Source organism: Flavobacterium praedii (assembly GCF_026810365.1).
Taxonomy (GTDB): Bacteria; Bacteroidota; Bacteroidia; order Flavobacteriales; family Flavobacteriaceae; genus Flavobacterium; species Flavobacterium praedii.
Genome location: NZ_CP113948.1, coordinates 2,166,103 through 2,281,445 on the forward strand (window position 1 = coordinate 2,166,103; position 115,343 = coordinate 2,281,445).

Here is a 115,343-nt window from a genome sequence, read left to right on the forward strand (position 1 = left end):
GGTTCCTCCTTTTACGGTAAGAATATCGGCTACTTTAAGAATTACATCTTTTGGAGCAGTCCAACCGGATAATTTTCCAGTCAATTTTACTCCAATTAATTTAGGAAATTTCAATTCCCAAGACATTCCAGACATTACATCTACAGCATCGGCACCACCAACCCCAATGGCCAGCATTCCCAATCCGCCTGCATTTACAGTATGCGAATCGGTACCAATCATCATACCGCCTGGGAAAGCATAGTTTTCTAGAACAATTTGGTGAATAATTCCTGATCCTGGTTTCCAAAAACCAATTCCATATTTATTTGAAACTGATGAAAGAAAATCAAATACTTCTTTAGACTGCGTATTTGCTACCTCTAAATCAGATTTAGCGCCGTTTTTAGCCAAAATCAAGTGATCACAGTGAACAGTAGTTGGCACTGCAACTGTTTTCTTTCCAGCATGCATAAATTGCAACAATGCCATTTGGGCCGTTGCATCTTGGCACGCTACTCTATCTGGAGCAAAATCAACATAATCGGCTCCTCTTCCGTATGCTTGGGTAGCAATACCGTCCCAAAGGTGACTGTACAAAATCTTTTCGGTTAAAGTAAGTGGACGACCAACTATTTCGCGTGCTGCATCAACACGACTTGTCATGTTAGCATACACTTTTCTAATCATTTCAATATCAAAAGCCATAATATTTCAGGTGTTTTTGTTATTATATTTTGAACATTACAAGGTACAAAAAAACAGACTACAAAAAAAAGCCTGAGTCTATTGACTCAGGCTTTTAAACTTTAATTAACTAATTATGTGAATTATTTAACTAATAACTTATGAGAAGGTGCAAACTTAGTAAGATTAATACCTTCTACTGCAGTTTTATATTCTTCTATAGTTGGAGTTCTACCAAGAATTGTAGACAAAACCACAACTGGTGTAGAAGAAAGTAATGACTCTCCTTTTTTACCTTCAGTATCTTCTACAACTCTTCCTTGGAAAAGACGCGTAGATGTTGCCATTACTGTATCTCCTTTAGTAGCTTTCTCTTGGTTACCCATACAAAGGTTACAACCTGGGCGCTCTAAGTATAACATATTTTCGTATGAAGTACGAGCTGCAGCTTTAGGAACATTATCGTCAAATTCGAAACCCGAATATTTTTGTAAAATCTCCCAGTCCCCTTCTGCTTTTAATTCATCAACAATATTATAAGTAGGAGGCGCTACTACTAATGGCGCTTTGAACTCTACTTTTCCTTCTTGCTCATCAATGTTCTTAAGCATGTGAGCAAGGATTTTCATATCTCCTTTGTGAACCATACAAGAACCGATAAATCCAAGATCTACTTTTTTCACTCCACCGTAGAAAGATAAAGGTCTAATGGTATCGTGAGTATATCTTTTAGAAACATCAGCATTATTTACGTCTGGATCAGCAATCATTGGCTCAGCAATCTGATCCAGATCTACAACAACTTCAGCATAATACTTAGCATTTGCATCTGGTCTTAGCGCTGGTTTTTCGCCTGAAATAATGGCAGCGATTCTCTTATCAGCTATAGCAATCAATCCTTTCAGCACTTGATTTTGGTTATCCATTCCCTTATCGATCATGATCTGAATTCTACCCTTCGCCATCTCTAGCGATTCGATCAAAGTATAATCTTCAGAAATACAAATAGATGCTTTAGCCTTCATTTCTGCAGTCCAGTCCGTAAATGTAAATGCTTGATCTGCATTAAGAGTTCCTAAGTGAACCTCAATAATTCTTCCTTGAAATACATTCTCTCCACCAAATGTTTTAAGCATTTGGGCTTGTGTAGCATGAACCACATCACGGAAATCCATATACCCTTTCATGTCTCCTTTGAAGGTTACTTTCACAGATTCTGGAATTGGCATTGAAGCTTCACCAGTAGCCAATGCAAGAGCAACAGTTCCTGAGTCAGCACCAAAAGCAACCCCTTTAGACATTCTTGTATGAGAGTCACCACCAATGATGATAGCCCACTCGTTTACAGTAATATCATTAAGCACTTTGTGAATTACATCCGTCATTGAATGATAAACTCCTTTCGGGTCGCGAGCTGTAATCAATCCGAAGTCGTTCATAAATTTCATTAATCTAGGAATATTTGCTTTAGATTTATTATCCCATACTGAAGCAGTGTGACAACCCGATTGGTACGCACCGTCAACAATTGGAGAAATCACAGTAGCAGCCATAGACTCTAATTCCTGAGAAGTCATCAAACCAGTTGTATCTTGTGAACCAACAATATTTACGGTAACACGAACATCCGAACCAGCGTGCAATACTTTACCTGGAGTAGTTCCAACAGCATTTGCATTAAATATTTTTTCTACAGCTGTAAGACCTTGTCCTTCAACAGAAACCTCTTTTGACGGAGCATATACCGGTACAATATCAATACCAAGTGTCTTTGATGCAAATGTTTGCAATTTTTTTCCAAACACAATTGCGTAAGATCCACCAGCTTTTATAAATTCAATTTTCTGAGGTGTAAATGCCTTAGAAATATCGATCAATTCTTTGTCTCCGCTATAAAGTTTTTTAGTTTTTGTGTTGATTGTAAGAACCGTACCAGTAGCTACAGAGTAAACTTCTTCAAGAATAGGATCACCACTTTCATTACGAACTACTTCACCATTAGCGTCAGTCTTTTTTACCCAGTTTTTAAGATCCAAACCAATACCACCAGTTACATCTACAGTTGTTAGGAAAATTGGAGAAATACCGTTTGTACCTGCAACGATTGGAGCAATATTAATAAATGGAACATAAGGACTAGCTTGTTTACCACTCCAAAGTGCCACGTTGTTTACACCTGACATTCTTGAAGAGCCCACACCCATAGTACCTTTTTCGGCAATTAACATCACACTCTTATCAGGATTCGCTTCTGCTAATGCTTTGATTTCTGCTTGTGCATCAGGAGAAATTAAACATTTCCCATGAAGTTCACGATCTGAACGAGAGTGCGCTTGGTTTCCTGGAGAAAGTAAATCAGTTGAAATATCTCCTTCGCCCGCAATAAAAGTAATCACCTTAATTTCTTCTGCTATTTCAGGCAATTTAGTAAAGAACTCAGCCTTAGCATAGCTCTCTAAAATAGCTGCAGCAATTTCATTACCGCTTTTGAAAGCCTCAGCTAAACGATCTGTATCTGCTTCATAAAGAAAAACTTGTGTCTTTAAAACTTCTGCAGCATCTTTTGCAATAGCTATATCATTACCTAAAGCTAAGTCAAGTAATACTTTTATTGAAGTTCCACCTTTCATGTGTGACAATAACTCTAAAGCAAAAGCAGGAGTAATTTCAGCAACTACTGATTGACCGAGAACGATTTCTTTTAAAAAATTAGCTTTTACATTCGCAGCAGGAGTAGTTCCAGGAACAACATTATAAATAAAGAAATTAAGAGACTCTGCTCTATACTCGTTATTCAAATCTTTAATTTGTTCAATGATTTCGCTTAATAGTTCAGCGCCATCAATCGGTTTTGGGTGAAGACCCTGCCCTTTTCGTTCTTCGATTTCTTTAATGTAATCGCTATAAGTCATAATGATATCTTTTCAATGTTATATGGCAAATTTCTTTATTATTTCAAAATTTAAAAGCCATAATAATGAGTATTTATTTTTTTTGCCTTGCAAACTTAATAATTAAAGACGAGAATTTAAAAAAATTTAATAGAAGTCAACTTTTCAAAAATTATTATTGCAAAATAATTATTTTTCGTGAATTATAATGAAATAAAATCGAATATATCAATATTTATTGAGAATTCAATAATTATGATTTAATTTTATAACAAAACTACAACGATTGAAATGAAAAAAACACTGTATTCTAATAAGATCAGAGTGTTTTTTTAAAAAAAGACATAAAATACTTATATCAATTTTGAAATTATCATTTCTTCTGAAATACCTTCGGCATCCGCTTTATAATTTTTGATGATTCGATGTCTCAAAATTCCGGTTGCAACTGCTTTTACATCTTCTATATCAGGCGAAAACTTTCCATAAAAAGCGGCATGAGCTTTGGCAGCCAAAATTAAATTTTGCGAAGCTCTTGGCCCTGCACCCCAATCCAAATAATTTTTTACAAATTCATTTGAAAGTGAATTATCAGGACGTGTTTTACTAACTAAAGTCACAGCATATTCCACCACATTATCCGCTACAGGAATACGACGAATCAAATGCTGAAAATCGATGATTTCTTGCGCCGTAAACAAGGCATTTATTGTTGTACTCTGATCAGCAGTTGTACGCTTGACTACTTGCACCTCTTCCTCAAAAGAAGGATACTCTAATTTTATGGCAAACATAAATCGGTCTAATTGTGCTTCAGGCAAAGGATAAGTTCCTTCTTGTTCAATGGGATTTTGTGTAGCCAAAACAAAATAAGGCAAACTTAATTTATGATTTACTCCCGCTATAGTTACAGAACGCTCTTGCATTGCTTCTAACAAAGCTGCTTGAGTTTTTGGCGGCGTCCTATTTATCTCATCTGCCAAAATAATATTTGAAAATATTGGACCTTTTAAAAATTTAAACTGTCGATTTTCGTCTAAAATTTCGCTACCTAAAATATCTGAAGGCATCAAATCTGGAGTGAACTGAATTCTTTTAAAATCCAATCCTAATGCTTGAGCCAAAGTATTCACCAATAATGTTTTGGCTAAACCAGGAACACCAACCAACAAAGCGTGACCTCCAGAAAAAATACAAAGCAAAATCTGATCTACAACATCATCTTGACCAACAATGATTTTAGCAATTTCTTTTTTTAATTCATTACGTTTTTGGACTAAATTCTGTATCGCTGTTACATCCGACATTTTATATTATTTTTTTAATTAAAAAGAGTTAGCTCTATGAAAACATAAAACTAACTCTTTTTATTTATTTAATGAAAATTATTTTTTAAGCCAATTGTTGGTAAAAGAACACTCTTTATACTCATCAACAATTTTTATATAAGTATCTTTTATTTTTGTATCAAACCATTTACCAATAGCTTTGATTTGTTTTTCTTTCAAAGCTAAATCTTTAATTTTAATATAATCTTTAGCATAATCAGCAGTATGTTCATCTATTCTATTGGTCACAATCATAATTTTATAATCTTTCTTTCCTTGATTATCTTCAAGCAAAGGAATTGATATCTCATTGTCTTTCAAATTTGAAACTTGACTGTATAAAGAAGGATCCATTTTTGTCATTTCAAAACGAGTATCTTGTGTTTTAGGATTAACTAAAGCACCTCCATTAGCTCTTGTTTCCTTTTCATCCGACATCGTCCTAGCAGCTTCCGCAAAAGTAATATCTTTGTCTAATACCTTCTTTCTAATTAAAGTAATTTTCTCTTTTGCTTCTTTCAAAGATTCTTGTGAAACAACTGGTGAAATAAGAATGTGTCTTAGTTCAATTTCTTGACCTTTAATTTTTTCTACATAAATAATATGATATCCAAATGTAGTTTCAAAAGGCTCCGAAATTTCTCCTTCAGCAAGACTAAAGGCAACATCTTTAAATTCTTTTACAAAAGGGGTTTTTCTTGTCATTTTATAATAACCCCCATTTTTACTAGATCCTGGATCTTCTGAATACAATACAGCTTTAGTAGCAAAACTAGCTCCCTCTAAACACTCTTTCCTAAAACTATTTAGTTTATCGATAACTTTTTGTTTATCCGCATCTGTAACCTTTGGCTTTATAACAATTTGAGCAACTTCTAACTCAGCTCCAAAAAGAGGCAAATCCGCTTTTGGAATTTTTTTATAAAACTCACGTACTTCTTCTGGCGTTATTTCAACTTTATCAATTATTTTCTTGGTCATTTCACCAGTTAGTTTCTGTTCTTTCAAAACATCAAAGAAATAAGTTCTAAAATCTTCCTCAGATTCTTTTTGATAAAACTTAACTATCTTCTCCATAGATCCTACTTGTTCCAACATATACCCCAAGCGTTCATCCATCATTCCTTTAACTTCAGCATCGCTAACAATAATACTATCCTGAACCGCTTGATGCGCATATAATTTTTGCTCTAACAAACTACCTAATACTTGACACCTTGAAACATCTTTAGTAGATCCTCCCTGACTTGTAATTTCTAAAAATCCTTTATCAATATCAGAATCTAATATTATATAATCCCCAACTGTTGCTACCACGCCATCAATCTTTAGTTTTTTTCCTGAAGGCACATTTACCTTAGTTGTAGCAGCTACACTATCTTTAATAATTTCTTGAGCATTCACGAAGGTTAAAGTAGAAAACAATAGAAAAAAAGACAACACAACTTTATTAGTTATGGATTTCATCTGAACAATTTTTAAAGGCATTTTTTATATTTTATAATTAATTATTATTTAAAAAAGAGATTGCGGAAAAATTTCATTTCACTCAATTAGAGGATCTTAAAACAAAACAAATAATTTAAATTAAATTTTCAAGAATTAAAACAATTTAACCCAACAAAAAACTTACAATTTTAATAACTTAAACCGAACAAAAATAACAATTCGAATGCATTAAACAAGTTTCCACACTACTATTAACAAAAAATTATTAAGTTCTTATATTGTGATAAATAAATCAAAAGAAGGCGACACTTTTTTATAACTATATATTTTTTTTAAATAGCATTTATAAATAGTACTTTTGCAAACTATTGAAATAAAAATATGAGTTTTTTAAAAGAAATACAACGAAGACGAACTTTTGGGATAATCTCGCATCCCGATGCTGGAAAAACGACCTTAACTGAAAAATTACTTCTTTTCGGAGGAGCAATTCAAGAAGCTGGCGCAGTAAAAAACAATAAAATAAAAAAAGGTGCAACGAGCGATTTTATGGAAATTGAGCGTCAAAGAGGAATCTCTGTTTCTACTTCTGTTTTAGCGTTTAATTATAAAGAGAAAAAAATAAATATTCTAGACACACCTGGTCACAAGGATTTTGCCGAAGACACTTTTAGAACTTTAACTGCTGTTGATAGCGTAATTGTTGTTATTGATGTCGCCAAAGGAGTCGAGGAACAAACAGAAAAATTGGTAGCCGTATGTAGAATGCGTAAAATACCAATTATTGTTTTTATCAATAAATTAGACCGAGAAGGTAAAGATGCTTTTGATCTAATGGATGAAGTGGAACAAAAGCTGGGATTAACTGTAACTCCTCTTAGTTTTCCTATCGGAATGGGGTATGACTTTCAAGGAATTTACAATCTTTGGGAACAAAACATCAATCTTTTTAGCGGAGATAGCCGTAAAAATATTGAAGAAACTATAGCATTCTCAGATGTAAAAAGCCCAGAGTTAGAGAAAATAATTGGACCAAAACCAGCAGAACGTTTACGTGAAGAATTAGAACTAATTGATGAAGTTTATCCAAAATTCGACCGTCAAGATTATTTGGATGGTAAACTACAACCAGTATTTTTTGGTTCAGCTTTAAATAATTTTGGTGTTAGAGAACTTCTTGATTGTTTTGTTGCTATTGCACCATCACCTAGACCAAAAGACTCTGAGACAAGATTAGTTGATCCAAAAGAAGATAAAATGTCTGGTTTTGTATTCAAAATCCATGCTAATATGGATCCAAAACATAGAGACCGCTTGGCTTTTATAAAGATTGTATCTGGAACTTTCGAAAGAAATAAACCCTATTATCATGTTCGTCAAAAGAAAAATTTAAAATTCTCTAGTCCTAATGCTTTTTTTGCAGAAAAAAAGGAAATAGTTGACATTTCCTACCCTGGAGATATTGTAGGTCTACATGATACTGGAAATTTTAAAATTGGCGATACTTTAACCGAAGGCGAAATTATGAGCTTTAAAGGTATACCAAGTTTCTCCCCAGAACACTTTAGATACATCAATAATGCCGATCCAATGAAGGCTAAACAATTAGACAAAGGTGTTGACCAATTAATGGATGAAGGTGTTGCTCAATTATTCACCTTAGAAATGAATAATCGAAAAATAATTGGAACTGTTGGAGCCCTTCAATACGAAGTTATTCAATACCGATTAGAGCATGAATATGGTGCAAAATGCACCTATGAAAATTTCCCTGTACACAAAGCGTGCTGGGTAAAACCAGATGATGCAAAAAATGAAGAATTCAAAGAATTCAAGCGTATCAAACAAAAGTTTTTAGCTAAAGACAAATACAATCAACTTGTTTTTTTAGCAGATTCGGATTTTACAATTCAAATGACACAAAATAAATATCCTAGTGTAAAACTATTTTTCACTTCAGAGTTTGAATAAACAAAAAAACGCCAGCATTATGTTGGCGTTTTTTATATATACAAATTAAATTCAACCTTAAAATTCTAGCAAGTTTTAGTATTTATCGCTTTTTTAAGAAGCGTTTTCAATAATAAATGATTAGGCTCTCTACCGGATGTCAAAAAACTCTTTTTAGTAGAAGAATCATTAGATATTTTACTATTTACATCTTCTTTAGTCCCCATGAACCATAGAATAAAATTAACATTTGAATTAATATTAGAAGTAGAAACCTTAATGGGAGATTCATCAATAGCAATGCTTTCTTGATAAATTGGTATCAAATCTGAGGATTTTGAAGAAGTCTCATTTTGAGCAAATGCATTAAAAAAAGTAAGAAACAAAAAAGCAATAAAAAAATACTTTTTTTCACTATAGATTGTCAATAAAACACTAACTCTATTCATTTATTCCTTTTGTATTGATTTAGAACACATTTACAGGGAACAAAACTAACTTAACGTAACACTAAGCTAAAATATAGTCGACAAAAAACACCAAAAACCGTTTAAATACATTTTTAAGATACTTTTGCTTAATAATTTAAAATAAAAATAACAATTTAGAAATAAGTTAAAAAAAAAGACTCCCTTTTATGGGAGTCTTTAAATAGAATTATGCTTGACCAGTTGGTCCAAAGTTTAATGGAATTGGAGGTTGTTCTGTATCTTTAATTTCACCGTGTGACATTTCAAAACGATGAATATTTTCTCCTATTGCTTTAAGCAACCTTTTTGCGTGTTGCGGAGTCAATACAATTCTAGACTTTACTTTTGCTTTTGGAACACCTGGCATAATGCATACAAAATCTAAAACAAATTCAGATGAAGAATGATTTATAATGGCCAAATTAGAATAAATTCCTTCCGCTATTTTTTCATCTAATTCAATATTAATCTGCTCTTGTTGTTGTTTAGAATTGCTCATAAAATTTATTTTTTTCAACAATTCTCTCTCTACAACTAGCAGAGAGAGCATTGTTGAGTAAAAGAATTAATAAATATACTCTTCTTTATTTGCCATCATATCATTATAATCTTCTCTCGAACCTACAATTGCATTGTCATATTCTCTCATACCAGTACCAGCAGGGATTCTATGTCCAACAATTACATTTTCTTTTAATCCTTCCAAGTAATCAACTTTACCTGCAACAGCAGCTTCATTTAATACTTTTGTTGTTTCTTGGAAAGAAGCAGCAGAAATAAATGATTTAGTTTGAAGAGAAGCTCTTGTAATACCTTGCAATACAGGAGTTGCAGTTGCTGTAATAACATCACGAGCAACAACAAGATTTTTATCAGTACGTTTTAGTAATGAATTCTCATCACGCAATTGACGTGGAGTAATAATTTGCCCTGCTTTTAAAGCACTCGAATCTCCAGCATCTTCAACAACTTTCATACCATAAAGATTATCATTCTGAACAATAAAGTCTTTTGTATGAATCAATTGATCTTCTAAGAACAATGTATCTCCTGGATCTTGAACTCTAACTTTACGCATCATTTGACGAATAACTACCTCAAAATGCTTATCATTAATTTTCACCCCTTGTAAACGATATACTTCTTGAATTTCATTTACCAAGTACTGTTGAACAGCAGCAGGCCCTTGAATTCTTAAAATATCATCAGGAGTAATAGCTCCATCAGACAAAGGTACACCAGCTCTTACAAAGTCATTTTCTTGAACTAGAATTTGACTTGATAATTTTACCAAGTATTTTCTAATATCACCAAATTTAGATTCAATAACAATCTCGCGATTACCTCTTTTGATTTTTCCAAAAGAAACAACACCATCAATTTCAGAAACTACAGCTGGATTCGAAGGATTACGAGCCTCTAACAACTCCGTAATTCTTGGTAAACCTCCTGTAATATCCCCAGATTTAGAAGAACGACGAGGAATTTTAACTAAAACTTTACCTGCTTTAATTTTTTCACCGTTTTCAACCATCAAGTGGGCTCCAACTGGTAAGTTATAAGAACGAATCAATTCACCTTCTTTACCATAAACTAATAAAGTAGGAATTAATTTTTTGTTTCTTGACTCAGAGATTACTTTTTCTTGGAAACCAGTTTGCTCATCAATTTCGACCATGAACGATTGTCCTTGCTCTAAATCTTCATAAGCAATTTTACCAGTAAACTCAGAAACAATAACTCCATTATATGGATCCCATTTACAAATTACAGTTTCTTTAGCAACGGATTGACCATCTGTTACAAAAATACTAGATCCATAAGGAATGTTATTTGTACTTAATAAAATACCAGTTTTTTCATCAATCAATTTCAATTCAGTAGAACGAGAAACTACAATATCAACTGAATTTCCTTCGCTATCCTCACCTTTAACCGTTTTTAAATCTTCGATTTCTAGTTTACCTGCAAAACGAGTAATAATACTAGATTCTTCAGAAATACCACCCGCAACCCCTCCAACGTGGAAAGTACGTAATGTTAACTGTGTACCTGGTTCCCCAATAGATTGTGCTGCAATTACACCAACTGCCTCTCCTCTTTGCGTCATTTTACCAGTAGCTAAGTTTCTACCGTAACATTTAGCACAAATACCTTTAGTAGCTTCACAAACCAATGGTGAACGTACTTCAACTTTCTCCACTGGAGAAGCTTCGATACCTTTCACTAATGCTTCTGTGATTTGCTCACCAGCATGAACTAAAATCTCACTTGTCAAAGGATTTATTACGTCTTGTAATGCAACACGTCCTAAGATTCTTTCACCTAATGATTCAACGATTTCCTCGTTTTTCTTCAAAGCAGAAACTTCAATACCTCTAAGAGTACCACAATCTTCGATATTAACAATAACATCTTGAGATACGTCATGTAATCTTCTTGTTAAGTATCCAGCATCGGCCGTTTTCAAAGCCGTATCCGCAAGACCTTTACGAGCACCGTGAGTAGAGATAAAGTACTCAAGGATCGAAAGACCTTCCTTAAAGTTAGAAAGAATCGGGTTTTCAATAATTTCACCACCACCAGCAGTAGATTTTTTTGGCTTAGCCATCAAACCACGCATACCAGTTAACTGACGAATTTGTTCTTTGGAACCCCTCGCTCCAGAATCAAGCATCATATACACAGAGTTGAAACCTTGTTGGTCTTCTCTAATGTTTTTCATTGCTAATTCTGTCAATTGCGCATTTGCGGAAGTCCAAACATCAATAACTTGGTTGTAACGCTCGTTATTGGTAATAAGACCCATATTATAATTTGCAGAAATACCTTCAACTTGCTCTCTGGCATCTGCAATTAATTTTGGTTTTTGTTCTGGGATTCTAATATCACCAAGAGAGAATGACAATCCTCCTTTGAATGCAAATTTATACCCCATATCTTTCATATTGTCCAAGAAAGCTGCTGTTGTAGGCACATCAGTCGAACTCAATACGTGTCCGATAATATCTCTTAAGTTTTTCTTAGTCAATACATCATTGATATACCCAGCTGCTTCAGGTACTACTTCATTAAACAATACACGTCCAGCAGTTGTTTGTATAATTTGATACACTAATTCTCCAGCATCATTAAAATCTTTTGCTCTAATTTTTACTTGAGCGTTTAATTCTAAACGACCTTCATTCAAAGCAATATTAACTTCTTCTGCAGAATAAAATGTAATTCCTTGTCCTAAAATAGTTTTCTCAGGAGTTGACAAACGTTCTTTGGTCATATAGTAAAGACCAAGTACCATGTCTTGAGAAGGTACCGTGATTGGAGCACCATTTGCAGGGTTCAAAATATTGTGAGAAGCCAACATTAACAATTGAGCTTCCAAAATAGCCTCTGGCCCTAATGGTAAGTGAACCGCCATTTGATCCCCATCAAAATCCGCATTAAACGCCGTACAAACTAAAGGGTGCAATTGGATTGCTTTTCCTTCAATTAATTTTGGTTGAAAAGCCTGAATACCTAAACGGTGCAAAGTAGGAGCACGGTTCAATAATACTGGATGTCCTTTAATTACATTTTCAAGGATATCCCATACAACCGGTTCTTTTTTGTCAATTATTTTCTTAGCAGATTTTACTGTTTTTACAATTCCTCTTTCTATCAATTTACGGATAACAAAAGGTTTGTATAATTCAGCTGCCATATCTTTTGGCAAACCACATTCAAACAATTTCAATTCAGGTCCAACAACAATTACCGAACGAGCAGAATAATCCACACGTTTTCCAAGTAAGTTTTGACGGAAACGTCCTTGTTTACCTTTAAGGGAATCAGATAATGATTTTAAAGGTCTGTTTGATTCTGTTTTTACTGCAGATGCTTTACGAGTATTATCGAAAAGTGAATCTACAGATTCTTGCAACATACGTTTTTCGTTACGAAGGATTACTTCTGGAGCTTTAATCTCGATTAATCTTTTCAAACGGTTATTACGGATGATAACACGACGGTATAAATCATTCAAATCTGAAGTTGCAAAACGACCTCCATCAAGAGGCACAAGAGGACGCAATTCCGGTGGAATAACTGGAATCACTTTCATAATCATCCATTCAGGACGATTCTCTCTGTTCAAAGTAGACTCACGGAAAGATTCTACAACTTGTAGTCTTTTTAAAGCCTCTGTTTTACGTTGTTTTGATGTTTCGTTATTTGCTTTGTGTCTTAAATCATATGACAATTCGTCAAGATTAATACGAGCCAATAAATCCATAATACACTCTGCTCCCATTTTGGCAACAAATTTATTAGGATCAAAATCATCTAAATATTGATTGTCTGCAGGAAGAGTATCTAGAATATTCAAATATTCTTCTTCTGTCAAGAAATCTAATCTTTGGATAGATTCTCCATCTGCATTTTTAGCAATACCCGCTTGGATTACTACGTATCTTTCGTAATAAATAATCATATCTAATTTCTTAGATGGAAGACCAAGGATATAACCAATTTTATTAGGAAGAGAACGGAAATACCAGATATGAGCAATTGGCACAACAAGGTTGATGTGTCCTACTCTATCTCTACGTACTTTTTTCTCAGTAACTTCAACACCACAACGGTCACAAATGATCCCTTTGTAACGTATTCTTTTATATTTACCACAAGCACATTCAAAATCTTTAACTGGACCAAAAATTCTTTCACAGAAAAGACCATCGCGCTCTGGTTTGTGAGTTCTGTAATTGATAGTTTCAGGTTTTAAAACCTCTCCTCTAGATTCTTTCAAGATTGATTCTGGAGAAGCTAATCCTATTGAAATTTTATCAAATCTTTTTACAGGATTCTTATCTTTATTATTATTTCTATTATTCATCATAGTTTTTACTATTGATTTATTTGCAATTAAAAATTGATTTTATTTTAGTCTATTATCAAATGCCTTAAAGTTTTTATAGTCATGAATGACATTAGACTTTGGGCTTTTAAACTTTCGACTTAAACACTACCTCGGATTACTTCTCTAAACTTCAAACAAATTTTGAAGTGCTAGTTATAAAATTTTTTGAAATTTTATAAAAAATCGGAACGGGTTACGGGCCTAAATCCTAAAAACTCTTATAAATGAGTAAACAGTTTTCAGATATTGCTACCTGAAAACTGAGTACTACAAAAATTTATTTATTCTTCTAAACGAATATCTAATCCTAAACCTTTCAATTCATGCATTAATACATTGAATGATTCTGGCAATCCTGGTTCTGGCATAGACTCCCCTTTTACGATAGCTTCGTAAGTTTTGGCTCTACCAATAACATCATCAGATTTAACCGTCAAGATTTCTCTAAGTGTACTAGATGCTCCATAAGCTTCAAGTGCCCAAACCTCCATCTCTCCAAAACGTTGACCTCCAAATTGAGCTTTACCTCCAAGTGGTTGTTGTGTAATCAACGAGTATGGTCCGATAGAACGTGCGTGCATCTTATCATCAACCATGTGACCTAATTTTAACATATAGATTACACCTACAGTTGCTGCTTGATGGAAACGCTCTCCAGTACCACCATCATAAAGGTGTGTATGTCCAAAACGTGGTACTCCAGCTTCATCAGTCAATTCGTTGATTTGATCAAGAGAAGCTCCATCAAAAATTGGAGTAGCAAATTTTCTACCCAAATTCATACCAGCCCAACCTAAAACCGTTTCATAAATTTGTCCAATGTTCATACGTGAAGGTACCCCAAGTGGATTCAACACAATATCAACTGGCGTTCCGTCTTCCAAGAAAGGCATATCTTCATGACGAACAATACGAGCAACAATACCTTTGTTACCGTGACGTCCTGCCATTTTATCCCCCACTTTCAACTTACGTTTCTTAGCGATATATACTTTAGCCAATTTCAAGATTCCAGATGGCAATTCATCACCAACCGTGATAGTGAATTTCTCTCTACGTAAAGCCCCTTGTAAATCGTTCAATTTAATTTTATAGTTATGAATTAAATCATTAACCATTGTATTAGTTGCATCATCAGCAACCCATTGACCCTTACTTAAGTGTGCAAAATCTTCAACAGCATAAAGCATTTTTTGAGTATATTTTTTACCTTTTGGTAAAACCTCTTCACCCAAATCATTCATTACACCCTGAGAAGTTTTTCCATTTACAATATTGAAAAGTTTCTCAATCAATTTATCTTTAAGCTCAACAAACTTCACTTCAAACTCCATTTCAAGCGCTCCTAAAGCATCTTTGTCCTGAGTACGTTTACGTTTGTCTTTAACCGCTCTTGCAAATAATTTTTTATCTAAAACTACACCGTGTAAAGAAGGAGAAGCTTTTAATGAAGCGTCTTTTACATCACCTGCTTTATCCCCAAAGATTGCACGAAGCAATTTCTCTTCTGGAGTAGGATCTGATTCTCCTTTTGGAGTAATTTTCCCGATAAGAATATCACCAGGTTTAACCTCGGCACCAATTCTAATCATACCATTTTCATCCAAATCTTTAGTAGCTTCTTCAGAAACGTTTGGTATATCATTCGTAAGTTCTTCGTTACCTAATTTAGTATCTCTTACCTCTAATGAGTAATCGTCTACGTGGATTGAAGTAAAGATATCATCACGAACTACTTTTTCAGAAATCACAATCGCATCCTCAAAGTTATACCCTTTCCATGGCATAAACGCCACTTTAAGGTTTCTACCCAAAGCTAATTCACCATTTTGAGTAGCATATCCTTCAGACAATACTTGACCTGGAATCACTCTATCCCCTTTTCTTACGATAGGTTTAAGATTGATACTTGTTCCTTGATTGGTTTTTCTAAATTTAATTAAGTTGTATGTTTTATCATCAGATTCAAAACTAACCATTCTTTCTTCCTCAGAACGATCGTATTTGATAGTGATAATATTAGCATCAACATATTCTACAACTCCATTTCCTTCAGCATTTATCAATACTCTAGAATCTGAAGCCACTTGACGCTCTAAACCAGTTCCAACAATCGGTGCTTCAGGACGAATTAATGGTACGGCCTGACGCATCATGTTAGATCCCATCAACGCTCTATTCGCATCATCATGTTCCAAGAAAGGAATCAAAGAAGCCGAAATCGAAGCAATTTGATTTGGAGCAACGTCTGTATAATGTACTTGAGAAGGATCAATTACTGGGAAATCACCTTCTTGACGTGCAATTACGTTTTCGGCAGTGATTTTACCTGTAGCATCCATTTTAATGTTTGCTTGGGCAATTAACATTCCTTCTTCTTCCTCTGCACTTAAATAAATCGGAGTAGCATCTAAATCTACCACACCATTATTTACTTTACGGTAAGGTGTTTCAATGAAACCCATTCCGTTTACTTTAGCATAAACACCAAGAGAAGAAATCAAACCAATGTTTGGTCCCTCAGGAGTTTCAATTGGACATAAACGTCCGTAGTGCGTATAGTGAACGTCACGAACCTCAAATCCAGCTCTTTCTCTTGAAAGTCCACCTGGTCCAAGTGCTGATAATCTTCTTTTGTGCGTAATCTCAGCTAATGGATTCGTTTGATCCATAAATTGAGACAACTGATTTGTTCCAAAGAAAGAGTTGATTACAGATGATAATGTTTTAGCATTAATCAAATCTATTGGTGTAAACACCTCGTTATCTCTAACGTTCATACGCTCTCTAATGGTTCTAGCCATACGCGCTAAACCAACACCGAATTGTTGAGACAATTGTTCACCAACTGTTCTAACACGACGGTTTGATAAGTGATCAATATCATCAATCTCAGCTTTAGAGTTGATCAATTCAATCAAATACTTAACAATAGTAATGATATCTTCTTTGGTAAGCACTTGCTTTTCCATTGGAGTATCAAGACCAAGTTTTTTATTAATTCTATAACGACCTACTTCACCTAAGTTGTAACGTTGGTCAGAGAAGAACAATTTATCTATAATACCACGAGCAGTTTCTTCATCAGGCGGTTCTGCGTTACGCAATTGTCTGTAGATATGCTCAACAGCTTCTTTTTCAGAGTTTGTTGGATCTTTTTGTAACGTATTGTGAATGATAGAATAATCAACTAGATTATTATCTTCTTTATGCAACAAAATAGATTTAACGTTAGAGTCAATGATTTCTTCAACATTATCTTTGTCGATAATAGTATCTCTATCAAGGATTATCTCGTTACGTTCAATAGAAACAACTTCGCCAGTATCTTCATCAACGAAATCTTCATGCCAAGTGTTCAAAACACGAGCAGCTAATTTTCTACCAATATATTTTTTAAGTCCTGTTTTAGAAACTTTAATTTCTTCAGCAAGGTCAAAGATTTCAAGGATATCCTTGTCTCTTTCGAATCCAATTGCACGGAATAAAGTAGTAACAGGTAATTTTTTCTTTCTGTCGATATAAGCATACATTACGCTATTAATATCGGTAGAAAATTCTATCCAAGATCCTTTAAAAGGAATTACTCTTGCAGAATATAATTTTGTTCCATTTGCATGGAATGACTGTCCAAAGAAAACACCAGGAGAACGGTGTAATTGTGAAACCACAACTCGCTCAGCTCCATTGATAACAAAAGTACCACTTGGTGTCATATAAGGTATTGTTCCAAGATAAACATCTTGTACAATAGTTTCAAAATCTTCGTGTTCAGGATCGGTACAATATAGTTTCAACCTTGCTTTTAAAGGCACACTATAAGTAAGACCTCTTTCTATACATTCTTGAATAGTGTAACGTGGTGGATCTACAAAGTAATCTAGGAATTCCAATACAAAGTTATTTCTTGTATCTGTAATTGGAAAGTTTTCCATGAAGGTGTTGTATAACCCTTCGTCGCCTCTTTCGTCTGATTTAGTTTCTAGTTGAAAAAAATCTTTAAACGATTTTACCTGAACATCTAGAAAATCTGGATAGTCAGGAATATTTTTTGTAGAGGCAAAATTCAATCTTTCAGTCTGATTTGTTATCATCAATGGACAAAATTTTGATTAAAAAAAAGTAGTTTTTTGTGTAAAAACACAATGTTTAATTGATACCTTTCTTTTTATAATCAATACATCTTTAAAAATGAATAGGTAAAATTCAGTTCAATTTTTTTTCTTCGTATTGATCAAAAACTTTTTCGTATTTTAAACTATTATTATAATAAAACTTGTTATAATTTTATTATACGAAAAATGGTTTAGGTCATTGAGTGACTAAACTCAAGACCTAAACCGAATTCTAAACTATGTAAGAGTTATTTTAACTCAACAACAGCTCCAGCTTCTTCTAAAGATTTTTTAAGACCTTCAGCCTCTTCTTTAGTTACACCTTCTTTAACGTTACTTGGAGCGCTATCAACTACATCTTTAGCTTCTTTCAAACCTAAACCTGTAAGTTCTTTAACTAATTTCACTACAGCTAATTTAGAAGCACCAGCTTCTTTCAATACAACTGTAAATTCTGTTTGAGCTTCTTCAGCAGCAGCTTCTCCACCACCTGAAACTACTACAGCTGCAGCAGCTGGTTCGATTCCGTACTCATCTTTTAATATTGTTGCTAATTCGTTAACTTCTTTTACAGTTAAATTAACTAATTGTTCTGCGAATTGTTTCAAATCTGCCATTTTTTCTATCGTTTTAAAATGATTTGTAAAAATATAATTTATTTATTGTGCGCTATTTTAAGCAATAAGGAAATAAAATTCCCTATTCTGAGTATTATGCTTCAACCTCTTCGCTACCTGCGAATTGATTTTGTAAAGCAGAAATAACTCTTTGAGCTGGTGATTGCAATAATCCAATGATTTCGCCGATAAGCTCTTCTTTAGATTTAATAGTAGCTAATGCTTCTAATTGGTTATCACCAATGTAAATTTCAGAATTGATATAAGCTCCTTTTAATACAGGCTTATCCGATTTTTTTCTAAAATCTTTAATGATTTTTCCAGGTGCATTTGCAACATCCGCAATAAAGATTGCAGAATTTCCAGCCAATACAGTTGGCAATTCACCAAAATCTTTATCAGAAGCTTCCATTGCTTTTGCAAGCAAAGTATTTTTAACTACTTCTAATTTTATACCTGCCTTAAAGCAAGCTCTTCTCAAGTTTGAAGTAGTTTCTGCGTTCAGTCCAGAAATATCAGATACATAAACAATATTTGTACCAGCTAACTGTGCAGTTAAATCTTCAATCGCGATTGATTTTTCTTCTCTAGTCATACTAAAAATTATTAACTACCAATTATACTGCTTTAGGGTCCAATGCAATTGCAGGACTCATAGTGCTTGTAAGGTGAATACCTTTAATATAGGTACCTTTAGCAGCAGTTGGTTTAAGTTTGATTAATGTTTGAATAATTTCGTGTGCATTGTCATAAATTTGCTCAGCTCCAAAAGAAACTTTACCAATTCCTGCATGAACGATACCAGTTTTATCAACTTTAAAGTCAATTTTACCAGCTTTCACTTCTTGAACAGCTTTTGCAACATCCATAGTTACAGTACCTGTTTTAGGGTTTGGCATTAAACCTCTAGGTCCTAAAATACGACCTAATGGACCTAATTTACCCATTACAGCAGGCATAGTGATGATCACATCAACATCTGTCCAACCGTCTTTTATTTTTTGTAAATAATCATCAAGACCTACATAGTCTGCACCAGCTGCTAAAGCTTCCGCTTCTTTGTCTGGAGTAACCAATGCCAATACTTTAACGTCTTTACCAGTACCATGAGGTAATGTTACAACACCTCTTACCATTTGATTCGCTTTTCTTGGATCTACACCCAATCTAACTGCGATATCAACAGACTCATCAAATTTTGCAGAAGCTATAACTTTAATTAATGCAGCTGCATCTTTCAAAGAGTATAGTTTATTCTTTTCAATTTTTGAAGCAGCCTCTTTTTGCTTTTTTGTCAATTTTGCCATGTCTTTCTCTTAATTAAAAAGGAGAATCTCCTGATACAGTTATACCCATAGATCTAGCTGTTCCAGCAATCATGCTCATAGCAGATTCGATTGTGAATGCATTTAAATCTACCATTTTATCTTCAGCAATTGCTTTGATAACATCCCAAGTAACGCTTGCTACTTTTTTACGATTTGGTTCACCAGATCCTGACTTTAGCTTTGCAGCTTCCAATAACTGGACAGCCGCTGGAGGAGTTTTTACAACAAAATCAAATGATTTGTCTTTATACACAGTAATTTGTACTGGGCATATTTTGCCGGGTTTATCTTGTGTTCTAGCATTAAATTGCTTACAGAACTCCATGATGTTTACCCCAGCAGCTCCTAAAGCAGGTCCAACCGGTGGCGACGGGTTCGCAGCACCTCCCTTAACTTGTAGTTTAACTACCTTACTAATTTCTTTAGCCATTTTTTAAAAAATTTAACACGACAATCATTGGAAGCGATTGAAGTGGATATTATAGATGTAACAAAAATTATACTTTTTCAACTTGCATAAAGCTTAATTCTAAAGGTGTTTTTCTTCCGAAAATTTTCACCATTACTTCAAGTTTACGCTTTTCTTCATTAATTTTTTCAACCGTACCGTTAAATCCATTAAAAGGACCATCGATCACTTTAATAGTTTCTCCTAAATTGAAAGGAATAGAACGAGTATCTGTATTTACAGCCAACTCATCCACTTTACCTAGCATTCTATTAACCTCAGAAATCCTCAAAGGAACAGGCTCTCCACCTTTAGTCTCCCCTAAGAACCCAATAACACTTGTAATAGACTTAATAATATGAGGAATCTCACCAACTAGATTGGCTTCCAACATAACATATCCCGGAAAGTAAACCTTATCCTTAGATAATTTTTTACCTTCTTTTACAGTAACTACTTTTTCAGTAGGCACAAGAACTTGCGAAACATAATCACTCATTCCTAAACGAGCTATTTCTGTTTCGATATAAGCTTTCACTTTATTCTCTTGTCCGCTTACTGCACGAACGACATACCACTTTTTTATATTATTATCTGCCATTACAAAAAATTATGCTTTTATCCAGTTAAAAAACACAGCTAATGTTTTTGCAAATACCTCATCTACTCCCCATGTTGCTAAAGCGAATACCACTGAAAAAACAGCAACAACGATCGTAAGGCGCTGAACTTCAGCCCAATCAGGCCAAGTTACATTTGATTTTAATTCTTCAAATGATTCTGATATGTAATTAACAACTTTTGTCATAGTGATTAGTTTATTTTGCACGGGCGGAGGGATTCGAACCCCCATCAACGGTTTTGGAGACCGCTATTCTACCCTTGAACTACGCCCGTAATTAATAAAAACCAGTGTCGACTAAACGACACTGGTTTAGCATTATATATAATTAAGCTACAATTTCAGTTACCTGACCTGCACCTACAGTTCTACCACCTTCACGGATAGCAAAACGTAAACCTACGCTCATTGCGATTGGGCTTAACAAAGTAACATTGATAGTTAAGTTGTCACCTGGCATTACCATCTCTACTCCTTCTGGTAAAGTAATAACTCCTGTTACGTCAGTTGTACGTACGTAGAACTGTGGACGGTAGTTATTATGGAATGGAGTATGACGTCCACCTTCTTCTTTTTTCAAGATATACACCTCAGCTTTGAAAGTAGCGTGTGGTTTAACAGATCCTGGCTTAATGATAACCATTCCTCTTTTGATAGATTCTTTATCAATACCTCTTAATAATAAACCTACGTTATCTCCTGCTTCACCTCTATCAAGGATTTTACGGAACATTTCAACTCCAGTAATAGTAGAAGTTAATTTTTCAGCTCCCATACCGATGATTTCAACTGGATCTCCAGTATTAGCAATACCAGTTTCGATACGACCTGTAGCAACAGTTCCACGACCTGTAATTGTAAATACGTCTTCAACTGGCATCAAGAAAGGTTTCTCAGTATCACGTACTGGCTCCTCGATCCAAGCATCAACAGCTTCCATCAATTCAATAATTTTAGGAACCCAAACAGGATCATTATTCAATCCTCCAAGAGCAGACCCTTGAACAACTGGACAATTATCTCCATCATATTCATAGAAAGACAATAAGTCTCTAATTTCCATTTCAACAAGTTCTAACAACTCAGCATCATCAACCATATCCACTTTGTTCATGAAAACTACCATTCTAGGAATACCTACTTGGCGACCTAAAAGGATGTGCTCACGTGTTTGTGGCATTGGTCCATCAGTTGCAGCTACAACAAGGATAGCACCGTCCATTTGAGCAGCACCAGTAACCATGTTTTTTACGTAATCCGCGTGACCTGGACAGTCAACGTGTGCGTAGTGACGGTTAGCAGTTTCATACTCAACGTGTGATGTATTAATTGTAATACCTCTTTCTTTTTCTTCAGGAGCATTATCAATTTGATCAAATGATTTTGCTTGACAGTAACCAGCATCAGATAACACTTTTGTGATTGCTGCTGTTAAAGTAGTTTTACCGTGATCTACGTGTCCGATCGTACCAATATTTAAGTGTGGTTTCGAACGGTTAAAGGTTTCTTTTGCCATTTTACTTAATTTTAATCTAGTTTATATATTTATTTCAATTTCCTACTTACTTGAGCCAACTACGGGAATTGAACCCGTGACCTCTTCCTTACCAAGGAAGCACTCTACCTCTGAGCTAAGTCGGCAGAGAGTTCTGATTTTAGATTTGCGATAATAGATTTTAGATTTAAAACCCGAAATCTACATTCTGAAATCTCAACTTCTTTCTTGTGGGGAGAGCAGGATTCGAACCTGCGAAGTTCACACAGCAGATTTACAGTCTGCCCTCGTTGGCCGCTTGAGTATCTCCCCATTATTCCAATATTACAAAAGAACTAATTCCAAACGCTTTGGAAGTCATAATTTAGAGCCGGCGGAGGGACTCGAACCCACGACCTGCTGATTACAAATCAGCTGCTCTAGCCAACTGAGCTACGCTGGCAATATCAAAAAAAAGTCCGCTATTTCTAACGGACTGCAAATGTATAGATTTTATCTTTTAATCAAAACATTTTTTCGAAAAAATTTTAATTAAATATGCGTTCTTAACTTTTCTTTACGTTTTACTAGCAATCGTTCTAATGATTCTGCAGATTGCTCAACAGCTTCTTCAAAGGTTTTGCATTGTTTTTTTACTAAAAAATCATCTCCAGGAACATTAATCTTTATTTCGACAATCTTATTTTCCTTTTCACTTGTCTTTTCCACCTTCATAAAAACATCCGAAGAGACCACTTTGTCATAATACTTTTCTAATTTGTCCATTCTCTCTTGAACGAAATCCACCAGCTTTTTGTCAACTGTAAAGTTAACCGCATGAACATTTACCTTCATAATCAATCTTTTTAATGGTTAAACATTTCAGAATCATTTTTCACCCCTAGGATGCGCATCTTTATATACCTTTTTGAGCTCTGCTAAACTACTATGCGTATATATTTGAGTAGATGCCAAACTAGAATGTCCTAACAACTCCTTAACTGAATTTAAATCAGCCCCGTTATTTAATAAGTGAGTCGCAAACGTATGTCGTAATATATGAGGACTTTTTTTTACTTTCTCGGAGACAGTACTAAAGTATGAATTTATTAATCGATACACAAAAGAATCATTTAATTTTAACCCTTTTTTTGTGAGAAACAAATAATCTCCATCAACCATTTCTTCTAACATTGAGCGCTCCTTTATATACAACAACAACTGCTCTAGCACTATAGGTAAAATGGGCAAAATCCGTTCCTTATTCCTTTTTCCTAAAACTTTTAATGTATTAGTAGCCAAATTTACATTAGAAAGCTTCAATTGAATCAGCTCTGCTCTTCGCATCCCTGAAGAATAGAACAGTTCTACTATGAGTTTATCCCTTATTTCTTTATACCCTTCGGAGTTTGAATTTTGAGACAACGCCTCTACGAGTTCTTTTTCAGAAAAAGGAATCTGAAGTTTCTTTTCTACTTTTAAAGCCCGGTGTTTCAATAACGGGTTACCATTGATTTGTTTTGTTTTTAAAAGGAATTTATAAAAAGCTCTTAAAGAAGCAATCTTTCTATTTACGGTACTATTTGAAACACCATCTTCTACAAGCGAAACAATCCAACTTCTGATTTGACTGTAATTGACATTTTCAATAGAATCTTGTTCAAAATATTGCTTATTAAATGACTCGAAGTATGTTATATCATTTAAATATGCCTTGATGGTATGTGGAGAGTATTTTTTTTCGAATTGCAGATAATCACTAAATGCATCTTTATTATTTGTAGCCATAAAAAAACCGTTAGCATCAAAGTTAAGAAACTTTAATTACTAACGGTACATTTATTTTAATAGAATTCGACTAGATATTTTCTAAACCATCTTTCATGTTTTGAATATAAGCAGCTTTTTGAAATTTCATTCTATTGATAACTGATGGCTTTATAAAAGCAGTACGTGCTCTTAGTTGTCTTACAGTTCCAGTTTTATCGAATTTTCTTTTGTAGCGCTTAAGTGCTCTATCGATATTTTCTCCGTCTTTAATTGGTATAATTAACATAATTTTATCACCCCCTTTCGTTAAGTGCGCAAAAGTAAACATTATTTTGAATCTAGAATGCTTTTTTTAAAAATATTTTCTGAATTTATTTTCTACTAGCAAACCAGACTATATATGATTTCCAAATGGTCTTGGTCTCGCGTGAAGGATGGACGCTAGCTACCGAAGTAGCGCAAACAGCCTGACAGCAGATTAAGTAAGGGGCGAATGAGCACAAACTACATCAGCCCCTTACTTACTATGGTGACACGCCCAAAATGTTTATTTTAATAAATTTCTGGATATTACTACTTTTTGAATTTCGGTGGTTCCTTCGCCTATAGTACATAATTTTGAATCTCTATAGAATTTTTCAACAGGATAATCTTTGGTATATCCATAACCACCATGAATTTGAACGGCATCGTTTGCCACTTTTACGCAAACTTCAGAGGAATACATTTTGGCCATTGCACCTAATTGAGTTACAGGCCTGTGTTGCTCTTTAAGAAAAGCGGCTTTGTGCAGCAATAACTCTGATGCTTCAATTTCTGTAGCCATATCGGCCAATTTAAAAGAGATTCCTTGAAATTCGGAAATTGGCTGTCCAAACTGATGTCTTTCTTTTGAATATTTCAAAGCTGCTTCGTAAGCTCCTTTTGCAATTCCCAAAGACAATGCTCCGATAGAGATTCTTCCTCCATCTAGAATTTTCATGGCTTGAATAAATCCCTGCCCCACTTCTCCAAGCCTATTTGCATCTGGAATTCGGCAGTTATCAAAAATTAATTCTGCTGTTTCGCTAGCACGCATTCCTAATTTATTTTCTTTTTTACCAGAAGTAAATCCTGGCATACCTTTTTCAAAAACAAATGCTGTCATTCCTTTTGAATCTCCTTTTTCACCGGTACGTACAATCACTACGGCAATATCGCCAGAAATAGCATGAGTGATAAAGTTTTTAGCTCCATTGACCACCCAAAAATCACCATCACGAACAGCAGTTGTGTTCATTCCGCCGGCATCCGATCCCGTATTGTGCTCGGTTAATCCCCAGGCACCTATATGCTCGCCAGTTGCCAATTTGGGAATCCATTTTTTCTTTTGCTCTTCATTTCCAAAGGTAAGAATATGATTGGTACATAAAGAATTATGAGCTGCAACCGATAATCCAATAGATGGATCGACTTTGGAGATTTCTTCTACAATTGTAATGTATTCATGGTAACCCAATCCAGATCCACCCAATTCGGTTGGAACGAGAATCCCCATAAATCCCATTTCACCAAGTTTTTTGAAAAGTGGAATTGGAAAAATTTGAGCTTCATCCCATTCCATTATAAAAGGTCTTATGTTTTTTTCAGCAAAATCCCTTATAGATTGCGCTATTAAAGATTGTGTTTCGTTGTAATCAAAATTCATCATAAATGTCTTTCGTGTTAAAAGTCCAAATATAAGGCAATATAATTTGCTTTTTCAACAGGAAAGCCGTTAATTTTTATCAAATCCTCAATATTTTTAAAATCACCATACATACTTCTATATTTTACAATTTGTTTTGCTAAATCATATTTGAAATAAAAAAACTGAGAAAGTTCCTTTAATGATGCATTATTAATATTTATTTTATGCAAAGTTGTGGGTTTTGAGATGACAAAGTGAGTATTTAAATTCAGAATTACTTCTGGAGGCAATCCCCAAACCTCTTTGAGCTGTTCCATCGACACAAAACCACCTAATTTTTCTTTTTGTGTTAAAATTCGAATAGAGATTGCCTCGCCTATCCCATTAATTTTGATTAAATCTTCTTTAGAAGCTTGATTGATATCTATTAGAACTATTTTTTCTTTTTTGGAAAAAGCCAAATGCTGACCATACTTATATACTTTAGTCTCTTTGTTCCGATTCACCCAATCTGGAAATTTGAAATAGGGAGCAATGGCATTCAACAATGAATCTGAAACTTTTGTCACGTTTTGAAACTCTTTGGCAGAATTTACAAACTTATTTTCTTTCCTAAAGGCAAGAAGTCTATCGATTTCCAGAACAGACATTCCTAATTTATACCCTTTATAATCGGTTATAAAATTAGGATTAAAAGGAAAAATTCGGGGAGAGCTGTTTTGATTCTGCCATTTACCTGCATCTATTTCAGATTGAAGCGAAAGCCATTTATGTTCTTCTGGATAAACTTTTCTGATTGTATTAAAATCTACAAAAAAATAAATCAATTGTAAAATGATGATGATTCCGAACAAAAAGAGGACGCCAGACCGTTGATGTCTTGAAATTTTTAAATATTGTTTAAAAAAATTGATATTCATAATCCTAAATTAACTTTTAGAACAAACTGTTTGAAATTTAAAAATATAAAAAAATACGCAAATAAATCAATTTGTAAGAAAATAGTTTTTTAAAGAGAAGACTAAAATAGTATAACGAATATGATTACCGTTTTATTGAAATAAAAATTGCAACAATTTTGTTAGTTAAATGAAATTATAATTTTTATTTTTTATAAAAAACAATACATTTGACACTTAATAACTTTTAAACCATAAAACCATGTCTATTTGGAAAAGAAAACCATTAGCTCAACTACTAGCAGAAGCTGCTGATTCTGAAAAAGGATTAAAGAAAACCTTAACAGCCCCAGGTTTGGTTGCATTAGGGATTGGCGCCATTATTGGAGCAGGATTATTTTCAATTACTGGACTAGCTGCATCAATGAATGCTGGGCCAGCTATAACAATATCTTTTCTTGTAGCTGCATTTGGTTGTATTTTCGCTGGTTTATGCTATGCTGAATTTTCTTCAATGATACCAGTTGCGGGTAGTGCTTATACCTACTCCTTTGCCACAATGGGAGAATTTGTAGCATGGATAATTGGCTGGGATTTAGTATTAGAATATGCAGTAGGAGCCGCAACAGTTTCTATTAGTTGGTCGCGGTATTTTGGCAAATTCTTAGGCGGTTATGGCATACATCTTAATGAAGCTTATATGCTATCCCCATTTGAAGGAGGTATCATTAATATCCCAGCAGTTGCAATCGTCATGATAATGTCTTTAATATTAATTAGAGGCACCAAAGAATCTGCATTTGTAAATGGAATTATCGTATTATTAAAAGTAACAGTAGTTTTAGTTTTTATTGCTGTAGGATGGCAATATATTAGACCTGAAAACTACACACCATACATCCCTGAAAACACAGGAAAGTTTGGAGAATTTGGTTTTTCAGGTATTATTAGAGCAGCTGCGATCGTGTTTTTTGCTTATATTGGTTTTGACGCTGTATCTACAGCTGCACAAGAAGCAAAAAATCCAAAAAGAGATATGCCAATTGGAATTCTTTTATCGTTAGCAATATGTACAATACTTTATATCCTTTTTGCTCACGTAATGACAGGAGTTGTAAACTATCAAGCCTTTGCTGGTAAAGATGGTATCGCACCTGTAGCAATAGCAGTTGATGCAATGGGACCAATGGGAGCCAATGGATTAATAACTCCTGCCTATCCATGGTTAAACAACGCAATAATATTAGCAATTTTAGGAGGATATTCTTCTGTAATCTTAGTGATGTTAATGGGACAAAGTAGAGTGTTTTTCTCTATGAGTAAAGATGGTTTAATGCCAAAAGTTTTCTCCGAAGTTCATTCAAAATTCAGAACTCCAGCCAAAAACAATTTGCTTTTTATGGTAATTGTCAGTCTTTTTGCTGCATTCGTTCCAGCGAGAGTTGTTGGTGAAATGACAAGTATAGGTACTTTATTCGCTTTTATACTAGTATGTATTGGAGTATTAATTATGCGTAAAAAAATGCCTGAAGCTCCAAGAGCCTTTAGAACACCATTTGTACCATACGTTCCTATAGCTGGTGTTTTAGTATGTTTGTTTATGATGGTATTTTTACCATTAGACACTTGGATTCGATTAATAGCATGGATGATGGTTGGATTTGATTTATATTTGTTTTACGGAATGAAAAATAGTGTTTTAAACAAAGGTAATTTTAGTTTAAAAAGCTACAAAACAGTTGCTGGCTCAGGATTAGGAATGGTACTTGCCTTAGTTATTGTTGCATTCATAAATCACTTAGATCCTAATATACACGAAGATTTCTTATTTTACTTCTCATTAGTATTTGCAGCAATACATGTATTTATATACTCGTACAGCTTCAAAAAATCTAAAGACTCATAAATAATTTAAATAAAAAAAAGGGATTTTAAAGCTTAACCACTTTAAAATCCCTTTTTTTATGCTTTCTCATTTCTATAAATCAAAAACAGAAGTACGTTTTGCTCTAACTAAATCTTTAAGACGAATCCAGAAAGCCAATGTAAGATAAACTCCAAAACCCAATCCTGCCGTGACAAAAGAAATATAGATAAAAAACAAACGCACACTTGTCACCCTCATTCCTAATTTATCAGCCAAACGAGAAGAGACATGAAAACCATATTTTTCAAGAAAAAACTTTAATCGTATTACTGCACGCATTTTTTTTAGTTATGAGTTATGAGTTATTAGCTCTGAGCAAAATTAAAGAATCTTTCAATACCAACAATCAATATCCAAAAAAGTTCATAAAACTGATTTAAAAAACTTCAAAAGTCAATGACTAATTATTTTTCAGCAGTTCCATTCCGATAGCACAATCCAGACATTTATTTTTATTGCAATATTCATTTTTGAGTTGCAATAATGATTGTGTTTCAAATGCATTTTTAGCTTTTATCCCAAAGGAACCAAATTTATCTATTATTGAATTTTTCTCAGGATCAATTTCATTTAAAATAGTAATTAAATCCTCCGAAGCCTCCTTTCCTTGACTTTTGACATAAGCAAATTGAAGCGGAATAATCGTATTCAAAACAATTAAATCCAGAAAAGATTTGGACAAGATTTTCTTTTTCTTGGGACTTTCTTTATCGAATTGATAATGAGTTTGCCAATAAGGAGAGACCGAAATGCAAAAAAAATCATAAATTGCATTGATAGCATTCAAGCCACTTATTTTTGAAAATAAATTTTGATGTTTGTGGTACAAATTAGCTAACTGGGACAACCGAATTGTTGGAAAATTATCAGGGCGATGTTTAAAAAACTGTACAGGTTCGACACAACTTTTGTCTAATTGGTATTTATGGAGCAAATAAAAATACCTGAATTTCAAATCTTTGAAATAGTTATCTTCTTTTTCAGCATCCAATAATCCTGCAGAACCGAAAAGTAAAGCTTCGAGATTCTCTACTTCAAAACATTCTTTTCGAATGACTGAAAATGGAATAGATTGAGCAATTTTCAGAAAAATATCGCCATTGGTATTTAAACCAAAGCTTTTAGCCAAAAGACAAAACAGAACAGCTTCCCAATCATTATTGGTCGATACTAACAATTCAAAAACAGGTATTGATTTCCTTTCCAATCGCTCAAAAAACAATCGTTCTTGCCAATTGATTAATGTAAATTGAGGAATTTCCTTTAGCTGTTTTTCGCAAAAAATCCAAGATTTTGGACGCAACAATTTTTGATAATTATTTACAATTTCTGTACAAACATAATTTTTTAGTTCTAGTACAGGAATTTCAGAATTATTGCTTCGGTAAATTTCGGAATCGTGCTCCCAAACCACATGCAAAATTACGTTTTTATAACTCACATCTACTTCATGATGATGGAGATACCAATCAGAAGATTTGACATGAATTTCAACATTTCCAGCCCACTTCTGATTTCCAATAGTAATTTGAGCATTGAAAAAATCAGGGCCTGCCTGTTCTAGATACTGCCCGACATTACTAATTATGATTTCCTCTTGATTACTCGTTTTTAGATTTAAAGCATCAAATTTTTTGAACTTCCAGAGGTAGTGGAGAAAATCTTCTTTCATATTTTTTTTAGATAATAGATGAAAAGATAAGAGATAATAGACTCATCCTAAAAGACTAAAGTACTAAAAAAAACCAACAACTTAACTTACAAAGTTAAAAAGACAGATAATTCTACAAAAATTTAAAATCATTAATCAATTAATGATTAAAATGCTCGATATAAAATTGAAAAAATTATTTCAATAAATACAATTTAGCACAAGCTCTAGCATCAGATAAAGCTTCGTGATGATTCAGTTGAATTTGCATTGCTTTACAGCAATCACTTAATTTAGTTGGTTTTAAACCTTTAGATTTATATATTTTGACAGTACATTCCCAACGGGATCCAATATTTAAATCTTCGTAGTTCAAACCATAAAGCGCCATAGATTTAGATAAAACATTACGATCAAAACTTTCATTATGCGCCACAATGATTCTGTTTTGAAGTCTTTTTTGAATTTCGGGAAAAACCTCTACAAACGATTTAGCATTCGCCGTATCTCTCGGATAAATTCCATGTACTCGAATCGTAAAAGGATTGTATTCGTTGTTGGGTGGTTTGATTAAAGTCACAAACTCATCTACAATAACCCCATTTTCGACGGTAACAATCCCAACCGAACACGGATGATAAGCGGTGGCCGTTTCAAAATCTATAGCAGTAAAGGTCATAGGTATTTTAGAATTTAGATTGCAGATTTTAGATTGCAGATTTTGAAGTAGTCCTTAAAATCTGCAATCCAAATAAAATTATTTCATCGACCGAATAATATCCGATTTAGTAATAATTTGATGATTCCCATTTTCAAGTTCAACCAAAACGGCATCATTTTCTTTAGTAAATAACTTAGATACATCTTCGATTGAAGTTCCTAATTTTACAACAGGAAACGGTTTACCCATAACTTCTTTGATAGGTTTATCAGCTACATTTTTATCAGCTACATAACTTCTAAACAAATCTGTTTCGTCAACAGAACCAACAAAACCAGTAATATCAACCACAGGGATTTGCGAAATATTATACTTACGCATGCGATCAATAGCGTGCGAAACTAATTCTTCAGTTCGAACAATAACTAATGGTTGATTGATATGATCTTTGATAACGTCTTCCGCTTTGGTTACATCATCTTCCAAGAATCCTCTTTCTCTCATCCAGTCATCATTAAACATTTTACCCACGTAACGGCTTCCAGAATCATGAAACAATACCACAACCACATCTTCTGGTTTGAAATGCTCTTTGAGCTGCAACAATCCTTTTATAGCAGCACCTGCAGAATTCCCAACAAATATTCCTTCTTCAAGAGCAATTTTTCGGGTATAAACTGCTGCGTCTTTATCGGTTACTTTGGTAAATCCATCAATAAGAGAGAAGTCCACATTCTTTGGTAAAATATCTTCACCTATTCCTTCTGTGATGTACGAATAAATTTCATTTTCATCAAATATCCCAGTTTCGTGGTATTTTTTAAAAACAGAGCCATACGTGTCAATTCCCCAAATTTTGATGTTTGGATTTTTCTCTTTCAAGAATTTCCCAACGCCCGAAATTGTTCCACCAGTTCCAACTCCAACCACAAAATGAGTTATTTTCCCTTCGGTTTGTTTCCAAATCTCGGGTCCTGTTTGCTCGTAATGCGCTAAGGAATTGGACATATTATCGTATTGATTTACATACCAAGAGTTTGGTGTCTCTGATGCCAATCTTTTGGAAACCGAGTAATACGAACGAGGATCTGTAGGCTCCACATCGGTAGGACAAACTACTACTTTGGCACCCACGGCACGAAGGATATCCATTTTCTCTTTAGATTGCTTATCGGATATCACACAGATCAATTTATAACCTTTTATAATGGCTACCAACGCCAAACCCATTCCAGTATTTCCAGAAGTTCCTTCTATTATTGTTCCTCCTGGTTGCAAACGTCCATCTGCTTCAGCATCTTCAATCATTTTTACAGCCATACGGTCTTTTACTGAATTACCAGGATTGAATGTTTCTACTTTAGCCAAAACTAAAGCATCTACTTCTGACGTTATTTTATTGAGTTTTACTAATGGAGTATTCCCAATGGTGCCTAATATATTTTCTGAGTATTCCATTTATAATTTTAGAATTTAGATTTAAAAGTGTAAAATTAAAAACAATTTTCTTCGAGTTTTTTAATTTCGAAATAGAATTTCAATTTTTAATATTATACAAAATAAAGAAGTTAATTAAAAAAGTTCCATACCAATCCGAAACGAATTAAGAAATCACGATACGGATAATCGGGTGCCGAAAAATAATTATTTTCTGAAAACATCGAATTAAAATGTTCTGCCTTTAAATAAATTCGGGTTCGTTGAATTTTTGCATTTATAAAAAAGTCCAAATTAGGATAATTACCAATCTTTACTTTATTTTGAGTAAAAAATTCGCCAATCAAAGGATTATAACCGTTACTGTAATAACTGGTAAAATAATTTAACTCCAACCCTATTTGTAAAAATAATTTTTTATCAATTATATAATCCGAAAAGTAAAAAGTGTTTCTGGTTACAAATTCCGGAACATTCAAAATTGGATCCGATTGATCAACTTTTTGAAACAACAAAGTATTATCTAATGCCCATTTACCAAAAACAAACTCCTTAGACGCCTTCAACGAAACATAACGAATGACCTTTCCATATTGTGAAGGCGATATAAATTGTTGCAAACTATCATTTCGTTGAATATCTGTTGTTACATCGGCAAAATACAAATGATCTTTAATAGAATTCAATTGCAAAGACAATTTACCCCATTGCGTGTCAGCGTTTACACTGATAGCATTTATTTTTTCATTCACAAAATCATTCGACCAATTATACGATTTATAACTACTCTGAAGTAAGTTGAAATTGTTATTAGGCAACTTATTCATGTTTTGGTAACGAAATGACACTTGATTGTCCTCGTTAAAATCATATACTGCCGAGGCGTCTAAATTGGATAAATTTTGATCTGTAATCGATTTAGAATATGAAAATTTCCCATTCCATTTGTCTTTGCGATAATTGTATTGTCCCCCAATACTATTAATAGTTTGACTTAACAAATTTGGAACAGTTTCGGTATCAAAATACAAAATATTGTTGTAAAAATAATTGGATCTAAAATCATCTGCAAAAAAAGTAAAAGCACCCAAAGTGGTATTTTCATAAACCAAACCCACCTTATTATACATTTTGTTATAGGTAGTTTTATCATTTATACCACTTGTAGCAAATGATTTACCAAAACGATTCACCTGTAGCCCTCCTACATAGGATGGGACGGTTTGTTGGGTATAATCAAAGTAAATATCTTCGTAATTAAATTGTTCTGTTACATATAGATTGTTTCCTCCTTTTTTTGGGTTGATCCTAAAGGTTTGATCCACAAAAAAACGTTTCCCTTTCAACAACGACATAGCATCTTCGAAATAAACCCCCAATCGGGCTCTATTATCAAAATCAGGGTCGCCACTCTCAAAATCACTAGACTTACTAATCCCTCCATTTTCTTCGTTTTGAACCTTTTGCGCTACATAATGCGCATTGGCAACATAACGGCCATCTTTGGTATTATAGCTACTTGTAAATCGAAAATTCCCTGTTCTAGCTTCATGATTAATGTATCTACCTTCAGAACGCAATGCCCTGTAAGCTATAGAAAAATTCAGTCTTGGAGACGTATTTATTGCAAAATAAACATCTGTAGACTGTCCTCTAACAATGGTAGTTTTAAAATAAAGCTCGGTTACGGGAGTCGCAACATTAGCATATCTTATGTGTTCGGCTTTGCTAAAATTAAATTGTTTGGCTGTAAAACCAAACCCGGGATAAGGCGAAAATCCATTCAAACCATATTGAAGTGTATTATATGTTTGTCCCTCATTACTAAAACTCAAAAGCCCAAAATTATCTTTTCGCAAATAATTAAAAGAATGTTCTTTGCGTATAGATTGGGTTGTATCTATGTAAGTAGTATCCCGATCCAGTGAAATAATCTGATACATATCATAAGTTGCTTCAGGCGCTTTTTTCTTCTTTATCGAGTCCGAAGAATTGTATTTGCTATTATAATCAATTTCTTTAGCACTATTTACTTGAGAAAACAGCAGAAATGGGAAGGCTAAAAAAAATAAAGAAAAGAAAATTCTCATTTGAAAAGGGTATAATTAGGCAATTATTGTATTGATATATCGAGCAAAGGTAAAGGATAAAAACATATAAATAAAAAAACCACTCAATTTATAAAACAAACCACAAAACATAATTTAGTTAAAATCGACAACATTCATATTCCGAATAATTTGGGCGAGTCCCCATTATTGCAAGTGGGCCACTTCACTTACTGCCTATTAGCCCACTTACAATAACGCGGTCGGGCTATACGCGCTACTTCGGTAGCTAGCTTCTATCCCTCTCGCGCAATGTCATTAAGTTAAGCTTTGTTTTTTCTCGCCAAGACGCAAAGGCACAAAGTTAAGAGCCGATTTCTTGGCGTCTTCGCGTCTTTGCGAGAGTTATATTTTGAAAAAGCGTAGTGAGAAACCCTTAACTTAATGACATTGCCCTCTCGCACTCGCAAGATGTGGAGTGCAATCCTAACCTCTTTATTTTTCCCGAAACCAATTTGCTCTTAAAAAAAAAGAAAATCAAGAAAAATTTACAATATTTGTCCCACCAAAAGATTTCAATATGCTTCTAAATAATTTTTCTACCTTTCTGCTTGAAACAGGTACTGACGAAGCCGGTCGTGGATGCCTTGCTGGTCCGGTAACCGCTGCAGCCGTAATTCTACCAATAGATTTTGAAAATACAATCTTAAATGATAGCAAGCAACTAAGCGAAAAAGTTCGAGAAAAACTTCGACCAATTATCGAAGAACATGCTATTACATTTGCCGTTACCCATTTGCATCCCAAAGAAATTGATGAAATAAATATTCTCAATGCTTCGATGAAAGGAATGCAGGAATGCATCTTAAAATTAAACCAAACTCCAGAATTTATTATTGTGGATGGCAATCGAGCACTAAACGCCAAATTAGGCTTGAAGAATACTTTTGGAAAACAATTCTCAAAAGCTGAAATCGAAAGATTAAAATCAATCCCAAATCAAAGTATCATAAAAGGAGATTCGAAATATTTAAGCATTGCCGCCGCTTCCGTCTTGGCAAAAACCTATCGTGACGAATACATGGACAAAATCCATGAAGAATTCCCCATGTACAATTGGAAAAAAAACAAAGGCTATCCCACCAAAGAACATCGCGAAGCCATCCGAAAATATGGCACCACAAAATACCACCGAATGAGTTTTAGGTTGCTGCCAGAGCAGTTGAAATTGGAAATTTAAATTTTAACCGCAAAGACACAAAGTCGCAAAGAAAATCTGTGGCAATCTATAAAATCCGTGTTATCTGTGGCCAATAATTATAAAGTCACAAACTCCGCTTCAAACAAATCAGAGAAATGTTTTAGGATTTTTTCTTTCACTTCTTGCTCATCTACTTTTTCTACACCAAGTTCAACATTCAAAGAAGTTACCGCTTTACCACGAATTCCACATGGAATGATGTTGTCAAAATATCCCAAGTCGGCGTTGACATTTAAGGCGAATCCGTGCATCGTTACCCAGCGGGAAGCGCGAACTCCCATAGCACAAATCTTTCTGGCGAAAGGTGTTCCTACCCCCAGCCAAACTCCAGTTTCGCCTTCGCTACGGCCACATCCTATTCCGTACTCTTGTAATGTAAGAATGATGGCTTCCTCCAAGAAACGCAAGTATTTATGAATATCCGAAAAGAAATTCTCCAAATCTAGAATAGGATAACCCACAATTTGTCCCGGTCCGTGATAGGTAATATCACCACCTCGATTAATTTTATAGAAAGTGGCTCCTTTGGCTTCCAACTGTTTTTCGGATAGGAGCAAGTTGGTTAAATCTCCACTTTTTCCCAAAGTATAGACATGCGGATGTTCGACAAAAAGAAAATAATTTGGCGTTTCAACAACTGTACCTTCTCTCCTGTTCTGAATTTTTAAATCCACAATTCCTTTGAACAACTCTTCTTGGTATTCCCAAGTTGCTTTATAATCTTTATTACCTAAATCTTGAAGTTGGATGGTTTTGTTCATTTTTCTTTTTGAGAAGCTAAGATTCTTTTTTTTTTGCAAAGGTACAAAGTTTTGAAAGATGTCTGTAGAACGTAAAAAAGGAAGTTTCTTCAGCTATCCTAACAGTTTTTTTTTGACCTGTTAGGTATAACATCTTCAATACGCTAAACAACAAACACCTAACAGGTTCTGAAAACCTGTTAGAATTTGCGTCTTAATCTACCGCTTCTGGTTCCAAAACCACTTCGAGATTAGTAATTTCGGGATTTTGTTTACAATCGGTTAATAGAAATTGCAATAAAAGCGATTGACGATCGTCACTAATTTTTGCCAATGGATTGGAAACCGATTGAATTTTTCGAGGAAAATGGTAGTTCAATACATAACTCTGAACAAGTTTATAGCCTTTGTAATGGGTTTTAATTTTTTCTATTTGATCGAATTCTTTTTTTAATTGGATCGAATCGGTAATAGTAACGGTTCTGTTGAATCGGCTTCCAACATAATCGTAACTTACTTTATAATAATGCTCTTCGGCAGTCAAAGCGTAATTCTTTTTGATATTATCGGCATAGTCTTCGGCTTTATAAAGATCAATAATATCGGCAGCTTTCTTGAAGTTTTGAGAAACTGTGGCTCTAAACTCTTTTTCATAGGAGCTTTTCTTGATATGAACTTTCACATCAGCGTATCTCAAATATACATTTTGATCTTCCTTTGGTGTTCTGGCAAATGTTTCTGCATATTTTTTAAAATAATCCTTGAACACATAAGTCGTGTCTTTGAAAATATCTTCTTTTGAATATTCCTCTTTTGCCAATTGCATATAACTGTGTTCATCTCTTAGCTCAACAACTTCAATGGTTCCGCTACCGTCTGAGTTTAGATGGAGGGTTTCGGTAACTTGACAGCTTGCAGCAAAAACGAGTATAACAAGTAATAAATATTTATTCATCCTTTAAAATATGATTGTCAGTTATTTTTTTCAAATATAACTACTTTTAAATGTATTTGATCAACCTGTATTTAAATTCACACACTTTTAGTACTTCCACTGCATTCTATTTAGATACATATTACTTCATTTTTTGATTACATACAAAGAAAAAAAATCAAAATAATAAAAAGAAGCTCGTTTGGCTGCAGAATATATTAAGTTATTGATTCCCAAAATAAAGCTCTTATTATACAAAACAAACACTATTCATCTTCATAATACTGATTTATAAATAAATAAAAAACAACTTTTTATTACAAAAAGAAGTCGTGACATTTGTAGTATTAAAAAAAATTACCCCCAAAAACCATATCAATTTTAAAACAACCTACATGATTCCAAACATCAAAAAATGGCTCTTTGTCTATTTGCCATTTACTACTTTTGTAATGCTTTCCAGCTGTGATAATGAAATACAATACGCCAATTACAATCCCCATTATTTGCCTAGCATTGATGCAACAAATTTACCCATAGGAAACAAAGCCATTACGATGTTTGAAGATGATGAAAGTCCATCAAAAATGTATGACAAAAAAGATCGTTGGTTTCGAGTAAACGAACCCTTACAAATAATCCAAAAAGGGAAAGATTCAATACAACTATCTCTTTATTCACCAGTTGGACTTACTGATGTAAAAATTTATGCTAAACTACCCAACTATGACAAGCGATTTTTATTATATCATTTTACAAAAATCCCTGCATTTCATCGCTCATTTCACCAAATTCCATTAGTAGCAGGAAAAAATGATTATTTACTTGAAACAGGCAATGCCGTTACAATTGATAAAATTGACGGTTTTTCTACTGGTGCAATCGAATTTTCAGTAGAATCAAGTGATCCGTTATTTGCTAAGTTCAAAAAAATAAAATCTTCCCATTTGGTTCAATTTAACGACACTTATCATATAAATGAACTAGGGAAATTTTTGCCAATGAATCCCGTTTTGGCAAAAGAAGCAATAACAATGATCATAAACTATTCCTACGCATTAAGTCATCCAATATATTATGAAACCTTTACTAATTTTGACAGATACAAACAAGAGCAAGCTACTCTAGCTGGAACTGGGATAAATGGAGCAATCAATTGGCACGGAAATACTGATGACGCTAATGGAGTTTATGATTATTTGACCAAAGCACAAATTGAACAAATATATTTAAACTATATAGATAACCGAACACTCTACATGGCTATGGTTGGAGGAGCAGCAGCACTAGGAGGAGGTCCTCTCGCTTCGCAATGGGAATCAAGTTATGTCACTGGACACTGGACAGGCGAAATGTCGGTTTGGTCACATGAATACTCCCATCATATCGGCTTCAGCCATAGTAGTAATTTAGCCAATAGCGGCGAGGGTGGCGGACAGCAAGAGATGCTAACACAATTTTATAAATATTTAATTTACTTAAACGACCTGCCTTTTACCGATCCAGAAGTACTCAAAGGCTGGACCAAAACGAATTACCTAACAGGAACTTACAAAAAACCGGTCTTTACAATATCCCCGAAAAATACTTTCTTGTTAAAATATAAAGGAGCTGGAAAATGGAATTAACAAATCAAATAAAAATGAACAAAATAGCTTTTTTTATAGCATTGCTTTTACTTTGCACCAATTGCGGTAGCGATTCATACGAAGCATTCACGCCGATAAATTACTATTACTATTACCCAACTGATGAAGCTGCAATTACTGCAAGCCAAATTGGAGATGGAACAGGCCAACTCGATCCAACAGGAATCGCTATAGCAAACGACAAATTATACATCTGTAATGGCGATGTGCTGGAAATTTTCAATGCTAAGACTTTGACTTTTATAAAAACAATTAAAAATTACACCAAAGGCAACACTACAATTCCGTTGACTAAACTATCTTCTGTGGCAATTGACAATGGCAGAATCTATCTTGGCAGTGTTGATTCAAGACTTTTTGTTATCGATGAAAATACAAATCTTGGCATCAATACCGTTGGAAATGGACAATGGTGGCAAACTTTTGTACATGTCTTTGGGGTTGCCGTTAAAGATGGATTGCTTTTTGTTAAAGAAAAAAACACAACCATCAAAGTTTTTGAAACATCCCAAATTACAGACACAAGCAATTGGAATTTGACACCAATCGCCAAATTAAACACTTTGCAAGGAAGTACCGAAATCTATTCTATGGATGTATCAACTGGAAATTTAATTGTGGCTGGACAAAATGCAAAAGGCTATTTACAGTATAACATTGCAAACATTCGAACCAATGCAACAAGTTCACTTACAACACCAATAAACCCAACAATAACACCTTTTACAAATGCAAAACCTCTTGCGATTTCTTTTAGCAGTGAATGGGCTGTAACCGCTGAAAAAGATGGGAATTTAAACTACCTACGCCTTTATCCAAAAGAAGAATTAATCAACAAAACATATAAACCAAGGATTAACGCTTCAGATGTTATGGGAGTAAATCCTTTTGGAACTATTGTCAGTAGTGCGCAACTTAACGATCGTATTTTTTTGGCAGATAACACAAACCAAAAAATAAGGATTATAAAACTGAATCAAACCACAATCGCTGAGCAAAACTAATTATCATCCATTTTATTTCTATAATTATAGGATCAAAATGCATCTATTTTTTAAAATGTAATACCTTTTACAAACTCACTTTTACTTAGAAAAAAGAAATAAAACTAGTTGTTAATTTTTAAAAAAAATGTTCCAAAAAAACCTTCATTATTAAAATAAAAACTTAAAACAAAAACTTTATCTTTGCAGACTTAAAAAACAGCATAAAATGGCCTTATCAGAACAAGAAATTATCCGTAGAGAAAAACTTCAAAACTTACGCAATTTGGGGATTAACCCTTATCCTGCACAACTTTTTCCTGTAAATCATACTTCAAAACAAATAAAGGAGTCTTTTGAAGAAGGCAAAAAGGTGATTGTTGCCGGGCGTTTGATGAGTGTGAGAGATCAAGGAAAAGCTTGTTTTGCTGAACTTCAGGATAGCGAAGGGCGTATTCAATTGTACGTGAACCGAGATGTTTTATGTGAAGGCGATGATAAAACTTTGTACAACCAAGTATTCAAAAAATTGACCGATTTGGGAGATTTTATTGGTATTGAAGGTGAATTGTTTACCACTAAAGTAGGTGCTCAATGTATTCGTGTGGATAAATTTACTTTTTTGAGTAAAACACTGCGTCCGTTGCCATTGCCAAAAGTGGACGAAGACGGAAAAGTGCACGACGCTTTTAACGATGCCGAATTGCGTTACAGAATGCGTTATGTAGATTTGACGGTGAACCAAAACGTGAAAGAAACTTTTATTAAGCGTACCAAATTGTTTAATGCAATGCGCAGTTTCTTTAATGAAGCGGGATATCTTGAAGTTGAAACTCCAGTTTTGCAATCGATTCCCGGTGGTGCTGCGGCGCGTCCGTTTATTACACATCACAACTCATTGGACATTCCGTTGTACATGCGTATTGCGAACGAATTGTATTTGAAAAGATTGATCGTTGGTGGTTTTGATGGGGTGTATGAGTTTTCTAAAAACTTCCGTAACGAAGGAATGGATAGAACCCACAACCCAGAATTTACTGCAATGGAAATATATGTAGCCTACAAAGACTACAACTGGATGATGGATTTTACTGAAAACTTACTGGAACATTGCGCTATTGGTGTTAATGGAACTAGCGAAGCAACTTTTGGTGAACACAAAATCAATTTCAAAGCGCCTTATGCACGAGTTACAATGACCGATTCTATCAAACATTTCACTGGTTTTGATATTTCGGGTAAAACGGAAGCTGAATTGTTTGAAGCAGCCAAAGGAATGGGAATTGATGTAGATAACACGATGGGGAAAGGAAAATTGATTGATGAAATTTTTGGAGCTAAATGCGAAGGAAATTATATTCAGCCAACATTTATCACTGATTATCCAAAAGAAATGTCCCCGCTTTGTAAAGAACACCGTGACAATCCAGATTTGACAGAACGTTTTGAATTGATGGTTTGCGGAAAAGAGGTTGCCAATGCCTACTCTGAATTGAATGATCCAATTGACCAAAGAGCCCGTTTTGAAGATCAAATGCGTTTGGCTGAAAAAGGTGATGATGAAGCGAACGGAACGATTGATGAGGATTTCTTGAGAGCATTAGAATACGGAATGCCGCCTACTTCTGGCTTAGGAATTGGAATGGATCGTTTGATGATGTTCTTGACAAATAATGCTTCTATTCAGGAAGTGTTGTTTTTTCCACAAATGCGTCCTGAGAAAAAACAAGTTCATTTGGAAGAAGATGAAAAATTAATTGTTTCAATCTTGCAAGCAAACGCTAATGTGATGGAATTTGGTTTATTGAAAATCAAATCGGAATTGAGTGGTAAAAAATGGGACAAAGCCATGAAGAATCTTTCGGTTCTTGGAATGACAGAAGTAGTTGTGGATGGCGATGTGAAAGCTTGTCGATTGAAAGAGTAAATTATATTCTAACTATATTATTACAAAAGGAGCTTTAAAATTTGAAGATCCTTTTTGTAATTAAAAACATTGATTGAAAACAAATAATCTTTTCCTGTTTTCGTAACTTTACTATTCAAAACAGCACGTTATGAATACTTTAGAACTAAAACAGAAAATAATGGATATGCTAAAATCTGTCGATGATGTTGTCTTATTAAAGCAAATTATCCACTTACTACAGCCTGATGATCCAAATGAAATTCTTCATCTAAATGAAAACGAATTGGAAATGGCAAAAGATCACGAAGAAGATACACTATTTAAAAATGACCATTCTGAGGAACAACTTGAGAAAGAGGATTCTGAATGGATTACTGAACTTTAAAGCGTAACAAAAACAAAAAAAGGAGCTTCAATTATTAGAAGCTCCTTTTGATTTATATACACAAATCAATCTTATTTAAAAGAAAAGATCTGAGGGTTTATATTAACCATAACCCACGCCCAATTGTTAGTGTGATCAACATCACCACCTTTCAATCTTTGCATGGTATCTGTTCCGAACATTTGGGAATAACCACCGCTTAGATTTACAAATTTATGAACCGCATAACCCATTGTAAAATCTATCTCGGTACCTAAATAGTCATCCATTTTTTTCCCATTGACGTCTATTACCGTATTAGCAGCACTAAACATATGCGGCATTAAAGCAAATTGCCATTTTTTATTAGTATACCCTAACTTTAAAAACACATCCTGTAACCCCACAGAGTTTTTATGATTCCCTACATAAAAATAATCCATTAAACCATTAAACCCATGATTGGTCCCAAATAATGGATAAAACGATTTAACAGACTTACTCGAACTCGCTTGACTTTTACCTGACAGCAACTCATATCCTAATCCTGCTTTGAATTTTTCGGTCATATAATAATTAAAATTGAATGCTGCATCATAAGCACTTACAGAACTGCTATTATTTTTCCCTGTTTGTCCATAGAACCACATATTCGCATCCCAGTTTTTATTTTTGGTATTCAAATAAGTTCCAAATGTTTGCATATAATCGACTACTAACTCTGGAGTTGGTGTTGGAATTGGAGCTGTCAATTTATTTTCGTATCCAGTATTTAAAAATAGCAAACTCATATTTATTTTACCAATTTCAGTATGATACCATGCGTACTGCATAGTTTTATAAAGAGGCACGACATAATTGGTAGCAAGATCGGTTTCAGAATTAGCATTGTATGCAAATCCAAGGTCCAATTGATTATTTTTATTTTTGTATGTAACTAATGCGGCATCATGACTTTGCCCTTGTTGAGCCCAATCCAATTCACCGAAGATACGCTGGTTATCATATGAAATCACTTGGCGACCAAGACGCATACTCCACTTTTCATCAAAATTATATTGTGCCCAGGCTTCGAATAATTGGATACCATTAACATCCGATTTTGTAGTTGTACCGACATCACCCCAAATTCTAACATTTTGCATTGTTAATTTGGTTACAAACTTATCCTGCTTGAAATTTAAATTCAATCGAGTTCTATTGGATATAAATTGACCAGGGTTTTCACCATATGGAATTGGAGCTTTAAAACCATTTCTAAATTCATATCGTGGTCTGATTTGAAAATTTACATCAATTTCTTGAGCGGTAACGCCAAAGCTTCCCATTACTAATAATGATAAACTGATTTTTTTAAGTAAGTTCATAGGTCTCTAATTTAATTTAGCTTTTCGGCTTGTTCGGTTATTTTTAGTATAGTTTCATCTGAGTTAACTCCCAATCCTTCTTGTTGATATGCTAATTCTCCTTCAGCATTAAAAACACTAATTATATTTGAATGTGAAAAATCCATGGGGGAAACTTTTTTATAATTCACAGACAATACCGCTGCAAATTCTCTTGTATTTTCTTCTGTTGAACGAAGAAAAACCCATTGATTTCCATCCATTTTATTTTCAACAGAAAATGATTTTAGTCGTTCAGGGGTATCGACCTCGGGATCAATACTTACCAAAACAAGTTTTACATTATCTTTGATATTCGCGGGCAAACGGGATTCAATATTTCGCATATCAGCAACCAATCTGGGACAAGCTGATTTACATGAAGTATAAATCATAACCATCACTAACACTTTGCCTTTCAAATCTTTCATTTCAATTTGCATTCCATCTTGGTTGGTCCACTTTGAGGGCAAATTATAAATTGATAAATCCGTTATTTTATTTGAAATAATGGCATTGTTATCCGTAATATTTTTTTGATTTTTATTAGAATTACAACTTTGCAATCCTAATAGAATTATTCCTAATCCTAAAATTATTTTTTTCATTTTTTGATTTAAAAAATAGAATTTATTTTTGAATATTTTTTGCGCAACGAAAGCCTAAGTTTCTTGACGCATAATTTGCTTTTAAACTAGCTCGGAAACCATAACGCATAAAAGCAGCATAATTCATTAGATCTGATGCATTGATTGAACCACTTCCACAAAAAAGATTTCTATCTGTAGCTTTATCCTTTCTTGATTCTCCAGATAAAAAAATACTATTAAAATCTGAAGTCCATTCCCAAACTAATCCATGCATATCATAAACACCCCAATAGTTTTTAAATGTTTCTCCCACTGGATTTGCATACGTTTTAGGTTTCTCATACCATGACAGTATGTATTTATTAAATTCTTCTTTGCTTCTGGCATCAATACGTTTTTCATCTGCCATTGCTACATATTCCCATTCGTCCATAGTGGGTAATCTTTTTCCTTGACATTCACAATACTTCTTTGCCACAAACCAAGAAACATTTGTCACTGGAGCATTGGGCAGATTAGCAGTACCAAAATCATAATCACTTTTCCATTGTGATAAGTAGCTTTTTTCGGCAAAGAGTCCTTTTATATTTGAACGATTGTATTGTGAGTTTTTTTTTAAAAATCCCAAAAATTGACTATTAGTAACGGGATAAACATCAATAATAAAAGAGCTTACTTCTACTGGTTTTTTATCAATGGTACCATAAAGGGGAACATAAATCCCCTTTTTTATGGTAACCATAAGAGTATTTTGTGCCGATAGAATTGTTGACAATAGTAGTAAAAAAACAAGAACTACTTTTCTACATTGTAACATAGCTAAACTCATTTAAATTAAAATTTATTTTCTTTGTGCTTTAACCATTGCAAGAGTAATTATTGTTTTTTTATTTCCCCAACTAGCATATACATAAGTCAATACGTCTGCTATTTCTTGATCATTAAGAACTTGAGGAGGCATAGGAGTAGTATACTTTTTGCCGTTAACTGTGATCGGTGCATTAGACCCTTTAATAACTTGCTTAATAGCACGATTCACATCAGCATTTAAATAATCTGATTTTGCTAATGGTGGGAATGCTCCAGGAATTCCACTACCTGTAGCTTGATGACATGCTATACAAGTTTTGGCATAGACTGCTTTACCTTTATCTACATTTTGGCTGAATCCATGTATTGCAAATCCAAATATTGCAATTGTAGTAATAAACTTTTTCATAATTTCAATTTTAATTATTTTATTAATTCTGGTTAATATTCTTAGCATCAAGGCGAAAATCCAAATAAACAGGAAAGATATTCAATAAAAAAACGTTATCCAAACCACTTTCTTTTTATTTATTAATGTTCGGATTGACTTTTTTGTGCTTTTACCATCGCAGGCGTAACAACTGTTTTATTATTGCCCCAACTATTGTAAACATAGGTTAACACATTGGCAATTTCATCATCAGTTAAGTTTTGACTAGGCATCACACTGTTTATTTTTTTACCATTTACTGTAATTTCTCCACTTAAACCTTTTGTCACAACATCTATTGCTCGTTTTGGGTTCGCATTTAAATAATCTGATTTTGCCAAAGGAGGAAAAGCACCAGGAATTCCTTGCCCTTCAGATTGATGACAAGCAAAACAAGTAGTACTAAAAATGGCCTTACCTGCCGCAATTTGTTCGGGCACGGTTAATGCAACTTTTGCTTTTGCAACATCTTTTGCTTTTGGCATGGTTTGAATGGTTCCTCCTTCTGGCAAATAAATTCCTTCTTCTGTAGTTCCAGAATAAATGGTTTTGTCTGCAGGGCCTTCTACTTTTAACATACCCAAAGCTCCTTTATTAAAAGCTCTAAAAATAGAATGATCTACTAAAATAAAAGTGCCTGGTACGTCAACTTTAAATTCTACTATGGCAGCTCCTCCTGCAGGAATCATTGTTGTTTGAACATTTCTATTTATCATATCCCCTCCTTCGATAAAAACTTTATCAAAAATCTCTCCAATGACGTGAAAAGATGAAACTAAGTTAGGTCCACCGTTACCCATATAGATACGAACGGTCTCCCCTACTTTAGCAGTAATCGCTTTGTCTCCTGTTAAAGAACCTACTTTACCATTAAATACAACATAATCTGGCTCTTCTTTCACCGCTTTGTTCATATCGAAAGCTTGTAACCCTTGATCTCCATACTTACCTTGAGTATAGAAATCACCTTGCATAACGTAGTATTCTTTATCCACTGGAGGCAATCCTCCTTCTGGTTCAACCAAAATCAAACCATACATTCCGTTAGCAATGTGCATTCCAACCGGTGCAGTAGCGCAATGATACACGTACAAACCAGGATTTAAAGTTTTAAAATTAAACACTTTTTCATGACCTGGTGCTACTAATGACGATGCCGCTCCCCCACCTTGTCCAGTTACTGCATGCAAATCAATATTGTGAGACAACTTATTGTCCGGGTGATTTTCTAAGTGAAACTCTACCTCATCCCCAACTCGAGTTCTGATAAAGCTTCCTGGAACAGAGCCTCCAAATGTCCAGTATGTATATTTGGTTCCATCGACCATTTCTCCTTCTAATTCTTTAATCTCTAAATGGACAACCAATTTAGTAGCCTCTCTACTTCCTATTGGTTTAGGAACTAATGGAGGCGATGTTAATTCGGCCTCTTGTTGTCCTTCGACTTTGATATACTTGTTACTATCAGCATCACTACCCGAAGTATAATGATTGAATGCTAATAATCCTAACGAAAATGTTAAGCATACTGCTAAAACAATTTTGAATCGTTTGCCTTTTTGTTGTGTTGGTTTCATGATAGTATAGGTTTGATTAATTTAAATAAAAGATGAATTTGTCTTTTATTACGGTGTAAAATTAAATGAAGAATGATAAATAGATTATGATAAAAATCATGTTTTTAACTTTTTTTTAAGGCTTGTTATAAAAAAATAATAAGTAATACAATTAGTCCTATAGTAACGCTCAAACTTACTTTCCAAAACGAATTTGCTTTTTTTAATTCCATGAATTGAAAAGCCACAAGCAGAAATTTAGAAATGGACAATCCCATTATTAACGACACTACAAAAGTTGAAATCATCATGGAATTGACTATAAAAGCCGTAGTTAAAGTGAGTACTATCAAAATTCCGTATACAAATAATAGTGATTTTCTCATTTTTAAAATATTAAATAAAGTACTGGAAATACCAACAGCCAAATCAAATCGCACATGTGCCAAAAGGCAGCACAAGCTTCAACATCTTCAACAACGGTATCTGAATTATTTTTAGTCATTCCATAATTTGTCCAAGCCAAAATAACCAATCCCATAATGACATGTATAACATGAAATCCTGTTAACAACCAATAAAAAGTATAAAACATATTGGTATCTAATGAGATTCCACTTTCAATTTTATGGTAATATTCAATGCCTTTGAGTGCCAAGAATAAAAAACCGCCTAACATAGCCAAATTAAAGAACACTGACGATTTTTGAATATTACTTTCCTTAAATTGATGTACTGCATTGGCCATAAAAAAACCGCTAGTTAATAGGAAAACAGTATTTACAACACCAAAATTGGCATTTAATTGCATTCTAGACTGATGAAAAACCGTTGCGTTTTCTCTTCCATAATAGACAAAAGCAACTAATGCCATTCCGAAAGTCAACAACTCGAGAAAAATAATAATCCACATCAATATTCCTCCTGGCGGATAATAAATGCTTTTGTAATTTATTTTTAAGGTTTCCATTTGATTTTAGATTGTAGATTTTAGATTTTGTTAAAAGATAGAGAAATGATTAAAGATTTTAGATATTGAAAATCAGAGTCGACTATTGTTGCTTCTATTTTTAGATCATAGCAAAAAAGCAAAATCTTTTCCTTTAGCCTTGATTACTTGACTATTATTGTTATTTTCAAAGGAATTCAGCGAATTTCGTTTGCAGTAGAAATTCTTTTGTGCCGGTCCCGATAGCTATCGGGAGGCACAAAAGATTGCAACGAAAATCAGGAACCATATTATCTAAAAAGCCTATTCTTCTCGCTCTAAATTCTGAAATCTGCAATCTTAATTCTTAATTCTTTTTTACTCCCAATCCAATAAACGTTTTTCGCCTTCAATTTTTTTGATGTCTGTAATATCCTGAGACATTTCGATCACACCCTTGTAATTTTTGTTAGCATCCCTTACAGCAAAATAACGAATGTAAATCAGGCGCTCCTTATAGTTTATCCAAAAAGAAGACTCATTTTGGGTTCCTTTTCTAAATTCATCCAAGATTTTAAGAACAGTTCCTACGCTTTTTGGTGGGTGGCAAAATTTAACCTCACGACCAATGATTCCTGCACTTCTAGGAAATACCCGTTCTTCTCCTCTATTGTAGAAAATAACTTTGTCATTTTCGTCCACATAAGTCAAATCAAGCGGCATGGTTCTAAAAAGTAGATTTACCTGTTCGACAGTCATATATCCCTCGTCATATTGAGAAGTGTTTTCTAATGAAAAAGGCAATTCCCTAACGGTAAAATCTTCGGATGGATGAATGTATTCCTCTTTTAGGAAAGGCGGTGGCGTTTGTGATAGCATCCAGCCAATTTCTTCTTCTCCTTTGCGCATTTCTATCCAATCGTTTTCAGCTAAAAGTTCTAATGCATTTGGGAACAGCACGTTTTCTTCTACATTCATCAATCGGTAAATTCCATCTATCAAAAAAGGAGTGTTTGTTTCAATTCTTTCGGGATTATTCATTTTGAGATAATACTGAATCAAACGAAATTGTTCTCTCAAATTATCATGAAATGACCACATTCCCTGCGAAGGTCCAACCCAGCCTTTTTTTTCCAAAAAAGGAAAAAGCTGATTTTCTTTTCGAGCAAAACGTTTTTCTATCGTAAGCAACTGATTGAATATATTGGTGTATTTTGGCAAATCTATCAACGGATTTACCGCTTTAATTTCTTCCAAAAGATTTTCTATAATTTGTTTTTCTTGAAAGTAAATCCAAATAGGATGTCCATCGGGTAGTGCTGTGGTATTGGCTGTTTTTGTCATTGTAGTTATTTTCATTTTTGAACCATTCAACTTTATTGAAGCAAAATTTAAAACCATTAAGGCATTAAGAAAATTAAGCTTTTAGATATATTTTAAATCTTTTATCATTTATCTTAATGAAACTTAATACCTTAATGGTTCAATAAAAAAATGGTTTATTTAATTTTCATTTTTGGTGTTTTATCTTTTCGTATAATTTCACTAAAGATTGCAGCAACTCAACGGGAGTTGTTAAAATTTGATAGTGATTTTGCCCGAACATTTGTGGCAGATAATATTTAGCTTCGGCCTCGATGGCTAATGCATAGGAGTTGATATTTTTTGAGTTGAGTTCGCGAAGGGCTTGTTTCACATCATTGATTCCATATTTACCTTCGTATTTATCGTAATCATTGGGTTTCCCGTCAGAGATCAGGATGACCCATTTGTTTTTTGTACTTCGTTTGTCAAGTCGTGCTCCTGCGTGACGTAAAGCAGCTCCAATTCGGGTATAACCGCTGGGCTCTACTGCCCCTACTTTGTGTTTGGCGCTATTCCAGCTTTCGTCAAAATCTTTGAGGGTCAAGTAAGTTGAGTAATTTCTGGTTTTGGAATAAAAACTGTCTATCGAAAAGTCAATATTGAATTCGTTTAGGATTTCTCCAAACAAAATGGAAACCTCTTTTTCAACATCAATCACTCGATTTCCGGCGGCGTATCCATCGCTTGAAAGGCTGATATCCAGAAGCATTAGAATAGACAAATCCTTTTCGGTTTTTCTATTTGAAATATAAATTTTATCCGAAGGCGTCCTTTGAGAATGCACATCGACATACAAATCGGTGATCGCATCAATATCAAATTCATCGCCTTGCGATTGGCGTTTTCGCTGTTGCATCTTGTTATTGACGTTTGTAAGCATTTTGCGCAAGCCAATTAATGTGGATGCATTGTTTGTTAATGTTTTTTTGTAATAATCGTTATCCGTTTTATGTTGTGATTTTGGATATACTTTACAAAAATTTTCTTTGTAGCTGTTTTTGCTAAAATCCCATTCGTCATAACAGTGATGAAAACCTTTGTCATCGACAGACGCACTTTCGGAAATCGTGGTGTTTTCGATGAAATCCGCTTGGTATACGGAATGGGACGTATCATCCACCCGAACGGTGTATTTCATATTCAGTTCTTCCAAGGCATCTTGATGGTCTTCGAGTTCATCTGATCCGTCAAAATCGCGCCAGTTTCCGTTGAATTCTTCGGCGGTTTCCACTTTTTCAAAATTATGCAGCATTACATAATCTTCTTGTTGTTTTTTATCAAGTTCCACTGTGATCACTTCCTCAACGGCTTTAGCTTTAAGTGTAGTTAAAGGTTGAATTTCATTTGGTTTTTTGGTCTTATCCGAAAAATTTTGAAGTACGTCTTCTTTGTCTGTTTCCACTTCATTCTTCATCCATTTGCCAAACAACCAAGAGAAATCAGGTTCGTTTTTAGCAGTTCCTTTTGGGCTAAGGTAATCTTTGGCTTTCGCCAAAAACTGTCTGTCGATGGAAAATTCTTCAAACAAAACCGAAAGGATTTCTTCGGAGGTTTCCAATGCTTTTTGTTGAGAATGAACTAAAGTTGGTTCAGTTTCTTCAGTAGTCCAATTGTAATTCAAACGTTGCTGTACACTTAAATATAAAATTCTGAAATGATAAAAAGTAAGATTCTCTTCCAGCGTAGGGCATTCACAAAAGGAGATTGGCAGAAAAAAATTATTGTTTTTGTAACCTCCTTCCCTTTCGGCAGGAAATATTTCGATTGGATTTCCTGTCAAAGCGCGCGCCATAATAGTCAAACGCGATTTTATCCCAGCAAGCATAACCGTTCTGGCTTCCACTTCGGGATTGGTTTTTTTTCTACTTTTTAAATGCTTGAAAAATTTTCCAACCAAATATTCATCTATCTCGAAACCCATAATAAGCCCCCTAGCCCCCGAAGGGGGAACTCCTATTAGGGGTCAATAGGATTTAAATTATTAAAAAATAATATCAATACAATTTATTCATGTAAGGTTTTATTCCCCCTTCGGGGGGTAGGGGCTTATATCATCAAATTGCATAAATCTTTCAGTGCTTCCAATGTTTGCAAATCATCGGTTAATGGCTCTACGACAGCTACGTGAACCGACAGTCGTTTTGGCAATCCGCTGTGAATGATTTTTGCGGCATCTACGAGAAGTCGTGTCGAAACAGTTTCGGTCAATCCTAACTCGGTTAAGTTTCTAATTTTGTTGCCGATCGCCACAAGCTTTTTGGCTGTATCGCTGTCGATTTTAGTTTCATTTATCAATATTTCAGTTTCAATTTTTGGCTCTGGGTAATCAAACGAAACGGCAATAAACCGTTGGCGAGTCGAAGGTTTTAGTTCTTTGAATCCTCTTTGATATCCGGGATTGAAAGAGGCTACCAGCATAAAATCATCGTGTGCTTTAATCGTTTCTCCCAATTTGTCTATAAACAGTACGCGTCGGTGATCGGTAAGGGAATGGATGGCAACTATTACATCGGGACGGGCTTCCGCAACCTCGTCGAGGTAGATAATCGCGCCTTCTTTTACGGCAGTGGTCAAAGGCCCATCAAGCCAAACGGTTTCGGCTCCTTTGATGATGAACCGACCAATTAAATCGGTTGAAGACGTTTCTTCATGACAACTGATCGTAATGAGCTTTTTATTCAATTGATGCGCCATATATTCCACAAAACGGGACTTTCCTGTTCCAGTAGGTCCTTTCAACAAGAACGGAATTTTGTTTTTATAGGAGTGTTCAAAGACATCAACTTCTTTGCCTACTGAGTGGTAATAGGGTACAGGTATTAAAGTATCTACTAACATATTTTTATTTTTTATGAAAAAACCGAAACGCAAAACAATCGTTTTTAGGGAAATGGAGGTCAAAAACTGTTGCTAAAACGTTCCGGTTAAAAAAGGGCTCGATTAGTTTTTTTTGTGTGTTCCTGCAAGGTCTTTTTTGGACCTTGTAGGTATCTTATGTTTGGTGTTTATACCTACAAGGTTTGAAAAAAAACCTTGCAGAATAACTTCGTAATTAGCAAGAACAAAAAGATCTTGAAATCCGTGAAGCTGCGTGAGGGATTACTTCACTATATATTTATTTTCATTGGAGTTCAGTGAATTTCATTTGAACAAGGCGCCATAGCGCTCGTGATAGCCCGACCGCATGGAGGAAAGGGGGCGAATATGCGGTCCGAAAGTTGCCCCCTTTTCTCCATGTGGTCACGCCCAAATATCATTTATTTTATTTCCAAAGCCTCATCGGTTGGTCGGCCGTATTTTACAAAATCATAGATAAACAAAGCAATTCCTGTGGTGAACATGGTGGCACAAATGAGCAATACCACAAAGTGAATACTGATTTCGTTTTGTACAACCATAAATTCCATTTTCATTTTTCGTTCCAAATACACTTGCACGACACCTGCAACTCCAAAAGCAACTGTCATTCCCAACATACCAATATTGGACAACCAAAAAGCGGCCATTCCTGTGGTGCTTTGGTATCTTTTTCGGCCCGTTAGATTGGGTAATGCATAACTAATTATAGCCAAAACAATCATGGCATACGCACCCCAGAACGCATAATGTCCGTGCATGGCGGTAACCAAAGTTCCGTGTGTATAAAGATTGGTTTGTGGCAAAGTGTGTGCAAAACCAAGCAATCCTGCTCCTACAAAAGAAACGATAGACGAACCGATTGTCCAGAATAAAGCAATCTTGTTGGGATGGCTTTTTTCGCCTTTGCGGTACATATTCACGGCGAACAAAGCCATTGCCAAGAAAGCCAAAGGTTCTAGTGCGGAGAAAATACCACCAACGATCAACCAAATTTTGTTTACTCCTATATAATAATAGTGGTGTCCGGTTCCTAAAACTCCCGAAAGAAAAGTCAATCCAACGATTACATATAGCCATTTTTCGATCACTTCTCTATCGACACCCGTCAATTTGATCAATAAATACGAAAGAATACCTCCCATAATTAGCTCCCAAACACCTTCAACCCACAAGTGAACTACCCACCAACGGAAGAAGGAATCCATTACCTGACTGTCAAACCAAATCATTCCTGGTAGATACAATAAAGCGGCAAACAACAATCCCATTGACAATACTAAAGCTGTGGTGGTTTTTCGTTTTGCCTTGAAAAGTGTTCCTAAAATCAGCCCTAAGAACAGCAATACATTGATTACAACCAAGAAATCCAATTCTCTTGGAATTTCCAGAAATTTTCTGCCTTCCCAGTGGTTGAAGTGAAAACCAACGATAGCCACAACTCCAACTACGGCGAGTGAAATTAATTGTACATACGCCCATTTTACGCTTATTAGTTCGCGTTGCGCTTCTTCGGGGATAATGTAATAGGCTGCTCCCATAAAACCCGTCAACAGCCAAACGACCAACAAATTGGTATGCACGGCGCGGGCTACATTAAACGGAACAATATCGTGTAATCCTTGAAGGCCAATTCGGTCAAAGCCCATGATAAAACCGTAGATAATTTGCAGGGAGAACAACAACATGCACAGTGCAAAAAACCAATAGGCTACTTTTTGTGATTTATATTTCATTTTTGTTAATTTTATTTGTTATTTGTCAAAAATGGTATCGCTTTTTTTTATTTGTTTTAGCTTACGCAAAGTTTTAATTGCTAGCGATTTCATATTTTTAAAATTAGTGAGTAGTGAATAGTGAGTAGTGCATGCTTGCGAAAATCACCATTCGATTCATTTTCATATTAATTTGCTTTAGCTAAAGGAGAGACAATGCGGTCAAACCCATTCAAATCGATTTTTCCGATCCACTTGAAGTAAGCAACGACTGCATTTGCGTCTTTTTCATTCATATTGTAGGCTACCATTTTTCGCCCATTTGGCGCCCAAGGTATTGGTGACATCAATACGGCTTTGACATAGCCTTCACCTCTTCGGTCGATAACTTTAGTCAGTTCGGGAGCATAATAGCCTCCTTCGCCCAAAATGGTGTGACAACCCATGCAATTGTTGTGTTCCCAAATTTCTTTTCCTCTCACTACTTGTTTGTCAATAGCCTTGTAGTTGGTTTGATCATTTCTGGGCATAAACGAATAAACGGTCAATCCTATAAAGATTAAAAAGGTGACCAGTGTTCCTCCCAGAAAAAATGCTCGTGCTTGTGATTTTGAAAGCATAATAATCTGTTTTTTGTTGGTTAATAAATTTCGATTTATATAAAAGACAATCAGGTCTTTTATTGTTCGACAAATATAAAAGATAATTTTATCTTTTATTGATTTATTTTTAAATATTTTAAATAAAAAATATTTTTAACTTTACTTTAAAAATTACAAAACTTTTTATCATAAAAAGATAATTCTTTTAAGTTTTCAACAACAAAATGTTCTTAACTCGTGTCAAGAATATGATAAAAATCATGTTCTAGGTTTTTAAATTGTCGTAAAATTATACAATCAAAAAAAGAAGATCCCCAAATCTCATTCTTTTCGTAATCAAACAATTACATAAATAATAAAATAATATATTTAATTAAGGATAAATTTGTCTTTTATTAAATTATCACCTATTTTTGTGCTCTAATTTTAATTATATAAAATACAACATTATGGAAACTTTAGAGAAAATCACAATTGGTGAATATGTAGCAAAAGACTTTAGAACAGCCGCTTTATTTTCAAAATATGGCATTGATTTTTGCTGTAATGGAAACAGAAGCATTGAAGAAGCTTGTCAGAAAAAAGAAGTGAATTCTGATGTTTTATTACGAGAAATAGAAACAGTTTTATCAGCGAAAAGTGATTCGGGAATTGATTTTAATGCATGGCCCATCGATTTATTAGCGGACTATATTGAGAAAACGCATCACCGTTATGTTTTGGAAAAAACACCTATTCTACTTCAATTTTTAGATAAATTAAGCAGAGTACATGGAGCCAATCATCCGGAGTTATTAGAGATAAACGAATTATTCAAAGCATGTGCAGGAGAATTGGCACAACATATGAAAAAAGAAGAATTGATTTTGTTTCCTTTTGTCAAAAAAATGGTTCACGCCCTAATAGCTGATGAATTGATGGAACAACCTCATTTTGGAACAGTAGAAAACCCTATCGCGATGATGATGCACGAACACGATGCCGAAGGAGAACGTTTTAGAAAAATAGCGGAATTAAGCAATAATTATACGCCACCAGCTGATGGATGCAATACCTATAAAGTAACATTTGCCATGTTACAGGAATTTGAAGCGGATTTGCACAAACACATACACTTGGAAAACAATATTTTATTTCCAAAAGCAACAAAGCTCGAAAAGGATTTTTCGACACAATTATAAAAAAATAACCACTTAAAATCAACAACTATGGAAAATTATGTAATTAAAAGGAATGGAAAATACAAGCCATTTGAAAGTTTCAAAATTAAAGATGCTATCGAAAAAAGTTTCAATAGTGTATCCGTAGTTGTTGACGAAAGTATCTTTGAAAGCGTGACGATCCAATTGGAAAATAAATTAGTTTGGTCAGTTGAAGAGATTCAGGATTTAATTGAAAAAAAATTATTTGAAAAAAAATATTTTGATGTAATGCGTTCTTTTATGTTGTTCAGACATACCAGAAAATTACAACGCGAGCATATAGCTGGATTAAATGATGATACCACTTATGTAGACAGCACCCAAACTATTGAAGAATATATAGAACAAACCGATTGGCGCATCAATGCCAATGCAAACACTTCCTATTCAAATGCTGGATTGGTGAATAATGTAGCTGGAAAAATAATAGCCAACTACTGGTTGGATAAAGTATATACCAAAGAAGAAGGTTATGCCCATCGTAATGGCGATATTCACATCCACGATTTGGATTGTCTCACAGGATATTGTGCAGGTTGGAGTTTGAGAGTACTCCTTAATGAGGGGTTTAATGGCGTAAGAGGCCGTGTAGAGAGCAAGCCGCCTTCTCATTTTAGAGAAGCATTGGGACAAATGGCAAACTTTCTTGGGATTTTGCAAAGTGAATGGGCAGGAGCGCAAGCCTTTAGCTCTTTTGACACTTATCTTGCTCCGTATGTATTTAAAGACAATTTAGGATTTGATGATGTACTAAAAGCCGTAAGAGGATTTGTTTACAACCTAAATGTTCCGGCACGTTGGGGACAATCCCCTTTTACGAATATCACTTTGGATTGGATTGTCCCAGACGATTTAAAAACCCAGATTCCAACTAAAAATGACCAACATATTTTTAAAGAAAGTATAACTTCAGACCTACTGATAAGAGCAAAAAAAAGAGGGGTTTCTAAGGTAACCGATTTAAGATATGAGCATTTTCAAAAAGAAATGAACCTGATCAACAAAGCGTATTATACCGTAATGACTGAAGGTGATGCTAATGGACAGCCCTTTACTTTTCCAATTCCAACGGTAAATATTACCGAAGCTTTTGATTGGGATGGAGAAAATACCGATTTACTTTTTGAAAATACGGCAAAAATAGGATCTTCTTATTTCCAGAATTTCATCGGTAGTCAATATGTTTTAGACGAAAATGGAAACCAAATTGAGAATGAGAATGCTTATAAGCCCAATGCAGTTCGAAGTATGTGTTGCCGTTTGCAACTTGATTTACGTGAATTGCTAAAACGTGGAAATGGCCTTTTCGGAAGTGCCGAAATGACGGGAAGTATTGGAGTTGTAACAATCAATATGGCGCGATTGGGCTATTTGAACAAAGGAAACAAAGACACTTTATATGAACAATTGGATCAGCTTTTATACATAGCCAAATCAACTTTGGAGAAAAAAAGAGTCTTTATTCAAGAAATGTATGACCGGGGATTGTATCCATATACAAAACGTTATTTGCAGCATTTCAGAAACCACTTTTCAACCATTGGTGTGAATGGAATGAATGAAATGATTGAAAATTTCACTAAAAACAAAGACAATGTCACCTCAGAAACAGGTATAGAATTTGCTTCGGGAATCCTAGATCACATTCGAAACAGAATGAAAGAATTTCAAGAAGAAACTGGAAACCTATACAATCTTGAAGCAACTCCTGCCGAAGGAACAACCTATCGCTTTGCCAAAGAAGATAAAAAACGCTATGATGACATTATTCAAGCAGGTCAAGAGGAAAATATATATTATACCAACAGTTCTCAAATCCCAGTTGATTTTACTCAAGATCCCTATGAAGCTTTAATGCTACAAGACCAATTGCAATGTAAATATACTGGAGGCACTGTTTTGCACTTGTACATGAGTGAAAAAATAAGTTCGCCAGAAGCCTGCAAACAATTTGTAAAAAAAGTAATTTCCAATTTTAGATTGCCATACATCACCGTAACTCCTGTATTTAGTGTTTGCCCGGTTCATGGTTACTTGAATGGAGAACATGAATATTGCCCAAAATGTGATGAAATTATAATTGAAGAAAAAGCAAAATTTATTGAAATTTAAAAAAATGGTTTAAGATTGTTTAAACTCTTAAACAACTTTAAACTTTTAAACAATTTAAACCCTTAAACAACCATATAACATGAAGTTGACAACCAATCAGATTTTAGAACAAAATCAAGAATTACGCACCAAGTGTTTGGTGTACACTAGAGTTATGGGTTACCACAGACCCGTAGAGAGTTTTAATATAGGAAAAAAAGGTGAACACAAACAACGAACTCATTTTACAGAAGGAAAGTGTTGCTAGACCAATTAATAGCTTAACCCCTTTTACTTTACTAGATTACCCACATAAATCAGCTTGCATTCTTTGGTTTGCAGGCTGCAATATGCGGTGTTTGTATTGTTATAATCCCGAAATTGTTTTTGGAAAAGGAATTATTTCATTTGAAGAAATCAATCGGTTTTTAAAAAAAAGAATCAATCTTTTGGATGCTGTCGTTTTTAGCGGAGGGGAATGTTTGTTGCATAAAAAGTGTATTTCCTTTATTAGCCAAGTCAAAAAAATGGGCTTTTTAATTAAAATTGACACAAATGGTTCACAACCCGAAGTATTAAAGGAACTTATTGAAAAAGAGAGTATCGATTATGTGGCACTCGACTTTAAAGCAACTCCTTCAAAATTCGAAAAAATAACACAGTCAAAACTTTTCAGCCCATTCGAAAAATCTTTGAATATACTACTTCAAAGTAAAATTTCTTTTGAAGTACGAACAACAGTACATTCCGAATTGTTGAACAAAAAAGACATAGAGCAAATGATTTTGTATTTGGAAAAAGCTGGGTACACTGGTAATTATTACATTCAGCACTTTACAAATGGAGTACCAACCATAGAAAAGTTAGGCCATTCATTTAAAACATTGGAAAATGAAAATCTTTCAACAGAAAAAATAAAAGTACAATTTAGAGGAGGATGAGTATGAAAAAGAGCTGGATTTTGATTTGTTTTGTCAATTTTTTCATTGCGGCACTAATGGGATTATTTCTCCGATGGATGTATATTGCTCCAATTTCAGGAGTCAATTTTCAGTATTTAATGCATGGACATTCTCACGTAGCCATGTTGGGTTGGGTATATTTGATGCTGTACTGCTTGATTATTCACTTTTTTGTTCCCAAAGAAAAACAACAAAAACCCATTTACAATCGATTATTTTGGGTGACCGAAATGGCAGTAGTAGGAATGATGATTGATTTTCCTGCACAAGGATATGCTTTTGCTTCCATTGTCTTTTCAACTTTACATATATTCTGCAGTTACTATTTTTGTTATTTGATTTGGAAAGATGCCAAAACAAATACATATCCAGAAAAAAGAATGTTACACACTTCTTTGTTTTTTCTGATTTTCTCCACATTGGGAGTTTGGTGTCTTGGACCTGCTGTTGGGCTAATGGGGAAATCAAGTCCCTTTTACCAAATTGCGATTCAGTTTTTTCTTCATTTTCAGTTTAATGGTTGGTTTCTGTTTGCAGTTTTGGCTTTGTTTTTCAAACAGTCAAAAATAAAAATAGAGGAAAAAAAATTCCATTTGTTTTATAATTTATTTGTTACCGCAACGGTGTTAACGTTTGCTTTACCTGTGAGTTGGTCAATTACTAATCCTATTTTTTATTGGATAAATAATGCTGGAATCATAATTCAACTACTTTGTTTTGTGCTTTTTGCTAAACTTATTAGACCTCATTATAAGGTTTTCTTTGCTCCACTTCCCCCTTTAGCAAAAACCGTTTACCGATTTGCCTTGTGTTCTTTCGCTTTAAAAGTCATCATTCAATTAATAGTTTTGGTTCCCGAGTTGGCACAGGTATCCCATGAAATTCGGAATTTTGTCATAGGATACATCCACTTGATGATGTTGGGAATTATAACAGGCTTTCTATTTGGATTTGCATTACAAAATGATTATTTAAACTCACAGAATAACATTCAAAAATGGGGAGTCAAAATTTTCTTATCAGGATTTGTTGCAACCGAAATTCTTTTATTTCTTCAAGGCACATGGTTATTCTTAAGAATAGGATCAATTCCTAATTATTACCAAGTTTTATTCTTAGCAAGTATCTTTTTGCCACTAGGCTTATTATTTGTTATTAGCAATCTATTTTATAAGGAAAAAATTAAGCCATTAATCGTTCAAAACTATAGTAATTAATACCAAAAATAAAACTAATTTATTAAATTTGTAAAAAACCAATTATGTTTTCAAAAACCTGCGAATATGGCATTCGAGCCACAATATTCATCGCATCACAATCGTATCAAAACAAAAGAGTAGGACTCAAAGATATTGCAATAAAAATTGATTCTCCAGAAGCCTTTACGGCAAAAATTCTTCAAATATTATCCAAGGACAACATCATTAACTCTATAAAAGGTGTTGGTGGAGGTTTTGAAATCCCTCGAGAAACAATGAAAGACATTAAATTGGCACAAATCGTTAATGCTTTAGAAGGAGACCGAGTATTTACTGGATGCGGTTTAGGACTAACACATTGTTCAGAAGATCATCCTTGTCCTATGCATGAAAAATTCAAATCCATTCGTAATGAACTAGAATTTATGCTTGAAAACACAAATCTAGAAGAGTTAGCTTTAGGAATAAAAACAGGAGATACTTTTTTAAGATATTAACATATAATTAGATATATCAAAGAAGTCCAATAAAAATAGGTCAATTAAAATATATTATGACATTATACCTATTATATTGGACTAAAATATAAATTACATTGACATAACAAAAAGTAATCTTACATTTACATGGCATTTTAAGAAATTGAATAATATACTTAAAGTACCATGACAAAATCTAAGCCATCCAATTTAAACACTTATTTAAAATTAGAATACACTGACAAAAATAGCATTTGGCTAACCAATAGTTTGACTCTTCGAAAAATTGTTGGTGTTTTGGGGATGTCGATGCCTATTCTTTTGTATGTATTCTTATACTTCGATAGTGGTTTACACCATCCTTTAGCATCTATAAGTCATTATTACTTTACCCGAGTAAGTAGTATTTTTATAATTATTTTGAGTCTTTTGGCATTCTTTTTAATTATATACAAAGGAAAAAATCCAGTTGACTTCTACATTTCCTTGTTTGCAGGAGTTTTTGCATTATTAGTCATTTTATTCCCAACAAGTAATATAACCGAATTATGTGGTGATGCTTCTAAAAAATATGCAGTAACTATTTTACCAAAAAGTGATTTCAGAATGTACCTTCACTATACCGCCGCGGGCTTATTCTTCATTTGTCTTTCCTATATGTCTTTCTTTTTATTTACAAAATCAAACAAAGATCCTGAACAAAGAGGTACAAAAAAAAACATCCGAAACAGAATTTATAGGACTTGCGGAATATTAATGGTCTTGGCTGTCCTCATTTTGTTTGCAGGTTCGCTTAATATAATACCACAAACTTTTTTCAGTACATTTCAATTAACTTTTTGGATGGAAACCTTAGCCATCGAAAGCTTTGGTTTTGCCTGGTTAGTCAAAGGTGAAACTTTATTTAAAGATTAATTCTTCAACTATTTATAGAAATTTATTAAACAAAAAAAAAGGCTCAATATCTATTAAGCCTTTTTCATCATTCAAACCACTTCTAATTTACTAATTCAGGAATATTAAGTTCAAACAGTTCTTTTTTATATTGTTTCAATTGATTTACAATTTTTTCTTTACTTTTTTCAAACCAAGAATTTGAAGCCAAAAGTGATTGATAATAATCTATCCCTTCATTCAAATTACTCTTAAAAGCTTTTAGTTTTTTTACTTGCGGAGCAGTAATACTTTCTGAAAATTCATTGATTTCATTTTTTAAATAATCCATGTACATTTTCAATTCGTTGATAATAACATTTGGACGCTCTTTGTTTCCAAGAACAGAAGCATTTCCATAAATGTGTTTTACCATTTCTAGAAGCGAAACTTCTTTATCAAAAAAAGCCAAATTAGGTCCTGGACAAATAACAACTCCTTGAGATTGACCTTTTATTTTAATATGATTTTCTAAATAAGAAGCATTAGCCAAACCAACACAAAGACATGATTTCTCTGTGATGCTATTTTTCTTTTTATCAAAAGTTTCTTTAGTCAATGAATCTTTTGTGGCATCCAATTCGTCTAATTTTAAATCTTGATATTTTCTAGAAGCTGGACACATTCCTTTTGGACCATATTCTTTACTTAAAGCTAAGAATTTCTTAGGACAAGAACTACCTGCATGTTCCTCTTCAATACGTTTTTGTTTATAATACTCATTTGTTGTCCCTTTCACCGCATTAAATGGAATGCCAAGTGGCGAAATGTGACTCAAATAAAAATCATCTTCTTTTGCTTTTTCTAATAAACTGCGAGTAGCTATATCTACAGAAGTTGCTTCGGGAACCAATAAAAATGGAGAACCCCAACCCACAGAATCTACTTGGTATTTTTCTAATAAAAAATCATGTTCTTCGGCAGTTCCTACTCCACCTTGAACCGTAATTTTTAATTCTAAAGGCGCATCTGGAACGTGCATCCCTTTTATCTCTAAAGCTTTTACCATCAACTCATGAGCAGATTGTATTAATTGCTCCTTTTTTTGTTTGAATTCTTCCAGAATTGGCCCTAACAAATATCCGTCTGTTGCAAAGGCATGACCTCCGCAATTTAAACCAGATTCAATTCGATATTCGGAAACCCAAAGCCCTTTTTTAGCCAAGAAATTTCCTTGAATCATTGCTGATCTAAAATCACTAACTTTCAAAATAATTTTCTTTTGTAAATTATTATTTAAGTCTGGATAAAATACCGGAAAGTTTTCAAAATAAGCATACAATCTTGGATTCATTCCAGCTGAAAGCACAACTGATGATGACAAATTACTATTGGCAAAACCGCGAAGAGAAGCGTGAGCATCATTAAACTCAACAGGTAATTGTACATCTTTTACAAAATTATCCTTATCGACTTTTGTCATAATATTTACATCAATTTCACCAGGAGATAGATTTTCCTCAAGGTAATTTTTGATAGTATCTTTAAAAGCGATTCCATCATCAACTAGTTTTTGCAAACCATTTTTAATCTCCGATTTATTAGGCAACATCGCGATATAATTCTCTAAAGCTTGCTTGCTTTCAGTTAATTCTACTTTGAATTTCTCAAATTTTTCTTTTACGATGGTATCCATCAAATTCAGATATGAAGTCACTCTTTCTGCACGATAATCGTGCACTTTTTGAGAGATTTCATGGTATGGAATTTTAAATTTTTCACTGTAAAATGCATTCATTCTTTCAATCAAATCGTCATCTATAATTGAAACTACGGAAGAAATTCCATATTGAGCCACTCGTATCGGACTATCAATTGTATATGCCAATCCCATTACAGGAATATGGAAAGTATGAAGTGGTTTTTTTGTTGTCATGCGTCTTATTGGTTTAATAAATGAATGTGACAAAGGTCATAATACTAATTTGCTTAAAAGCTGATAAATGTCATACTACTAAGAAACATATTAGAATAGATTTGCAGGCTATAAAAATCCCAATATCAAAGATTTAACAAAAACATTTATTTTGAGCTTTTTAGAAAGCAATTAGAAAGATGTAGCTTCAAAGTTTTACCTTATATTTGCATACAATTAATCTTCAATTAAAAAAACCATTAAAGTTTTTAAAAAAATGAAAAGTCTTAAAGAACGTATATTGGAATTAAAAAAAGAGAAAAATGCCGTAATCTTAGCGCATTACTATCAAGAATCCGATATTCAAGATGTGGCAGATTATGTGGGAGATAGCTTGGGATTGTCCCAAGAAGCTATGAAAGTAGATGCTGACATTATCCTATTTGCGGGAGTTCATTTCATGGCCGAAACTGCCAAAATATTAAATCCTTCTAAAAAAGTAATACTTCCAGACCTAAAAGCAGGCTGTTCTCTAGCAGAATCATGTCCTGCAGAATCTTTTCAAAAATTCACAGAAGCACACCCAGACCATATTGTAATCACTTATGTAAACTGTTCAGCCGAAGTAAAAGCACTGACCGATATAGTTGTTACTTCTTCTAATGCTATAAAAATTGTACAATCTATTCCTCTTGACAAGCCAATTATATTTGCTCCTGACAAAAATCTAGGAAAATATGTTATGGAACAAACTGGAAGAGAAATGCTACTTTGGGATGGAGCTTGCGTGGTTCATGAAGCATTTTCTTTGGACAAATTAATTGCATTATACAAGCAAAATCCAGATGCTCAAATTATTGCTCATCCAGAATCAGAAACACATATCTTAAAAACGGCAAACTACATTGGGTCTACTGCTGGAATGATTGAATATGTAAAAAACAATCCAAGTAACAAATTTATTGTTGCAACCGAAGCAGGTATTTTGCATAAAATGAAACAAGAAGTACCTAATAAAATATTAATTCCAGCCCCATCAAACGAAGACAACACTTGTGCTTGCAGCGAATGTGGATATATGAAAATGAATACCCTTCAAAAAGTATATGATTGCTTATTGAATGAAACACCCGAAATTAATGTCCCTGATGACATTAGAGAAAAAGCGTTAATCCCAATCGAACGTATGCTCGAATTATCCAAATAATGATTACAACCAATTATTTAATTATAGGTTCTGGAGTAGCAGGTTTAACATTTGCCCTTAAAATGGCAAATCGTTTCCCAGAAAGAACCATCACCATACTTACCAAAGCAAACGCTGACGAGTCTAATACTAAATATGCTCAAGGCGGCATTGCTATTGTTACCGACAAAACCGAAGATTCGTATCAAAAACATATTGAAGATACTCTTATATGTGGAGATGGATTATGCGATGAAACAGTTGTAAAAATGGTCATAACCGAAGGGCCAAAACGTTTGAAAGAATTGATAGAATGGGGTGCTCAATTTGACCGTAATTCAAAAGGTACTTTTGATTTAGGCAAAGAAGGAGGCCATTCTGAAAACAGAGTAGTACACCACAAAGACCAAACGGGTCATGAGATCCAGCGTGCTATTTTGGAACAAGTCATGCAAAAAGAAAACATAGCTGTTCTGGATCATCATTTTGCTTTAGAATTGATTACCAAAGACAATAAATGTTTGGGAGCATATGCCCTTGACGAAAAAACAAATGAAATTATCACCTATAAATCTGATGTTACTTTACTGGCAACAGGCGGAATTGGTCATTTATATGGCCACACGACCAACCCCATAATTGCAACTGGAGACGGAATTGCAATGGCATATCGTGCCAATGCAAAAATTCAGGATATGGAATTTATACAATTTCATCCAACAGCATTATTTGACAACACGGGTGGATCCAAATTTTTAATATCCGAAGCCGTTCGTGGTTTTGGAGCTCGATTGAGAACCAAAAAAGGGGAGTTATTTATGCACCTTTATGATTCTCGAGGAGATTTGGCTTCCAGAGATATAGTTTCACAAAGTATCGATTTGGAACTCAAAAAATCGGGTGATGAATGTGTTTATTTGGATTGTACTCATCTTGAAATGGAAGGTTTCAAAAAACACTTTCCGATGATTTACAAGCATTGCATGAAAGTTGGAATTGATCTTGAAAAAGACTGGATTCCCGTAGTTCCTGCTCAACATTATTTATGCGGCGGAATAGTTGTAGACATTAATGGAAAAACATCTATCGAAAATTTGTTTGCCTGTGGCGAATGTTCCAGAACAGGCTTGCATGGTGCCAATAGACTTGCCTCAAACTCTTTATTAGAAGCGCTAGTGTATTCGGATAAAATATACCATTACTTGGCCGAAAATCCATTTATCGCTCCAAAAACTGAAAATTCAATTCCAAAATGGCCTATCGAATCAAAAACAAAAATAGCACCTGAATACGTCGCACAAACCAAAGCAAAATTACAATTGCTGATGCGTCAAAATGCAGGGATCGTTCGATTTGATTCGGATCTATTGATAGCCAAAGAATCCCTTAAAGCCTTGCAAAACGAAATTGATGAGAAAATAAAAAACCACCTTGTTTGCACGGATTTATATGAATTGAATAATATGATAGACATAGGAAACCTTATCGTTCAGCAATCTATCGACCGAAATGGTAATTGCGGTGGATTTGTAAAGTTCGCTTCAAAGGATATTAAATAAAAAGCTTAAAACTAAATATATAAATGTCTCTCAACCAATTATTGAGAGGCATTTTTTTGTTTAAAATTTAGGTTCTTAAGGAAATGTCTCATTTTATAATTATATAATTATAAAAATCGCATGCCCAAACCTTAGTTCGCGTTTTTGAATTAATTTTAACGATGTTATTTTCTAAGCAAACAATAAAACCTCTCGTTTGCAATAAATACTCTTAGCATTGCGTGAGGGATAGCAATAAGCTACCGAAGTAGCATGAATAGCCCGACCGCAGATAGGAAAAAGGGCAATGACGACAACGAAACTAGCCCTTTTTTCTAGCTGTGGTCACGCCCAAAAGATGTCTCCAAAACATTTTATACCATTACTGCTTTATTATTGTTGTTTTTTATTACCTGTCGGTAAATAATACAACCATGAAAATCCTATTAGGAATAAGATTAATGAAGCGATAAAAGCAGGTATTAAAATTTCTCTGTTGTTTTCCAAAGCGTTGTTCAATGAGGCATACAACAACCAAATCTGAATGGTGACATTCAATATTAAAATAAATATCAAAGTCGAAAGAATGTTATTCAACTTATTGGGATTCGCTTGATTTTGACTGGTTCTAAAGGTACTCATAACTTATTTTTGTTGTGGGTTGTGAATTTGAGTGATCAGAATAAAACTTAAAGAAATGTTCCTACTATTAACTGACGAATTAAACGGTTTGATCTTTGTGTTGAGAAGCTTTGACGTAAATATCATTTTCCTTAAAAAACACTTCTAGACTTGGCAAGGCTCTTGGCGGTGGCCCAGCTAAAACATCTCCCGTTTTTGCATCAAATGATCCTTCGTGACAGGGACAATGAATGATTCCGGTACCCGGTTTGTAAAAAACGGAACAGGAGAGGTGCGTACATTTTTGCTCATACGCCTTGAAATCGCCGCTTTCGAGGTGAATTAAGATATAAGGTATTGTACTACCCTCGATCACAAAAGCACGGGTTCCACCAACGGGAACTTCATCTTTTTTACACACGAAATGCTCTCCTTCGATTTCTTCTTTTGGAAGTAAATACGCTTTGGCAGCCACAAGACCACTTCCTACCATTAATCCGCCCGAAACGAGCGTAAGGAATTTAGCAAAGTCACGACGACTTACATTAGTGGCTTGCTGCTTGAGGATTGGAAAGTCTTTCTTCCAATTTTTATTTAAATTATCTTCTTTTGACATTTCTTTATGTTGTAAAAAAGTTTAAGGTTTAAGGTTTAAAGTGGTACTAAATCAATAAATAATCAACTCCGTACTGCCTTTTGGCATCATGATATTGACTTTGGTATTTACAATTTCTTTGCCAAATATAAAGGTATTGACTGGTGTGCTATTTGGACGCATTTCTTCGATTTCAGTTCTTGTTCCAAAAAACAAAGCGCCACTAGGACATACTGTAGCACACATGGGTTTCTTGCCAATACTGGTTCTATCGTAACACATTGTACATTTCATCATCAAATCATACGATTCTTCTTTTTTGGGCACACCAAATGGACAAGCCATCACGCAATTCGAACAACCAATACATCTTTCTGTATTGGCGGTATGCACAATTCCGTTTTCATCTTTGGATATCGCATCGGCGGGACATACATTAGCACAAACAGGATCGTCACAATGCATACACACCTGAACCGTTGTTTGTATTGTAGAAGCCCGATCGACATAATTCACGTGAATTAAAGTTTCCTGACCATTGGTTTCACATTCGGCACAAGCCATTTCGCAGGCTTTACAGCCAATGCAGCGTTGCATATCTACAAAAAATTCCTCGTTTTTATTGAAACTGGTATAATTCATCTTTATATTTTATAGATTAAACACTCGCATAAGCTGTTGATTCTTTGGAAGGCGCTGCAATCTCTTTGAGTGGTTCTAAGTGGCAAGCACATACTTTGAACTCCGGTATTTTTGAAATAGGATCTAACGTCCCGGGTGTTAATTGATTGGCTGATTTTTTCCCAGACCAGTGGTATGGAATAAAAACTGTATCCTCCCGAATGGTTTCAACAATATTTGCTGGAAAAATTCCTTCTCCCCGACGTGTCGACACCTTGATTAATTCTCTCTGTTGAATTCCGTATTGTTTAGCCAAAGTAGGATGAATTTCTAATAATGGCTCTGGAAACTGATCAACCAACTTCCCTATTCTACGGGTTTGCGTTCCACTCAAATATTGAGATACCACACGTCCCGTCGTTAATATCACAGGAAATTCGGCATCGGTAACCTCTCCCGGAAGTTTGTAAGGTGCTGGATTAAAATGGGCTTTCCCGTCAGGTGTCTTAAACTTTTTATCTTCCCACAATCTTGGTGTTCCTGGATGATCTTCCGTTGGACATGGCCAAAAGACTCCCATATTATCTTCAATCTTTTTATAGGTGATTCCGTTATAATCGGCTGTTCCTCCTTTTGAAGCCACTCGTAATTCATTAAAAATAGCTTCACTATTTTCATAGGTAAACTTATCTTCAACACCCAATCTTTTGGCTAATTCAAGAATGATCGAAGTATCCGTTCTCGCATCGCCCGGAGGCGTTACTGCCTGACGAATTCGGATTACTCTTCCCTCTGCCGATGTGGTTGTTCCTTCTTCTTCTTCCTGCAAAGAACCCGCCAAAACGATATCGGCGTGACGCGCTGTTTCATTCAAGAAAAAGTCAATGCAAACGTAATATTCCAGTTTCTCCAACGCTTCTCGAACATAATTGCTATTTGGCAAAGACACCAATGGATTGAAACAAATAGAAATTAATCCTTTTATTTCTCCACGATGAATTGCTTCTATAATTTCATAAGCCGATAGTCCTTTTCCAGGCATATCTTTCTCATTAATCCCCCAAACTTCCGAAATATACTTGCGGTGTTCCGGATTTTCAATATCTCTATTTCCTGGCAATTGATCGCATTTATGACCATGTTCTCTACCTCCTTGTCCGTTTCCTTGTCCTGTAATGGTTCCATAACCACAATAAGGTCTACCAATTCTTCCAGTTGCCAAAACCAAATTGATGCAACCCAAAACATTATCTACCCCTTTTGAGTGGTGTTCTATTCCACGGGCATGTAGTAAGAAACTCGTTTTGGCTTTGCCCCACAATTCCGCGGCTTCCCTTATTTTATTTTTATCAATTCCCGTAACTTCCTCTGCCCATTCTAGGGTATAGTCTTTTACGGCATCTATCGTTTCTTGAAAACCAGAAGTATAATTATCTATAAAATCATGATCCAGCATATCGTGATCCACCAAATATTTTAGCATTGCACCATATAAGGCCGAGTCAGTTCCAGGACGAACATCCAAATGAATGTCGGCAGTTCTAGCAAGTGGAATCATCCTTGGGTCAACTACTATAATTTTGGCTCCTCGGTCACGGGCTTTCCAAATCCAGTGTGTCAACGTTGGAAATGTTTCACTGATATTGGCACCAGCCACAATAATCACTTCGGCATATTCGAGATCCGAATAATTATTCGAAGCCCTGTCTAGTCCAAATGCTTTTTTGTTACCAGCTCCTGCACTCACCATACACAAACGACCGTTGTAATCTAAGTTTTTGGTTTTAAGCGCCACACGAGCAAATTTTCCAACGAGGTAACTTTTCTCATTGGTTAACGAAACTCCGGATAGCATCGACATAGCGTCATTCCCATACTTCTCTTGAATTCTTTTTATTTCCGAAACCGTTTTGCTCATCGCCTCATCCCATGATGTAGGTACAAAACCTTGCCCTTCTACTCTTTTCAAAGGAGTCATCAAACGATCTGGATGATTATTTTGCAAGTAGCGTTGCACCCCTTTCGGACACAATCTTCCTTCATTAAAGGGAAACTCCATCCAAGGCTCAAAACCTACCACTTTATTTTCTTTCACTAACAATTGGATTCCGCATTGCATTCCACAAAAACAACAATGTGTTTTTATAGCTTCATCCGGTTCATCCCTACCTACATAACCATCTTTTGGCGCATAGTTCAGCGTGGGGCCAAAATGCTTAACGATATTTTCTTCTGATACTGGTAATTTTGCCATTTTTTTATTTTTTTTACCGCTAAGACGCAAAGTCGCAATTATTTTTCATTGCAATAATGCTAATTTACGGCCTTTATTATTTTTAATCAATGTATACCTTTTTTCTCTGCGACATAGCGTCTTTGCGGTTAATTTTTATCCGAATAAATTTCCGCCTTCAAGTCTGGCTTTTAAATGCGCTTGTGCCAGTCGAGATCTTTTACCCTCAGGGCTCAAATCCAAGTGTGATGTTCCATCATCGTGCGTAAAATTAAAACCCAATTGTTCCGTCACCGTTTTCAAATCATTTATATGCAACTTGGTAGCAAAAGCTTCTCCTGTATGAGGACAAACCGCCATTCCTTGCTTCATCCCTTCCTTTTTGTAAATATGTGCTCCAATTTGTGCCGGACGCTGAATAATATGAAAAAACTTCCCGAAAGGAATCCATATCAAAAATAAGATTACCGTCACAGCGTGTAAAACTGCCAAGAAATCAAAAGCAAATCCTTTCATAAATTGATACGAATAGGTAAGTCCCAATCCTGTTACTGAAATGGCGATCAATAAAATAAGCGGTAATAAATCTCCTTCGAAAGACTGAGTGGCAATCAATCCGGGATTTGTCAAACGTCTTCTCAAATAATAAAGTGATCCAAAAATAACCAAATACGACGACCAGTTTAAAGCATGAAAAGTCAAAAATGCAACTATAGAATCCAATTTAAAGTCCATGACTTTATATCCAAAAAAGTAAGCTTCATAGACCGAAATGGTATTGGGTGCCATTGCAAAATGAATCCAACCAAAAGTAAGAGGGATTGTAACCAAAAAAGCCGAAGTACATCCCACTGCTATCATAAAATGCGCCACCCATCGGTACTTACCTCTAGGATAAATAAATTTCTGAAAAACAATATTCGCTATAGTTTCTTTTGTGGCAAACCAAAAATGAGAAAACACTTTTCCAGTTACCAAATACGTAATACCCCGTTTGAAATAGATCCATGTGGGTGGTCTTTGCAGCCAAACCGAATAGCGATAGACTATTCCGAAGAAAGCAAACACTGTTCCAAATAAATAGGTTACCAATGCCGCATCAAAATTCTGGAGATTTCTTGAACCAAAAAACACTAACCCAATCATAAAAATGGAAAGACCAGTTGCAATCAGTAATGCTTTGGTATTATATGTTTTGTTTTTCATATTATGTGTATTACTTTCAAATCGTTACAATTCTAATTTTTTGCTCTATTAAGTTACCAAAAGATCTAGAAGAGCTATTGGAATAACCGTTATATCAACTCCCAATTCAGATATTGGTACTAACTTGGTTTCTCACATCCTTTGCGGTTGTAAAACCACCAATTAATAACTGTAGCTAAGATAGTGAAAACAATTAAACCATAAAAGAACTGATTTACAGTACCATTAGCTGTAATATTATTTCCAATAAATTTAGAAAAAATAAAAGGTCCAAAAGCGGCAATTGCAGCGGTCCAACCAATTACTCCTGCAGCCTGACGTTGATTATCAGCAAAAATGATCGGATATTGTCTGAAGGTACCTGCATTTCCGACACCCGTAAAGAAGAACATTGCTAAAATCACTCCCACAAACATCGGAAATTGATCCATGCTCGTTGGTGCAACCAAACCTTGCGTCACTAAAAGTATCGCTCCAGTTAAAATCCCTAAACCTGTAATAGTGGTCAAAATTGCACCTCCCACTTTATCCGCCACAAAACCAAAAGCAATTCTACTAGCTGAACCAATCAGTGGTCCATAAAAAGCATATACTAATGGATCTGGAGCATTTGGAAAATCACCATATAAAAATTTAATCATCAAAGGGAATGCAGCCGACATACCTGCGAAAGTTCCAAAAGTCATTACGTAAGTAATCGTACAATACCAAGTATGCTTGTTTTTAAAAATATCCATTTGCTCTTTTATGGAAGCTTGCATTGGAATACTTTTTAAATAAAACCAACTGATAACAGCCAGAATCAAAAGAAAAGGGATGTACCAAAAAGCAGCAGATTGAATGTATACCTCTTTATTTTTCACAGCGGTATTATCTGGACTAATTTTATTTAATATTTTTTCAGCCAACTTTGGGTTCGCATTTGCAATGGCTTTTGATTTTGCTTTTAAAGGCAAAGCTGCAAAAATAACTGCATTATCGGTTGATTGAGTCGCTGTCATAACCGAATCCAATACTGGTTTCTTTACATTTTCCAATATTTTGGTTTGCACATCGGCATCCAATACTCCAAATACTTCTTTTTGCTTTTCTAAACTAGCATTCTGAAAAACAGCAAGCGTTTCTTTTGGATCAATGCTTGTAAATACTGAAGCGGCTCCGTAAATACTCACACTCAAAATAAGTGGGGTAATAAACTGTGCTAGTGAAACCCCAAAATTCCCAATTCCTGCTTGAATTCCCAAAGCGGTCCCTTTGAGCCTTTTTGGAAAAAACAAACTCGTACTTGGCATGTAGGAAGAGAAATCACCCCCACCAAAACCACAGGTAAAAGCCAAAATAGCAAAAACCCAAAACGGTGTATTGGTATCCATCACGGCAAAACCTATTCCAACAACTGGAATTAATTTTATTAAAGTAGCGAAAGCCACAACATGTCGCGTGCCAAAAATGGGTAATATAAAAGTATGAATGATTCGTAAAAAACCAGCGGCTAAACCAGGTATAGCCACCAACCAAAAAAGTTGGTCTTTAGAAAACGAAAATCCAAGTCCCGGAAGTTTGACTGCAATTACGCTCATCATAAACCAGGAGGCAAAAGATAAAATTAGTGATAAAGTGGTAATTGTTAAAGTTTTCCAAGCAATCTTACTCCCTGTTTTTTCCCAGAATTCTTCATTTTCCGGTTCCCATTTGTCTAGCCATGTTTTCATATTGTGTCTGTATTTGAATTATTTTTATATTGATTTGATCAAGTTATTGCAAATTATATTGTCTTACTTATTGTCTTCAATCTCTTTTGTAAAATTTGGTGATTTCACCCGAAGTATTTTGATAATGGTACGGTGCATCCAAAGCAAACAGCCCAATGATATCAGGAAAATAAAGATCCAAGAACTGGTCCAAAGTCCGGTAGAGTTCAGTAAATACCCAAAGATAATTGGCCCTACAAAACCACCTAACCCTCCTATAAGTCCTACCATCCCTCCTACTACCCCAACTTCATTAGGAAAATACTCCGGAATGTGTTTGAAAACAGCGGCTTTACCGATTCCCCAAGAAATTCCGATTAGAATCACCAATACTGCATAAACCCACATATTGGCTTCAAACTTAATTTGGGTGATACCTTTAGCCAAAAGTTCTTTCTTTTTCACCTCTTGATTTTGTTGAACAACAACTTCTTGCCATGATTTTTTTACGGGAAGAATCGATTTCACCTCTTTTTCGGTCACCTCTTTTGTATTTATAGTTTGTGGTTCACCGTCAATTTTTATGGTTGATGCAGATATTTCAGTTACTACACCCGATTTTGCAGCCAAAACACCGGAACCGGCAGTGAGGATTTCCATTTTTGGGAACATCAATAAAAAACTAATCACTATAGAGGATCCCAACACCCAATACATCACTTTTCGAGCACCATATTTATCGGATAAATACCCTCCAAAAGCTCTAATTACTCCCGATGGTAAACTGAACATGGTTGCAAACATTCCTCCCATAACGAGTGTGGTTTGATACACATTCATAAAATTAGGCAATAACCATTGTGAATACGCCACAAAACATCCAAACACCAAAAAGTAATAGGCTCCAAATCGCCATACACGAACTGATTTTAATGGTTTTAATAGTGTAATAACATCTTTGGAATCGCCTTGTGGTTTTTTATTTTTGGCAAATACAATAAAAAGTATTCCCATAATTACCAAAACAATTGCATAGGTAATGGGCAGCATTTTCCATCCATTTTCGGGATCATTTTGGGAAAAATCATTTAATAAAGTAGGAGCAATAAAGGTCGTTAATGCTGCTCCTGCGTTTCCCATGCCAAAAATCCCCAAAGCTCTACCTTGCCAATTTTGAGGATACCAAACTGAGGTATATCCAATTCCGACAGCAAAACTGGTTCCTACCAATCCGAAAAGAAAACTCAATACTGCAAAACTCCAAAATGAATTGGCAAATGGTAACAAAAACAATGGAATCGAACAAAGTAACAATAAGGAGGCAAAAATAATTTTCCCACCAAATTTATCCGTTAAAATACCTATTGGCAATCTAAAAATAGAACCTGATAAAATAGGAATCCCAAGAAGCCAACCTACTTCTACTACAGTCCAATTAAAAATGCCTTGGTCAACCAAATAAGTAACTAAAACACCATTTAATGTCCAACAGGCAAAACAGACCGAAAAAGCTAAGGTATTTAAAAATAATATTTTGTGGGATTGATATAAATTACTCATATATAAAATTATTCTGTTTTAAGATCCAATATTTATATTATTTCACATGTAATAAAATAAGGACAAAAAAGTCTTTTATTTGTTTTAGCAAAATTAACATCCTTATAAAAAATAAAATATGATAATTATCAGTAGAAAAATAAATCCAATAAAATTAAAATTTAAAAATACTAAAAAATTTTCATTATTACGAAAATTTATTCTGCAAACTACTCACAAATAACATTTTATATAAATTAAAAGAAAACAAAAATATAAATTATCAAAAAACATACTAAAGAGTTAGAATTGATAATATAGCGCACACCTAAAGCGATGACGATCCTTAAATTTTCCTCTTGTTTGCAATAAATACTCTTAGCATTGCGTGAGGACAATGTCATTATGTTAAGGGTTTCTCACTGCGCTTTTTCAAAATATAACTCTCGCAAAGACGCGAAGACGCAAAAAAATGGCTCTTAACTTGGCGTCTTGGCGAGAAAAAACAAAGCTTAACTTAATGACATTGTGCGTGAGGGATAGAAATAAGCTACCGAAGTAGCATGAATAGCCCGACCGCAGATAGGAAAAAGGGCAATGACGACAACGAAACTAGCCCTTTTTTCTAGCTGCGGTCACGCCCAAATTTATATTTTGATGGCAAATGCTATTTTGGGTCAAAAAAAAATTGATTATTTATTTAAAACCAGCAAAAAAAGCATTAATCTAAAATATTTACACCCCCTTTTAATATTTATTGCTTTTTTTAGGTCAAGAAAAAGCGAATCGCTATTTTTGAATCCCTTCTAAACTTACCCAAATATGAAAAAATATTTTTATGTTGTGTTGTTCTTACTTGTAACAACTTTTTCGGCTTTTGCTCAATTAAAAAGCCCTTCGGAATTTATACCCAGTTATGGTAAACAAATTACGTATTACCATCAGGTGGAGGATTATTTCAATTATCTCGTTGGAGAATCTAAACTTATCAAAAAGCAAAAATACGGAGTCACAAATGAACAACGAGATTTGAATTTATTTTACATTTCTACTCCCGAAAATTTAGCCAATCTAGAACAAATAAGAAACAACAATCTTGCTGCAATTGGCATGTCTAACACTAAAACTTCGGCCGTTGAAGACAAAGTCATTGTTTGGATCAGTTTTAATGTACATGGAAATGAATTTGCCGGAACCGAAAGTGCCTTAACCGTTGTCTATGAATTACTAAATCCGACTAATGAAGCTACCAAAACATGGTTAAAAAATGCGATTGTCATTCTGGATCCATGTATCAATCCTGATGGGTATTCTAGATATGGAAATTGGTTAAGAGAAATTTCGGGAAAGAAAACACATCCTGGATTGTATGACAGAGAACATATGGAAGTTTGGCCAGGTGGCCGTTACAATCATTACATTTTTGATTTAAACAGAGATTGGGCTTGGCAAACGCAAGCAGAGACACAACAAAGAATCGCAATGTACTATCAATGGATGCCTCAAGTACATGCTGATGTACATGAAATGAGTTATGATTCTCCTTACTTTTTTCCGCCATCTGCTGAGCCCTTGCATGAGTTTATAGAGCAATATCAAAAAGATTTTCATCTACTTTTAGGTAAAAACATTTCGGCCAAATTTGACAAACAGAATTGGACGTACAATACCCGTGAGCGCTTTGATTTGTTTTACCCAAGTTATGGCGATACATACCCAACCTACAACGGTGCCGTTGGAATGACATTGGAACAAGGCGGAATTGGCGCTGGAAGAGAAATTACAATGGAAAACGGAGTCAACTTAACCATAAAAGACCGTTTGACACACCACGCCACAGCCGTACTTACAATTATAGAAAGCGCTTCAGAACAAAAAGAGGCTTTACTAAAAGGCTTTAGAGACTTTAACATCAATGCTCGAAAAAAAGTTAAAGGAACTTACAAAACCTACGTCATGAAAAACAATCCAAAATTGGATCAAATGGCCGTTTTATTAAAGAAAAATAATATCGATTTTGCTTATGCTGATGCGTCTGCAAACGAATCAGGTTTTCATTATCAAACCAAAAAGAATGAAAGTTTTAAGATAGAACCCAATGATTTAATTATAAAAGTAGATCAACCCAGAGCGGTCTTAACCCAAGTACTTTTTGAACCCAATCAAAAACTAAATGATAGTTTATCGTATGACATTACAGCTTGGGCAATACCACTTGCGTATGGCGTCGAAGGTTATGCAGTAAAAAACAGCTTAAATATCAAAACAAAAACAACCATTGAAGTTCTCGAAAAAAAGATCCCAAATTCGGTTTATGCTTTTCATATACCTTGGAATAACAGAACTTCTGCACAAGTAGTTTCTCAATTACATCAAGCGGGTATCAAAGTGAGATCGGCCATGAAAAAAGCCATTTTTGGAGATGTTATAATTGAACCAGGCGGGTTAATTGTAAGCAAAGCTGATAACCCGAAAGTGGTTGATTTTGAAAAAACAGTAAGTGATATTATCAAAATTAAATCGGATTATAATTATATCGCAACGGGATATTCTACCAATTCAAAGGATTTGGGTGGTGAAAATTTCATCTTGCTTAAAGCCCCGAAAGTACTATTGTTATCCGGAAAAGGAGTAAGTTCAACCGAATTTGGTGCTACGTGGTTTTATATGGATGAAACTATTAGTTATCCTGTGAGTATTGTAGAAACTGCCAACTTTAGCAGAGTTAAATTATACAATTACAACACTTTGATTTTGGCCGATGGTTATTATAATTTATCGGATGAGCAAAAAACACAAATTGACGTCTGGATAAAAAATGGCGGAAAAGTAATTGCCATGAATGCAGCAAATTCTTTGTTTGAAGACAGAGAAGGATACGCTTTAAGTCCATTTGCTAGTGCAGAAGACAAAGAAAAGTCGGAGAAAGATGAAAAAGAATTGGAATTGAAGAAACGTTTCCTTGATTTTGAAGGATCTGAACGAAGAGCCATTTCGGGTTCTATTCCTGGTGCTATTATGGAAAATAAAATAGACCAAACCTATCCAATGGCTTTTGGGCTTGGCAAAACCTATTACAGTCTAAAAACCAATGAAAAATGTTATCCTTTGCTGAAAAAAGCGATTAATGTGGCTTACATTCCGAAAGATTATCACAGTTATGGTTTTGTTGGGAACGACATGAAGAAAAAACTAACTGAAACGGTAAGCTTTGCCGTTGACAAAAAAGGAGATGGATCTGTAATTTATATGATTGACAATCCTTTGTTTAGAGGTTTTTGGGAAAACGGAATTCTATTGTTTAGCAATGCTTTGTTTTTAGTGAATTAAAGTCTAAAAATAGAAAAGAAAGGGAGTATGATCGTTTTATCATACTCCCTTTTTGTTATTTAAATATGCCCTTTGCGGGCGCAAGCAAGTATACATGCTTACGAACAGGTTTCAAATTTGCTACCGTTTACGAAATAAAATTAATGCCGCTTTAGATCTCAATCAATTACTTTAAATTGTTTCATCTCTTGCAATGGTTCGATAGAATTGTAATCTTTCCATATCTTGGGATCATAAGATTTAATGGTTATAAATTTAAAATCCTCTTCCTTTATTTTTTCAATTGCTGCAGCTGATGTTTCAGAACGAGACATATTTAGAAATTCGGTTTTGTTGAGAATATTGGCTTCCATTTTAAAATCAAATGCCAATATATCTTTTTCGCTATTGGTCAATTCTATAAGTTTTAAAGGTCGATTTAGATAAAAGTAATTTCCGCTTTCTATTGCAGCATACTGCATGTAATAACTATCGTCTTCGGCTCTTTTTTTGTAAATTATTGTCCCTTTACTAACATTTTCGGACACTTTAATTCCTAAAAGAAGCTTCATATTAAAATTATGCACCTTTTCACCATCGTCTAGAATATATTCGGTTTTCAAGACGGCATAATCGTTTACAGAAATATATAATTTGCCTACATACATGGCTTTGCTTTTTCGAGGTTTAAAAGTTAGAACGTAAGCAAATTCATTTTGATTCGTGTAGATTGTACCTTCAAAAGTATAGAAATACAATTCTGGCCTTTGTATAAAATCGAATCTCTTGTTACTTAACAAATCATTTTTATACATAAAATTGTTAAGATTACTTTTTGTAGCAGTTAATTGATTTTTTGGTTCTTTGTCTTTACTTCGATTTTTATTGAACTCTTTTCGAAATGATATCGTATCCCTTGATCCTATAAGACCGCTCTTTATCCTGTAATACTTGGTGGTATCGAGATGCTGAAGCATCAAGTTTTTGGCTTTTTTTTCTAAATCTTCTAGAGATGTAGACTCTCCTTCCTTTTTTAAGACAGTGGCTTTTAAAACATTTAATTTTGAGGTAAACACAAACTTATCTGCTTTTTTTGTTTTAACCGAATAATAATTACATAGAATATCGGTAAATGACAATGGTGGATGCGAAATTAATTGATTAGAAAAAGTCTGCAGGTCATTGTTGACTTTTGACAATGCTTGCTTGCTAAAACCCGTTGATTTATTAATCTCTACATCGATTATTGAAGGATTAAAATAATTAGAGGATCTGTAAAAGAACATTTCTTTTGACCCTTTTTCTCCGGTAGTATAATTTTGACTTAAGTTGGCTTTAACATTTGCCATGATTTCGTAGGCATTCGGTTTTTTATTCGACACGACAACATCTTTCAGTTCGTATATTCCGGGTAACAGTTTAATTATAAAATCGAGTTTTTTCAATTCCCCAACGGTCAGTTGTCTATTGACAAAACCCAAATAGGAAACCGTAAGTAGGGTTTCATCTGTACTGTTATTTTCAGAGAGTGCAAAAAAACCTTCAGCATTAGAGACTAGGTTTTCGGAATCGTTTACCTTAATATTAGCATACGGAATACTTTCTCCCGTTTTGGAATCGATGATTTTTCCTTTTGTGTTTTGAGCCATTCCAAGCTGAAAGAAAAGTAAAATATTAAAAGCTATAAATAAATTTGTTCTCATCGATATAATATTCGTTCCTAAACAAGACTAATTTATGGCGATTTTGTTACAGATTTTAGAAAACTTCTTACCAATAGCAAAATTTTAGAAGTAAAGTAATCTATTTTAAAATCAAAACTATTACTTTAAAATAAATTATTTTGTATAGATTTACTTATAAATACTATGATTTATCTTTTTATTATAAGTAAATATTTGTTACAAATAAGTTCCAGTGGGAATTTTTGAACTTTGAAAGTTTTTTTAAAACCGTTAAATCAAATTGGATTGAGAGAATAAAATTCAGACTATATTTTTACACTATTCTTGATAGTTTTTGTTCCGTTCCATTTCGTCTTTAATTCTTTTATTGACATCCACTTTTGCTCCTCGCAATACATAAATGGAGATTTCAGGTTCTCTGGCAAATTTATTGATTCTTTTGCCTGCAAAATAAACCGTGTCAAACAAAGGAATTTCTGTTTTTCGGTCTTTGTCATCATCGTTTTCCTCTTTTACCAAAATGACATCCTTAATTTTCATACCCAAAGGAAGCCAATTGATATAATCAGCACTAAAAGAATGGGCTACCACTTTTTTATTAGTCGTATAATAGTTGATAGCACCGGCCTGTCCGTAATTATCACAAAGAATTAAGGTGTGTTCCAAATCTGGTAATGTACCTGCAACAGAATCTACCTTTATAGCCAATTCTTTCCAGCCCAGCATATCGGCGAAATCTTGTGGCAATGGATGGTCTTTACCGTCTTCCCAATGAAGCAACCCATATTTTTGATACGGTTTGGCATGATTCACTATATATTCAGGGCTTTTGTTAGGAAAGAAAGCGTTGTACATCGGGATAAAAAACAAAATCGGTATTAAAATTAAAACGGGTTGTAAATAGCGTTTCCAACCTTCTTTTAATTGATTACCTAAATAAACGGAACCAAAGGAAATGTAAATAGGATAAAGCCCGATAGCATAATAATCTTTGGCTTTGAAATACATAAAAACAGCCAGTGTAAAAATAATGCTCCAAAAGAACAGTCTGTATTTTTGGAACGGTTTGTACAATAACAAGGCCAACCATCCCGATACAATTACAAAAAATGAACCTACAAAAAAGAGCAATTGTGATTTTAAAAAATCCAATCTGTCTACATAAACCAATTGTGTATCCGTCAATTCTTTTAAATGATGAATTACGGGAAAGCTATTGTTATATTGCCACAAAAGGTTGGGTGTGATTACCAACAAACCTAGTGCAAGGGCAAAATACAATTTAGGAAGAGCAAACATTTTGCGATGTTGTGTCAAAACAATTGCTGGAATCAATCCAATAATTAAAAAACCAATGTTGTACTTATTCAGAAAACCAAAGGCAAATAAAATTGCTCCAATGAAAAGCCATTTGGTATTTTCCGTATTGATGTATTTGATTAGTATAAAATAAAAAGTAGTCCAACACAACACATCGAAAGAGTTGGGTTGGTACAAAGTGTTTAGCCTTAAAAGTGCTGAAAAGAAAACACAAGTTGCTCCCAAAACTAAGGCAAACAAATTGCCTTTTAATTCTTCGATAGTTTTCCAAACGACAACAATCGTCAAGGCGCCAAACAAGGCTGGGAAAAATTTAACCCAAAAAACAGAATTCCCCAAAAGATAAATAAGATAGGATATCCAAGAGGTAAAAGGCGGAACCGATAAATAACCCCAAGCCAAATGATGGGCTTGGTCAAGATGCAAATATTCGTCTCGCTGTAAGTCGTAATCGGAGCTTATTAAAGAATATTGCAATACAAATTTCAGTAGGATGAAGCCGAATAACAGTAACGTTTTTTTTGACATTTGCGATTGATGTTATGATGATTGATGTTGCTAATTCAAATGTAAATATAAAGCTACCCGCGGTTAAAACTGTGGCTACAGTAAAAATATCTGAAAAACTATTGATTGATAAAAAAACATCTCACTTTCTACCAAACATCTTATGAACTGCGTGAGTGATAGAAGCTAGCTACCGAAGTAGCGCGGATAGCACGACAGCATAAAGGAGAGGGGCCGAATCACCGTTGCAATGATTTGGCCTCTCTCCTTTATGGTGGCACGCCCAAATTATGAACAAATCTTCTTAAAGACTGTTGTATTTAGAACCTTGTTTGATGCCTCTTTGCTCGATTGTAGAGTCAATGAAATGTTGGATTTGGGTCTTTTTGAGTCCCCAATTTGGCGCGATGAGCAAATCCCAATCGGAGATTCCAAAGAGGCGTTGAATGACGATATCGGGGCGCAGGAGCGGAATGAGGTCGCAAAGCAAATCGGTGTATTGTTCTAAAGTGAAGAGTGGGAACGGGTTTCGCTTGTAATGGACGCCCATAATGGAGCCTTCGACGATATGTAAATGATGGAATTTGACAAATTTTATTTGGGGAAAACGGTTTATTTCGGCAATATAGTTGAGCATCATTTCTCGGGTTTCCCAAGGAAATCCAAAAACGGTGTGCACGCACAAATCGATGGGACTGTCTTTTAATAATTCCACAGCGGTGATAAACTCGGCGTGAGTACACCCTCGATTTATTTTTTCTAAAGTTTCGTCATACATCGATTCCATTCCCATTTCGAGGTCTACATCAAATCGGTAGCAATAGCTTTCGAGCAGGGCAACTTTTTCGGCATCGATGCAATCGGGACGCGTTCCTACCGAAAATCCAACGACTTCATCTGAATTGAAAGACAAGGCGCGGTCGTAAATATTTTTGAGATAATCGACACTAGCGTATGTATTGGTGTTGGGCTGAAAATAGACTATGAATTGATCGGCTTTGTATGATTTTTTGGCACGCTCCATACCTTGCAACAACTGCTCTTCGATGGTAGGCGCTTTTCTGGAAATATCGGGTGTGAAAGAATCGGTATTGCAATAGGTGCAGCCGCCGTAGCCTTTGAGTCCGTCGCGATTGGGACAACTAAAATTACCGTCTACAATTACTTTGAAAACTTTTTGACCGTTGTATTTTTCACGGAGATGGGTGCCATAATTGTTGTACCCTTTTTTGTTGGATTCTTTTTCTGCCTTCATCCTGCAAAGGTATTCACAATTGTATAGTGCTAACAATGACTTTTATCAGGGATTTTAGATTTTGATTTTACAATAACCTGAACCTTTTTTTGGAGCAGAAAGATTAGGCATTTTCAGGAGGCATTGGTCCCGCTTTCCGTTTCAATCTTGCGTGCCGAACACCGGCACACAAGGATTTCCACTGTAATCGGGGCTAAAAGTAAGCATTTTTGTTTTTTTGAAATTATGGTAAAAACACTCAAAGCGATACAATTTGAAAAAAACTCCCTTTGCGTCTTAGCGCCTTTGCGTGAAATTGGTCTCGCAAAGTTTCGCAAAGGAGACGCAGAGAATACCAAAGGCTCAGTTCAAACAGTAATAACCTTCATGAATCTTTGTGTTTTTTCGCGAGTCTTTGTGAAATAATTTCTATTTTTTCTCTTAGCCCCCAATCTTAATCATGCTTCTGTTTTTAGAAAAAAGCAGTGGATTTTGGAATTTAGCATCATCATCCATTCCGCCTCGCATGGTATGTTTGGATTTAATATTTTGAAAAATAAGTGGTTCAATTGAATCTCCTCCTCGTAAAGTATCAAGCAAGGATGTTTCGGTATTCGAGAACAAACAGTTTTTTAGTTTTCCATCAGCGGTTAAACGAATGCGGTTGCAAGTACTACAAAACGGATTGGTCACAGAACTGATTACCGAAAAACTGCCTTGATAGCCTATAATTTTGTGGTTTTTGGAAGTATCGTTCGGTTTGTCTTGGATGCGTTCTACCTTTTGTTCGGCATAAAATTCATTGACTTGACCAAGGATTTCGGCATAACTCACCAATTTCTCTTTGTTCCATTGATTACCGTCAAAAGGCATAAATTCTATAAACCGAATTTGAATGTTTCGGCCTTTGGTCATTTCAATAAAATCAATAATTTCGTGATCATTAAAGCCTTTAATCACAACGACATTTAGTTTTACCTGAAAGCCATTCGCTTCTAATAAATCGAGATTCTCAATTACTTTTTCAAAATAATTGCGACGTGTAATTTGATTGAATTTTTCTTTTTTTAAACTGTCAATACTCACGTTCAAAGTGGTGACTCTGGCTTCTTTGAAGGTGTCAATGAATTCGTGAACTAGAATTCCGTTGGTGGTCAATGTCAGTTCGACACCCAATTTTCCTAATTGTTCAATAATGATTTTGGCGTCTTTTCTCACCAATGGCTCGCCACCAGTCAATCGGATTTTATTAACGCCGAGTTTTACGAAAGTCTTGGCAATGGTTACAATCTCGTCTGCAGTCATCAGATGCGCTCTTGGTGTAAGCGCAATCCCCTCGGCTGGCATACAATACGTGCATCTCAAATTACAATGTTCCGTAATCGAAATTCGGAGGTAATTGTGCACTCTCCCGTAGTTGTCCTGCATTGAATTGCTGTTATTTTCCATGGTTGAAACCATTTAATATTTTGAATAAATGCAATACGGAAGGAAATACTGCATCCATAGATTCACTGGCTCCTGCTGTAGAACCCGGCAAAGCCATGATTAATGTACTTCCTTTAAACCCCACTACAGATCTCGACAACATCGCATAAGGCGTTCTGTCCTGACCATACGAGCGAATGGCTTCCTCAATTCCTGGAATGCGTCGGTCGAGCATTGGAATTATAGCTTCGGGAGTGACATCACGGTTGGACAAACCTGTTCCGCCAGTAAGGATAATCAAATCTTTATTGGCTAAACACAACTTATTTATCGTCTCCTGAATATCGAGAACCTCATCTGGAATGACCGAATAACTCGAAACGCTCAATCCAAGATTCTTGATTTTGTCTGAGATTACTTTTCCCGCTCGGTCTTCTTTTTTTCCACTGGAAACACTGTCGGAACAAACGATTACCGCTACCGATAAATCGAGATCTTCTTTGACCCCATAATCGGATTTTCCGCCTTTTTTGTGCAGTAATTTTATGGTCGAAATTTCGACTTGTTTGTCAATGGGTTTTAGCATATCATACATTGTCAAGGCTACAATTGATGCACCATGCATGGCTTCGACCTCAACGCCTGTTCTGTAAATTGCCTTTACCGTTACTTTTATCAATATAGAATCTTCCAGCAGTTCATATTCAATTCCGGTGAATTCAATTGGCATCGGATGACAATCGGGAATAGAATTTGACGTATTTTTTACGGCAAACAACCCTGCTGTTCTCGAAACCTCCAACACATCGCCTTTCGGAACGGTTTTGTTTATAATGGCTTGCATCGTTGCCGGCGAACCAACTTTGACAATAGCTTGAGCTGTTGCAGTACGTTGTGTGATTATTTTGTGGGTGATATCTACCATGGAGATTTTAGATTGAGGATTAACAATTTTAGATTTGTGCGTATTGCCATGCATTTAAGACAATCTACAGAACTCCCCCTTCGGGGGTTGGGGGGCTATTCTTTTTCCAAGTATAACTTTCATCTTCAAAAATTTCCTTACCGAAAATGGCTGTCTTTTCTTTTATTTCTTCTACCAAAAACTCCAAAGCTTCATAGACCACTTTTCGTCTTGGTGCCGAAACAAAAACAAACAAACAAATTTCGCCTGTTTTTACCGTTCCCAAACTATGATAAATGTGCAAACACGACAATTCATATTTGGCAAAAGCCGCTTCTCGAATTTCGTAGAAAGATTGTTCCGCCATTTCTTCGTAGGCTGTATACTCAATCGCTGCAACTGTTTTTCCTTCAATTACATCGGCACGAACTTGGCCCAAAAAAATATTGTGTGCTCCAATTGTGGTTTTACTTTGGTGTTTGGCAATCGAATTCCCAATAAATTCGGATGTTATTTGTCCCTGAATAAAGGAACTTTTTTTGGGTTTATCTGTTGACATTATTAGTGTATTTTTTTAATTTTTCAAATTGATATTACTATTGAATTTGATCTTTCAGCGATGCAATGCCTTTTGCTAAATGAAAAACACTAACAAACCCTGATTTTATCAAATAATTCAAAGCCATTTGACTGCGTTTCCCCGTTTGACAAAACAAAACAATTTCCTGATTTTTATCTAATTTTTTGCTGTAATCTTCTAACATACTCAAGGGAATCCGAATAACATTATTTCTTTTAAACTCTGGTATTTCGTCCAATTCCCGAACGTCAATAACAACGATTCTTAACTGACCGCATTTTTCTAAAAAAGCTTCGGGAGTTAAATCTTCATTTGTTCTTTTGCTGTTCAAAAGCAAAGTTCCGTTTATAAATGCTTTTTCTATTTCTTTTGGATTTTTGACAAAATCAATAATTTGGGTTTGAAAATGGAGTGCATCATAAATCAATAATTTGCCCGATAATACCTTACCGATTTCCAATATTATCTTAAGTACTTCAGTGGCTTGAAATGCACCTAAGGTATTAGGCAAAACACCCAAAACTCCGGATTCCGCACAACTCGGAACGGCATTTAATCCTTCCTGTTCAGGAAATAAGCAACGGTAACTCGGACCATTTTTATAATTGAATACCGAAACCTGCCCTTCAAACTTATGAATCGAAGCATACACCATTGGAATTCTTTTGGCAACAGAAATATCATTAATCAAGTAGCGAACGGAAATCGCATCGGTACAATCGACAATGATTTGGTAATCCCCAACCACTCGTACCACATTTTCTTCCTTGAAAAACTCAGCAAAGGCCACTACATCAATCTCGGGATTGAGTTCCAAAATCGCTTTTTTGGCAGTTTCGGATTTACTGTTTCCACAATCTTTTAAAGTATACAATAATTGTCTGTGCAAGTTGGTTTCATCTACCACATCTCCATCTACAATGCCGATGTTTCCAACTCCTGCTGCTGCCAAATTTTGCAAAACAGGACAGCCCAAACCACCCGCACCAATTACCAAAACGCGAGCATTCTGTAATTTTTGCTGGCCTGTTTCTCCTATTTCCGGGAGAATTATTTGTCTGGAATATCTCATAGTGTTTAATATTTAAAAGTTTAAAGTTAAACGGGTTTGAACCATTAAACTTCAAACAAATTTCACCCTCCAGCAAAAGGCGGCAGAAAAGCAATTACATCATTGTCTTTTATAAAGGTTTGCAAATCGCTCATCGTTTGGTTGACCGCAATGTTATAAGTTGTATTTTGCATGTTTTGGTAACTGTCCTCTATTTTAGATTTTAATGCTGAAACCGAAATAGTTTCTTGATCGAAAGTGAATTGTTCCTCTTTCAATTGAGTGATATCGGCGAGTAAACCAAAATATTTTAGCGTTATCGTCATTTGATTAAATTTTGATATTCTTCTGGTGTGTTTATATTTTGAATCTGGTTATTCCATTTTTCTGGAATTTCAAGAGTTTGGTGTTTGACATCTTCAATTACTTTTCGTAATTTTAATTGTTTACCTGCCATATGTTCTCCAAAAACAATTCGCATGGAACGATCGTAAACCCCAATCAGTGGGCTTGTTTTATCGCCACTTTTGGTTTGTGTCACCATGTAGGTTTCGTCGTGATTTTTTAAAACCCATTGCAACAATTCAGTTGAGACCAATGGCACATCCACACTCAAAACCAGATTGATTTTGGTCTTGGATGCCTTAAGTGCAGTATAAAGACCCCCAACTGGACCTTTGTTTTCAATAATATCTTCGACTCTGGTAAAACCGAGAGCATCATATTCTTTGTTTGCCGAAACAATTAAAATATTGGAACCAAAAATGGGCTGTAAAGCATCACAAATATGTTTAATGAATGGTTTTCCGTTTAAAACCAACAAACCTTTCTCAGTTCCCATTCGTTGGCTCTTACCTCCTGCCAAAACAATTGCTGTTATTTTATTTTCCATATTTTTTTTTGTTCAAATTATGCGGTTGCATATAATTTAAAAATGGCGATCCCTATAACTATAGACAATACAATTCGTAACCCTTTTGAATTAAATTTTGTACTTCCATAATAAGCTCCCAATAATCCTCCTATAAAAACCAATCCGATTAAAAGTCCCGAAGAAACTGGTAACGTACCTCCTTGTGACACAAAACCAAAAAGTCCAGAAATAGAATTGACCAATATAAACAATGCCGAAACAGCAGCCGTTTGTTTCATAGTAGCCCAACCCATCAATAACAGAACAGGACTCAAAATAATACCGCCGCCAATACCCAACAAACCAGATAGAAATCCAATAAGTGCACCGAATGCCAATGCCATGGGAACGTTTATATTTTTTAAATTTTCTTTCTCTTTTCCAAAAAGCCCTAACAAACGCATTACCGCAAAGACCAAAACGGTAGCCAAAATAATTTTATAATAAAAAGCATCGATTTTTAGATAACCCCCAATAAACGAAAACGGAATAGAAGTCAATGCGAAAGGATAAAAGAGATTCCATTTAAAGTTTTTTTCCCTGTAATAAAAATAAAAAGAAAGACCCGAAACCAAGATATTCAATACCAAAGCTGTGGGTTTCATGAATGTCATCGGGAAAGCAAACGCACTCATTAAAGCGAGATAGCCACTCGCCCCGCCATGACCAACACTAGCGTACAAAAAAGCTACAATAGGAAACAATACCAATAATAAAGGCATGTCTAATAAATGTTCTACGCTCATAAAGAATGTTTTTTAAGTTCTAAATCTAAAAAATCCCAACAAGCAATATTAATTTTTTCAAAAGAATCAATAAGTGATTTACCATAAGCAGTTACAATTGTTCCTCCTCCTTTGTTACCTCCCACATGAGTTTCGATTAAAGGCTCTTTGGAAGCTTTATTCGATGCATCGATCAATTTCCATGCTTTTTGATAGGAAATATTCATTTCTTTGGCGGCTTTATTGAGAGAACCAGTAACCTCAATAAGCTTTAACAACTGAATACGGCCTTCGCTAATGAGGATTCCTTCGTCGGTTTCAATCCAAATTTTACTTTTGATCTTCAAAGTTGGTTATTTTCGTTATACTTTCGCAAATATAACGAAATGATAATTTCCTGAAAATAAAAAAACAACTTAACGGCATCTTTTTTGTTATAAAAAAACAATAATTCATATTCATACTCGCTTTTAGTATTAAACACAAAAAAATAGCAAGACAATTACTTCAAAAAAAATACTCTTTAAAAAATTAAAATAATTATATTCGTTCTTCCATTTTTAACCATAACCAACTATAAATGAATATGAAGCAAGCTACTACTATAGACGAAGTCATTCAGTTTTTGGATGAAATAATTGCAATATCAAAATTAGAACAAAGCGCTATAGGCTTGTTTACTGCTCTTTATCGTGAAGTTACTGTACAAATAAAGAATGGCATTGCCAATGGTACTTTTCAGAATGGGGAACGAATGGAGAAACTAGATGTTATTTTCGCCAATCGGTATTTGAAGGCGTATTACCAATACAAAGCCAAAGAAAAACCTTCTGAATGTTGGGAATTCTCGTTTCAACAAGCAGAAGACTTTTGGCCAATAGTTGTTCAGCATTTATTACTCGGTATCAATGCGCATGTGAATCTGGATCTAGGAATTGCATCGGCACAAGTTTGTACTCCAGAAAATATTGAAAGCTTAAAATCTGATTTTGACCAAATAAATACTATTCTGAGCAATCTTGTAGAAAGCGTCGAAAAATGCCTAATCAAAATTTGGCCAACGTTGACCATTATTTTAAAATTATCTGGTAAAATAGACAACTTCTTTATTGATTTCAGTATGAAAACGGCTAGAGATGGAGCTTGGAAATTTGCCAATGAATTTGTTGTACTACCCGAAAATCAAAGAGATGCCTGCATACAGGAAAGAGATGCGAAAATCACCAAAATCGCTCGATTAATTTCAAATCCAGGTTTTCTGGTTAGCAGTGTTTTTAAATTCATTCGCTTATTTGAAAAAGGAACTGTTGCTCAAAAAATAATCGATTTGCAGATAATTGAAGAAAAAAAGGTCGAATGTGCGGTAGCTTAATCGTGTACATATTTAACCGAAAAGTTCGCTAAGCTTTGCGTTCATAGCGCTTGCTTTGCGAACCTTGCGGTTGAATCTTTTGCAAATATATTAAAATCGCTTAAGCCTGTTCTTTCACAAATCGAGCAATTACTTCCTGATAATAATTAAAAGTAGTTTTAGCAATCGATTCCCAACTAAATTGTTTCAACACTCGTACGCGACCAGCTTTACCCATAGCTGTTGCCAGTTCCTCATTGTCCAACAATGCATTTATCTTGGCGGCAAAAGCTTTTTGAAAACCAATTGGATCTTTTGGATTAAAATCTGTTCTGGAAACACTTTCCAACGGAATCAAATAACCGGTTTCTCCTTCCACAATTATTTCAGGAATTCCACCTACATGACTGCCCACAACGGGCGTTTCACAAGCCATAGCTTCCAAATTAATGATCCCGAAAGGCTCATATAACGAAGGACAAGCAAAAACTCGAGCATGACTGTACAGCACTTTGACTTTTTCACGTGGTAACATTTCCGAAATTAAAATTACTCCTTCTCTTTCAGATTTTAATTTTGCAATAAGCGATTCCGTTTCTTTAGCAATTTCTTCGGTATCGGGAGCCCCTGCACAAAGTACAATTTGGCAATTTTTAGTAAAATATTGGGCTGCTTCAATCAATCCTGAAATTCCTTTTTGACGAGTAATTCGGCCTACAAAAAGCACAAAAGGAATATTTGGATCGATTCCATATTCAGCCAACAAAGCCTCATCAAAAGTCGGTTTATAAAATTCGGGATCGATACCGTTATGGATTACAGTTACTTTTTTGGGATCAACACCATAGGCTTCCACAACATCGGTTTTCATTTGTTCACTCACGGCAATCACACCATCGGCAGTTTTGTAAGCGTTTGCTTCAATCCATCGGGACATAAAATAACCGTTACCCAATTGTTCTACCTTCCAAGGACGATGCGTTTCTAAACTGTGAGTCGTCAATATTAACGGTACCTGCAGCAATTCTCTGCTAAAAACACCAGCCAAATGCGTGTACCAAGTATGGCAATGCACAATATCAGCTTTAGGAGTTGCTTGAGCCATTTCGACATTTCGGCTTAAATTATGAAACATCTTTATGTGTTCGTTTTCTGGATCGACCATTTTAGTCAAACAGGAATTAATTCCTTCCACATGCATGGAATCCTTGTTCTCCTTTTGATCTCCAAAACACCGAACCTCAACTTGCCCAAGTTTAGCCAATTCTTGACTCAAAAAATCAATATGAACTCCTGCTCCACCATAAATATTGGGTGGAAATTCGTTTGTATAAAGCGCTATTTTCATAAGTATGCTACGTTTGTTTGGAAATAAATAGTTTTGCTGCAAGATATACCTTCAAAGTCTTGACATGCATCAAAAAAATGAATTTAGTAAAAATACAAAACCACAATTTAAATCGTACCCAAACCAACCAATATTTTAAAACATTTTCGATCAAAATTCTAAATTATCTAAACTTTCAACAAAACACGTCATTAATTACTATTGACATTTACTACAATTTAACTAGATTAGCCTAATAATCCTATTTCCTTTTTTATTCATCTAAAAAAAACTGAAAAATGAATCAAAAAAATCCGTATTTCAACAACTATAATTTCGAAAAAATAGCTGATACGCTCATCCGACTTGGTGTTCTTTTTTTATTGATAAGCTGGTGTTATGCCATCTTGAAACCCTTTGTCCTCATCCTGATTTGGGCTGCTGTAATCGCTATAGCTTTCAGTCCCGTTTATGAATCGATCGTTAAATTATTTAGAGGTAAAAAAATAGTGGCCACTGTTTTTTTGACGATAGTTCTACTCAGTATCCTCATAATCCCCAGTGTATTAGTTTCCCAATCCTTATACGAAGAGGTGAATAATTTCAGCCATACGTATCAATCAGGAGAACACCTAATTCCTCCTCCGGGAGAAAGCACCAAGAATTGGCCAACTATTACTAAACCAATATTAGAAATTTGGAAAAGTGCCTCAGAGGACATTTCAAATGTGGTTTTCAAATATTCCGATCAATTAAAAATAGTTGGAGAATGGCTATTACTTGCCTTAGCAGGAGTTGGTAAAGGTATATTGCAATTTATCGCCTCCATAATCATAGCTATGGGATTATTATTGTATTCGGAATCAATAACATCGGTTTCCAAAAACATATTCATCAAACTAATAGGATCCAATGGAGAACATTATGCTTTGATCACTGTAATAACCATACGCAATGTGGTAAAAGGGTTTCTGGGAGTTGCCCTTATTCAGTCCTTAATGGTTGGAGCAGGCTTTTTTATGGCAGGTGTTCCCTTTGCAGGAATTTTGACAATCATTTGTCTCATACTCGCCATAATCCAAATAGGAATAGGTCCAATTGCTATTCCTGTTGTTATTTATATGTATTCGGTAACCGATACTACTACTGCTACACTTTTAGCTATTTGGATTGGCATCACGATGATTTCGGACAACATATTAAAACCAATCTTTCTGGGCAGAGGCAATCCACCTGCGCCGATGCTCGTGATATTTCTAGGTGCCATTGGAGGATTCATTTACAACGGATTCATTGGTTTATTCTTAGGAGCTGTAATTTTAACCTTAGGCTATAAATTCTTCCTTTCTTGGATAGAAATGATAGAAGACGAAAAGATAGAGGAATAGTTCAAATATCACCTATTTTTAAAGTTGAAAATATTTTTTTGGGCGTGCCCCCGTTGAAAAAAGCGGCTTACTTTAGACACTGCTTACAAAGCCACTTTTCTCAACGGGGTCGGGCTATACGCGCTACTTCGGTAGCTAGCTTCTATCCCTCACGCAACTCACAAGATGTTTAGGAAAAGCGATTAAATTCATTTTTACAAGAATCCAAATTACTACCATCAAATTACTCCCGAAACCATAACGAAGTTTATAGGTATTAAACTAGAGCGCTTAATTCTATAAACAACAGCATTTGTTTACTATTTTTCGACCATATAAGTCATATAAGTTTTCTTTTTTAAAAAAGCGCATAAAATTAAGTTCATTTAAGTCAAATCTCGTAGTCGGATCAAGGGTTTTAACTTATATTCTCTTTAGGGTACTCACTTAAAGCACAGTAAAAAATAACTTATATGGCTTATATGGTTAAAATTTAATACTGTAAATCATAGAATAAAGCCAACTAGAGTAAATACACTTCAACTTTATCTCCTTTTTTCAGTTCATAATGACCGTGAGGTACATAAACCAATCCATTGGAAACGGAGAAAGAATTGAGCATAGATGAATTTTGATGCGTCAGAATTTCGGCTTCTCCATTGTTAATACTCGCTTTCAAAAATTGGGAACGGGTATTTTTTACTTCAAAATCATGGGCTAATGGAAGTAAAACAGCCTGTTGATAATTGGCTTCAGCCCCAGACAAAATGGTTAATGTAGGCAAAACGTATACATAAAAACAAGTTAGACAAGCAGCAGGATTTCCGGGCAATGCAAAAACCACTTTATTATTTAACTTTCCTGCGAATAAAGGCTTCCCAGGTTTTTGGTTGACTTTGTAGAATAGCGTTTCTACTTGAAGATCTTTTAACGCACGAGCCACAAAATCATAATCCCCAACCGATATTCCTCCCGAAACTAAAACTACATCATTGGCAGTTAACGCCTCATTCAGTTTGTTTTTAGTATTCTCAAAATCATCATTGACTTCATATATAGTAACTTCATCATAAAAAGCGTCAATTAAAGCCGATTGCAGCATGATACCATTACTCTCATAGACTTTGCCGTATTCAAGAGGTGTTCCGGCTTTTGACAATTCATTACCAGTAACTACAATCCCAACCTTTGGTTTTTTATATACAGGAATTTTTGTAAAACCAAGCCCTGCCAAAAAACCGATGGCAGCAGCATTTAACAAAGTTCCTTTTTGGAGTGCCAAATCCCCTGCTGAAATCTGTTCACCAATTGGTCTAACATTCGTTTCAGGCGCTACCAATTCGTCCAGCAGCAATTGCGTTCCGTTTGCTGCTACTTTTTCAATTTGGATAACTGCTTGCGCCGAATCGGGCACAGCAGCACCGGTAAAAATCTTTACGGCTTGTCCTGGAATTAAATTTACCAAGTGAGAATCTCCCGCTTTTATTTCACTAACAATTACATAAACCAAAGCATCATGCAAACACAAAGCATAACCATCCATAGCCGATTGCCGAAAAGGCGGCATATTAATAGGCGACATCAGCGATTGTGCTAGAATATGTTTTCTTGCTTGAAATAAAGAAATCTCCACTTCCTGCAAAACAGGCAAATTATGTTCTAATATTGAAAAGGCTTCTGGAACGGAAATCATAGGTTTATATTTTACGCTATATTCTATTTTAAACAGCATTTAATTTTGAAACATATAAGTAATATAAGAAAAAGAAAACTAGCTTTCCAAATAGTGGTTAAAGTAAATATAAGTGAAAAAAAATATATGTTTTTACTTAAATGGACTTAGTTCTTACTTAGCATTATTTAGCCTAAAAACTTATATGACTTATATGGTTTGAAAATTTATTTTAACAAATGCTTTTTTTTTAAAGAATTAAGTTGTTGTTGTTTTAGCATTCAAAAATACAATTTGAAAACGACTTTTATACATAAAAAATCGAATCCATTTTTATTAGAATCCAAAATTTAAATTCAAAACAAAATTTCTTCCTTGGCTCGGAATGTTGTTCCAGCTAGAAAAAGTAGAATAATACGTATCGAAAACATTCTCGACTCCTGCCCTAACATTCCATTTGATTTTTTCAACATAAAAAGAATAACCAACAGACGTATTTAAAACTGCATAATCGGGCGTTTCATTCTCTCCATAATACGGACTAAATTGTGATTGAGTGGCGTTTCCAACAATAGCAATCGAGGCCGAAACTCTATTTTTTAAATAATTAAAAGCGCTCGAATAACTAAACGGACTGATAAAAGGTAAATTCCTATTGTTGCTATCCTTGCCATAGGCATAAACCAGCTGTGATTGCCATTTTAAACTTTCTAAAATTTGATATTCTAAATTCAAATCAATATTAAAAATCGTGGCATAATCTAAAGCTTTGTATATTTTTACTCCATTGGCACCAATTGTCATCGGAATTAATTTTGCATCAGGAACGCCCACAATGTAGTTGGAAACATGAAAAAAAGTTGCCGATACTTTAGAACTCCACTTGCTTTTTGAATAGCCAAAAGACAGACTCGACTCCAGAGATTGCTCATTGGCCAAATCGGGATTCCCTATATAATCGTATCCATCAAAGCTGTTGAACAAATAAAAACCATAGCCTTCGGAAACTGCCGGTGCACGTTCTCCAAATCCAAATCCTAACCCATATTCGAAACCATTTTTAGCATAACTATATTTGCTCGAAAAACTGCCAAGAATCCTCTTATTGAGAGCATCCATTTTGGGATAAAAAATCTGCAGACTTTCCAATCCAAATTGACTGGCAACTTTATTAGTATGACTGGCAATACTAGCTGTAAACAGCAAATTTGAATGGGGATTTAAAACCAGATTATCCTCTAAGAACAATCCATAATACAACGTCCTCACATCGGGCCAAGTGTACATGAACATCAAGTTCTCGTTTGGATCATTGGGATACATCGTCATTTCGGCGACAGAACGATTGTAGAATGAACTAACATCAGCCGTGAAATGATGTGCTCCAAAAATACCTTTTGCTTTTGAATACATTCCATACGTATCACTCCAGCCTGGCATATCCATGTGAATGGGAACCTCAGGGCGCTTGGTATCGTCCATAGTATGCGTTATAGTATTGTAGTACAACTTGGATTCCCAAGATTGAAGAGTTACTCCTGTGGGAGCATATTCATAACTCAAAGAAGTTATCAATGCTTTCGCTAAAGAAACATCCATTGGTAAAGCGGGATAACCTACATCGGTTGCTTTGTCATAAATAACGGATGCTTTTACCATTTTATCCGTATCCAATCGTACTCCAGAAGAAGCCGATATATTCAACTTTTGAAACTGAGAAAATTGAATTTCTTTGTTGTTTCCAGCAAAATAATTAGCTGCTTTTCGGAACATAAAATCAGTATCGATATAAAACGATTTGTCTACAAAACTGACAGCCGATCCAATAATTTTCTGATTACTATTCGACTCATAACCCGCATTCAAAGTGGTATTCCAACCTAAATTCGAAAAATTGCTTTGATTTTTTTTTAAATCAATAGCACCACCAATTGTAGCTCCGTGACAACCACCTTCTTGACCGGAAACAACGGTAGCTTCGGCCAGATTTGAAACCTCTACATAAGAAGTAATTGGATCCATTTTGTCTGTACAGGCACCAAAAATACGCATACCGTCTATAGTAACCAATGTACGTTCGGTAGCCATACTATTGAGAATCGGTTCCCAAGCATAACCGCCTCTTTTAATCATTTCTACTTTGGAAGATTGTTGAAGGTATTCATCAATCGTGGCAAGTGGTTTGCTTTGTTTTTGATACAGTTTGGTTTTCTTTCCAATAACAATAACTTCATTCAGTGGTTTGGCAACAATTGAATCCTTTTGTTTTTGTTGGGCAAAAAAAGTTATAGTACTAAAAAAAGACAGCAGTAGAAGAAAAGTTGTTTTTTTCATCGAAATAAAATTTTGCATGCACAAGATTATTCAATCTGCGCTGGCGTTACTATTGATAATTAATTGGGTTTAAAGCAATTTCAAACCGATAAAAAAGGTCAAAAACCAAAATCGATAATTGACCTTTCTTTATTCAACTAGAATTCTAATTCAAAGTAAATACTACTTGCCGGAACTGCATCCGTGATAGTTTCTCCCTTTAAAACTTCATTATTGGCATTCAATAATTGTAAGTTTATTTTCCAATAGCCCGTCATTGTAAGTGACATTTTTCCATTGTATAATCCTCCAACAACTGTTTGAGTCAAATCGACATTGTTTGGCGAACTATGATTACCCATACTTGGCATTCTTGGGTCAATTTTTAATTTAAAATTATCCACAACAGGAAAAGTCATCATGTCTTGCATTTTAAAAACCCCCACTTCAATGTCGTTGATGGCTACTTTTGGATGATGTGGTTCTGCATAAGCCACTATATATCTCACGCCATCGGTTCCTGTAAAAGTAGTAACCCTTTGTTTTAAGGAAGCAGGAACATCGATTTTGGAAGTAACCGAAAAAGCAGTTCCATTGATGGTATAATCAATTTTCAGATCCCAATATTCGGTAGCGTTTTGTGCCATTTGAAAAACAATATATCCTTTATATAATGTTGTTTCGGCAGACTCTTTTTCAATTTTGGATTTTGGACAAGAATGTATCATTGAAGTCATGTGCATCATTGGCATCCAAGTAGCTGTCGCGTTTTTTACATACTGACCAGTTACATTATCCTTGATTCTAAAGGCAACTTCGTTAAATCCTTGTTCTAAACCGCTCATGTGTTTGTATAATTCGATAGTATGAGTTGTATTGGTTATTTCTTGAAATTTGGTTAGACCATCAAGCTCATTTACTGCAGGTTCTGTAGAATCAGAAGAACAAGAGGCAAAGGCAAGAGCTACTACTATTAATATGATATTTTTTTTAAATTGAATTTTCATTTGAAAAGTGTTTTTATTAATTAAATTTTGGATAAAGTTGTTTGTTTTGCGTGAGGGATTGCAGTGGAGCTCTTTTTTTATCCCGTTTTTTTACGGGATAAAAAAAAGCGGGAACGTAAAGCCCGACCCGAGCCCGATAGCCATCGGGGCGACGAGGGTCACGCCCAAATAAAATTTAGCCTACTCACGAAGCCTATTAAAATACTAGTGTTATAAATTAATTTGCCAAAAAAACGGAACAATTGATTCCATATAAAAATTGCCTTTTGAAAAATCAAAAAGCCGCAGTTATAGTCCTCAATAAAAATTAAGAAATAAAAATGGGAGGTCTGAAAATGAATTCCAAATGAGAATTGGAATATAAATTAGAATAGATATAATTGCAATTTTCGTTATTCAAGAAAGAAACAGCAGCTATTGCAAATGGGTTAATTTCCTCAAAAAACAATACTTCAAGAACGGAAGAATAGCCTTTTTTATCGGAAGAGGCGGGCTTTTCGTTTTCGGCAGCTTTGGCCAATTCTTTCATCAAATGACATTTTCCGTTACAATGCATCATTGGTTTGGCTTTGTTTTCACAAAGTACCTTTGAGATGTATTCATAATTGATTGCGTAATCTATAACCGGAAAAATCGGTTTTAGAAATACAGCAATGATGATTATGAATATGATATTTTTCACGATACAAAGATAGGATACGATTTCTAAAATGATATGACTAAAATCAGTTTTTGATAAATTAACGTTAAAGCATTAAACCTTTGATTCTTATATTCGTCTTATTGCTGTAACTTAAAAACAAAATGAAAATGAAAAATTTAATTATTGCCTTAGTATTTGGAATGGGCTTAACTGGATTTGCTCAGGAAGCTACTCCAAAACCCAACAGAGCCAATATGGAAAAAATGACTCCTGAACAACGCCAACAAAAACATTTGGCCTATTTAACCAAAGAATTGACGTTGGATGCCAAACAACAAGAAGCTGTTGGTAAAATATTAGCGGACAAAAAAGCTAAAATGCAAGATGCAAAAGAGCAAAAAGACACTCGAAAAGCCAATGGAGATAAATTGACTTCAGAAGAAAGAGCTGCATTCAGAAACAACATGCAAGCCGAAAAAGAAGATACTGAAGCTAAAATGAAAGCGGTTTTATCTGCCGATCAATATCAAAAATGGCAAGATCTGAGAGCCGAAAAAAAAGATAAAATGAAAGACAAGATGAAAGAAAGAAGAGGAGGAATGTAGAAAATCATTCCAATTATATTTAAATGTTAAACGAAAAATTCCACTAATAAACACAAATAGATTCGTGCTAATTAGTGGAATTTGTGTTTTTACTCCTGCAGGGTTTTTTCTAACCTTGTAGGTGTTTTTTTTTAATGTTCCTTATAAAAGTTATACCTACAAGGTTAGAATAAAACCTTGTAGACATCGAGAAATTAAAATGTTTTAGAAACTTTATCAATCGCTTGAATGGTGAAATCCAAGTCTTCATACGTTAATGCATCGGTGATGAACCAAGTTTCATACGCAGATGGCGCGATATAGATTCCTTCGGCCACTAATCCGTGGAAGAATTTCTTGAACGTTTCATTATCTCCCGCAGCTGCAGATTTAAAATCGGTTACTGGATTGGCATCAAAGTGAACTGAAATCATCGAACCAATTCTATTGATGGTAAAAACCACATTATTGGCTTTCAATACCCTTTCGATTCCAGCTCCTAAATAAGCTGTTTTCTCTTCTAATCTTTTAAAAATAGCGCGATCAGTATCTAATGCTTGCAACATGGCCAATCCAGCAGCCATAGCCAATGGGTTTCCGGACAACGTTCCCGCTTGATAAACAGGCCCTAATGGCGCCAAGAAATTCATAATTTCGGCACGAGCTGCAAAAGCTCCAACGGGCAAACCACCACCAATTACTTTTCCGAAACAAACAATATCGGCATTAATATTGAACAATTCTTGAACTCCACCTCTGGCCAATCTGAAACCTGTCATTACCTCATCAAAAATCAATAGGATTCCATTTGCTGTACACAACTCGCGCAATCCTTCTAGAAATCCTTTAGCAGGTGGAATACAACCCATATTTCCTGCAACGGGTTCTACAATTATAGCGGCAATTTCATTTTTATTGGCTTCGATTAAAGTAGCCACATTTTCCAAATCATTGTATTTGGCTAGTAAAGTGTCTTTGGCAGTTCCAGCAGTTACACCTGGACTGTTTGGTGTTCCAAAAGTAACAGCACCACTCCCCGCTTGAATTAAAAACGAATCGGAATGTCCGTGATAACAACCTGCGAATTTGATTATTTTGTCTCTTTTGGTAAATCCACGAGCCAAACGCACCGCGCTCATACACGCTTCTGTGCCCGAATTTACAAAACGGATTTTATCTATATTTGGAACCATCGAAACGGCAAGTGCTGCAATTTGAGTTTCCAATTCGGTTGGCATTCCGAAAGACGTTCCTAATTTGGCTTTTTGAATTACGGCTTCGACCACCGGTTCGTAGGCATGACCCAAAATCATTGGTCCCCAAGAATTAATATAGTCGATTAAACGGTTTCCGTCTTCATCGTACAAATAGGCTCCTTTGGCACTTTTTACAAATATTGGTGTTCCGCCCACAGCTTTAAACGCTCTTACTGGTGAATTTACTCCTCCTGGGATTACTTTTTCTGCTTCCGCAAAAAGTTCACTACTTCTTTTGTATATCATTACTATTTATGATTTTAGATTTTTGACTTTAGATTTTTATTCCCCCTTTGGGGTTTAAGGGGGCTATTTCACTATCAACTTCTGTCCTATCGAAAGTGCATTCTCAGTTAGATTATTTTTCTGCTTTAATTCGTCAACCGTTAAATTGAATTTTTTAGAAACCGAATAAAAAGTATCTCCTTTTTGAATTTCGTACAAACTGGCTTCATCAGTTCCAAAATTATCATCAAGCAATACTTTGGCTTCTTCTTTTGCCATTTTATTTCCTAAAACTTTAGTGTCGTATTGGCTTAAATTATAAGTTTCTATATAGCTTATTAATTTTTCTGGATATCTAGGATCGGTGGCATAACCAGCGTCTCTCAGTCCTTTTGCCCAAGCTTTGTAATCCGCTTTGGGCAAAGTAAATAAATTGGCATATCTTTTTTTTCCTGTCAATACCGTCGCGTGATCTTGGTAGGATTCAGAAGCTTGATTGTATTTTCGAAAGCATTCTTGCAACGAATCATCGTCTTTATAAACCTTGTCTCCCGTCCAATCGTTATGGCATTTGATTCCAAAATGGTTGTTGGCAGTTACAGCCAAATCACTTTTTCCTGATCCGGATTCCAAAATTCCTTGTGCCAAAATAATGCTTGCAGGAATTCCATAGGTTTTCATATTGGCCATTGCAACGGCATTATATTGTGCAATATAGGCATTTGTTACTTCATTTATAGTCATTGGTTTTGAAGTGGACTGTGTACCAACTTTTCTACTGCTGCCGTTTTGGATTGGTTTGGAATATTTCCACCCTACTGGTTTTTTGGTAGTAACTATTGTAGGTTTCGAAGAGCCACAGCTCATAAGAAATATAAATAAAAGAAATGAAAATATTTTCTTAACCATGTTTTTGCTTTACAATATTATTATTTGGCATTGATTTTTGCCATTGCTATTGAAATTGAATCACTGTTTTATTTTTGCTTTTTAAAAGCGCATTCATCCCTTGAATTCCTTGCAATCCTCCAGTATGAATCAATAAAATTTTGCTATTACTGGGGAAATAGTTTTTCTGAATTAAATCTATAACGCCAAAAACCATCTTTCCAGTATAAATAGGGTCTAATGGCACTTGCGTTTGTTTGTAAAAATCATTTACAAACTGAATCAGTTCTTCATTTACCTTTCCATAGCCTCCAAAATGATACTCTGTGATCAATTCCCAATTTGCATTGGTGGCAAATTTACAAATTTCTTCCGAAAAAGTAGTTATTTGCCTAAGGTCGTCAGGAACGCCATTTCTATTTAATTTGGAAGAAAATTTATTCATGGGCGTTTCATCTTTTAAAAAGTCTCCTTTTAATGCTGGAAATCCCAAAATTTTTTGGTGTGGCAAAGCACTGTTTATAATTCCCGAAATGGTTCCCCCTGTTCCGACCGCACAACATATGTAATCAAATTTAGCATCTTCCTTCGTCAAAATTTCTTCGCAACCTTTTATTGCATATTCATTTGTTCCGCCTTCTGGAACGAGATAAAACGATCCGAATTTCTGCCGTAGATTGGCAATAAAATTAGGTTCGGCTTTGAATCGATAGGATTCTCTGGTAACGAATTCGAATTCCATTCCGCATTCTTGGGCAAATTTTAACGTTGGATTTTCGGCAATTTTATCACCCAATTCATCTCCGCGAATCACTCCAATGGTTTTAAAACCTTGTTCTTTTCCCGCATAGGCCACCGCCGCAATATGATTGGAATACGCACCGCCGAAAGTAAGTACTGTTTCCTGATTCTCGGCTTTCGCCTGTAGCAAATTGTACTTTAGCTTCCTGAATTTATTCCCTGATATAAAAGGATGAAGCAAATCTTCTCTTTTTATTTCAAGATAGATTCCGTTGGGCAGTTCGTATGTTATTTTTTGATTCAAAGTTTATGGGGTATTTATAATGGATTGCTTCAAAGTTTAACCGCAAGGTTCGCAATGGAAGCGCTATGTACGCAAAGCTTAGCGTCCCGATAGCTATCGGGATTGCGTAATCCTTTGCGCGCTTTGCGGTTAACTATTCTTTACTTGCAAATACTTTAAAAAACGAAAATATGTTCTCGTTTTAAGGTAATTCAAATCGAGTTCATTCGCATAAGCTTCTCTTTCAAAACTGATATTTCTATAGGCCAAATTAGCGTTTTTATACTGGAGCAAACGTACCGCATATTCGACAAAATACCAAACAAAAAAAGGCAAAACGAGTAATTCTAATTGCTGTCTTATATGTATTTTCTCGTGATTGACCAAGGTTTTATTTTCGGAATCAAAGGCATATTTCACAAACACGAACGGAAAAAGGGTTAGCCCGCGATATCCTTTCGGAATTAAATATTTGGCAACAATAACAAACATTGATTATAAAATTTATAGATTTGTACAAACAAATTAGTCCAAATTAAAGAAAATCACAATCGTCTAGTAGCGAATTTCAAGCATAAAAACAGAATGGCAGAACAAAGTAATGAAAATAAATTAATAGAAGGTGAAGATTTTTATTATACACCCGAAGGTTACAAATGTTTTACCGAAAAGCACCATTTGAAAAGAGGGTATTGTTGTAAAAGCGGCTGTCGTCATTGTCCCTATGGATTTGATAAGAAAACAGGGCTTTTGAAAAAGTGATCAGTGTTCCGTTTTTTAGTATTCAGCTTTCAGAAAACAGTATTATATTATTATTTATGGACATTCTTTCTTTAAAATATAAAATTAAAATTCATAAGTCCTACCACAGGTCGGATATACGATATCCTTAGTGGCGAATTTCTCTAAATTAAGAAAAATATCTTGATTTACGGGATGCGAGAGGGATAAAAGCAAACTACCGAAGTAGTGCGGATAGCCCGACCGCATTAAGGAAAGTGGCCGACTAACCGACACGAAACGTAGGCCACTTTTCTTAATGTGGTCTCGCCCAAAAGTTGCTCATTAGAACAATTAATTTTAGATTTTAAATACCAAAAAAATGACTTTTCAAGAACAAATACAACAAGGAATTCCTTCTATATTACCTCAGCCGAAACCGTATGAGGCCAACATTAATCACGCGCCTAAGCGAAAAGAAATCTTGTCTGACGATGAGAAAAAACTAGCGCTACGTAATGCTTTGCGCTATTTTGAGCCGAAACATCACGCAGAGTTAATTCCTGAATTTCGCAATGAACTAGAGACTTATGGCCGTATTTATATGTACCGTCTGCGTCCTGATTATAAAATGTATGCCCGTCCAATCTCGGAATATCCTGGAAAATGTGAGCAAGCCAAAGCCATTATGCTGATGATTCAGAACAATCTGGATTATGCGGTGGCGCAACATCCGCACGAATTGATTACTTATGGCGGAAACGGTGCGGTTTTCTCGAACTGGGCGCAATATTTATTGACGATGAAATACTTATCGGAAATGACCGATGAGCAAACGTTGACGATGTATTCCGGGCATCCGATGGGATTGTTTCCTTCCCACAAAGAGGCGCCGAGAGTGGTGGTTACGAATGGAATGGTAATTCCAAATTATTCTCAACCCGATGATTGGGAGAAAATGAATGCTTTGGGCGTTTCCCAATACGGGCAAATGACCGCAGGCAGTTACATGTATATTGGGCCGCAGGGAATTGTTCACGGAACGACAATCACGGTTTTGAACGGTTTCAGAAAAATAAAACGTTCCCCAAAAGGAGGTTTATTTGTCACCTCAGGACTTGGCGGAATGAGTGGCGCGCAACCCAAAGCGGGAAATATTGCGGGTTGTATCACGGTTTGTGCCGAGGTAAATGCCAAAATCACGCACATTCGACACAGTCAAGGTTGGATTAATGAAGTGGTACAAGACATTGACGAATTGGTCAAAAGAGTGGCGCTGGCGAAAGCCAATAACGAAACGGTTTCTATTGCCTACCTTGGAAATGTGGTGGATGTTTGGGAACGTTTTGACGAAGAAAACCTTTATATTGATTTGGGTTCCGACCAAACTTCACTACACAATCCGTGGGCAGGTGGGTATTATCCAGTTGGAATTTCATTTGAAGAAGCCAATGATATGATGGCGAACAATCCTGCTTTATTCAAGGAAAAAGTACAAGAAACTTTGCGTCGACACACAACAGCTATCAACAAACACACGGCCAAAGGAACGTACTTCTTTGATTACGGAAATGCCTTTTTACTGGAAGCTTCTCGTGCAGGAGCCGATATTATGGCCGAAAATAAAATTGATTTCAGATATCCGAGCTACGTGCAGGATATTATGGGACCTATGTGTTTTGACTATGGTTTTGGTCCTTTCCGTTGGGTTTGTGCTTCCGGAAAGCCAGAAGATTTAGCCAAAACTGATACTATTGCTTGTCAAGTTCTGGAAGAAATGGCTAAAACTGCTCCTATTGAAATTCAGCAACAAATGCAGGATAATATTCAGTGGATCAAAGGCGCACAAGAAAATAAATTGGTTGTGGGATCTCAAGCCCGAATCCTATATGCTGATGCCGAAGGTCGTGTGAAAATTGCCGAAGCTTTTAATCAGGCGATTGCCAAAGGAGAGATCGAAACCGTGGTTTTGGGTCGCGATCATCATGACGTTTCGGGAACGGATTCTCCTTACAGAGAAACTTCCAATATTTATGACGGGTCTCGTTTTACGGCGGATATGGCGATTCAAAACGTAATCGGAGACAGTTTCCGTGGCGCCACTTGGGTTTCCATACACAATGGTGGTGGCGTTGGCTGGGGTGAGGTGATCAACGGTGGTTTCGGGATGGTATTGGACGGTTCCAAAGAAGCTTCTCGACGCTTGGCTTCCATGCTTTTTTGGGATGTCAACAACGGAATCTCAAGACGTAGTTGGGCCCGTAACGAAGGAGCTGTCTTCGCCATCAAACGTGCTATGGAAGTTGAACCTTTATTAAAAGTAACATTACCGAATTTAGTGGATGATGCCTTATTGAATTAGATTCTTATTGTTTTGTATAGAAAACTAAAACATTCAAAATGTACTTTTAAAAAAATTGAACCATTAAGACATTAAGAAAATTAAGATTAGTTGAATTGCTTAATATAACTTAATGCCTTAATGGTTAAAAAAAGTCACACCTTTTAAAATTGAGCTGTGAATTAATTATGTCTATCCAAATTTGCTACAAGTTTTATATTTATGTTTTTTTAATCTGCGCCAAAAAACCTTCAGAAACCTTTATTTTAAAATTAACACTTATTTGGCTGAATTGGTACGATTTTTGGGCTAAATTTATTTAAACATTAATTATATGAATATGCAATCGCTTGATAACAGTTGTCGCAAACACAAATAAAAATCTAGCAATACCATATTTCATTAAAAAACAAATACTATCTACATATGAAAACTATTAAATTCTTGCCTCTATTGTTACTTTTCATAGTTGCTTCTTGTGACACCGTGAAAGTATATTCTGATTATGATAAATCAGCCGATTTTACACAGTACAAAACATATGCTTTCATGAAATCAGGTATTGATAAAGTCGAAATTTCTGATTTGGATAAAAGAAGAATTCTGAACGCTATTGACCAACAATTACAGACCAAAGGAATGACCAAAAGCGAAACTCCCGATTTATTGATCAATATTTTCACTAAATCTAGAGAACAAGTTAGTGTAAACCAATTCAATGCTGGATATGGCTACGGTTGGGGATGGGGATGGAATCCGTATATGTATGGTGGACAAACGTATGTAAGTTCTTCTACCGAAGGCACTTTATACATTGACCTTATTGATGCCAAAAAGAAAGAACTGATTTGGCAAGGTGAAGGAACTGGAACGCTTACCAAAGATATGGATAGAAAAGACGAAATAATTAATAATATTGTCACTCAAATTTTGGCTCAATACCCACCAGTTATAGCGGAAAAGAAAAAATAATTTATTTAAAAGCCTACCTTTGTGTAGGCTTTTTTTACACCATATCATGACAACATTAAGAGACATCACAAACATAGAAGACATTCAATTATTGGTCAATACCTTTTACGCCAAAGTACAGAAAGACGATTTGATTGGCGCTATTTTCAATGAAAAAATAGGCGACCGCTGGCCTGAACATTTGGAGAAAATGTACCGTTTTTGGCAAACGATTTTGCTCGAAGAACATACCTACTCCGGAAGTCCTTTTCTGCCCCACAAACAACTGCCGGTAGAGAAACAACATTTTAACCGCTGGATGGAAATTTTCACCGAAACTGTGGATAGTTTATTTACAGGTCCACTCGCCGAAGAAGCTAAACTAAGAGGTCAAAATATGGCCGAAATGTTCAATTACAAAATTGAGTATTTTAGGCATGAGGGGAAGCATCCGCTTTTGTAAATTAAAATAATGGAATTGTATTTTTTTTGCCACAAATTACACAGATTAGCACAAATTTCTTTGAAAATTTTAAAAAATAATTTGTGCTAATCTGTGTAATTTGTGGTTTCTTTTTTTTGATTTTAAATAACTATACTTGTTGTTTTGCAAAATTCCATTAGTATCAAAACCATTGTATTACTTTTGCTACACTAACAAAAACCAAATTACAATGACCCATTCTTTAAAAACAATTACTTTTCTACTAATAGTGCTCTCGTTTTTTACCAGTTCTGCCCAAAAAGACAAAAACACCACGATATATCAATATGCTACAATCAACGCTTTGATGGAAGGCGGTTTTGATGGTGATATGACTCTGGCCGCATTGCAAAAGAAAGGAAGTTTCGGGATTGGAACTTTTAATGAATTGGACGGTGAAATGATTGGGTTTGATAATCATTTTTACCAAATCAAATCGGATGGGAAAGCATATGCGGTAGATCCTTCACAAAAAACACCTTTTGCGGTGGTGACGAATTTCTCAAAAGAGAATGTTGTTTTTGCGCACCAATCCTTTGACCTCAAGAAACTCTATGCTTTACTGGACACCATATCGCCCAATAAAAACTTATATGTGGCGTATAAAATCAAAGTAAAATGCCAAACGATAAAAACCCGATCTGTCTCTAAACAAATTAAACCGTATCCTTTGATGATTGATGCCGTAAAAAAACAATCGGTATTTGAGTTGGGAACTATTTCTGGAACGTTGATTGGCTTTCGATTTCCTGAATACATGAAAGGGCTGAATGTGCCAGGCTATCATTTTCATTTTCTTTCGGATGATAAAAAGGTGGGAGGACACGTATTGGATTTATTAGGTTCTAATTTTGAAATCGAAATTGACTATATGGATGATTTTGAAATGCATATTCCCAACAATGAAGCATTCAATAAACTTAATTTAACCAAAACCAAAGTGGAAGATTTGGAAAAGGTGGAGAAATAATTTATAAAAAAAGCCTATATCTAAAACAAACAGCCTTTAATTTCAAACATATAAGTCATAAAAGTTTAAAAAAACTAGTTTACCAAAATAGTATTAAAAAAGTGAATATAAGTCAAAAACGATTTCCGGAAAGGGAAATGACTTTGTTTAAATGAACTATTGATTTTACTTACTTTTGTTCAAATTAAAAACTTATATGACTTATATGTTTAAAAATGTATTTGACAAAATGTTGCTATTTGCAGAATTAAGCACGTAAACACTGGAAATAGTTTCTGAAAATTGTACTTTTGCACAAAAACTATATCGTTTTCGTTATGAACACAAAAATAAAAAGTAATCCGTTGTTAGACCGTTTGCCGAAACATTTAAAACAGTTTATTAAACCACAAGATTATAGCGATTACACTCCCATAAATCAAGCGGTTTGGCGTTATGTGATGCGCAAAAACGTGAATTATCTCTCGAAGGTAGCGCATAGTTCGTATATGGAAGGTTTGAAAAAAACGGGAATTGAGGTAGATAACATTCCAAGTATGTACGGTATGAACCGCATCCTGAGCGAAATTGGCTGGGCTGCTGTGGCAGTTGATGGTTTTATTCCGCCGAATGCTTTTATGGAGTTTCAGGCGTATAATGTTTTGGTCATCGCATCCGACATTCGTCAACTCGAACATATTGAATACACTCCTGCTCCCGATATTATTCACGAAGGTGCTGGACACGCGCCTATTATTGCGAATCCCGAATATGCAGAATACCTACGCCGTTTTGGAGAAATAGGTTGTAAAGCCATTTCTTCACATAAAGATTACGAAATGTATGAAGCCATTCGCTTGCTTTCTATTTTGAAAGAAGCGGAAGGCACACCGCAAGCCGAAATTGAAGCAGCCGAGAAAGCTGTGGAAGACCTGCAAAACAATATGGGCGAATTGTCTGAAATGGCTCAAATTCGGAACCTGCATTGGTGGACTGTGGAATATGGTTTAATAGGAACAGTTGAAAATCCTAAAATATACGGCGCCGGATTATTGTCATCCATTGGCGAAAGTGCTTGGTGCATGACGGATAACGTGAAGAAAATCCCTTATGGTTTTTCAGCAGTTAATCAAAGTTTTGACATTACAAAATTGCAACCGCAGTTGTATGTAACTCCCGATTTTGCTTATTTGAGTTTAATTTTGGAAGAGTTTGCCAACACTATGGCTTTGCGTACAGGAGGATTGTCGGGGTTAAAAAAACTAATCCATTCGAAAGCATTGGGAACCGTTGAATTGAGTACTGGTTTACAGATTTCGGGTGTATTTACAAATGTTATTGAAGACGAAGGAAAACCAATTTACTTTCAAACCACAGGAAAAACAGCTTTGTCGTATCGCGAAAAAGAATTGGTGGGTCACGGAACAAGTACACATCCAGAAGGTTTTGGTAGCCCGATAGGAAAGCTAAAAGGTATCAATCTGGCAATCGAAGATATGAGTCCAAGAGACCTAAAAGCTTATGGTGTTTATGAAGGTCAAACGGCTACTTTGGAGTTTGAAGGTGATATTAAAGTTGTTGGAGAAATCATTACTGGAAAGAGAAATTTGCATGGCGAAATTATTTTGATTTGTTTCAAAAACTGTACGGTTACACACGGAGATACTATTTTATTCCAACCAGAATGGGGGAATTACGATATGGCGGTGGGCAAAAAATTGGTTTCGGCTTTTTCAGGTCCTGCCGATGTGAATAGTTTTGATTTGATTTTGCACGTACCTTCAAGCAAAACCATTAAAGCCAAACAAACGACCGAAAGAGACGACTTGGAAGTTTTGTACCAAACCGTAAGAAGTATTCGAGAATCGAATGACACGACTACTTCATTAGAACCTATTTTTGAAAAACTTCAAAAAAATCACTCTAACGACTGGTTACTTTCTATTGAAATCATTGAGCTTTTGAATACGAGAAACGAAACGAATTTGATGCAAGAGGTGCTTTTGCATTTGGAAAATCTTAAAAAACAACGTCCCGAAATCTACAACTTAATCTCAAATGGATTAGAATTGATTTTTGAAAATGAAACGGCTTAAATAGATTTTAGTTTATCATTTTAATACAAACAGGTTTGTTGTTCTACACAACAAACCTGTTTTTTTTATATAAATCTTTTTAAAAACAAATATTAATCTGACAAATACTGTAATTATATAACAATTAAATTATTTATTATAAGATAGTTAGCTGTTATTTTAAATATTTTTGAAATAATATTAAAAGTAAACGTCATGATAGAAAAAATAAAAGATTTACCCTCCAATATGGTAGGATTTCGTAGTGAAGGTGAAGTCGTAAAAGAAGATTTTGATTTGGTTACAAAAGAAGTAACTGCTTTGGTTGAAAAAACAGGTAAATTGAATTATTTGCTTTTCCTGGATAATTCTCCAGCCGATTTTACCTTTGGCGCTTGGATGGAAGATGCCTTTTTGGGAATGAAAAATATCCTAAAATGGAACCGTGCAGCTATAGTCACGGATTCTAATACTGTAATTCAATTCACAGATATTTTTAGTAAAATAATGCCAGGAACTTTTCGCGGATTTAGCAAAGAAGAATATTTACTAGCTATAGAATGGACATCAGAAAAAATAGATTTAGAAACTTTAAAATAAAATATCATGCATGAAAATTTAATTAATGCCGAGGCAATCAAGAAAATAAAATCACTTGCAGGCGATATAAAAATAGCCATTTTCTGTACACAATTAGCTCAAATCCCTATTCAATCCAGACCTATGGCTGTTCAGGATATTGATGATGAAGGAAATTTATGGTTTATCAGTTCAACGGACAGCGATAAAAATCATGAAATTCAACAAGACAATCAGGTACAGCTTTTTTTCTCTAATATCAGCAGTTCACAATACCTTTCAGTTTATGGACATGCAACTATATTTAGAGACCAACAAAAAATCGATGAATTGTGGAGTCCTATTGCAAAAGCTTGGTTTGAAGAAGGAAAAAAAGACCCAAAAGTATCGGTGATAAAAGTGACACCTGCTGATTCTTATTATTGGGATACCAAAAACAGTAAAATAATTACGTTATTAAAAATAGCGAGTGCAGCTGTTTTTGGAACCGATAGTGATGTGGGGGTCAAAGGAAACTTGAAAGTATAATTCTAATTATAAAAGCAAAAACCGCACAAAAAGGTGCGGTTTTTTTATGTTTGAAAAATAAACGGTTTTAAATTAAAAAGGATAACCAATAGCGATATTGAGCATCAGATTATCTTTTCGCCAAGATCTGTTTCCAAAATCGACTGCATCTATCACCCAATTGCTTCCGTTTACCAAATAAGGTTGTCTAATAGGAAAAGCCAAGTCGGTTCGTAGGATTAAAAAAGAAAAATCAAAACGTAACCCTGCTCCCACTCCGACCGCAATTTCTTTCATAAAATCTTTTGAAAACTGACCACCTGCTTTATTTTTATCTTCATTCAAGAACCAAATATTTCCCGCATCTACAAACAAAGCGCCTTCAATAATGCTAAACAATTTAGTTCTATATTCTGTATTGAATTCTAATTTTATATCTCCCAATTCATCCTGTAAAAAAATAGCATTTGGATCGATGTTTTTGTAACTACCTGGCCCAATCGATTGAGATCTGAAAGCGCGAATACTATTGGCTCCACCAGTAACAAACTGCTTTGAGGATGGCATCACGGTATTATTTCCATAAGCATAACCAGCGCCTGCGATGAATCTCGAAGCCAATTTACTTTCTTTACCTAATTTTAAGTAATATCTAAAATCTGTTTTTACTTTTACAAATTGACTAAAAGGTACATCAAAAAACTTGATCGTATCGCCTTTTTTGGCATTTGCTCCCATAAGCAATCCTGTTATATTTCCCGCCAAATCGAGTTCACCATTGAAATAGAACGTGTGTGTTTTTCTGTTTTTCTGCGTATTTGTAAAAGTATACGAATAGGTTGGTCCAAAAATAAGCTGCTTTTCGATCACTTTTGACAATGAAGAATTTGTGGCTGCTTCTTCCAAATAAGAAGCCGTTACATTTTTTGGACTCACATAATTAATTTCCAATACTTTCAATTCGTGTTCTGCTTTAGCGCTTTCTTTCCACAAATAACCAAATGAAGTTTTAAAAGAATTCAAAGTATATTGCTCTGACTTACTTTGGCGTTCATAACGGATTAGTACTTTTGTTTTGGGAACAAATTCGCTTGAATTTTGCCATTTGAAAGGTGCAACTAAACGTGGCCACATTAAACTTGCTTCGCCTCCAAAAGTATAAATATCATGTCCCCCATTCTTTCCTGAAATTTGAAAATCAATTCCACCAAATAAAGAAAGTGTGAATAATTCGGCACCACCAAGAAAATTTCTGTTGCTCCAATTAATTTTCGATTCAGAACCCGAATAACCAGCCGAATTGGTACTACCCTTAACTTCAAATCGAAGGAATTTTTTTGGCAATAGGGTCAGGTAATAATAAGCGTTTAAAGCATCTGGAATTGAATCATCTACCTTGAATTCATTTTTAACAAACTTAAAAGTACCGAGACTTACAAAACGATTCAAAGAAAGATTATGATTTTTTCTGTTGTACAAATCGCCTTTTTTAAAATACAACGTGCGATCAAAAACCCTAGGGTTGAAAGTATTGGCCGAATCAATGATGGTAAAGTCTTTGTAATGTAAAATATCATCCTTTTTATAAACAATACTATCTGTTAAAATTGAATAATTTGGATACACAATAATATCATTTATAACATAGGGTTTCCTAGCTTTTGAAGGTGTTTCTTCTTTTATTTTTAGACTAATATTCACTTCGTGATCTCCTTTGGCACTATCGACTTGAGCCAAAATATAATCGGGATTAAAAAAATAATATCCTTTTTCTTTTAATCTGGCATCAATACGGTCGCGTTCCTGTTTTATAACTTCCAAATCATAAGGGTTTCCCGGAATTAAAAGACTTCTTTTCTGAGTTCTACTAATTGCTTTTCCCAAAGCAATGGAATCATCCGGAAAAGAAATGTTTTTAATTTTATATTGTTTTGAAGGTTTAACAATATATTCTGCTGTGGCTCGTTTACCATTCCTCGTTGAATCTGATTGCACTTTGGTTTTAAAATACCCTCTGTTTTCGGTATAATTTCTTAATACCGAAGCATTGTATTCTAAATCTACTTGACTGAATAAAACCGGTGGTTCCCCAACTTTGGTACGCAACCAATGTCGAATCCCTTTTTCTTTTTTAGGTTTGCCTGCTAGGTTATAGATATACAATTTGGGCCTTAATCCCAATATTTGTTTGTTTGGTTTGGGGCGCAACAGATTTTCTAATTCTGTTTCTAACGCTTTTCTGGCTTTTCTTTTTAGAATTGAATCTTCTACTTTTACGGAACCGCCAGTATATAGCAGGTCACCTTCGGTCAAAAACTTGGTGTTACTGCATCCCAGAATAAAGAATGAGCATAGAAGTAAAAGATATTTTGAATAGTTAGTTTTCATAAGACACCTTTGCATTTTGTTTCTCTTTCTCCAATTTCTTTTTTTCTTTACGAATCTGTTCCTTTTTGGTAATCTCAATTTCTTTGGCACTTCGTTTAAACAATTCTTTGAATTTATTGTATTCCATTGTGATGATAAAGATCACACCTGTTTCTACAATTTCACCTTGAATGGCCACTTGGTATTCATTTTTTCGGTACGCCCTAATCATATACCTGCCGTCTTTACTCAATTGATATTCTAAGGAAGCATCACCAGCAATATTAGAGGCATCTTCATTGGCCCGTTCTTGTCCTTCCACTCCAAAACTGCTTCCTACGGTCACTTTCAATCTGTCGTTCAAAAGTTTTTTAGAAACTCCAACATTCAAATCGGTTCTGGTTTCTTTAGCCCCCGAAGTATAATCTTCGGTCGATTCCAAATCAAATTCCAATTGAACTCCTGCAATTAAATCTCCCGCCAAATCATTCATCTGTTGCGATAGAATTTTGCTAGCGCTTTGTCGGGCGAGATATTCGGCACTAGTGCTTCCACTTTCGCTAGAAAAAGGGTTTTCGCCAACAAATCGATTCAACAGTAATAATGCAAATACTTGTTTGTTCAATTCAGACGGATCTTGTCTTAGCTGTTCTAATTTGGTTTGAGAAGCACTTACTATATCCGATGAAACATCATAATTCCCATCAGGTAAAATGATGTCAAAAGTAATTTCTGGTTTTAATAATTCTCCATTCATTTTCAATAAAGTCTGAAATGGAATTTTTTGTTTGTAGGTGTTTCTAACAGCAGGAGTCATCGTTCCAAGTTGATCGCTTAGTAAATCCAACGGTGCTGTATTGACTTTATAAATCGCCGTAATATTGACAGTTGCCATTGTTGGTTCTCCATTCCAAATAATATAGCTACCTTTCTGAATGTCAAATTTTCGTCGGATCATATTGAAATTCATTTCATATGAACCTCCACTAAACTCGTATTTACCCGTCAGCGTAGTTTTTCCGGAAGGGTCAATTCCGGCTGTAAGTTCCGCTTCACCTTTCAAGTTCAGATAATCCCCATTCCCTTTGTCTATTACCAAAGTGAAATCGGCTTCCTTATCTATAGTGATAGCGACGGATACATCCATCCCTATTAATTTCGATTGATTCAGCTCTTTTTGCAATGCAACTGTTTGTTTTAAATACAGATTATCTTCATCGACAAACTCCACAATTCCTTCTCTGTCCACAATAGAAGGATCCGACTGTGGCATAACAACCGTAAATTTTGTTTCGTCATTAATCTCGACATTTCCTTTAACAATAGGATTGTCAAGTGTTCCACCAATTTTTAGTTTGGTATCCAAAAATAAATCTCCATAAAACAAATCATTATCGGTGACTTTAGAATGAATAGCCCTAAAATCATCAGCCGTAACGATTAAATCAAAGTTAAAATCCCTGAAATTTTGGGTTGTCATTTTCCCGTTTACTGCCAGTTCGTTTTTATTTTCATCAAAAATGGAGAAATGATCAAAGTCAATTTCTTCATTTCTCAAAGAAACCTTCTCGTCATTTACTGTAAAATAAGAATTAAGCTTTGTGATTCGGAAACCAGCGTCTTTAAAAACTAACTCTCCGTTTACTTTTGGTTCCGAAGCATTTCCGGTAATTTTAAATTGTCCAGACAAAGAACCTTTTCCATCGGTTATATTTCCAAATGAAAACCCTTGAATACTTTTGATGTTTAATTGGTTAATATCTAAGTTCAAATCGAAATTTTCGTTGTCTATTGTATATTTTCCCAAAAGAGCCAAATCATTTCCTTCCCCAGATAGCGTCATATTTGCCGAAAGTATATTTGACGTTTTGTTATTTATTTTTAAATTGATATCTCCAACAGCCTCACCGCCAAAAACAAACGTATCAATGGTCAAATCTGAAGTAAAAATGGGATTCGTCATGACGTTTTCGACTACGGCTGATCCATTTATCAAACCTTGCATTTCCAATTCATCTTTCTTTATCATGTTCAAAATTGTCTCTATTTTGAAATTCACAAAATCAACATGAAGCGGAGCATTATTTAGATTGTCTTGCGATTGAATCTTCAATTCATTTCCCGAATTATCCAGATAAAATTTATTGACATAAAGTCTTTTATCTCCAAATTCAATTGCGTTTTCTGGGTTTATATTCCATTTATCATAATTCAAAACCAAGTTTTCCGCATTCAGTTTAATGATGTTTTTGGAATCTTCATGAAGTAATTCACCAGCAATAAAATACAAATCTTTTTTGTCTTTGTCTTTTACCTGCAAAGCATACGAAAGAATATTATTTTGCGCTTTTCCTGATAAATTTGTAAACGGAATTTTAAATTGTCCGCCTTCAATGGTTGCCACAGAAGCTTGATATTCTAGAGCATTTTCCTTTGTTTCAATATTTATCTTACCGTCAGATATGGTCGTGTTGGCATAAATAATTTTCGGAATGGCTCCTTTTAGTTCCAATGAATCGCCAACACTATTGTATTTTCCTGAAATATTTATGGGCTCAAGTCCTGTTAATTTGGGAATCAATTTATACAAAACAGGGTCGTTCTGAATCGAAAGATTAAATGTCAATTGTTGTTTTTCTGAATTGGTTTTATACTTCGCAGTTTGAACATTTACATATTTTGAAAGTGAATTTTGTATCGCATCCGAAAGTG

Annotated in this window: 97 protein-coding genes and 4 tRNA genes (2 of these 101 only partly in view); 28 read left to right on the forward strand and 73 right to left on the reverse strand. The window is 34.9% G+C overall.

The window, feature by feature from the left end:
• The 4 genes from OYT91_RS09225 to OYT91_RS09240 all read right to left on the reverse strand — a co-directional run.
• Nucleotides 1-687 carry the 5' end (the start) of an aconitate hydratase gene (locus OYT91_RS09225; RefSeq protein WP_281237728.1) on the reverse strand. It extends 1,581 nt beyond the left edge of the window, so only the first 687 of its 2,268 coding nucleotides appear in the window; the start codon lies at nt 685-687; its stop codon lies beyond the left edge, outside the window.
• 122 nt (nt 688-809) lie between these two features.
• A complete protein-coding gene (locus OYT91_RS09230; RefSeq protein ID WP_281240376.1) occupies nt 810-3,581 on the reverse strand; it encodes a bifunctional aconitate hydratase 2/2-methylisocitrate dehydratase in 2,772 nt (923 codons plus the stop codon).
• Between the two features lie 329 nt (nt 3,582-3,910).
• Nucleotides 3,911-4,864: an AAA family ATPase gene (locus OYT91_RS09235; protein ID WP_281237729.1), complete on the reverse strand. Its 954-nt coding sequence runs from the start codon at nt 4,862-4,864 to the stop codon at nt 3,911-3,913.
• Between the two features lie 78 nt (nt 4,865-4,942).
• The gene (locus OYT91_RS09240; RefSeq protein WP_281237730.1) at nt 4,943-6,373 is read right to left on the reverse strand and encodes a peptidylprolyl isomerase; all 1,431 of its coding nucleotides are present in this window, start codon (nt 6,371-6,373) and stop codon (nt 4,943-4,945) included.
• A gap of 342 nt (nt 6,374-6,715) precedes the next feature.
• On the opposite strand from OYT91_RS09240, the gene OYT91_RS09245 reads away from it, so the two are divergent.
• Nucleotides 6,716-8,305 (forward strand): peptide chain release factor 3, encoded by a 1,590-nt coding sequence (locus OYT91_RS09245; RefSeq protein ID WP_269221977.1) that lies wholly within the window; start codon nt 6,716-6,718, stop codon nt 8,303-8,305.
• Nucleotides 8,306-8,370: 65 nt separating this feature from the next.
• On the opposite strand, the gene OYT91_RS09250 is transcribed toward OYT91_RS09245, so the two are convergent.
• The 20 genes from OYT91_RS09250 to OYT91_RS09345 form a co-directional block, all read right to left on the reverse strand.
• Nucleotides 8,371-8,733: a hypothetical protein gene (locus OYT91_RS09250; protein WP_281237731.1), complete on the reverse strand. Its 363-nt coding sequence runs from the start codon at nt 8,731-8,733 to the stop codon at nt 8,371-8,373.
• Between the two features lie 208 nt (nt 8,734-8,941).
• Nucleotides 8,942-9,253, reverse strand: a complete 312-nt coding sequence (locus OYT91_RS09255) for a DUF3467 domain-containing protein (protein WP_281237732.1) — start codon at nt 9,251-9,253, stop codon at nt 8,942-8,944.
• 66 nt (nt 9,254-9,319) lie between these two features.
• On the reverse strand, nt 9,320-13,630 hold the full coding sequence (rpoC, locus tag OYT91_RS09260; RefSeq protein ID WP_281237733.1) for a DNA-directed RNA polymerase subunit beta': 4,311 nt from the start codon (nt 13,628-13,630) through the stop codon (nt 9,320-9,322).
• A gap of 302 nt (nt 13,631-13,932) precedes the next feature.
• Entirely contained in the window at nt 13,933-17,745 is a 3,813-nt protein-coding gene (rpoB, locus tag OYT91_RS09265; RefSeq protein ID WP_269221973.1) for a DNA-directed RNA polymerase subunit beta, read from the reverse strand.
• Between the two features lie 269 nt (nt 17,746-18,014).
• Nucleotides 18,015-18,383 carry a 50S ribosomal protein L7/L12 gene (gene rplL, locus OYT91_RS09270; protein WP_077370834.1) on the reverse strand — a complete coding sequence of 123 codons (369 nt, stop codon included), beginning with the start codon at nt 18,381-18,383 and terminating at the stop codon, nt 18,015-18,017.
• A gap of 94 nt (nt 18,384-18,477) precedes the next feature.
• Nucleotides 18,478-18,978, reverse strand: coding sequence for a 50S ribosomal protein L10 (gene rplJ, locus OYT91_RS09275; RefSeq protein ID WP_281237734.1), 501 nt, complete (start codon nt 18,976-18,978; stop codon nt 18,478-18,480).
• Nucleotides 18,979-19,000: 22 nt separating this feature from the next.
• The gene (gene rplA, locus OYT91_RS09280; RefSeq protein WP_039111376.1) at nt 19,001-19,690 is read right to left on the reverse strand and encodes a 50S ribosomal protein L1; all 690 of its coding nucleotides are present in this window, start codon (nt 19,688-19,690) and stop codon (nt 19,001-19,003) included.
• A gap of 13 nt (nt 19,691-19,703) precedes the next feature.
• The gene (gene rplK / locus OYT91_RS09285; RefSeq protein ID WP_035639405.1) at nt 19,704-20,141 is read right to left on the reverse strand and encodes a 50S ribosomal protein L11; all 438 of its coding nucleotides are present in this window, start codon (nt 20,139-20,141) and stop codon (nt 19,704-19,706) included.
• Between the two features lie 67 nt (nt 20,142-20,208).
• On the reverse strand, nt 20,209-20,760 hold the full coding sequence (gene nusG / locus OYT91_RS09290) for a transcription termination/antitermination protein NusG (RefSeq protein ID WP_269221971.1): 552 nt from the start codon (nt 20,758-20,760) through the stop codon (nt 20,209-20,211).
• 9 nt (nt 20,761-20,769) lie between these two features.
• Complete coding sequence (gene secE, locus OYT91_RS09295; protein WP_269221970.1) at nt 20,770-20,967, reverse strand: preprotein translocase subunit SecE; 198 nt, start codon at nt 20,965-20,967, stop codon at nt 20,770-20,772.
• Nucleotides 20,968-20,985: 18 nt separating this feature from the next.
• Nucleotides 20,986-21,056, reverse strand: a tRNA-Trp gene (locus tag OYT91_RS09300).
• Between the two features lie 53 nt (nt 21,057-21,109).
• Nucleotides 21,110-22,297: an elongation factor Tu gene (gene tuf, locus OYT91_RS09305; protein WP_269221969.1), complete on the reverse strand. Its 1,188-nt coding sequence runs from the start codon at nt 22,295-22,297 to the stop codon at nt 21,110-21,112.
• Nucleotides 22,298-22,350: 53 nt separating this feature from the next.
• Nucleotides 22,351-22,422, reverse strand: a tRNA-Thr gene (locus tag OYT91_RS09310).
• 85 nt (nt 22,423-22,507) lie between these two features.
• A tRNA-Tyr gene (locus OYT91_RS09315) sits at nt 22,508-22,588 on the reverse strand.
• A gap of 56 nt (nt 22,589-22,644) precedes the next feature.
• Nucleotides 22,645-22,718 (reverse strand) — tRNA-Thr (locus OYT91_RS09320).
• A gap of 89 nt (nt 22,719-22,807) precedes the next feature.
• The gene (gene hpf, locus OYT91_RS09325) at nt 22,808-23,110 is read right to left on the reverse strand and encodes a ribosome hibernation-promoting factor, HPF/YfiA family (protein ID WP_269221968.1); all 303 of its coding nucleotides are present in this window, start codon (nt 23,108-23,110) and stop codon (nt 22,808-22,810) included.
• A gap of 33 nt (nt 23,111-23,143) precedes the next feature.
• A complete protein-coding gene (locus tag OYT91_RS09330) occupies nt 23,144-24,043 on the reverse strand; it encodes a tyrosine-type recombinase/integrase (protein WP_281237735.1) in 900 nt (299 codons plus the stop codon).
• Nucleotides 24,044-24,113: 70 nt separating this feature from the next.
• Nucleotides 24,114-24,311: a 30S ribosomal protein S21 gene (gene rpsU / locus OYT91_RS09335; RefSeq protein ID WP_024982054.1), complete on the reverse strand. Its 198-nt coding sequence runs from the start codon at nt 24,309-24,311 to the stop codon at nt 24,114-24,116.
• Nucleotides 24,312-24,572: 261 nt separating this feature from the next.
• Nucleotides 24,573-25,712 (reverse strand): acyl-CoA dehydrogenase family protein, encoded by a 1,140-nt coding sequence (locus OYT91_RS09340; protein WP_281240377.1) that lies wholly within the window; start codon nt 25,710-25,712, stop codon nt 24,573-24,575.
• A gap of 17 nt (nt 25,713-25,729) precedes the next feature.
• Nucleotides 25,730-26,614, reverse strand: coding sequence for a ComEA family DNA-binding protein (locus OYT91_RS09345; protein ID WP_281237736.1), 885 nt, complete (start codon nt 26,612-26,614; stop codon nt 25,730-25,732).
• A gap of 241 nt (nt 26,615-26,855) precedes the next feature.
• Here OYT91_RS09345 and OYT91_RS09350 point away from each other — a divergent pair, with 241 nt between their 5' ends.
• The gene (locus OYT91_RS09350) at nt 26,856-28,499 is read left to right on the forward strand and encodes an amino acid permease (RefSeq protein ID WP_281237737.1); all 1,644 of its coding nucleotides are present in this window, start codon (nt 26,856-26,858) and stop codon (nt 28,497-28,499) included.
• A 72-nt stretch (nt 28,500-28,571) separates the two neighbouring features.
• Here the strand turns inward: OYT91_RS09350 and OYT91_RS09355 are convergent, their stop codons facing one another.
• The 5 genes from OYT91_RS09355 to OYT91_RS09375 all read right to left on the reverse strand — a co-directional run bounded on the left by OYT91_RS09355 (nt 28,572) and on the right by OYT91_RS09375 (nt 34,359).
• Nucleotides 28,572-28,799 (reverse strand): PspC family transcriptional regulator, encoded by a 228-nt coding sequence (locus tag OYT91_RS09355; protein ID WP_077370815.1) that lies wholly within the window; start codon nt 28,797-28,799, stop codon nt 28,572-28,574.
• Between the two features lie 121 nt (nt 28,800-28,920).
• On the reverse strand, nt 28,921-30,192 hold the full coding sequence (locus OYT91_RS09360) for a DUF2851 family protein (protein WP_281237738.1): 1,272 nt from the start codon (nt 30,190-30,192) through the stop codon (nt 28,921-28,923).
• Between the two features lie 175 nt (nt 30,193-30,367).
• Nucleotides 30,368-30,850, reverse strand: coding sequence for a 3'-5' exonuclease (locus OYT91_RS09365; RefSeq protein ID WP_281237739.1), 483 nt, complete (start codon nt 30,848-30,850; stop codon nt 30,368-30,370).
• A gap of 78 nt (nt 30,851-30,928) precedes the next feature.
• A complete protein-coding gene (locus tag OYT91_RS09370) occupies nt 30,929-32,290 on the reverse strand; it encodes a pyridoxal-phosphate dependent enzyme (protein WP_281237740.1) in 1,362 nt (453 codons plus the stop codon).
• A gap of 110 nt (nt 32,291-32,400) precedes the next feature.
• Nucleotides 32,401-34,359 (reverse strand): putative porin, encoded by a 1,959-nt coding sequence (locus OYT91_RS09375; protein ID WP_281237741.1) that lies wholly within the window; start codon nt 34,357-34,359, stop codon nt 32,401-32,403.
• Between the two features lie 538 nt (nt 34,360-34,897).
• On the opposite strand from OYT91_RS09375, the gene rnhB reads away from it, so the two are divergent.
• Entirely contained in the window at nt 34,898-35,557 is a 660-nt protein-coding gene (gene rnhB, locus OYT91_RS09380; protein WP_281237742.1) for a ribonuclease HII, read from the forward strand.
• A 77-nt stretch (nt 35,558-35,634) separates the two neighbouring features.
• On the opposite strand, the gene lipB is transcribed toward rnhB, so the two are convergent.
• Nucleotides 35,635-36,339, reverse strand: a complete 705-nt coding sequence (gene lipB / locus OYT91_RS09385; protein ID WP_281237743.1) for a lipoyl(octanoyl) transferase LipB — start codon at nt 36,337-36,339, stop codon at nt 35,635-35,637.
• A 193-nt stretch (nt 36,340-36,532) separates the two neighbouring features.
• The gene (locus OYT91_RS09390; protein WP_281237744.1) at nt 36,533-37,273 is read right to left on the reverse strand and encodes a hypothetical protein; all 741 of its coding nucleotides are present in this window, start codon (nt 37,271-37,273) and stop codon (nt 36,533-36,535) included.
• 374 nt (nt 37,274-37,647) lie between these two features.
• Here OYT91_RS09390 and OYT91_RS09395 point away from each other — a divergent pair, with 374 nt between their 5' ends.
• From OYT91_RS09395 to OYT91_RS09410, 4 genes are all read left to right on the forward strand, one after another.
• Nucleotides 37,648-38,880, forward strand: a complete 1,233-nt coding sequence (locus OYT91_RS09395; RefSeq protein ID WP_269221959.1) for a hypothetical protein — start codon at nt 37,648-37,650, stop codon at nt 38,878-38,880.
• Nucleotides 38,881-38,894: 14 nt separating this feature from the next.
• Nucleotides 38,895-39,905 carry an NHL repeat-containing protein gene (locus OYT91_RS09400; RefSeq protein ID WP_281237745.1) on the forward strand — a complete coding sequence of 337 codons (1,011 nt, stop codon included), beginning with the start codon at nt 38,895-38,897 and terminating at the stop codon, nt 39,903-39,905.
• Between the two features lie 208 nt (nt 39,906-40,113).
• On the forward strand, nt 40,114-41,811 hold the full coding sequence (gene lysS, locus OYT91_RS09405; protein ID WP_281237746.1) for a lysine--tRNA ligase: 1,698 nt from the start codon (nt 40,114-40,116) through the stop codon (nt 41,809-41,811).
• Nucleotides 41,812-41,941: 130 nt separating this feature from the next.
• Nucleotides 41,942-42,178 (forward strand): hypothetical protein, encoded by a 237-nt coding sequence (locus OYT91_RS09410; RefSeq protein ID WP_281237747.1) that lies wholly within the window; start codon nt 41,942-41,944, stop codon nt 42,176-42,178.
• Nucleotides 42,179-42,249: 71 nt separating this feature from the next.
• Here OYT91_RS09410 and OYT91_RS09415 read toward each other — a convergent pair whose 3' ends face one another.
• The 12 genes from OYT91_RS09415 to OYT91_RS09470 all read right to left on the reverse strand — a co-directional run bounded on the left by OYT91_RS09415 (nt 42,250) and on the right by OYT91_RS09470 (nt 54,412).
• Complete coding sequence (locus tag OYT91_RS09415) at nt 42,250-43,524, reverse strand: alginate export family protein (protein ID WP_281237748.1); 1,275 nt, start codon at nt 43,522-43,524, stop codon at nt 42,250-42,252.
• An 11-nt stretch (nt 43,525-43,535) separates the two neighbouring features.
• Entirely contained in the window at nt 43,536-44,150 is a 615-nt protein-coding gene (locus OYT91_RS09420) for an SCO family protein (RefSeq protein WP_281237749.1), read from the reverse strand.
• 22 nt (nt 44,151-44,172) lie between these two features.
• Nucleotides 44,173-44,874, reverse strand: coding sequence for a formylglycine-generating enzyme family protein (locus tag OYT91_RS09425; protein WP_432419422.1), 702 nt, complete (start codon nt 44,872-44,874; stop codon nt 44,173-44,175).
• 99 nt (nt 44,875-44,973) lie between these two features.
• Complete coding sequence (locus OYT91_RS09430) at nt 44,974-45,351, reverse strand: c-type cytochrome (protein WP_349293160.1); 378 nt, start codon at nt 45,349-45,351, stop codon at nt 44,974-44,976.
• Between the two features lie 122 nt (nt 45,352-45,473).
• Entirely contained in the window at nt 45,474-46,949 is a 1,476-nt protein-coding gene (gene nirK / locus OYT91_RS09435; protein ID WP_269221953.1) for a copper-containing nitrite reductase, read from the reverse strand.
• A 125-nt stretch (nt 46,950-47,074) separates the two neighbouring features.
• The gene (locus OYT91_RS09440) at nt 47,075-47,314 is read right to left on the reverse strand and encodes a cytochrome C oxidase subunit IV family protein (RefSeq protein WP_269221952.1); all 240 of its coding nucleotides are present in this window, start codon (nt 47,312-47,314) and stop codon (nt 47,075-47,077) included.
• Between the two features lie 2 nt (nt 47,315-47,316).
• Nucleotides 47,317-47,898 (reverse strand): cytochrome c oxidase subunit 3, encoded by a 582-nt coding sequence (locus OYT91_RS09445; protein ID WP_281237751.1) that lies wholly within the window; start codon nt 47,896-47,898, stop codon nt 47,317-47,319.
• A 336-nt stretch (nt 47,899-48,234) separates the two neighbouring features.
• Nucleotides 48,235-49,215 (reverse strand): DUF438 domain-containing protein, encoded by a 981-nt coding sequence (locus OYT91_RS09450; RefSeq protein WP_281237752.1) that lies wholly within the window; start codon nt 49,213-49,215, stop codon nt 48,235-48,237.
• Between the two features lie 151 nt (nt 49,216-49,366).
• Nucleotides 49,367-51,142 carry a nitric oxide reductase activation protein NorD gene (locus tag OYT91_RS09455; protein WP_281237753.1) on the reverse strand — a complete coding sequence of 592 codons (1,776 nt, stop codon included), beginning with the start codon at nt 51,140-51,142 and terminating at the stop codon, nt 49,367-49,369.
• A gap of 125 nt (nt 51,143-51,267) precedes the next feature.
• On the reverse strand, nt 51,268-52,059 hold the full coding sequence (locus OYT91_RS09460; RefSeq protein WP_281237754.1) for a CbbQ/NirQ/NorQ/GpvN family protein: 792 nt from the start codon (nt 52,057-52,059) through the stop codon (nt 51,268-51,270).
• Between the two features lie 419 nt (nt 52,060-52,478).
• Nucleotides 52,479-53,813 carry a cbb3-type cytochrome c oxidase subunit I gene (locus tag OYT91_RS09465; RefSeq protein ID WP_281237755.1) on the reverse strand — a complete coding sequence of 445 codons (1,335 nt, stop codon included), beginning with the start codon at nt 53,811-53,813 and terminating at the stop codon, nt 52,479-52,481.
• 167 nt (nt 53,814-53,980) lie between these two features.
• Nucleotides 53,981-54,412 (reverse strand): c-type cytochrome, encoded by a 432-nt coding sequence (locus OYT91_RS09470; protein ID WP_269221947.1) that lies wholly within the window; start codon nt 54,410-54,412, stop codon nt 53,981-53,983.
• Nucleotides 54,413-54,843: 431 nt separating this feature from the next.
• Here OYT91_RS09470 and ric point away from each other — a divergent pair, with 431 nt between their 5' ends.
• The 7 genes from ric to OYT91_RS09505 all read left to right on the forward strand — a co-directional run bounded on the left by ric (nt 54,844) and on the right by OYT91_RS09505 (nt 61,242).
• Nucleotides 54,844-55,575, forward strand: coding sequence for an iron-sulfur cluster repair di-iron protein (gene ric, locus OYT91_RS09475; protein ID WP_281237756.1), 732 nt, complete (start codon nt 54,844-54,846; stop codon nt 55,573-55,575).
• Nucleotides 55,576-55,602: 27 nt separating this feature from the next.
• Nucleotides 55,603-57,708 (forward strand): ribonucleoside triphosphate reductase, encoded by a 2,106-nt coding sequence (locus tag OYT91_RS09480; protein ID WP_281237757.1) that lies wholly within the window; start codon nt 55,603-55,605, stop codon nt 57,706-57,708.
• A 79-nt stretch (nt 57,709-57,787) separates the two neighbouring features.
• On the forward strand, nt 57,788-57,955 hold the full coding sequence (nrdD, locus tag OYT91_RS17760; protein ID WP_116763518.1) for an anaerobic ribonucleoside-triphosphate reductase: 168 nt from the start codon (nt 57,788-57,790) through the stop codon (nt 57,953-57,955).
• Entirely contained in the window at nt 57,909-58,628 is a 720-nt protein-coding gene (locus OYT91_RS09490; RefSeq protein WP_349293161.1) for an anaerobic ribonucleoside-triphosphate reductase activating protein, read from the forward strand. Before nrdD ends, OYT91_RS09490 begins: the two co-directional genes overlap by 47 nt.
• A gap of 56 nt (nt 58,629-58,684) precedes the next feature.
• Nucleotides 58,685-59,866, forward strand: a complete 1,182-nt coding sequence (locus OYT91_RS09495; protein ID WP_281237758.1) for a hypothetical protein — start codon at nt 58,685-58,687, stop codon at nt 59,864-59,866.
• A 44-nt stretch (nt 59,867-59,910) separates the two neighbouring features.
• Nucleotides 59,911-60,345, forward strand: a complete 435-nt coding sequence (locus tag OYT91_RS09500; protein WP_269221939.1) for an RrF2 family transcriptional regulator — start codon at nt 59,911-59,913, stop codon at nt 60,343-60,345.
• A gap of 168 nt (nt 60,346-60,513) precedes the next feature.
• Nucleotides 60,514-61,242 (forward strand): hypothetical protein, encoded by a 729-nt coding sequence (locus OYT91_RS09505; protein ID WP_281237759.1) that lies wholly within the window; start codon nt 60,514-60,516, stop codon nt 61,240-61,242.
• An 82-nt stretch (nt 61,243-61,324) separates the two neighbouring features.
• On the opposite strand, the gene OYT91_RS09510 is transcribed toward OYT91_RS09505, so the two are convergent.
• Nucleotides 61,325-63,136 (reverse strand): hypothetical protein, encoded by a 1,812-nt coding sequence (locus OYT91_RS09510; RefSeq protein ID WP_281237760.1) that lies wholly within the window; start codon nt 63,134-63,136, stop codon nt 61,325-61,327.
• 256 nt (nt 63,137-63,392) lie between these two features.
• Between OYT91_RS09510 and nadA the strand changes: the two genes are divergently transcribed.
• Together nadA and nadB are read left to right on the forward strand one after the other, a co-directional pair.
• On the forward strand, nt 63,393-64,322 hold the full coding sequence (gene nadA, locus OYT91_RS09515) for a quinolinate synthase NadA (protein ID WP_281237761.1): 930 nt from the start codon (nt 63,393-63,395) through the stop codon (nt 64,320-64,322).
• Nucleotides 64,322-65,860, forward strand: coding sequence for an L-aspartate oxidase (gene nadB / locus OYT91_RS09520; protein WP_281237762.1), 1,539 nt, complete (start codon nt 64,322-64,324; stop codon nt 65,858-65,860). Before nadA ends, nadB begins: the two co-directional genes overlap by 1 nt.
• 372 nt (nt 65,861-66,232) lie before the next feature.
• Here nadB and OYT91_RS09525 read toward each other — a convergent pair whose 3' ends face one another.
• The 7 genes from OYT91_RS09525 to OYT91_RS09555 all read right to left on the reverse strand — a co-directional run bounded on the left by OYT91_RS09525 (nt 66,233) and on the right by OYT91_RS09555 (nt 74,366).
• Nucleotides 66,233-66,481, reverse strand: a complete 249-nt coding sequence (locus tag OYT91_RS09525) for a DUF6755 family protein (protein WP_269221936.1) — start codon at nt 66,479-66,481, stop codon at nt 66,233-66,235.
• 79 nt (nt 66,482-66,560) lie between these two features.
• Entirely contained in the window at nt 66,561-67,076 is a 516-nt protein-coding gene (locus OYT91_RS09530) for a Rieske (2Fe-2S) protein (RefSeq protein ID WP_281237763.1), read from the reverse strand.
• Nucleotides 67,077-67,127: 51 nt separating this feature from the next.
• Nucleotides 67,128-67,697, reverse strand: coding sequence for a 4Fe-4S dicluster domain-containing protein (locus OYT91_RS09535; protein ID WP_116763495.1), 570 nt, complete (start codon nt 67,695-67,697; stop codon nt 67,128-67,130).
• 16 nt (nt 67,698-67,713) lie between these two features.
• A complete protein-coding gene (locus OYT91_RS09540) occupies nt 67,714-69,930 on the reverse strand; it encodes a molybdopterin oxidoreductase family protein (RefSeq protein WP_281237764.1) in 2,217 nt (738 codons plus the stop codon).
• Nucleotides 69,931-70,065: 135 nt separating this feature from the next.
• Entirely contained in the window at nt 70,066-71,115 is a 1,050-nt protein-coding gene (locus OYT91_RS09545; protein ID WP_281237765.1) for an MFS transporter, read from the reverse strand.
• A 119-nt stretch (nt 71,116-71,234) separates the two neighbouring features.
• Complete coding sequence (locus OYT91_RS09550; protein ID WP_269221933.1) at nt 71,235-72,827, reverse strand: magnesium transporter MgtE N-terminal domain-containing protein; 1,593 nt, start codon at nt 72,825-72,827, stop codon at nt 71,235-71,237.
• 63 nt (nt 72,828-72,890) lie between these two features.
• Complete coding sequence (locus OYT91_RS09555) at nt 72,891-74,366, reverse strand: MFS transporter (RefSeq protein ID WP_281237766.1); 1,476 nt, start codon at nt 74,364-74,366, stop codon at nt 72,891-72,893.
• Nucleotides 74,367-75,167: 801 nt separating this feature from the next.
• On the opposite strand from OYT91_RS09555, the gene OYT91_RS09560 reads away from it, so the two are divergent.
• On the forward strand, nt 75,168-77,675 hold the full coding sequence (locus OYT91_RS09560; protein ID WP_281237767.1) for a M14 family zinc carboxypeptidase: 2,508 nt from the start codon (nt 75,168-75,170) through the stop codon (nt 77,673-77,675).
• Nucleotides 77,676-77,833: 158 nt separating this feature from the next.
• Here OYT91_RS09560 and OYT91_RS09565 read toward each other — a convergent pair whose 3' ends face one another.
• From OYT91_RS09565 to OYT91_RS09615, 11 genes are all read right to left on the reverse strand, one after another.
• Nucleotides 77,834-79,357 (reverse strand): carboxypeptidase-like regulatory domain-containing protein, encoded by a 1,524-nt coding sequence (locus OYT91_RS09565; protein ID WP_281237768.1) that lies wholly within the window; start codon nt 79,355-79,357, stop codon nt 77,834-77,836.
• A gap of 300 nt (nt 79,358-79,657) precedes the next feature.
• Nucleotides 79,658-81,187: a glycosyltransferase family 39 protein gene (locus tag OYT91_RS09570; RefSeq protein ID WP_281237769.1), complete on the reverse strand. Its 1,530-nt coding sequence runs from the start codon at nt 81,185-81,187 to the stop codon at nt 79,658-79,660.
• A 283-nt stretch (nt 81,188-81,470) separates the two neighbouring features.
• Nucleotides 81,471-82,421, reverse strand: a complete 951-nt coding sequence (mnmL, locus tag OYT91_RS09575) for a tRNA modification radical SAM protein MnmL/YtqA (protein WP_281237770.1) — start codon at nt 82,419-82,421, stop codon at nt 81,471-81,473.
• 420 nt (nt 82,422-82,841) lie between these two features.
• On the reverse strand, nt 82,842-83,849 hold the full coding sequence (gene moaA, locus OYT91_RS09580) for a GTP 3',8-cyclase MoaA (RefSeq protein ID WP_281237771.1): 1,008 nt from the start codon (nt 83,847-83,849) through the stop codon (nt 82,842-82,844).
• On the reverse strand, nt 83,839-84,807 hold the full coding sequence (gene moaCB, locus OYT91_RS09585; RefSeq protein WP_281237772.1) for a bifunctional molybdenum cofactor biosynthesis protein MoaC/MoaB: 969 nt from the start codon (nt 84,805-84,807) through the stop codon (nt 83,839-83,841). The genes moaA and moaCB overlap by 11 nt, the downstream gene beginning before the upstream one ends.
• Before the next feature lie 10 nt (nt 84,808-84,817).
• Nucleotides 84,818-85,291: a molybdenum cofactor biosynthesis protein MoaE gene (locus OYT91_RS09590; protein ID WP_281237773.1), complete on the reverse strand. Its 474-nt coding sequence runs from the start codon at nt 85,289-85,291 to the stop codon at nt 84,818-84,820.
• Between the two features lie 37 nt (nt 85,292-85,328).
• The gene (locus tag OYT91_RS09595; protein WP_281237774.1) at nt 85,329-86,384 is read right to left on the reverse strand and encodes a HesA/MoeB/ThiF family protein; all 1,056 of its coding nucleotides are present in this window, start codon (nt 86,382-86,384) and stop codon (nt 85,329-85,331) included.
• A gap of 62 nt (nt 86,385-86,446) precedes the next feature.
• Entirely contained in the window at nt 86,447-86,689 is a 243-nt protein-coding gene (locus tag OYT91_RS09600) for a MoaD/ThiS family protein (protein ID WP_281237775.1), read from the reverse strand.
• A complete protein-coding gene (gene mobA / locus OYT91_RS09605) occupies nt 86,686-87,255 on the reverse strand; it encodes a molybdenum cofactor guanylyltransferase (protein WP_281237776.1) in 570 nt (189 codons plus the stop codon). The genes OYT91_RS09600 and mobA overlap by 4 nt, the downstream gene beginning before the upstream one ends.
• Nucleotides 87,256-87,272: 17 nt before the next feature.
• Entirely contained in the window at nt 87,273-88,022 is a 750-nt protein-coding gene (locus OYT91_RS09610) for a sulfite exporter TauE/SafE family protein (RefSeq protein WP_281237777.1), read from the reverse strand.
• Entirely contained in the window at nt 88,019-88,348 is a 330-nt protein-coding gene (locus OYT91_RS09615; RefSeq protein WP_281237778.1) for a winged helix-turn-helix domain-containing protein, read from the reverse strand. The genes OYT91_RS09610 and OYT91_RS09615 overlap by 4 nt, the downstream gene beginning before the upstream one ends.
• 233 nt (nt 88,349-88,581) lie before the next feature.
• Here OYT91_RS09615 and OYT91_RS09620 point away from each other — a divergent pair, with 233 nt between their 5' ends.
• Nucleotides 88,582-89,373, forward strand: coding sequence for a DUF5995 family protein (locus OYT91_RS09620; RefSeq protein WP_281237779.1), 792 nt, complete (start codon nt 88,582-88,584; stop codon nt 89,371-89,373).
• Between the two features lie 100 nt (nt 89,374-89,473).
• On the opposite strand, the gene glgA is transcribed toward OYT91_RS09620, so the two are convergent.
• Nucleotides 89,474-90,700, reverse strand: coding sequence for a glycogen synthase (gene glgA, locus OYT91_RS09625; protein ID WP_281237780.1), 1,227 nt, complete (start codon nt 90,698-90,700; stop codon nt 89,474-89,476).
• Between the two features lie 278 nt (nt 90,701-90,978).
• Here glgA and OYT91_RS09630 point away from each other — a divergent pair, with 278 nt between their 5' ends.
• Nucleotides 90,979-92,067, forward strand: coding sequence for an AI-2E family transporter (locus OYT91_RS09630; protein WP_281237781.1), 1,089 nt, complete (start codon nt 90,979-90,981; stop codon nt 92,065-92,067).
• Nucleotides 92,068-92,569: 502 nt separating this feature from the next.
• Here OYT91_RS09630 and OYT91_RS09635 read toward each other — a convergent pair.
• From OYT91_RS09635 to OYT91_RS09650, 4 genes are all read right to left on the reverse strand, one after another.
• Nucleotides 92,570-93,778 carry a molybdopterin molybdotransferase MoeA gene (locus OYT91_RS09635; protein ID WP_281237782.1) on the reverse strand — a complete coding sequence of 403 codons (1,209 nt, stop codon included), beginning with the start codon at nt 93,776-93,778 and terminating at the stop codon, nt 92,570-92,572.
• Nucleotides 93,779-94,054: 276 nt separating this feature from the next.
• A complete protein-coding gene (locus tag OYT91_RS09640; protein WP_281237783.1) occupies nt 94,055-96,052 on the reverse strand; it encodes a TonB-dependent receptor plug domain-containing protein in 1,998 nt (665 codons plus the stop codon).
• A 137-nt stretch (nt 96,053-96,189) separates the two neighbouring features.
• Nucleotides 96,190-97,038 (reverse strand): hypothetical protein, encoded by an 849-nt coding sequence (locus OYT91_RS09645; protein WP_281237784.1) that lies wholly within the window; start codon nt 97,036-97,038, stop codon nt 96,190-96,192.
• Between the two features lie 307 nt (nt 97,039-97,345).
• Nucleotides 97,346-97,720: a hypothetical protein gene (locus OYT91_RS09650; RefSeq protein WP_281237785.1), complete on the reverse strand. Its 375-nt coding sequence runs from the start codon at nt 97,718-97,720 to the stop codon at nt 97,346-97,348.
• A 128-nt stretch (nt 97,721-97,848) separates the two neighbouring features.
• Here OYT91_RS09650 and OYT91_RS09655 point away from each other — a divergent pair, with 128 nt between their 5' ends.
• Nucleotides 97,849-98,286 carry a DUF4890 domain-containing protein gene (locus OYT91_RS09655; protein ID WP_281237786.1) on the forward strand — a complete coding sequence of 146 codons (438 nt, stop codon included), beginning with the start codon at nt 97,849-97,851 and terminating at the stop codon, nt 98,284-98,286.
• A gap of 194 nt (nt 98,287-98,480) precedes the next feature.
• Here the strand turns inward: OYT91_RS09655 and hemL are convergent, their stop codons facing one another.
• The 4 genes from hemL to OYT91_RS09675 form a co-directional block, all read right to left on the reverse strand.
• Nucleotides 98,481-99,767 carry a glutamate-1-semialdehyde 2,1-aminomutase gene (gene hemL / locus OYT91_RS09660; protein ID WP_281237787.1) on the reverse strand — a complete coding sequence of 429 codons (1,287 nt, stop codon included), beginning with the start codon at nt 99,765-99,767 and terminating at the stop codon, nt 98,481-98,483.
• Between the two features lie 63 nt (nt 99,768-99,830).
• Nucleotides 99,831-100,655: a glucosaminidase domain-containing protein gene (locus OYT91_RS09665; protein WP_281237788.1), complete on the reverse strand. Its 825-nt coding sequence runs from the start codon at nt 100,653-100,655 to the stop codon at nt 99,831-99,833.
• Nucleotides 100,656-100,701: 46 nt separating this feature from the next.
• Nucleotides 100,702-101,679 (reverse strand): 1-aminocyclopropane-1-carboxylate deaminase/D-cysteine desulfhydrase, encoded by a 978-nt coding sequence (locus OYT91_RS09670; RefSeq protein WP_281237789.1) that lies wholly within the window; start codon nt 101,677-101,679, stop codon nt 100,702-100,704.
• Between the two features lie 129 nt (nt 101,680-101,808).
• Nucleotides 101,809-102,150 (reverse strand): hypothetical protein, encoded by a 342-nt coding sequence (locus OYT91_RS09675; RefSeq protein ID WP_269221908.1) that lies wholly within the window; start codon nt 102,148-102,150, stop codon nt 101,809-101,811.
• Nucleotides 102,151-102,243: 93 nt separating this feature from the next.
• Here OYT91_RS09675 and OYT91_RS09680 point away from each other — a divergent pair, with 93 nt between their 5' ends.
• The 8 genes from OYT91_RS09680 (at nt 102,244) to OYT91_RS09715 (ending at nt 110,285) form a co-directional block, all read left to right on the forward strand.
• On the forward strand, nt 102,244-102,420 hold the full coding sequence (locus OYT91_RS09680) for a C1orf53 family protein (RefSeq protein WP_165830459.1): 177 nt from the start codon (nt 102,244-102,246) through the stop codon (nt 102,418-102,420).
• A 340-nt stretch (nt 102,421-102,760) separates the two neighbouring features.
• Nucleotides 102,761-104,740 carry a urocanate hydratase gene (gene hutU / locus OYT91_RS09685; RefSeq protein WP_281237790.1) on the forward strand — a complete coding sequence of 660 codons (1,980 nt, stop codon included), beginning with the start codon at nt 102,761-102,763 and terminating at the stop codon, nt 104,738-104,740.
• 405 nt (nt 104,741-105,145) lie between these two features.
• Complete coding sequence (locus tag OYT91_RS09690) at nt 105,146-105,691, forward strand: DUF4136 domain-containing protein (protein ID WP_281237791.1); 546 nt, start codon at nt 105,146-105,148, stop codon at nt 105,689-105,691.
• Between the two features lie 46 nt (nt 105,692-105,737).
• Nucleotides 105,738-106,133: a group III truncated hemoglobin gene (locus tag OYT91_RS09695; RefSeq protein WP_281237792.1), complete on the forward strand. Its 396-nt coding sequence runs from the start codon at nt 105,738-105,740 to the stop codon at nt 106,131-106,133.
• Nucleotides 106,134-106,344: 211 nt separating this feature from the next.
• Nucleotides 106,345-107,124: an acetolactate decarboxylase gene (gene budA / locus OYT91_RS09700; protein ID WP_281237793.1), complete on the forward strand. Its 780-nt coding sequence runs from the start codon at nt 106,345-106,347 to the stop codon at nt 107,122-107,124.
• 317 nt (nt 107,125-107,441) lie between these two features.
• Entirely contained in the window at nt 107,442-109,199 is a 1,758-nt protein-coding gene (locus tag OYT91_RS09705; protein WP_281237794.1) for an aromatic amino acid hydroxylase, read from the forward strand.
• A 195-nt stretch (nt 109,200-109,394) separates the two neighbouring features.
• On the forward strand, nt 109,395-109,778 hold the full coding sequence (locus OYT91_RS09710; protein WP_269221903.1) for a SpoIIAA family protein: 384 nt from the start codon (nt 109,395-109,397) through the stop codon (nt 109,776-109,778).
• A gap of 6 nt (nt 109,779-109,784) precedes the next feature.
• Nucleotides 109,785-110,285: a pyridoxamine 5'-phosphate oxidase family protein gene (locus OYT91_RS09715; RefSeq protein WP_281237795.1), complete on the forward strand. Its 501-nt coding sequence runs from the start codon at nt 109,785-109,787 to the stop codon at nt 110,283-110,285.
• Nucleotides 110,286-110,357: 72 nt separating this feature from the next.
• On the opposite strand, the gene tamL is transcribed toward OYT91_RS09715, so the two are convergent.
• Together tamL and OYT91_RS09725 are read right to left on the reverse strand one after the other, a co-directional pair.
• Complete coding sequence (gene tamL / locus OYT91_RS09720) at nt 110,358-112,652, reverse strand: translocation and assembly module lipoprotein TamL (protein ID WP_281237796.1); 2,295 nt, start codon at nt 112,650-112,652, stop codon at nt 110,358-110,360.
• Nucleotides 112,642-115,343 carry the 3' portion of a translocation/assembly module TamB domain-containing protein gene (locus OYT91_RS09725; RefSeq protein ID WP_281237797.1) on the reverse strand. 2,362 nt of this gene lie beyond the right edge of the window, so 2,702 of the gene's 5,064 nt are visible here — the last part of the coding sequence; the start codon falls outside the window, past its right edge — the gene reads right to left on this strand; it ends in the stop codon at nt 112,642-112,644. The genes tamL and OYT91_RS09725 overlap by 11 nt, the downstream gene beginning before the upstream one ends.

Bases quoted from the DNA above. Each gene is read 5' to 3' on its own strand.
- OYT91_RS09645 (WP_281237784.1), bottom strand. From the start codon at position 97,038: ATGAAAATTCAATTTAAAAAAAATATCATATTAATAGTAGTAGCTCTT.
- nusG (WP_269221971.1), bottom strand. From the start codon at position 20,760: ATGGCAGATAATAATATAAAAAAGTGGTATGTCGTTCGTGCAGTAAGC.
- lipB (WP_281237743.1), bottom strand. From the start codon at position 36,339: ATGAACAAAACCATCCAACTTCAAGATTTAGGTAATAAAGATTATAAA.
- secE (WP_269221970.1), bottom strand. From the start codon at position 20,967: ATGACAAAAGTTGTTAATTACATATCAGAATCATTTGAAGAATTAAAA.
- OYT91_RS09355 (WP_077370815.1), bottom strand. From the start codon at position 28,799: ATGCGTGCAGTAATACGATTAAAGTTTTTTCTTGAAAAATATGGTTTT.
- OYT91_RS09635 (WP_281237782.1), bottom strand. From the start codon at position 93,778: ATGCTGTTTAAAATAGAATATAGCGTAAAATATAAACCTATGATTTCC.
- OYT91_RS09415 (WP_281237748.1), bottom strand. From the start codon at position 43,524: ATGAACTTACTTAAAAAAATCAGTTTATCATTATTAGTAATGGGAAGC.
- moaA (WP_281237771.1), bottom strand. From the start codon at position 83,849: ATGGAAAATAACAGCAATTCAATGCAGGACAACTACGGGAGAGTGCAC.
- OYT91_RS09500 (WP_269221939.1), top strand. From the start codon at position 59,911: ATGTTTTCAAAAACCTGCGAATATGGCATTCGAGCCACAATATTCATC.
- rpsU (WP_024982054.1), bottom strand. From the start codon at position 24,311: ATGTTAATTATACCAATTAAAGACGGAGAAAATATCGATAGAGCACTT.
- OYT91_RS09445 (WP_281237751.1), bottom strand. From the start codon at position 47,898: ATGGAAACCTTAAAAATAAATTACAAAAGCATTTATTATCCGCCAGGA.
- mnmL (WP_281237770.1), bottom strand. From the start codon at position 82,421: ATGAAGGCAGAAAAAGAATCCAACAAAAAAGGGTACAACAATTATGGC.
- OYT91_RS09390 (WP_281237744.1), bottom strand. From the start codon at position 37,273: ATGAATAAATATTTATTACTTGTTATACTCGTTTTTGCTGCAAGCTGT.
- OYT91_RS09235 (WP_281237729.1), bottom strand. From the start codon at position 4,864: ATGTCGGATGTAACAGCGATACAGAATTTAGTCCAAAAACGTAATGAA.
- ric (WP_281237756.1), top strand. From the start codon at position 54,844: ATGGAAACTTTAGAGAAAATCACAATTGGTGAATATGTAGCAAAAGAC.
- OYT91_RS09680 (WP_165830459.1), top strand. From the start codon at position 102,244: ATGGCAGAACAAAGTAATGAAAATAAATTAATAGAAGGTGAAGATTTT.
- OYT91_RS09570 (WP_281237769.1), bottom strand. From the start codon at position 81,187: ATGTCAAAAAAAACGTTACTGTTATTCGGCTTCATCCTACTGAAATTT.
- OYT91_RS09540 (WP_281237764.1), bottom strand. From the start codon at position 69,930: ATGGCAAAATTACCAGTATCAGAAGAAAATATCGTTAAGCATTTTGGC.
- rnhB (WP_281237742.1), top strand. From the start codon at position 34,898: ATGCTTCTAAATAATTTTTCTACCTTTCTGCTTGAAACAGGTACTGAC.
- OYT91_RS09510 (WP_281237760.1), bottom strand. From the start codon at position 63,136: ATGACAACAAAAAAACCACTTCATACTTTCCATATTCCTGTAATGGGA.
- OYT91_RS09595 (WP_281237774.1), bottom strand. From the start codon at position 86,384: ATGAGATATTCCAGACAAATAATTCTCCCGGAAATAGGAGAAACAGGC.
- OYT91_RS09640 (WP_281237783.1), bottom strand. From the start codon at position 96,052: ATGAAAAAAACAACTTTTCTTCTACTGCTGTCTTTTTTTAGTACTATA.
- tuf (WP_269221969.1), bottom strand. From the start codon at position 22,297: ATGGCAAAAGAAACCTTTAACCGTTCGAAACCACACTTAAATATTGGT.
- OYT91_RS09545 (WP_281237765.1), bottom strand. From the start codon at position 71,115: ATGAAAAACAAAACATATAATACCAAAGCATTACTGATTGCAACTGGT.
- nadA (WP_281237761.1), top strand. From the start codon at position 63,393: ATGAAAAGTCTTAAAGAACGTATATTGGAATTAAAAAAAGAGAAAAAT.
- OYT91_RS09340 (WP_281240377.1), bottom strand. From the start codon at position 25,712: ATGAATTTTGATTACAACGAAACACAATCTTTAATAGCGCAATCTATA.
- OYT91_RS09495 (WP_281237758.1), top strand. From the start codon at position 58,685: ATGGGATTATTTCTCCGATGGATGTATATTGCTCCAATTTCAGGAGTC.
- OYT91_RS09620 (WP_281237779.1), top strand. From the start codon at position 88,582: ATGAATATGAAGCAAGCTACTACTATAGACGAAGTCATTCAGTTTTTG.
- OYT91_RS09690 (WP_281237791.1), top strand. From the start codon at position 105,146: ATGAAAACTATTAAATTCTTGCCTCTATTGTTACTTTTCATAGTTGCT.
- OYT91_RS09560 (WP_281237767.1), top strand. From the start codon at position 75,168: ATGAAAAAATATTTTTATGTTGTGTTGTTCTTACTTGTAACAACTTTT.
- OYT91_RS09375 (WP_281237741.1), bottom strand. From the start codon at position 34,359: ATGAGAATTTTCTTTTCTTTATTTTTTTTAGCCTTCCCATTTCTGCTG.
- OYT91_RS09345 (WP_281237736.1), bottom strand. From the start codon at position 26,614: ATGAATATCAATTTTTTTAAACAATATTTAAAAATTTCAAGACATCAA.
- OYT91_RS09420 (WP_281237749.1), bottom strand. From the start codon at position 44,150: ATGAAAAAAATAATTTTAGGATTAGGAATAATTCTATTAGGATTGCAA.
- rplA (WP_039111376.1), bottom strand. From the start codon at position 19,690: ATGGCAAAATTGACAAAAAAGCAAAAAGAGGCTGCTTCAAAAATTGAA.
- OYT91_RS09710 (WP_269221903.1), top strand. From the start codon at position 109,395: ATGATAGAAAAAATAAAAGATTTACCCTCCAATATGGTAGGATTTCGT.
- OYT91_RS09395 (WP_269221959.1), top strand. From the start codon at position 37,648: ATGATTCCAAACATCAAAAAATGGCTCTTTGTCTATTTGCCATTTACT.
- OYT91_RS09330 (WP_281237735.1), bottom strand. From the start codon at position 24,043: ATGGCTACAAATAATAAAGATGCATTTAGTGATTATCTGCAATTCGAA.
- OYT91_RS09530 (WP_281237763.1), bottom strand. From the start codon at position 67,076: ATGTCAAAAGAAGATAATTTAAATAAAAATTGGAAGAAAGACTTTCCA.
- OYT91_RS09370 (WP_281237740.1), bottom strand. From the start codon at position 32,290: ATGGAATACTCAGAAAATATATTAGGCACCATTGGGAATACTCCATTA.
- nrdD (WP_116763518.1), top strand. From the start codon at position 57,788: ATGAAGTTGACAACCAATCAGATTTTAGAACAAAATCAAGAATTACGC.
- OYT91_RS09675 (WP_269221908.1), bottom strand. From the start codon at position 102,150: ATGTTTGTTATTGTTGCCAAATATTTAATTCCGAAAGGATATCGCGGG.
- OYT91_RS09430 (WP_349293160.1), bottom strand. From the start codon at position 45,351: ATGAAAAAGTTTATTACTACAATTGCAATATTTGGATTTGCAATACAT.
- OYT91_RS09590 (WP_281237773.1), bottom strand. From the start codon at position 85,291: ATGTCAACAGATAAACCCAAAAAAAGTTCCTTTATTCAGGGACAAATA.
- OYT91_RS09440 (WP_269221952.1), bottom strand. From the start codon at position 47,314: ATGAGAAAATCACTATTATTTGTATACGGAATTTTGATAGTACTCACT.
- OYT91_RS09350 (WP_281237737.1), top strand. From the start codon at position 26,856: ATGTCTATTTGGAAAAGAAAACCATTAGCTCAACTACTAGCAGAAGCT.
- OYT91_RS09410 (WP_281237747.1), top strand. From the start codon at position 41,942: ATGAATACTTTAGAACTAAAACAGAAAATAATGGATATGCTAAAATCT.
- nirK (WP_269221953.1), bottom strand. From the start codon at position 46,949: ATGAAACCAACACAACAAAAAGGCAAACGATTCAAAATTGTTTTAGCA.
- budA (WP_281237793.1), top strand. From the start codon at position 106,345: ATGACCCATTCTTTAAAAACAATTACTTTTCTACTAATAGTGCTCTCG.
- OYT91_RS09715 (WP_281237795.1), top strand. From the start codon at position 109,785: ATGCATGAAAATTTAATTAATGCCGAGGCAATCAAGAAAATAAAATCA.
- mobA (WP_281237776.1), bottom strand. From the start codon at position 87,255: ATGGAAAATAAAATAACAGCAATTGTTTTGGCAGGAGGTAAGAGCCAA.
- OYT91_RS09460 (WP_281237754.1), bottom strand. From the start codon at position 52,059: ATGTTAGTAGATACTTTAATACCTGTACCCTATTACCACTCAGTAGGC.
- rpoC (WP_281237733.1), bottom strand. From the start codon at position 13,630: ATGATGAATAATAGAAATAATAATAAAGATAAGAATCCTGTAAAAAGA.
- OYT91_RS09425 (WP_432419422.1), bottom strand. From the start codon at position 44,874: ATGGTTACCATAAAAAAGGGGATTTATGTTCCCCTTTATGGTACCATT.
- OYT91_RS09470 (WP_269221947.1), bottom strand. From the start codon at position 54,412: ATGCTTTCAAAATCACAAGCACGAGCATTTTTTCTGGGAGGAACACTG.
- OYT91_RS09610 (WP_281237777.1), bottom strand. From the start codon at position 88,022: ATGAGCGTAGAACATTTATTAGACATGCCTTTATTATTGGTATTGTTT.
- hutU (WP_281237790.1), top strand. From the start codon at position 102,761: ATGACTTTTCAAGAACAAATACAACAAGGAATTCCTTCTATATTACCT.
- OYT91_RS09255 (WP_281237732.1), bottom strand. From the start codon at position 9,253: ATGAGCAATTCTAAACAACAACAAGAGCAGATTAATATTGAATTAGAT.
- OYT91_RS09705 (WP_281237794.1), top strand. From the start codon at position 107,442: ATGAACACAAAAATAAAAAGTAATCCGTTGTTAGACCGTTTGCCGAAA.
- OYT91_RS09365 (WP_281237739.1), bottom strand. From the start codon at position 30,850: ATGACCTTTACTGCTATAGATTTTGAAACGGCCACCGCTTATCATCCG.
- OYT91_RS09245 (WP_269221977.1), top strand. From the start codon at position 6,716: ATGAGTTTTTTAAAAGAAATACAACGAAGACGAACTTTTGGGATAATC.
- OYT91_RS09665 (WP_281237788.1), bottom strand. From the start codon at position 100,655: ATGGTTAAGAAAATATTTTCATTTCTTTTATTTATATTTCTTATGAGC.
- lysS (WP_281237746.1), top strand. From the start codon at position 40,114: ATGGCCTTATCAGAACAAGAAATTATCCGTAGAGAAAAACTTCAAAAC.
- rplJ (WP_281237734.1), bottom strand. From the start codon at position 18,978: ATGACTAGAGAAGAAAAATCAATCGCGATTGAAGATTTAACTGCACAG.
- OYT91_RS09535 (WP_116763495.1), bottom strand. From the start codon at position 67,697: ATGAATTATACCAGTTTCAATAAAAACGAGGAATTTTTTGTAGATATG.
- OYT91_RS09455 (WP_281237753.1), bottom strand. From the start codon at position 51,142: ATGGGTTTCGAGATAGATGAATATTTGGTTGGAAAATTTTTCAAGCAT.
- nadB (WP_281237762.1), top strand. From the start codon at position 64,322: ATGATTACAACCAATTATTTAATTATAGGTTCTGGAGTAGCAGGTTTA.
- OYT91_RS09655 (WP_281237786.1), top strand. From the start codon at position 97,849: ATGAAAAATTTAATTATTGCCTTAGTATTTGGAATGGGCTTAACTGGA.
- OYT91_RS09465 (WP_281237755.1), bottom strand. From the start codon at position 53,813: ATGAAATATAAATCACAAAAAGTAGCCTATTGGTTTTTTGCACTGTGC.
- OYT91_RS09525 (WP_269221936.1), bottom strand. From the start codon at position 66,481: ATGAGTACCTTTAGAACCAGTCAAAATCAAGCGAATCCCAATAAGTTG.
- rplK (WP_035639405.1), bottom strand. From the start codon at position 20,141: ATGGCTAAAGAAATTAGTAAGGTAGTTAAACTACAAGTTAAGGGAGGT.
- OYT91_RS09630 (WP_281237781.1), top strand. From the start codon at position 90,979: ATGAATCAAAAAAATCCGTATTTCAACAACTATAATTTCGAAAAAATA.
- hemL (WP_281237787.1), bottom strand. From the start codon at position 99,767: ATGATATACAAAAGAAGTAGTGAACTTTTTGCGGAAGCAGAAAAAGTA.
- OYT91_RS09450 (WP_281237752.1), bottom strand. From the start codon at position 49,215: ATGAAAATAACTACAATGACAAAAACAGCCAATACCACAGCACTACCC.
- OYT91_RS09480 (WP_281237757.1), top strand. From the start codon at position 55,603: ATGGAAAATTATGTAATTAAAAGGAATGGAAAATACAAGCCATTTGAA.
- glgA (WP_281237780.1), bottom strand. From the start codon at position 90,700: ATGAAAATAGCGCTTTATACAAACGAATTTCCACCCAATATTTATGGT.
- OYT91_RS09555 (WP_281237766.1), bottom strand. From the start codon at position 74,366: ATGAGTAATTTATATCAATCCCACAAAATATTATTTTTAAATACCTTA.
- OYT91_RS09250 (WP_281237731.1), bottom strand. From the start codon at position 8,733: ATGAATAGAGTTAGTGTTTTATTGACAATCTATAGTGAAAAAAAGTAT.
- rpoB (WP_269221973.1), bottom strand. From the start codon at position 17,745: ATGATAACAAATCAGACTGAAAGATTGAATTTTGCCTCTACAAAAAAT.
- rplL (WP_077370834.1), bottom strand. From the start codon at position 18,383: ATGGCAGATTTGAAACAATTCGCAGAACAATTAGTTAATTTAACTGTA.
- hpf (WP_269221968.1), bottom strand. From the start codon at position 23,110: ATGAAGGTAAATGTTCATGCGGTTAACTTTACAGTTGACAAAAAGCTG.
- OYT91_RS09400 (WP_281237745.1), top strand. From the start codon at position 38,895: ATGAACAAAATAGCTTTTTTTATAGCATTGCTTTTACTTTGCACCAAT.
- OYT91_RS09550 (WP_269221933.1), bottom strand. From the start codon at position 72,827: ATGAAAACATGGCTAGACAAATGGGAACCGGAAAATGAAGAATTCTGG.
- OYT91_RS09505 (WP_281237759.1), top strand. From the start codon at position 60,514: ATGACAAAATCTAAGCCATCCAATTTAAACACTTATTTAAAATTAGAA.
- OYT91_RS09600 (WP_281237775.1), bottom strand. From the start codon at position 86,689: ATGACGATAACGCTAAAATATTTTGGTTTACTCGCCGATATCACTCAA.
- OYT91_RS09240 (WP_281237730.1), bottom strand. From the start codon at position 6,373: ATGCCTTTAAAAATTGTTCAGATGAAATCCATAACTAATAAAGTTGTG.
- OYT91_RS09360 (WP_281237738.1), bottom strand. From the start codon at position 30,192: ATGAAAGAAGATTTTCTCCACTACCTCTGGAAGTTCAAAAAATTTGAT.
- OYT91_RS09695 (WP_281237792.1), top strand. From the start codon at position 105,738: ATGACAACATTAAGAGACATCACAAACATAGAAGACATTCAATTATTG.
- OYT91_RS09565 (WP_281237768.1), bottom strand. From the start codon at position 79,357: ATGAGAACAAATTTATTTATAGCTTTTAATATTTTACTTTTCTTTCAG.
- tamL (WP_281237796.1), bottom strand. From the start codon at position 112,652: ATGAAAACTAACTATTCAAAATATCTTTTACTTCTATGCTCATTCTTT.
- moaCB (WP_281237772.1), bottom strand. From the start codon at position 84,807: ATGCATGGCAATACGCACAAATCTAAAATTGTTAATCCTCAATCTAAA.